This window comes from Niveispirillum irakense DSM 11586, assembly GCF_000429645.1.
GTDB classification, from domain to species: Bacteria; Pseudomonadota; Alphaproteobacteria; order Azospirillales; family Azospirillaceae; genus Niveispirillum; species Niveispirillum irakense.
Window position 1 is genome coordinate 114,127 of the sequence record NZ_KE386934.1, and the last position, 115,343, is coordinate 229,469.

The following is a 115,343-nucleotide window of genomic DNA, read 5'->3' on the forward strand; positions in this document are numbered from 1 at the left end:
ACAATACCGGCAAAGCGGTTATGGCCGGGGCGATGGTCCCACAGCATGTTGAGCAGATATTTCCGCCCATCCTCATCATGGAACAGGGAGGGGTCGAACCCGCTGCTGTTGAGGAAGACCGGATCGGACCATTCGCCGTCGATCCGGTCACAGGTCACCAGATAATTATGGAAGTCGCGCAGCGAGGCGCCCGACGCGCCGCCGACACTGGTGCGGCCATAGCGTTTCACATCGGTATAGATCAGATGGAACAGCCCGTCGGCATGGGTCAAGCACGGCGCCCAGACGCCGCAGGAATCGGGCGCCCCCAGCATGTTCAACTGGCTTTCCCGTCTCAGCGGCCGCGTCAGCAGTCGCCAATGCACCAGATCGCGCGAATGGTGGATCTGGACGCCGGGAAACCATTCAAAGGTGGAGGTGGCGATATAATAATCTGCCCCCACGCGCACGATGGACGGGTCCGGGTTGAAACCGGGCAGGATGGGATTGCGGATCATGGCGTCTGCACCGTGACAGCGGGATGATGGGCGGGAGCGGTGGGGCCGGACGGTTCACGCACCAGGGTCCAGAGCAGGGCGGCGCCCACAAGATCCAGCACCCCCAGCGCCAGAAAGAAAGGATCATAGCCCACGCTGGCCACCAGCCCACCAATCAGCAGCGAGAAGATCAGCACGCCCAGATTGCCCATGGTGCCAGCCATGCCGGCAACGGTCGCCACCTCATTCCGTTTAAACAGGTCGGACGCCATGGTGATGACGGTAACCGACAGGGTCTGGTGGGCGAAGCCGCCCAGGCACAGCAGCGCGATGGCCAGATAGGGGCTATCCACCCGGCCAACAAAGGCCATGCCCACCATCATCAGCGCCCCCACCGTAAAGGCACCGCGCCTTGCATTCAGCAGGCTGAAGCCGCGCCGGTGCAGGAAGGAGGCGACCGTGGGGCCGAACATGCAGCCCAGATCAGCCGCCACGAAGGGTAACCAGGCGAACATGGCAATGGCCGTCAGGTCAAAGCCGCGCACATTCATCAGATAGAGCGGCACCCAGAAGGCCAGGGTGCCCCAGGTGGGATCGGCCAGGAAACGCGGCAGGGCGATCCCCCAGAAATTGCGCTGCTTCACAAGATCACGGATCGCGGGCTTGGCCCCGTCGCCTGCCAGATGCGCCTCCTGCCCGGCGGCGATATAAGCCCCCTCCTCCGCCGACAAGGATGGGTGTTTGGCCGGTGGATGATAGAATTTCAACCAAGCTGCCACCCAGACCAGACCCAGGGCGCCCGTCAGCACAAAGGCCATCTGCCAGTTCCAGAACAGGATCGCCCAGGCCACCAATGGTGGCGCCAGCATGGAACCGACAGAAGCACCGATATTGTAGACGCCACCGGCATGGCCCCGTTCCTTGGCGGGGAACCATTCCGACACCGCCTTCATGCCGGCCGGGTTGGCCGATCCTTCCGCCAGCCCCAACAGGCCGCGCAGGCCCATCAGCATCGGCCAGTTGGTCGCCAGACCATGTGCCATGGTCAGCAGCGACCAGGCCGTGGCGAAAATGGCGAAGCCGACCTTCAGCCCGATGACATCCAGCAGATAGCCGGCAAGCGGCTGCATCATCACGCCCAACTGAAAGGCGCCGGTGATCCAGCCATATTCCTGTTCCGTGATACCCAGATCGACCAGCACAGTGGGGGCCGCCACCCCCAGGGTGGCACGCGTCAGGTAATTGATGATCGCGCCCAGCATGATCAGCCCGATCATCCACCAGCGCAGCGCCTTGATTGTGCGCGAACCCATTCGGGTGTCTCCTTACGGGCTCGGTCAATGCTGACTGATGGTCAGCCGTTCCAGCACCGCATTATCATCCAGGCGCCAGACCTTCACGACATGCCGGCCAGCCTTCATGTCCGGGAAGCGGGCTTCTACAGTGTGGGAATTGTTCTTCACCGCCTCCATCCAGGCTGCCTGTTGCGGCTTCGTCACCCCTCCCGGTGTCGGGATCAGGTCCGAGGTGACGATCTGGACAGGCCCATCATCAATGGAAACCCCGATGCGGATGCCATCCCCTCCCGTCGTGTCCAGCGTCGGGGAAAGCCGCAGCGTGACATGGACCGGTGCTGTCGCTGCCAGCGTCACATCATATTCCAGCCGCACGCCATCCTCGGGCGTTGTTGCCGGACGGCCCTGTGGCAGTGCCACCACGGCATTCCCCTGCCCCAGATGGGGCAATATCTGCCAGGACAGGCCCTTGCCGGCACGGGCCCGGGCAAAAGCAGACGCCGGCAATTCCACCAGCTTGGGATCAACCTGCCGGGTCTGGGTGAATTTGATCTGCGCCGCCAGCCGATCCGGCGGTGTGTCGGCGGAAACGCGGCTGACACTGGGCATGGATTGGCGGGTCGGCGTCTGCCAGATCACATAGCTCATATGGATCTGGTTCATCATCCCATCCCACTTGCCGCCCTTCAGGGCGTGATACTGGGCGGTCAGGTCGGCATCACGCTGGAAGGTTTGCTCCACCTTGACGGCAAAATAATCGGCGCGTGGATCGTTGCGCATCATCAGCCGGCGGTTCCAGGCCGCCGCGTAATACATTTCATACAGGTTGGACAGGGCCAGAACCGGATGTTCGACGAGCTGGAAATAGGCATCCAGTTGGTCCGGCCGCAGCCGCGCCTTGACGCTTTCCACCTTGGTGACCAGCACGCGCCAATCATCCACCATCTGGCCGAACGGGCCGCCATCCAGGACCGGCCCCATCCCCTCCCCTATGGGGAAACTATCCTGGTCGATCAGTTCCGGCTTGCGGCGCGCGGCATAGGTGCCGTAGGTGGCAATGATTTCCGCAATCTCCGGCCCCAACGCGGCACCGAATGTCCGGCTGGCCCATTCACGCGGATATGCGGCAAGGGATGCCGGCGACATCGCCTCCGGGTTCCAGGCCATATCCAGGAAGAAATCCAGCGGATACTCAATGGGTTTGATATCGCCGATATTGACGATCCACAGGTTGCGGGCCCCGCTTTCATAAGCGAGGTTCATCTGCTGCCAGACCTTGGAAATCTGGACCGTATTGAGCCATTTATAATTCCGCGGCGCGCCCACATAGTCGAAATGATAATAGACGCCATAGCCGCCGGGACGGTCCAGCGGGTCGCGCCCGGCCACAGGCAAGCGGCGGATCTGGCCCCAATTATCATCGGCGAACAGCAACGTCACATCCGCCGGCACGCGCATGCCGTGATCGTAATAATCCTGCACTTCCTTATAGAGCGCCCAGAGCTGCGGGGTCTGGTCCGCCGGCTTGCCGGTCACATCGGCGATGATCTGGCGCTGGTCGGCGACGATCTTTTCCAGAAGCTGGGTTGCCGTGCCTTCGGCCATCGGCTCGTCGCCATCGCCGCGCATACCGAGCGTCAGCAGGCTTTCATAGCCTTTGCCATCGCCCTTGGACATCATGCGTTCAATGCCGCCCCGCCAGAAGGCGCGCAGATTTTCCGCATTGGCCGTGTAATCCCAGCGGCCACCGGTAATGCCCTGATCCTTGTTGCGATGCCATTCATGCTGCGCGCGGGTCAGCGGCTCATGGTGCGACGTCCCCATGACGACGCCCATCTCATCAGCCAGCACCATGTTGCGCGGATCATCATCATTGAATGCCTTGGGCGCCCACATGGCCGGCCACAGATAGTTACCCTTCAGCCGCAGCAGCAATTCAAACACGTGACCATAAAGATCGGCATTGATGCCGCCAAACTTGGCCTTGGCCCATCCGCTGAAAGCGGGGTCCTCGTCATTGATGAAAAAGCCGCGATATTTGACGCGGGGGCGGTCAGCCCTGGTCCCGGCAACAATATGCAGATCGCGCTTTTGCACCACCGGCACATCGGCCCACCAGACCCAGGGGGAAACGCCGATCCGTTCCGACAAATCATAGGTGCCATAGACCGCGCCCCGCCGGTCGGCCCCGATAATCACCAGTGCGCGCGGAATATTCGGCGCTGGCTGTTCCACCACCACCTGGCGGAAACCTTCCCACTCCCCCGCCAGATCGGGCAGGGAGAGCTTACCCGCCGCTACCAGCGCATCAATCGTGGGGCTGGCGCCCAGCACGCCAATGATCACCACCGGCCCCTGCGCATCGGAAAGTGCCGAAAGGCCGGCCGCGTCCTGGCCGCTGACCCGACCCAGATCGGCCCGCAGGCTGGCGGCGGCATGCTTCACCGCCGGATCAACAGCCCCATCCACAAAAACCGGCAGCGGCCGCCCGGCCGCAATCAGCGACAGGCTGCCCGGCACCGCCGTCTCACAAACGCTGACCGGCGTGGTACAGGCACGCGCAGCGGGAACCCCGACCAGCAAGGCCATCAGCGCGGCAGCCATGGCTTTGCTGCCCCAGACGGGACGCGGACGGGCCGGCACGGCACGGCTGTCGGTGGTGAAGACGTGAACGTCGCTTCTATCCTGGATCAAGGCTGTTTCCTCATCTTTCAACGCCGATGTTCATCACCGGTCGCACACTGCCAAGGCCCGTCACGCAAAATTTGGTAGCGTTATCATTTATCGGGGCAAAACGGGCTCACGACTGGTATGGTAGTATACATGATGCGTGGATAGCAATGCGCAAAGCCTGTCCCATCCTGCTTTTCCATCGGCACGGCAGACAAGGGACAGCATGGATAAAGGGAGGAAACATGAAACCGGCATGGTGGACATTATCTGCTTCATTGGCCCTGGCCTTGCTGGCCAGCGCCCCAGCCAGCACCCAAACCCGCGTCAGCGAAGCGCGCTTTGCCTGGGTGGAATATCAGGGGGCCGACCCATCGGATGCGGTGGCGACACCCGGTCCGGGTGATTACCGCAACCCGATCCTGGCGGGTTATTATCCCGACCCCTCGGTCACACGGGTGGGGGAGGATTATTACCTCGTCACCTCCACCTTCACCTGGTTTCCCGGCCTGCCGGTTTTCCACAGCCGCGATCTGGTGAACTGGACACAGATCGGTAATGCCATCGATCGGCCCGGCATGCTGGATTTCAAGGATCTTGGGCTGTCGCGCGGCGTTTTCGCCCCGGCCATCGAATATCATGATGGCCTGTTTTACATCATCAATACCTGTGTCGATTGCGGCGGCAATTTCATCATCACCGCCAAGGACCCCGCCGGCCCGTGGAGCGATCCGGTCTGGCTGCCCGATCTGGAAGGCGGCATTGACCCCTCATTGTTCTTCGACGCCGATGGCCGCGCCTATATCATCAATAATGGCCCACCAGAGGGGGAACCGCTCTATAGCGGGCATCGCGCGCTGTGGATTCAGGAATTCGATGTCAAGAACATCAAGACATTCGGCCCCCGGAAACTACTGGTCAATGGCGGTGTCGATATCACGCAGAAGCCGGTCTGGATTGAAGGCCCGCATATATTCCGCAAAGACGGCTATTATTACCTGACAGCGGCGGAAGGTGGCACGGCGATCAACCATTCCCAGGTCGCCTTCCGTGCCACATCCCCTATGGGGCCCTACAGCCCCGGCCCCAACAACCCGTTCCTGACCCAGCGCGACCTGCCAGCCGATCGGGCGCACCCCATCACCTCTGCCGGCCATGCCGATCTGGTACAGACGCAGGATGGCGACTGGTGGGCCACTTTCCTGGCCGTGCGGCCCTATCGCGATGATTTTTATAATACCGGGCGGGATACGTTCCTCCTGCCGGTCCGCTGGGTGGACGGCTGGCCGCGCATGACGGAACCGGGGGAGGCGATTGCCCTGGTGCATCCGCGCCCTTCCCTGCCAACACAGCCCGCACCCGCCATCCCAACCAGCGGTCCCTTCACCATTCGGGATGATTTCGATCAGCCGCAGATGCCGCTTTACTGGATGACCCCGCGCAATCCCAAAGGCGATTGGTACGACCTGACCAGCCATAAAGGGATGCTGACCCTTAGGCCAACGCCGGTCGGCCTGTCCGACCCGGCCAATCCCGCCTTCTGGGCACGGCGACAGCAGCATATGAATGCCAGCATCACCACGGAACTGGACTTTACCCCGCAACTGGCCGGTGAGCGGGCCGGTCTGGCCGCCGTGCAGAGCAATGATTACTGGTATCGCCTCACCGTGGAAAAAGGCGATAGCGGTCGCGTTGTCCGCCTTGCGGTCCGGAGCGGCAAGCAGGAGCCGACAGACGGTCGCCTGATTGCCATGCTGCCAGTGACAGCAGACGGGCCGTTGCGGCTGCGCATCACGGCAAAGGGGGAGTTATATGATTTCCATGTCGCAGAGGCGGATGGCGTGTGGCGCCCGGTGCTGACGAATGTCGACGGCACCATCCTTTCCACCAAACGCGCCGGCGGCTTTATCGGCGCGATGATCGGCCCCTTTGCCGAACGGCGGTAAAAAGACGAATAAGTAAGCTAGGCAGGTGGATGGGACGGTCCTTATGGCCGTCCCATCACAGAACCGCACCTTTAAGAGAAGAAGGTGCCGCCATTAATGTCGATACAAGCACCGGTGACAAAGCCCGCCTCTGCCGAGACCAGCCAGGCGACCAGATCCGCTACCTCCGTCGCTTCCCCCTCGCGGCGGAGCGGGGTGGAGCCGGCAACATTCTTGCGCACCTCCGCCTTGGTGAAAAGGTCGTGGAAGCTGGTGCTGATCATGCCGGGGCAGACAGCATTGACGCGGATGCCTGACGGCCCCAACTCCTTTGCCATGGCGCGGGTGAAGGTCATCACCGCCCCCTTGGCCGTGGCATAGGCGGACGCGCCGAACCCCCCACCATCACGACCGGCCTGGGAGGAGAAATTGACGATAGCGCCGCCCTGCTGCATCAGCGGCACCACGGCCTTTGTCGCCAGGAAAGCCGATTTGACGTTCAAGTCCATGACATGGCTGAAAAAATCGGCATCCATGTCAGCCAGCAGCTTGCGGGCGACAAGGCCCCCTGTGACATTGACCAGCAGGTCCACCCTGTCACCAAAGGCGGCTTTGGTTGCCGCCACCAGCCCGTCGACCTCCTCCGGCCTGGTCATGTCGGCACGATGCGCGATGGCCCGGCCACCGGCGGCCTGGATGGCGCTGACGGTCTCCGCCGCGCTGTCAGCGTCATTGTAATAATTGACCATAATGGCGGCCCCTTCGGCGGCCAGCCGCTGCGATACGGCGCGGCCGATATCACGGCCGCCACCGGTGACGATGGCAACCTTGTCCTTGAGCTTCATGCTCCTGCTCCTTGATATTTACGTCGATGGGGGGGACCCGTCCGGACGTACGGGCGTCAGACGCCCGCCCAGCAGCCAGACGGAAAGAACGGAAATTGGCACCAGCGACGCGCCCAGCGCGAAGATCGGCGCATAGGATTGGGCGGTCATTGCCGGCACCAGCCAAGTGGTGATCAGCACCCCGGCCACCGCCGCCGTGCCGGAAATGCCGGCCAGCGTGCCGACCGACCGGCCTGAGAACAGGTCACTGGGCAGGGTCTGGATATTGCCGATAGCGGTCTGGAACCCGAACAGAATCACCGCGATCAGCAGAACCGCCGCCAGGGGCGTAGCCGCACTGGCCGTCAGCAACAAAGACGGCAGCATGATCACCCCACCCAGGGTGATAACCGTGCGGCGCACCTTTCCAACCTGCCAGCCCCGGTGCAGAAGGCGTCCGGCCAGCCAGCCGCCGAACAGGCTGCCCAACATAGCGCCGACATAGGGAACCCAGGCGAACAGGCCGATCTGCTTGATATCGAAACCAAAGGTTTCTGCCAGATAGATCGGCAGCCAGGAAACGAACAACCACCAGACCGGATCGATGAAGAAACGGCAGAGGATGACTGCCCAGCTTTCCCGGTGACGCAGGATCTGCCCCCAGGTCGGGGCATAGTCGCTGTCAGCCGCTGCCCCCGCCGATTGCCGGCCGGACAGGATATGTGCCCGCTCCGCTTCGGTAATCCAGGGATGCCCTTCCGGCCCGGCGCGATAGACCAGCAACCAAGGGACCAGCCAGGCAAATCCCAAGAGGCCGACCAGCAGGAAGGTCGCCTTCCAGCCGATTGCCAGATAAAGGATGGCAATCAGCGGTGCCGAAATGATGGAACCCAGCGACGCGCCGGCATTGAACAGGCCCTGTGCGAAGGCCCGTTCCTTAACGGGAAACCATTCGGCATTCGCCTTCGCTGCACCGGGCCAGGCCCCGGCCTCCGACACGCCCAGCAGCGCGCGGACCAGACTGAACGCCATGATCGAACTGGCTAGCGCATGCAGCGCAATTGCCACCGACCACACGGCAATGGAGAGTGCAAAGCCGATCCGTGTGCCGATCCGGTCGAACAGCCGCCCGAACAGCGACTGGCCCAGCGCGTAGAACAGCATGAAAATGGTGACCAGCAGGGCGTAATCTTCCTTAGTCGCCCCGATCTGCGGTGCGATTTCCGGCCACATCACGGCCAGCGCATTACGGTCGATATAATTGACGACCGTCGCCACGCCGATCAGCGCGATGATCAGCCATCTGAGATTGGGCAGCTTCACGGCCTTATCCTCCCCGGTTTCTGGTTCCCGCTCATGGCTTCACATCGAACCGGGCAAAGGGGCCTTGCCAGCGGACGGGCGTGCCTTCCACAGTCACCGCGTGCCGGGCATCGGCGGCTGGATTGTCAGACACGGCCAGACGCAGGCGGGCACCGGTATGAAGCGTGAGGGTGATGACGTCACCCGTCGGCCCCGCCACATGCGACAGGCCGGCAACGCGGCTGCGCCCGCGCAGCGTATATTCGGCCGCGCCATTATATTCGCCATGCGGTTCCAGCACGCCGACGAAGCTGGCTTGGCGGGCGCCATCCAGCCGCTGGATCAGCATTGGTTCCCGGCGCAGGTTGAACTGGGGATCGTTGGCCCCGCTTTCCGCCAGGATCGCGGTGGCGCCCGCCTGCGGCAGGAAGCGGTAGGTATAGAACCGGTTGCCCAACAGCCAGGTCAGTGTGGCATTGCCGGCATCCGGCGTGCCCGTCGCATCCACCCAGATATGCTGGTAGCCCGACGCCTTGCCCAATACCGGCCGGACCTCATTATTGGAGGCAAGCGGGAAGCCGACATCCATGATATGGCCCTGGTAATGCAGGGGCAGGTCCAGCCGGGCGGGCTTATCCGACCGTACCTTCATCAGGTCGATGACGACAGGCTGATCCAGATCCGCATGGCCCAGCAGGGCCAGGGTGCGGGTGAAGCCCACCCCGTCATAAGCCCCCTCCATCCGGGCCGAGACGATGCGCATCTGATCATCGGCATGGAAGAACAGGGGCGTGGGCGCCACCGGCTGGGCACGCCGCAAATCCGCGTTAAAGTGGCTGGTTTCGTTCACCACCAAGGTATTGTGGGCCACCGTCTGTTTGGCCCAGCTTTTATTCTCCGGCAGATAGATGCCGCCGGCCTTGGTTTCGATATTCAGGAAACGGGCAGCGCCATAGTCGGACACCACCTCGCCGCCATTATCGTAGAAAATCCAGGACAGCTTGTCGAAATGGCCATGGCCCATACCCTGCGCCGTGTTCTTGGCCACCAGCACCTGCTGTTTCGGCCCGGTGCCGGCACGCAGGATGGCCAAGCTGCCATGGGTGCCATCCGGCCCATCGCCCAAATTCTGCGAAGTGAAATTGAATGGCGTGGCCTTGCCCGCCGCCACCGCCGCCGACAGGGCGGCCCCGTCAGGCGTCAACACGGCCTTGCCTTGCATCTGCGCCACGGACAGGAAACCTGTATCGCCGCTCCGGGCATAAGCGATGGCGACGGCCTGATACAGTTCCTCTGTCGCCAGCCCCTTATCCTTCATCGCGTCATTCAGCGGAAAGAACAGGCCGCCATATGTCAGGTTCACGCTAGTGCGTACCGCTTTCAGCAGCACGCCATCGCGGCGGGCAAAGATGCCACGCTGCGGTTCATTCTGTTCAATGGCGCGGGCAAAGCCGATAAAGGGCAGCAGCGCGTAACGCTGATAATAGGGCCCTTCCTCATAATAGCCATCGGGGGAAAAAAGCTGGTCCACCTGTTTCAGGAAACCAGCCGAACCCGACTTGTCCAGGCCCAGCAGCGCCTTTTCCACAAGGTCAGTATCGCGCAGCACATAGCCCGTCATGCCCACGGCTGCGACGGCCCAGGTGGCGTGATTATGGATCAGGTTAAAGTTCCGCGGCGACCCTTCGGACAGGAACCGGGCCATGGGCCGGAACACCTTATCCTCAATAGTCTTACGGTCTTTTTCGGCCATGGCCTGACGTACCGCGTCATAGCCCTGGACGGCGTAGAACAGCCAGTTGCTGTCATTCAGGGTCTGCCAGAACAGCCGGCCAGGGATTTCCCCCCGCCCCGCCGGATGCGACCCCAGGCCAGGATAAATTTCGGCATAGGCCAGCAGCATATCGCGGCTGAAATCCACATAGGCTTTATCGCCCGTAATGGCATAGAGCGCGCCTGCCTCGTACAGCGCGCGGAAGTTCCGTTTATGCTGTTCATGGGTGTAGCCGCCGCCGGGGTCCTTGGGCACCGGCACCTGGATGCCGGCTTGGCGTACTGCCTCCACAGTGGCCATGGCGCGCGCCAGCTCGGCGGCGAATAGGGGGTTCTGCCTGGCATCGCGCATGGCCTGTCGCCCGGCCTCGTCCACCAGCACGGGGGCGAGATCGGCGGGGGCTGCCTGCGTTGCCGGTGCCACGGCCAGCACCGCAAACGCGGCCATGGCGAACGAATGGCGGTGATACATGTTGCTCCTCCCTGGAACTGTCCGGGCTTATGGTTTGGGTGTGCCCGTGAATTCGTTGTCTTGGATGGTAATGACCGGCTCCCCCACCGTGCGGACGACGCTGACCATGCCGCTATCGGTGAAACGGTTGCCGGTGATGCGGATAGCCTGGACACCATGAAGGCGTAAGGAGGGGGCCTGTTGGCCCGTGCCCGCCCTGGTCACGCGGTTGCCCGTGAAATCCAGCCGGGGGCCGAACGTGCTTTCATCCTTGCCACCGCGATAGAGCGACAGGACACCGCCAGTCACATCGGAAAAAGAGGATCGGGTGATTTCGACGCTTTCGGCGTTATACAGCCCCAGATCATCGGTTTCGGCATCCAGCTTCAGCACAGTCCCGGTGATGTTGGTGAAGGTTGATCCATCCACCTGGATGAAGCCAGCCAGCGTGCCCTTGCCCGCCGCCAGCACGTGGAACGCCTTATTGACATCCAGGCCGGTGAACACACTGTTCTCCAGCCGCACTTCATAATTTCGCCCCATACCGTCGGCGGTGCGGATCACGGCATTACCAGTCGCATCCGGCGCATCGGCCCCATTGATGGTGACGCCGGTCAGGCGCAGGCTCCCCCCCTCCTCCACCCGGAACAGGCTGGGACGGGTGAAGCGGATTTCACCGTCCCCCCGTAGCCAGAGCGGCTTTGAGACGGCCAGCACCTCATCCACCCGGTACAGCCCCTGGCGCAGCAACAGCACATCACCGGCATCGGCCTTCGCGATGGCAGCGGACAGGGTGCCGTCACCGGGCGGAACTTCCAGCGTGCGGCCACTGCCGAAGCCGATTGGCGCCGCATCCTTGGCATACCAGGAGACACCGACATCTTCCTTCGCCACCGGCTGCAAATCCCGCCGCACACCGATGCCGGACAAAGCCGGGTCAACCGGATAGAGCAGCCCATTGGGCGCGCGGGCCAATTCCACAGGATGGCGGGTAATGCCGGGAACCGCCAAGGCGGGCTTTTGCACCGGCGTCTGAACATTGCCCTCGAAGGCGATGCCGGCCACATCATCCAGGACACGGAAAATCTCAGCCCCTTCCGCGCCCACGATCAGGTTCTGTGTGAAGCGGCTATTGGTCGGCGGGGCGGAACGTTCCTGATCGGCCCCCGCCGCCAGTTCGATGGAAGCGGCGTTGACAATACTGTTACGGGTGATGCTGGCATTCACCACCGGATCATACCGGTTGATGGGCCCGCCGGGCACGCCGTTCAAGACCGCGATGGCGCTGGCAAAACTTCTCCCCGCCAAGCCTTCCATATAATTATTGCGGATGGTCTGGTCGCGATTAATGACACGGATGCCGCCGGTATGGGGCTTGCCATTTCCCAGGAAGACATTGTCTTCAACGAGATTGCCGTTGCCGTGACGCAGGGTCAGGGCGCCAGCAGATTCCACAAAGACATTACCGCGATAGATATTGCCGCCGGATTTGTTGGAGATGATCTCCACTTCCCCGTCGCAGCGCTCGAAATAATTATACTCAACGACCGTACCGCTATTGCTGCGTGACTGGTGGCTAGTGCCCACACGGATGGTTTCACCGCCATTTGACCCCAGGCTGGGACGGGTGCCGAAATAATTGTGATCAATGCGGTGCCGGTTATCCAGGCCGTAGCGTGGTTCCCGCACCACCACCAGTGTCGCCCCCTGATTGGTCTTGCCGACAAGATGGTTATGGTCAAAACGGTTGTCGCTGCCATAGAGCGCCACCCAATGGTCGCTCTCCTGCCGGGACGGGCGGTTATAGCCATCAATCACCGTCTCTGTGACACGGGACTGGGTGGCCACGGCCCCCTTCTCCCCTCGGAACGCGATCACCTCCCCGGTGGGCGTATAGCCGTCACGGAAAACCAGCCCCGTCACCACCAGATGCGAACCCGCCAGCCGCAAGCTGGACCGGCCCGACAGGATCACCTTGCCCGGTGTCTGCGCCGCCAGGGTGATGGGTGCGCCCTCCTGCCCCTCAGCGAAGAAATCGACGCGGAAATCCCGCCATACTCCGTCCGCCAATACCAGCCGGTCACCCGGCCTGACGCTGGTCATCAGCGCTTGGAACTGCGCCTGGTCATGAACCAGCAGGACCCGGCCATGCTTCATGGCCGATAGCGCCATCGGGTCCGCCATCTGCGACGTACAGGCGGGCAGCACCGCCAGCAACGGCAAGGCAATAGACAGGCGGCAAAGGGACAAGAGGGCGCTGGACATCATCACCTCGCAGCGGATCGACGCGCATTCAGACCAATTTAGAAAAATATGTCAACCTGTTTTATATACCAAATTACCAACCCAATGATCTAGGAGCACTTGGCCCTATCGAGCGGATCAGCTCCAAACGGCGTTCTCCCGACCCCCACCCTGCTCTGCATACCGCTTTACCGAGGCGAGACCATTGGATTGAATAATTGGTTCATATTTTGCCAGACCAATTGGCATGGAAATCTGGTTGACATGGTGGTCAGGCGGATTTAGGGATTTGCTTAACAAGAACCTGTGACCAAGACAGAGAAGCAAGGGAGGAACGCGTGGGGAAGCGAATGATGAATCGCGCCGGCATGGTGCGCCTGGGTCTATTCTGTGGCGTAGCGCTCGCAGCCATGACCGCCACCGCCTATGGACAGGCACAACCTGCGCCGGCGGCCGAGGATGACACGCTGGAAGAGATTGTGGTGACCGGTGTCCGCGCGGCGATCCAGAGTTCCATCGAACAGAAGCGCGCAGCTTCTGTCGTGTCCGACGTGCTGTCGTCGGACGATATTGGCGATATCCCGGCCCTGTCGGTGGGCGAAGCCATTGAGAATATCACCGGCGCCGCCACCCACCGGGAAAAAGGCGGGGCGTCAGAAATCGCCGTGCGCGGGCTTGGACCCTTTCTGGGCGCCACCACCTTCAATGGGCGCGAAGCCAGCAATGGCTCCGGCGACCGGTCGGTGAATTTCTCCATGTTCCCCTCGGAACTGATCAACGGCATTGCCATCTACAAATCGCAGCAGGCCAATTTCGTGGAAGGTGGCGTGTCGGGCATTATCGACATGCAGACCATGAAGCCGCTGGATTTCGGCAAGCAGCGCATCCAGGTGGAAGGGCGCGGCATCTACCAATCCTATGACAAGCGGCTGAACGACAAGAATGGCCTGGGCTGGCGCGGTACAGGCACCTATGTCGACCAGTATGATTTCGGCAATGCTGGCGAGTTGGGCATCGCATTCGGTGTGCAGAAAGGAAAAAGCAACAATCCGGAGGAACTTTATACGTCCAGTTCCACCTGGGTTGCCTGCAACGCCAATGTGACCAGTGCTGCCACCGCCAATTGCCCGGAAGTAACACCCGCCAGCTACGCCTCTGGTGCGACGCCGGCGGGAACACCTTTCTATCTGGCGCCCGGCAGCCGCACCTTCTCCCAGATCACAGAGAATGATGATCGTGAAGCCTATATGGGCTCCATCCAATGGCGCCCGCGCGACTGGCTGGATATCAATCTCGACTATCAGAACTCAGTCTACAAGTTCTGGGAAAATCGCCAGCAACTGAATTTCTCAGAAGCATTGCGGGGTATGACCAACCGCATTGTCGATGAGAATGGCGCCCTTCTCGCCTATTCCGGCAACAGCACGCTGGAATCTACGCCGATGGAGCGTTCCCAGATCGAGAAATATGAGGGGGGAGGTATCAATGTCGCGGTCAACCTGTCCGACGCCCTGACCGTTTCGGCCGATTATGGCTGGTCCGACACCTACCGTTCCCGCGTGGACCGGGAAGTACGTATGCGCTCCAGCGCTACCGACATCAATGGCGCCCCTATTGCCGGCGTTATCGGCGGCCAGCGCGTGCCTTATACCTATGATGCCTCTTCTGGCTGGCTCCCCACCATCGGCGTCGGCGGTGGGTATGACGTGAACCGGCACGCCAATTTCAGCGCCGCCGCCCGCGTGCGCCGCACCGAACAGATCCGCTGGGACCAGATCGATGCCGGCAAGCTGGACGCGGTTTATACGCTGGAAGACGGGCCGATCACGGCCGTAAAGGTTGGCGGCCGTTACAGCGAACATCTGTTCCGCGACATTCCCCAGGATCGCCGGGAATATAATATCACCAGCACAGCCGCGAACGCCGCCGCCAACCGGGCCTGCCAGATCGCCTTCCCGCAGAAGGATTTCATGAAGGATGCCAAGGGCACGCCCATTTCATCCTGGGCGGCGTTCGATGCCAGTTGCCTGATGAACTCCCTGATCGGCACCGCCGATCCCGGTCGCAACGACGACATGCGCGCCATCGGCAACCGCGACATGGTGGAAAAGGCCACAGCCGGCTATGGCATGGCGGAATATGCGCTGGATCTGGGGGATGTGCCGGTCAGCGGCAATTTTGGCCTGCGCTATGTCCACACGGCGGTAACATCCATTGGTCTGCGCGGTGGGTTCGATGTGGTCACCAATCCGGATAACACCATCCGGCTGGTATCCAATGGAGAGTTTGAACGCCTGACCTATAAAGGCAAGAATGACGCCTGGTTGCCCAGCTTCAACGCTGCCTTTGATATGGCGGATGATTTCCGCATCCGCCTCGGCCTGTTCCGGGCGATGTCGCGCCCCGATCCGGAAGATCTGGGGGCCGGACGCACCATCAACCTGGAAAGCGGCACCAGCTTCACTACTGTGGAACAGGCGATCCGCTCCATCACGGCGGCAGGCAATCCGGAGATCAGGCCGCTGCTCTCCTGGAACGCCGATCTCTCCTTCGAATATTATCTGAACCGCGACAGCCTGTTCAGCGCCGCGATCTACTATAAGAAGTTCCAGGGCGGTTTCACCAACCGCGTTGTGAATGAACAGTTCAATGTCGGTGGGCGTGATATCACAGTGCCCGTCATCTTGACCGAGACCAGCGACAGCAAGAGCCGCATCTATGGTCTGGAACTCTCCGGGAGCTATCGCTTCTCCGACCTGCCCCATCCGTTCGACGGACTGGGCGTGAAGGCTAGTTACAACTATGCTGACAGCAATTACGAGAATGAAGACCTGCGCCTAGGCGATCAATATGATCCTGTCACCGGCCAGACCATTCCTGGCATCATTGATCCGGTCAACATCTTCGGCCTGTCCAAACATGTGCTTTCCGGCTCGGTCTATTATGAAATAGGACCGGTGGAATTGCAGGGTATCTATAAATACCGTTCACCCTATTTCCAGCAATTTGTCGGGTCGGCGGCCCAGAACCGGGTAGTCCGCTCGGCCGGTGTCATCGACTTCCGCGCCACATGGCGGGTCGATGAAAATCTGAGCCTGTCCTTTGAAGGGTCCAACATCAACAATGCCGAACGGGTGGAGGACATGCCCATCCGCGGCAGCGTGCGCGAGGTGCATCTTTATGGCCCGCGTTACTATCTGGGCGCGCGTTACCGTTTCTAAAGCATGACTAAAACGATGGGGGCGAACCAGGAGTAGCTTTGCCCCCATCCCGTACCTATGGTAATGACATTCCAGACCAATGGCAGGGATCAGGACCAAACCAAAGTGAAGCAGCGTCTATACCAGACCGTCACCAAGGCCATCATGGACCTGATTGAAAGCGGGGAATTTCCCGTGGGCAGTCGCCTGCCCGGTGAGCGGGAATTGAGCGAGCGGTTCAATGTCAGCCGCGTCACCATCCGGGAGGCGGAAATCGCCCTGGAAGCGCTGGGCTATATCACGGTCAAGATCGGTTCAGGCGCCTATGTGCAAAAGCCGAAAGGCGAAGCGGGCACGCAGTTACCCGACGTCTCTGCCTTTGAACTGACCGCTGCCCGCGCGGTGCTGGAGGCGGAAGCCGCAGCCTTGGCCGCTGCCAATATGACGGAAGAAGGTCTGGCCAAGCTGGAGCAGATCGTCCGCAAGATGGGTACCGTGAAGCATGGCGATATTGAGACCGGCGACGCACTGGACCGCCAGTTTCACCTGACCATCGCGCAACTGGGTGGCAACCCGGTGGTGGAACATACGGTCCAGAATCTCTGGCGCATGCGGACGGAATTACCCCGCGTGCGGGATGTTTATGAGAGTGTGTGCGTCTCCGACGCCCAGGCCCGGACCGACGAGCATGCGACCATCCTGGAAGCCTTGCGGCGTCGCGACCCTGCGGCATCGCGCGCAGCCATGCGCGAACATTTCCACCGCCTGTTTGAAGCGATGCTAACCGCCAGCGAGAAACGGGAACTGGAAGAGATCCGGCGGCGCACCAGTCAGGACCGCCAGCGCTTCCTTCTCACCACGCAAATATAACGTGCACTGTGAGCGCCGGGCAGACGGAAAAGTTGCTTTTAGAGGCTCTCAAAAGCGCTAAAGACGCACGAACCATCATGGCCGGCAAACGCGCATTTCTCACGCTGTTTCCATTCAACTGGGAAAGCCATCCGGCACCAATCTCTGGCTTAAATCCGGATGGCATCGCCCAGACACTGTAGAACGGTGCCGGCTCAGAACGGGATTTCGTCATCCAGGTCAGCGGCCGGGCTGGGCCGGCTGCTGCCACCCCCACCACCACTCCGCGGGGCGGAGGAGGAACCACCACGGCTGCTGCCGCCATAGCCCCCGCCGCCGCCACCGCGGTCCTCGTAACCGCCGCCATAGCCACCGCCAGCGCTGCTACCACCGCCACCAAAATCACCGCCGCGATCTTCATAACCGCCGCCGCCATAGCCACCGCCGGCCCCGCCGCCGCCTTCACGTCCATCCAGCAGGGTCAACTCACCCCGGAACTGGCGCAGCACCACTTCCGTCGTGTAACGCTCCTGCCCCTGCTGGTCCTGCCATTTGCGGGTTTCCAACTGGCCTTCGACATAAACCTTGCTGCCCTTGCGCAGATAGCGCTCCGCAATGCCGGACAGGTTCTCATTGAAGATCACGACGCTGTGCCACTGGGTACGCTCCTGGCGTTCGCCGGTGGCCCGGTCTTTCCAGGTCTCCGACGTGGCGATGCGCAGGGTGCAAACCTTGCCGCCATTCTGCAGGGAACGGACCTCCGGGTCCTTACCCAGGTTGCCGATCAGGATGACCTTGTTGACGCTGCCCGCCATGTGTCGCTCTTTCGCAAAATAGGATCAGGCCCCCATAAGGTGGGCCGTTCGTGCCGCACACTATAAGACCAGCCCCGGTCATTGCCACTGGATTAATTAAATCTCGGTTTTGCGAACAATACAAGAACATTGCAATCTGGCCCGGAACGGGTCATGGTGCAGCCCATTCTATACCAACCGCCGTTGCGGAGGTTTTAGCCATGACCGGCGCCGCCCCTTGTCCCGCTTTCCCCGAGGCGGAAAAAGCCTTGCTTGACAACGCCTTGTCCCTGCCGGAAGCGGTGGAAGATTTCCCCTGGGGCGACCGGGTGCTCAAGGTCCGGGGCAAGATATTCCTCTTTCTGGCGCAACAGAAAGGGGGCTTACGGCTCTCGATGAAGCTGCCCTTCTCCCGTGATTTCGCCCTGGATCTGCCAGAAGCCACACCCACAGGCTATGGGCTGGGTAAATCCGGCTGGGTTACCTTTATCTATCAGGAAGGGTCTGAACCGGATGTACCCCGTCTGATCCATTGGATGGGGGAGAGTTATCGCGCCGTGGCGCCCAAGAAGCTGGTGGCCCGGATGGAAGGCGCCATGAACGCCTAGCAGCCCCGCAACGGCCTGCCTTGGCAAGGCTTGCATCATCCTTATCTTCTCTCGCCTGTCCGCATTGATCCCCGATACCGGGCCTGGAGCCAGACCGACCGCCATGAACAAATATATCTCCGTCCGTGGTGCCCGTGAGCATAACCTGAAGAATGTCGATGTGGATCTGCCGCGCGACAGCCTTGTTGTGATCACCGGCTTGTCCGGGTCCGGCAAATCATCCCTGGCGTTCGATACGATCTATGCCGAGGGCCAACGGCGCTATGTAGAAAGCCTGTCCGCCTATGCGCGCCAGTTCCTGGAACTGATGCAGAAGCCGGATGTGGACAGTATCGAGGGATTGTCGCCGGCAATCTCCATTGAACAGAAGACCACCAGCCGCAATCCCCGCTCCACCGTCGGCACGGTGACGGAGATTTACGACTATATGCGCCTGCTCTATGCACGCATCGGCATCCCCTATTCTCCCGTCACCGGTCTGCCGATTGAGAGCCAGACGGTCAGCCAGATGGTGGACCGTATCCTGACCATGCCGGAAGGCACGCGCCTTTATCTGCTGGCCCCGATTGCGCGCGGCAAGAAAGGCGAGTTCAAGAAAGAACTGGCGGAGCTGCGCAAGCGCGGCTTCCAGCGCGTGAAGATCGACGGCGAGTTGATGGAGATCGAAGATGCGCCGGCGCTGGATAAAAAGCTGAAGCATGATATCGAAGTGGTGGTTGATCGGTTGAAGGTGCAGGCCGACCTGGGCAACCGGCTGGCCGATTCTATTGAGACCGGGCTGGAACTGTCCGACGGGCTGATCTTCGCCGAGGATGCCGACAGCGGTGAACGCACGGTGTTTTCAGCCAAATTCGCCTGTCCGGTCAGCGGCTTCACCATTGAGGAGGTGGAACCGCGCCTGTTCAGCTTCAACAACCCGTTCGGGGCCTGCCCCGCCTGCGATGGCCTGGGGTCGAAGCATTATTTCGATCCCATGCTGGTGGTGCCGGATGAACGGTTGAGCCTGCGTCAGGGCGCCATCGCGCCCTGGGCCAATTCCACCTCGCAATATTACCTGCAGACCCTGGAAAGCATCTGCCGCCATTTCAACAGCAATGTGGACCTGCCCTGGGAGAAACTGCCCAAGGAGGTACGGGATACTGTGCTGTTCGGGTCCGGCAAAAACCCCATCACCATGCGCTATGATGATGGCATGCGCGCTTACGAGACCAAGAAGTCCTTCGAAGGCGTGGTCAATAATCTGGAACGCCGCTGGAAAGAGACGGAAAGCGCCTTCGTGCGGGAAGAACTGGGTAAGTACCAGTCTTCCCAACCCTGTGAAGCCTGCGGTGGGGCGCGGCTGAAGCCGGAAGCCCTGGCCGTGAAGGTGCGCGGCCTGAACATTGCGGAAATCAGCCGCATGTCGATCCGCAAGGCCGGCGAATGGTTTGGCGAACTGGACGCGCATCTGACGCAGAAGGAACGCGATATTGCCACCCGCATCCTGAAGGAAATCAACGAGCGGCTTGGTTTCCTCAACAATGTGGGGCTGGAATATCTGGCGCTTGACCGCGCCTCCGGCACCCTCTCAGGCGGCGAGAGCCAGCGTATCCGGCTGGCGTCGCAGATCGGGTCCGGCCTGACCGGCGTGCTTTATGTGCTGGACGAACCCTCCATCGGCCTGCACCAGCGCGATAATGACCGGTTGCTGACCACGCTGAAGCGCCTGCGTGACATCGGCAATACGGTCGTGGTCGTGGAACATGACGAGGATGCCATCCGGGAGGCCGATTATCTGGTGGATATGGGGCCGGGTGCCGGCGTCCATGGCGGCACGGTCATCGCCCAGGGCACCCCGGCGGAGGTGATGGCGCATCCGACCAGCCTGACTGCCCAATATCTGTCCGGCCGTCGCCGGATCGAAGTGCCGGTTGTGCGCCGGCCCGGCCATCCCGGCCAGTTCCTGGAAGTGGTGGGCTGCCGCACCAACAATCTGCGCGATGTGACCGCCAAGGTGCCGCTGGGTACCTTTACCTGCGTCACCGGCGTGTCGGGTGGCGGCAAATCCACCCTGATCATCGAAACGCTTTACAAGGCGCTGGCCAAGAAGCTGATGGGCGCCAGGGAGCATCCGGGGGAGCATGACGCCATCCATGGGCTGGAGAATATCGACAAGGTGATCGATATCGACCAGTCACCCATCGGGCGCACGCCGCGTTCCAACCCTGCAACCTATACCGGCTGCTTCACCCCCATCCGCGACTGGTTCGCCGGTCTGCCGGAAGCAAAGGCGCGCGGCTATGGGCCAGGGCGCTTCAGCTTCAACGTCAAGGGCGGGCGGTGCGAAGCGTGCCAGGGCGATGGTGTCATCAAGATTGAGATGCACTTCCTGCCCGACGTCTATGTCACCTGCGATGTTTGCCACGGCAAGCGCTATAACCGCGAAACGCTGGAAGTTTTCTATAAAGGCAAGAGCATAGCCGATGTTCTTGATATGACGGTGGAGGAAGGGGCGGAATTTTTCCGCGCGGTGCCATCCATCCGCGACAAGCTGGAAACGCTGGACCGGGTGGGGCTTGGTTATGTGAAGATCGGTCAGCCCGCCACCACCCTGTCAGGCGGGGAGGCACAGCGCGTGAAGCTGGCCAAGGAGCTGGCGCGTCGTTCCACCGGCCGCACCATCTATATCCTGGATGAACCCACCACCGGCCTGCATTTCGAGGATGTGCGCAAGCTGCTGGAAGTGCTGCACACGCTGGTGGACCAGGGCAATACGGTGCTGGTGATCGAACATAATCTGGAGGTTATCAAGACCGCCGACTGGGTGATCGATATGGGACCGGAAGGCGGATCCGGCGGCGGCCAGATCGTGGCCGCTGGTACGCCAGAAGATGTGGCGGCCAGCAGTGCCAGCCATACCGGCCATTATCTGGCACCCTATCTGTCAGCGAAGCCTTCAGCCGCTGCCGTGACGGCGAAAGAAGCCGCCCCGAAGCGGAAGAAGAAGGCAAGCGCCTGAGCGTCAAACCAAGCGAGGGTCAAGAAAGGGGCGGCCTGCGGGACCACCCCTTTTCATCACCGCTCCATCAGGCGCGGCATCAGTTCCACAAGGTTGCAGGGGCGGTGCCGGTTATCCAACTGCCATTTCAGGATCAGATCCCAGCCATCACGGCAGGCGCTGGGGCTGCCCGGCAGGGCGAAAAGATAGGTGCCGCCCGCCACCCCGCCCGTGGCGCGGGACTGCAAGGCCGAGGTGCCGATCTTCTCGTAAGAGAGCATGCGGAACATCTCGCCAAAACCGGCAATCGTCTTCTCAAACAGGCTTTCAAACGCTTCCGGCGTCACATCCCGACCGGTCAGGCCCGTACCGCCGGTAGAGATGACGACATCCACTTCCGGGTCGGCAATCCAGCCGCGCACACGCGCGATGATGGCATGCACATTGTCGGGCACGATGGCCCGGTCAACCAGACGATGGCCATCCCCGGTCAACCGTTCAACCAGCGTATCGCCGGACTTGTCGGTGCTGGGGTCGCGGGTGTCGGAGACGGTCAGCACCGCGATATTCACCGGCAGGAAAGGGCGGGTCTCATCAATACGGGCCATGGTGAAATTCCTGCTTATCTGAGCTTTGAAGAATAAGAGTGGCGATGAAGCGGACTGGACGCTGCGGCGGCGCTCACACCGCTATTGCGTCCCCTTCCCCCACTGTTTCCACGGCAGCAACATCATTGACCAGGGCGGCGGGCTGCACCCACCAGCCGGGCCGGACGCGAGAGATCATCGTGCCCGCCGCCACGGCGCCATCCGCATCAGCGTAAAGCCCGAAGCAGGTAGCCCCACTGCCGGACATGCGCGCCAACAGACAGCCGGGTGTCATCTCCAGGGCGGCCAGTGCCTCTGTTACCGGTTTGGCGAGGCTCTGCGCCGCCATGGAAAGATCGTTGCGCCGATCCCGCAGGGCATCGGCCAGATCCGCCACTGTCGCCGGCATATTGTCCAGACGCCCAGGGTCGGAATAGGCCCCGGTACGGGCGGCGAAGACCTGGGGGGTGGACAAGGCGACGCCTGGATTAACCAGAAGAACCCAGCTTTCCGGCAGGTCCGGCGCCGGGGTCAATTCCGTACCCGTGCCAGCAAAATAAGCGGTGCGGCCCGCCAGACAGACCGGGACATCGGCACCCAGGGTGGGCGCGATGCGGGCAAGCACCGGGTCATCCGGTTCCAAACCCCACAAGGTCGCCACCGCGCGCAGGGCGGCAGCGGCATCAGCCGATCCGCCGCCGATACCCGATGCGACAGGCAGGTTCTTAAATAGCGTGATCGAAAGATCGGCCGGGCGGTCCAGGGCCGCCGCCAAGGCCTTCACGGCCTTTGCCACCAGATTACTGTCCGTATCCTCCATCAACAGCGACAGGGCGAACGGTCCCTGGATGGAAAGGCTGAAGCCGTTGCCGGGCGCAACCTCGATCAGATCATGGGCGCTGGCGAAGGCCACCAGACTGTCAAGCTGGTGATAGCCATTGGCGGCCCGGCCCAGCACATGCAGATAGAGGTTCAGCTTGGCGGCTGCGGCGGCGCGGATCGCGATCATGACAGTGCGATATCCCTGTTGCGGAATGGCTTATGGCAGCGACCATAGCCGGTGGCGGCGTTTGAAACCACTCCGTTACAAATTCGATGAAACGGTGAAGGGCTGCTCGTTTATAAACAAGGGAAAATCCGGGCAACGGATAAAGCCCGGCCTTCCACCTGAACGGGGACAGCATGACCACACATATTGCCAAACAGCTTCTCGCCGCCACTGCCATCGCCCTGGTTGGCGCCCTCAGCCCCCTGACAGCCGCGCAGGCGCAGGCACCGCAGGCTGCCGCCGCCAAAGTGGATGACAAGCTGGTGTGGGATCTGGCCCCCATCTTTAAAAGCCCGGCTGACTGGGACAATGCCCGCAAGAAACTGCTGACCGATCTTGACGAGGCGAAGAAATGGCAAGGCACCCTGGGCAAGGATGCCGCCACCCTGCGGACCGTCATGGACCGGATGTCGGCGCTGAACCATCAGGCGGAAAAGCTGCAGGTCTATGCCTATCTGCAATATTCCACCGACACACGCGACAACGCCTATCAGGAACGCCTGAACCTGTCGCAATCCATGGCCGCCCAGGCATCCGCCGCCATCGCCTGGTTCGCACCAGAAGTTCAGTCGCTGGGCGAGGACAAGATCAATGCCTTCATCAAGGCTGATAAGGGGCTGGAAAAGCATGCTGTCCGCCTGCATGACATTCTGCGGCTGAAGGCACATACATTGACCCCGGAAACCGAAGCCGCCATCGCTGCCTTCGGCCCCATCTTCGGGTCTGCCAGCAATACTTATTCCGTGCTGGCCAATGCCGATATCGACTGGCCGGAAATCACCCTCCCCGACGGCACCAAGAAGAAGCTGAACCAGTCCGGCTATGGCCAGTTGCGGCAGGATCCTGACCGGGCCGTGCGCAAGCAGGTGTTTGACCTGTTCTGGACCAAGTTCGGCCAGTATGAAAATACAATGGGCAATACGCTGGCTGCCGCTGTACAGGCCGGCACCATTGATGCCAAGCTGCGCCATTACCCCACGGCCGTGGCCGCCTCACTTGCCGCCAATGACATCCCGGAAGCGGTCTATCGTACCCTGGTAGCGGAAGCGAATAAGGGGCTGCCGACCCTGCACCGCTATTTCAAGCTGCGGCAGAAGATGCTGGGCCTGCCGGACCTGCATTACTACGATATCTATCCGTCGCTGGTGCAGCTTGACCGCAAGTTCACCTTTGATGAATCGCGGACCCTGACCCTGGCGGCCACCAAGCCGCTGGGCAAGGATTATACCGCCACCCTGGACCGGATCACCGCCAAGCGGACCATGCATGTGATGCCGGCAGAGGGGAAGGAAAGCGGCGCCTATCAATGGGGCACCTATGGCATTGATCCTTATGTCTTCCTGAACCATCAGGATGATTTTAACAGCATGACCACCTATGCCCATGAATGGGGCCATGGCATGCACACGGCCCTTGCCAACGCGGCACAGCCTTATGAAACGGCAGGCTATCCGCTGTTCGTGGCGGAGATCGCCTCCATCACCAACGAGATGCTGCTGTCCGATTACATGTTGAGCCGGGCAGAGACGCGGGAAGAAAAGCTGTTCTATCTGGGCCAAGCCCTGGAAGGCATGCGCGCCACCTTCTTCCGCCAGACCATGTTCGCAGAATTTGAACTGGCCACACATGACGCGGTGGAACGGGGAGAGGCGATCAGCGGCTCCCGCATGAAGGAAATCTATTGCGACCTGCTGAAGCGCTATCATGGCGACAAAGAAGGCGTCATGAAGATTGACGAGAAATATTGCGCGGAATGGAGCTTCATTCCGCATTTCTACCGCGCCTTCTATGTCTACCAATATGCCACCTCCATTGCGGCGGCGGCCTATTTCGCCGATGAAGTGCAGAAGGGGGGCGACAAGCAGCGTGACCTGTTCCTGTCCGTGCTGAAGGCTGGCGGGTCGGAATATCCATATCCGCTGCTGAAGAAGGCGGGCCTGGATATGGCCACCCCTGCCCCCTATCAGGCCCTGATCCGCCGCATGAACACCATCATGGACGAGATGGAAAAGCTGCTGGCGGAGAAGAAGTAACCGTCTGACCCTACATGGCGCGGATAAATATCCGCGCCATTTTTTAATGAAAAATCAATAGAGCGATCCCATGCACATGAAGAACCGTTTGCGCAACCGGCTGGCCGGTGCCGCCGCCATTGCCCTGTTTGCGGCACTGTCTCCCCTTTCCATGGCGCAGGCCCAGCAGGCCCCCGCCGCTGCCGCCAAGGTGGATGAGCGCTATGTCTGGGACCTGAGCGTCCTTTACAAGGATCGCGCCGCCTGGGATGCGGAGCGCAAGGCCATTGCCGCGGAACTGCCCGCGCTCACCGCGATGAAAGGCACATTGGGCAAGGATGCCGCGACCCTGCGCACCGCACTGGACAAGGTATCGTCGATCTATCTGCGGATGAACCGGCTGTCAGTCTATATGTCCACCCAGTTCTCCACCAACGCCCGTGACAATGCGGCCCAGGAAGGCAGCAATCTTGTCCGGCAGCTTGGTGCCGATATCGGCAGTGCCACAGCCTGGATGGAGCCGGAAATCCAGGAGCTGGGGGCGGACAAGATCAGCGCCCTCATCAAGGCCGACAAGGGGCTGGAAAAACACGCCTTCGGCCTGCATGACACGCTGCGCAAGAAAGCCCATACGCTGGGCCATGAGGCCGAGGCCGCTTTGGCTGCCGTTGGTCCCGCCATGTATAATGCCGGCTCCACCTACCAGCTTCTGACCAGTTCCGACATTGACTGGCCGACCGTGACCCTGCCCGATGGCAGCACGGCCAAGATCAACCAGGTGGGCTATTCAAAGCTGCGGGAAAGACCGGACCGGGCGGTGCGCAAGCTGGCCTTCGATACGTTCTGGACCAAGTTTGGCCAGTACACCAACACCGATGGCAGCCTGCTGGCCAACCGCATCCAGGCCGGCGTGGCCATGGCCAAGCTGCGCAATTATCCGAGCGCCGTGGCCGCCTCCCTGGCACAGAACGACATTCCGGAAAGCGTCTATCGCACGCTGGTGGCGGAAACCAACAAGGCCCTGCCGACACTGCACCGCTACCTGAAAATCCGTCAGCGGATGCTGAACCTGCCGGATCTGCATTATTACGATATCTATCCGCCCATCGTGGAACTGGACCGCAAGTTCCCGATCGACGAGGCCAAGACCCTGACCCTGGCTGCCGTGAAGCCACTGGGCAAGGATTACAGCCGCGGCCTGGAAGAAGCGCTGAAGGGCCGCTGGATGCATGTTTACCCGGCGGAAGGCAAACGCCCCGGCGCCTATCAGACCGGTGTGTTCGGCGTGCATCCGTTTGTGTTCCTGAACCATCAGGACACGTTCGACAGCGTGTCGACCTTTGCCCATGAATGGGGCCATGGCATGCATACCAAGCTGGCCGACGCGACCCAGCCTTACGAGACCTCCGATTACTCCCTGTTCGTGGCGGAAGTTGCGTCCATCACGAACGAGGTGCTGCTGTCCGACTATATGTTGAGCCGGTCGGAAACCAGGGAAGAGAAGCTGTTCTATCTGGGCCATGCCCTGGACAGCATGCGCGGCACCTTCTTCCGCCAGACCATGTTCGCAGAGTTCGAACTGGCCACCCATGACGCCATGGAACGCGGCGAGGCCCTGTCAGGCCGCAAGATGAACGATATCTATTGCGACCTGCTGAAGCGCTATCATGGCGACAAGGAAGGCGTCATGAAGATCGACGATGCCTATTGCGCCGAATGGCAGATGGTCAACCATTTCTACCGTCCCTTCTACGTCTATCAGTACGCCACCTCCATGGCAGCGGCGGCCTATTTCGGGGAGCAGATCGAAAAGGGCGGTGCGAAGGAGCGTGACGCCTATCTGGCCGTGCTGAAGGCCGGTGGCTCGCAATATCCCTACCAGCTTCTGAAGCAGGCCGGCGTGGACCTGGCCACACCCGCCCCCTATCAGGCCCTGATCCGTCGCATGAACGCCACCATGGACGAGATCGAGAAACTGTTGAACGAGAAGAAGTAAGCACCTGTCCCCCCGCCGGCCTTTGGCTGGCGGGGGATACAAGGCATCATTGATCATGCCCGCGTTCATGATGCTTGGCCCGGACATGATGGCGCGTCTATCATCGCGCCATCATGAGCGATTTTTTCTCCGATCCCGCCCCCACCCGTCCCGGCAATAATCTGCCGGAACTATCCGTCACGGACCTGTCCCGCGCGCTGAAGCGCACGGTGGAGGATGCGTTCGGCTATGTCCGGGTGCGGGGGGAAATCAGCCAGCCCAAGCGCCATTCCTCCGGCCATCTTTATCTGCGGCTGAAGGACGATGCTGCCGTGATCGAGGCGGTATGCTGGAAAGGCGTGGTTGCCCGCCTCGCCATCCGGCCCGAAGAGGGGATGGAAGTTGTCTGCACCGGCAAGCTGACGACATATCCCGGCCGCAGCCAGTACCAGCTTGTCATTGAAAGCATGGAACTGGCCGGCGAAGGCGCCCTGCTGAAGATGCTGGAGGAGCGCAAGCGCCGGCTGGCCGCCGAAGGCCTGTTTGCGCCGGAGCGTAAAAAACCCCTTCCCTTCCTGCCGAAGACTATCGGCGTGATCACCAGCCCGACCGGGGCTGTGATTCGTGACATCCTGCACCGGCTGGCTGACCGTTTCCCCCGCCATGTCCTGCTCTGGCCTGTGGCGGTTCAGGGGGATGGCGCTGCCCAGCAGGTGGCCCGCGCCATCCAGGGCTTCAACAGTCTGGAAGCCGGCGGCAAGGTTCCCCGGCCCGATCTGCTGATTGTGGCCCGTGGCGGCGGCAGTCTGGAAGACCTGATGGCCTTCAACGAGGAAATCGTGGTGCGGGCGGCGGCGGCCAGCCATATCCCATTGATCTCCGCCGTGGGGCATGAAACCGATACAACGCTGATTGACTTTGCCAGCGACCGCCGCGCGCCCACCCCTACGGCAGCCGCCGAAATGGCCGTCCCGGTACGCGGTGAATTGCTGGCGCAGGTGCTGGATGATGGCCGCCGGCTTCATGGCTACATCGCGCGGGGGCTGGAATTGCGGCGCCAGCATGTAGCGGGTCTGGCGCGCGGGCTGGGTGATCCACGCTCCCTGCTGGAGGGGTTGGTACAGCGGCTGGACGACCGGGGCGAAAGGCTGGACATGGCCATGCGGACCGGGTTGGAACGCCGGGCCACCGTCACCCGGCAACTGGCGCTGAAGCTGCGCCACCCGCAAGACGTGATCCGCCTTGCCACCCTGCGGCTGGATGGCGCTGCCCGCGCCTTGTCCACCGGGCTTGCCGGCACGGTGCGTTTAGCGGATGGGCGGTTCCACCGCACCGCCGACCGGCTGACCCTGCGCCCCCTGACCCGATCCCTGGAAGAAGCACACCGTCAAATGGTGGAACTGCCGGCCCGGTTGGACCGGGCCCATCTGGCAAGGCTGGATAAGGCGGGGCAGAAACTGGCCACGCTGGGACAGTTGCTGGAAAGCTATTCCTATCGCGGTGTGCTGGCGCGGGGATTCGCGCTGGTCACCGATGAGCAGGGGGCACCTGTAACCAGCGCGGTGGACACAAAACCCGATATGCCGGTCACCGTTGCCTTTCAGGATGGCGCGGTGGCAGGCCGCCTGCGGCCGGATGAAACGGCGGCACCCCCTAAGGCCGGACAAATGCAAAAACGCCGCAATGAAAATAGCAGGCCGGCACAACCGACCTTATTCTAAACTGTTTCTGCCCAACACTCTTGCTTCGACCAAAGTATAGGTCTGGCAGCCTGTTTTCATTGGAAAATCCCCTTCGCCTATACGAAGGGACGTATCGTGCTGCCTTACCGGCAGTTGATCCGTGTTTATACTGCCGGCATGCGGATACACACGTTCAGATATGGCCGAACAGCCGGTTGGTTTGCGGGGCCCGTGCTTGAGACACTTTTTGTGGGATTAAGCGCGATTCTTGCTATCGGCATGCTGGCAATCATCATGTTGCAGTTGCTGAATGATCGTGAAGATGTCGGCAATGAGGCCGTAAAGATCGAGGATAATATCAGCCTCATTCTCTCCGCCTATGTTGAACAAAGACTGGGGCTTCTAGAAACACTGCTCAAAGGGGTGCGGGAATCCCTGCCTGTGGAAGGGCCGACGCAGCCAACACCCATCACTGAAGACCGGATCAGCCAGCTTCAGAGTGCGATGGAAGATACATTATCGGCTGTGGTGATTCTTGACCATCAAGGCATCATCCGCGCCAGTTCCCACAAGAACCGACTTGTCGGGACCGATCTTTCATCGCGTGAATATTTCAAATATCATCAGAATAATAGTGGGATGGGGCTTTTTCTCAGTGGTCCGATCAATACGGTTAAGACGAAGGAGCCAGCCCTGATTTTCAGCCTGAGGGTTGAGGACGCACGGGGTGAATTCGTGGGGGTTATCTCAGCCGCCCTTCGTCTTTCCTATTTCGATACTTTGTTTTCACGCCTCAATCTTCCCAAACATAGCTCCATCACCCTGCTGCTGAATAAAGGGATTGCGCTGGCCCGCCGGCCTACCGTGCCGAATTTGGCGGGAACGGACCTGTCAAATTCACCTGCACTGATCAAATCAGAACAGCAAGGAGAGCAGGTATTCGAAGCCGTGGCGCAATTAGATCAAATCAACAAGCTCTACGTCTCCAGAAAGATCAGCCACTATCCTTTGCGGATCAATGTCGCCTGGTCAGTGGAAGAGGTGTACCGGGAATGGACAGTCAAGGCCATCATCATTGGTATTGTCACAACCCTCTTCTCAGCGGGGATCATTACCCTGCTGATCGTCCAATACCGGATGAACGGATGGCTGCGGGGGACGCATGAAGCCCTTAATCAAGCCAATCGAGAGTTGCAGTTACAGGCCGGGACGGACGGGCTGACCGGTATCGCCAACCGGCGGCGGCTGGATGAATATTTGAACTCAATTCCCCCCGGCCGCAAAACTGCACTGCTTCTGCTGGATGTCGACCATTTCAAATATTTCAATGACCGGTATGGCCACCTTGCCGGTGACACCGCTTTACGCGAGGTCGCCCATTGCATCGCCGGGGCCGTGCGCGGCGCCCAGGATATTGTTGCGCGATATGGCGGCGAGGAATTCGCCGTTGTTCTGGCACAGTTGAGCCCTGAAGCCGCTCTTCAGGTCGCCCAGCGCATCAGGGACGACGTGCAGGCCCTGGCCATCCCGCACCAGGACAGCCCCCATGAGGTTGTCACCATCAGTATCGGTCTTGCATGGATGGATGAAAACCACATGGCCAGCACGGGTGGCCTGATCGCCACCGCCGATGAAGCGCTCTATCTGGCCAAAACACAGGGACGCAACCGGGTTGTCCTGGCTGACAAACCGTGTCTGGACGCGCAGAAAATCACACCCCCGTTTCAGCAGGCCGCTTCGTAACGAAGGAACAGGATGCGGGCCTGGCTATAATCCCGCTCATCCAACAGATTGAAGCCAGGGGGCGGCGTGAATGGGTCTTTCGCCCCAACCTCCACGCAGATCAACGCCCCAGCGGCCAGCCAACCGGCACCGGCCAGACCGGTCAGTGCAGGGGCTGCCAAATCCTGCCCATAGGGCGGATCCAAAAAGACCAGCGTTGCCGCATCCGGCGCCAAGGGTGGCAGGGCGGCATCCCCAAGGACGAAACGGCACCTGCCCGTCTCGCCCAAACTCTGTGCGTTACGGCGGGCAATCTCCAGGGAAGAACGGGCCTTGTCCAGAAACAGGGCCTGTACGGCCCCCCGGGACAGGGCTTCCAGCGCCAACGCCCCCGTGCCGCAAAAGGCATCCAGGACAATAGCCCCCTCGAAAACCCCCTCCTCCCCCCCCCAGTCGCCATGGCTGAGGATATTGAAAAGGGACTGCCGGGTCCGGTCACTGGTAGGGCGCACATCGCGCCCGGTGGGCGCCTCCAGCGACCGTCCGCGATGCTTACCGCCGACGATCCGCACCCTTGCCCCCAGCAGGATTACGCGATGACTGCTTATTGCCTGCCGGTGCCGCCGATCCAGGTGCCGGCGCCGATGCGGCAGACCGGCGGGACGGCTTGGCCGATCCCGTTTTCTCCGGCGGCGGGATATCTCCCTTGGACAAGGCGCGATCCATGGCCGCAACCGCCTTGCGGGCAGCATCGGACAGGGCCATACCGCCCTTCTTCCCAACCGGCTTCGCCGGCTGTGCCGCAGCCGGCCCTGCCTTGGCAGCGGCGCGGGCCTCCTGCTTCTCCGGGTTGAAGGTTGTGGCGGCGGGCTTGCGCTTGCCGCCCATCATCCGTTCCACGCTGGCGCGGGCCTTATCGGCGGAGGGGCGCGACGTGCCGGGCTTGGCAGCGGGCTTTGCCGGGGCCGGCTTGGTCCCTTTGGTGGCCGCAGCCGGGGCCACAGCGGCAGCGGCTTTGGTCAACCGGTCATAACGCATGCGCGGCGCCCGGACATCCTCCGTCGGCTCTTCCGGTGCGTCGTCGGGGAAGAAGGCGGGGATCTGGTCACGCAAGACACGGCGCGGCACCTCTTCCACCGCGCCCCGCTCAAGCTTGCCCAACTGGAAAGGACCATAGGCAGTGCGGATCAGGCGGCTGACGGGCAGGCCCAGATAATCGAAGACGCGCCGAACCTCGCGGTTTTTGCCTTCGCGCAGGCCCACCGTCAGCCAGGAATTATAACCGACGGTCCGGTCGATTACCGTTTCAATGGGACCATAAGCGATCCCATCAACAACCACCCCTTCTTCCAGGCGGCGCATGGTTTCTGCCGTCGGCACCCCATGGACGCGGATGCGATAGCGGCGCAACCAACCGGTGCTGGGCAATTCCAGGAAACGGGCCAGCCCGCCATCATTGGTGAGCAGCAGCAACCCTTCAGAGGAAAGGTCCAGGCGACCGACAGAGATCACACGCGGCAGGCTTGACGGCAGATTGTCAAAGACGGTGGCGCGTCCCTGCTCATCCCGGGCGGTGGTCACCAACCCGTCCGGCTTGTGATAACGCCACAGGCGCGTCGGTTCCGGCATCGCCACAAGGCGGCCATCCACCTGCACCCGGTCCTGGTCCGTGACCAGGAAGGCCGCCGTATCCAGCACGCGGCCATTCACGCTGACCCGTCGATCGGCGATCATCTTCTCCGCATCACGGCGGGAGCAGATGCCGGCACGGGCCAGGCGCTTGGCAATACGTTCACCACCCACAACATGCGTGGGGGCATCAAGGGCATCATCAGCGGCGTCATCAACGGCCACCTGATGCAGGGGATCATAGCTGTTCTGGGACATAGGCGCGGACTTTACGCGCGACCGGGCCGCAGGTAAAGCACGGGCCCCTATCCGCAATCACAGATCAGGCGTTCCAGCCGCGCCGGTCAGGCGTGCCGGGCACCTCTTCCGCGATATTCCCCAGCTTTTCATGGTCACCAGGATTGGGCGGCTCACCCGTCAGGCGGGCTTTGACATAGCCATAGAGGAAAACCATGGTGGCAGACGGCGAATCCCAATATTCCGCCGCCTCCACGGTCACGGCCAGCAGCACCATGTCGGCATCGTCAATGCCCTTGGGGAACCAGGTCCGCATCGGCTCCCGCCATAGCTGCTTCATCAGGCCCCGGTCCGTCACCACCCGCCCCCGTCCGGACACGGAAACATAATCCTGTTTGCCAGGATGGGCGAAGGACAGACCGACATGCTCATCCTGCATGATCTCCGCCACCTTGGGCGAGGAACGGCGGGTGAAAAAATAGAGGCTGCCGTCGAAACGGTCATTGCTGCACCACATGGGGCGGGAGCGGAACTTGTCGCCATCGAACGTGGTCATCATCGCCACATCGATATGCTTGATCATTTCCCACAGCTTGTCGGCCTTCTCATCCGCGCCGGGTGAGATGCCCCTGGTGGAGTCCACAGAGGGGTTCTGGTGGAAGGTCACGTCGCTTCTCCCTTGGATTGCTTTCGTTCCCAAAGGCAACGGCGCGCAAGCGCCGACGGTTCCCCCTCTTGACGGCGGATAGCCGCCAAGCGCAGCCTGTGCCGCATCATGTCCCAAAGCCGTCACAGCCCATCCCCGATGGATCTGGCCTTTGCCGAAGCCGATGCCGCCGCCACCCGTGGGGAGGTGCCGGTTGGCGCCGTAATCGTCGATCCTGTCAGTGGCGAGATCATGGCCCGTGCCGGCAACCGCACAGAGGAACTCTGCGATCCGACGGCACATGCGGAGATTCTGGCCATCCGTGCAGCGGCACAGGCCTTACGCAGCCCCCGCCTGCCGGGGCTTGATCTTTATGTGACGCTGGAGCCTTGCGCCCTGTGCGCCGCCGCAATCAGCTTCGCCCGTCTGCGGCGGGTCTATTTTGGTGCCTACGATCCCAAGGGCGGCGGTGTTGAGCATGGGGCCCGCTTTTTCCAGCAACCCACCTGCCATCATGCACCGGATATCTATGGCGGGTTTGACGAAACCCGCGCGGCCATACAGCTACGGACTTTTTTTCGCCAGCGACGGGACGGGTTTTAACGCACGTGCAAAAGAAAAGGCCCCGTCGCCGGGGCCTTCATCATGAAACTGGACCAACAAGGGTCAGCGACGACCATTCCAGAATTCCAGCGGCGCGGAAACGGAAGGGACACCCGCGATATTGCCGTCATACATATGGCGCAGGAACGACTGGTTATAGCTCAACCGCGGCGTTGCGGACTGGTAGCTATTGGTCGACGGGTTGTAATAATAGCCGCGATTGTTGGAATAGAACGGCTCCGCATCATAGGCGGCAACGCCGTCGCCCAAAAGGGAATTGGACCGGCGGGAGCCAAAGCTGTTGCCGTTGCCAGCCCAGTTACCGCTCATGGAGAACTGCACGCCAGAGCGGGAGGAGCCATCACTGTCGCCCGTAATGCCCAGCATCTGACCCCCGACATCATTGCCGGGACGGGCATAAGAATGGCCGGCAACGCGCTCCCCAGGCGTCAGCGGGCGTTCAATCGGCTTGAAACCATTGACCTTGCCTTCCGGAGCGCTGGCCATCGCCGGGGCGGCCATCACCAGCGGCACCGTGGCCAGCACGGCAAAACCGGCGGCGCGGGCTGCACGGGACAGAACGATGTTCATCGCGACACTCCATCAATCCGCTAGGCGCAGGCACGAAGGCCCGCCAACATTCCCTTAAAGTCGTGCGGGCGGGCCTCCACGTCAAGCCTTTCTGCGCATTTCCTTAGCGCCTGCCATCAATCTGCACATTCAGCATGAAGGAATTGGACGGCACATAGCTGCGATAAGGGTCGTGATAGATGATGGTCGCGGGCGGCCGGGGCGCCGGGCGAGAGCCGTAATAATGGTAATGCACCGGCGGCGGCGGGGGCGGCTTATAGTGATGGTGGTGATGGTGCCGGTCACGGCCCCGATCATGGTGATGGTGGTGATGGTGATGATGGTGGTGATGCCGGTCGCGGTCGCGCCCATGGGCCATCGCGTCCGCGAACGGCACCATGGCAAGCAGGGCGGCGACAAGACCGGCGGGGAGAGCTTTTTTCAGCGTCACGTTCATTTTTCTGCTCCTGATCCAACTGCGGGCTATTTGCCAGGGACGCTTTAATTTTTGGTCATCCATCAAGGCCGCATTACGGCGAACAAGCGGCATGAACGGGCCAAAACCCTTGGAAATCCGTGACAAATTTCGGCTCTCGACCTGCACCACAGGGATGGGGCCGGCCATGGCGGGCAGGGGTCCGACCGTGCTAGGGTCCGGCTACTGGATTTGTCCGCCGCCTTCCCTGTCTGGACCTTGATGCTGGAATTTCTTTATCGCAGCCTGACCTTGCTGGCTGGCCCTGCCGTGCGGCACCTGCTGGATCAGCGCGCCACCCGCGGCAAGGAAGACCCGGCCCGGCGCCATGAGAGACTGGGTCGCCCTACGCTGGCCCGCCCGGCTGGCCGGCTGGTCTGGTTGCATGGCGCCAGCGTGGGGGAATCGCTGGCAATATTGCCACTTGTGGATCGATTGCTGGCGCTTGATCCGACTGTGCGGGTCATGGTGACAACCGGTACCGTCACGTCCGCCGCCCTGATGGACCGCAGGCTGCCGGGCCCGCGCGCTTTCCATCAATATGTGCCGGTCGATCTGCCAGGGGCGGTGAACGGGTTTCTGGACCATTGGCGCCCCGATCTGGTGATCTGGATCGAAAGCGAATTCTGGCCCAATATCCTGTCCGCAATCCGACGCCGCCATATTCCCTGCGCCCTGGTCAATGCGCGCATCAGCAGCCGCAGCTTCCAGAACTGGCACCGGTTCCCCAAGACTGCCGGGCGCCTTCTCTCCGTCTTTCAGCTTGCCCTGGCACAGACATCGGTGGAAGCGGGGCGCCTGACAGACCTGGGCATCCGGGACAGCCGCGCCATTGGCAACCTGAAATATTCCGCAGCCCCCCTTCCCGCCGATGAAGATGAATTGGCGGCGTTGCGTTCCCGGGTCGCCGGTCGGCCGATCTGGTGTTTCGCCAGCTCCCACCCCGGAGAAGAGGCAATTGCGCTGGCGGCTCACCGGCAGGTGATGGCCATGCTGCCGGATGCACTGCTGATCCTGGTTCCCCGGCATCCCGATCGAGGCGGGGTGATTGCCGATGAGATCGTGACCACCGGCCTATCCGTTGCCCGTCGCAGCACAAGCAGGTACCCGGAGAAGGAGAGCGCCGTCTTCCTGGTGGATACGCTGGGGGAACTGGGGCTGATGTTCCGGCTGGCCCCGGTCACGGCCATGGGTGGGTCTTTCATGCCAGTCGGCGGCCATAATCCGATTGAGCCGGCCCTGCTGGACAGCGCCTTGATCCAGGGGCCGCACATGTTCAATTTCGCCGAGGTGGATGCGGAGATGCGGGCGGCGGATGCCGTGCTTTCCGTGGCTGGCGGGGAGGATCTGGCCCCAGCCGTGCTGCGCCTGCTGCGGGACCCGGCAGCACGGGATCGCCAGGCAGCGGCAGCCAAGGCTGTAGCGGAAGGCAATGCCGGCGCCATCGACAGGGTGATGGCGGCATTGGCGCCGCTGCTGGCACAAGCGGGAATCGGCACATGAAAGCGCCCCGCTTCTGGTATCGCCCGCCGGGGGTGGCTTCCGCCCTTCTCTCCCCCGCAGCCGCTTTGTGGACCGCCATTGCTACACGGCGGCAGGTGCGGGCGACCCCCTATCGGTGCGGCGTGCCCGTGATCTGCGTTGGCAATCTGGTAGCCGGGGGGGCCGGCAAAACACCCGTCGTGCGTGAACTGGTCCGCCGCATGGCGGCTCGCGGGCCTGCCGCCGCTTCCCTGTCACGCGGGCATGGGGGCCGGCTGCCTGGGCCCTTGCCGGTTGATCCGCAGCACCATATTGCCGCCGATGTCGGGGATGAGCCTTTGCTGCTTTCCCGCCATGGCCCCGCCTGGATCGGCAGGGACCGGGCAGACGCCGCCAGGGCTATGACCCTGGCGGGAATCGGCGCCATCATCCTGGATGATGGTTTCCAGAATCCAGGTTTGCACAAAGACCTGTCGCTGGTGGTTGTCGATGGCGGCAGCGGCTTCGGCAATGGCCGCGTCATCCCCGCTGGCCCGCTGCGGGAACCGGTGGCCGCCGGACTGGCACGGGCGCAGGCACTGGTCCTGATGGGCGATGGTGCAGGTGCCGCCGATGCCCATGCCGCCGCCCATGGCGCCGGCATCCCGGTCCTGACAGCCAGTCTGCGGCCCGATCCGGTCGCCGCACGAACCCTGCAGGGCAAGCGGCTACTCGCCTTTGCCGGCATCGGACGGCCCGCAAAATTTTTCGACACGCTCCGGCAGATCGGTGCTGAACCGGTGGAAACCCTTTCCTTTGCCGATCATCACCCCTACAGCAGGGGCGAGATCACGGAACTGCTGGCCCGTGCCACGGCGCGGGGCCTGCTGCCCGTGACAACGGAAAAGGACGCCATGCGGCTGCCGGTCGATCTCCGCGAGGCGATCACCATATTGCCGGTGACGGTGGCATTTGACGAACCGGCAGCCCTGGATCGGCTGTTGGATGGTTTGGGTGGAGTGCGGATGAATGGCCAATCATAGCCAGACAAGACGGAAGCTGAAACGGCTGGTCCTGTATCGTCTGGAAGCAGCGGCAACATGGTTGTTCATCAAGGCAATGCGCCTGTTATCGCCGGAACGGGCATCCGATGCCGGCGGCTGGCTGATGCGGGTGCTGGGCCCTCGCCTGCCCCTTTCCCGCCAGATGCGCCGGAACATTGCCCGTTCCCTGCCGGAATTGCCCGCGACGGAACAGGAAAAGGTGCTGGTGGAAGCCTGGGATAATCTGGGCCGCAACTTCGCGGAATATATCCACCTGGACCGGATCGCCGCCAATTACGAAACCTATGTGGACCTGATCGGTGGGGAACACCTGCGTGCCCTTGCGGAAGATGGGCGCCCTGGCATCGTCTTCACTGGTCATTTCGCCAATTGGGAATTATGCGGCATCACGGCGTCGCGCTTTGGTCTGGAACTGACCTATGTTTTTCGTCGGCCGAACAATCCCTGGGTCGCCGAGATGCTGGCCCGTGCGCGGGCGTCGCTGGGCGGCAAGATGGTGCCCAAGGGCAAGGAAGCAGCCCGCGGACTGGCAACCACCATCCGCAGTGGCGGCCATGTCGGCCTGCTGATTGATCAGAAACTGAACGAGGGCATTCCTGTGCCCTTCCTGGGTCGCGATGCCATGACCGGCACCCTGCTGGCCGACCTGGCGGTGCGCTACAAAGCCCCAGCCGTGCCGTTGCGGGTGATCCGGCTGGGGGCCGCCCGTTTCCGGGTGGAAGCACTGCCGCCAATCGAGTTCACCGGTGGCGACACCCCAAAGCCGGACGGCACCGCGATCATGACCCGGCTGAACGAGATGCTGGGCGAATGGGTGCGGGAGAGGCCCGGTCAATGGATGTGGCAACACCGCCGCTGGCCGGACTGACCGGCCCCGGCCTCATTCATAGACGGCGTAATATTTGCGCGCCGGCTCCACTACCTCCCAGGTGCCGGTGAAGCCGGCCGGCATGACGAAGGCGTCGCCCGCCACAAAACGATGGTGCGACCCATCATCCCCTTCCACCAGCACGATCCCGGCAAGCAACTGGCAGAATTCATTTTCCGAGAAGCTGACCCGCCATTTGCCGGGCTGGCAATCCCAGATGCCGCAATTAAAACGGCCGTCGGTGCTGCTGAACCGGTTGGAGACGGATTGCACCGGGTCACCGGCCAGGATGCGCGCTGCATCGGGTCGATAACTCTCACCGGGCGGGCCATCCTGCCCCAGATCAACCACGGAGGGGAAGGCGGGCGATATATTCATTCCGTCGGCTCCAGATGCTGGGGCAAAAGTCCGGTGATGGGATTCACCTGATCGCAGGGCTATGCTAGAATCCCGTTATCAAGTCGCCAATATATTTGAGTCGCTGGCCTTTGTGCCCAGGGAGTTGCCGTCATGGCCATGCGCGTTCGTGAAGATTATCGCGGTCTGACCGGTCCGGAAAAGGCCGCCATCCTCATGCTGGCCTTGGGCGAGGAGATCGCGTCCAAGCTGTTCGCCCTGATGGGCGATGATGAGATCAAGGAATTGTCGCAGACCATGGCCAATCTCGGCTCGGTCAGCTCCAACCTTGTCGAGCGCCTGTTTGTCGAATTCGCGGAGCAGATCAGTTCCACCGGATCGCTGGTCGGTACCTTCGATTCGACCGAACGGCTGCTGACCAAGGTGCTGCCCAAGGACAAGGTCGACCAGATCATGGAGGAAATCCGTGGTCCTGCCGGTCGCACCATGTGGGACAAGCTGACCAACGTGAACGAGCAGGTGCTGGCCAATTACCTGAAGAATGAATATCCGCAGACCGTTGCCGTGATCATGTCCAAGATCAAGGGCGACCATGCCGGGCGGGTGCTCCAGCTTCTGCCGGAAAGCTTTGCCATGGAAGTGATCATGCGCATGCTGCGCATGGAGGCGGTGCAGAAGGAGGTGATCGACGATATCGAGCGCACGCTGCGCACCGAATTCATGTCGAACCTGGCCCGCACCAACCGCCGCGACGCGCATGAGATGATGGCGGAAATCTTCAACAGCTTCGACCGTAATACCGAAAGCCGCTTCCTGGCGGCGTTGGAAGAACGCAACCGCGACAGTGCCGAACGTATCCGCGCTTTGATGTTCACCTTCGAGGATCTGTCCAAGCTGGACCCCAGCGGCATCCAGACCCTGCTGCGCAGTGTGGACAAGCAGAAGCTGGCCACAGCGTTGAAGGGCGCGTCGGACACGCTGAAAGACCTGTTCTTCACCAACATGTCCGAACGCGCGGCCAAGATCATGCGCGAGGATATGGGGTCCATGGGGCCGGTGCGCCTGCGCGACGTGGACGAGGCGCAGATGTATATGGTCCAGCTTACCAAGGACATGGCGGCGCGTGGCGAAATCGTCATTGCCAGCGGCAAGGGCGAGGACGAACTGGTCTACTGACCCAGCACCATCGCGGGGAGGCTCCCCTCCCCGCGCCTCCCCACGGTCAGGCGTCGCGGCGGCCGCCGATCAGGAATTCCTTATTGCCCTCCGGCCCGGTGATGGGGCTTTCGGCAATGCCCAGCACAGTCCAGCCCGGCTGGGCCGCCAGCCAGCCCTGGATACGGTCACAGACCTCCTGGTGCAGTTCCGGCTCCCGCACCACGCCGCCCTTGCCGACACGGCCCTTGCCCACCTCGAACTGGGGCTTGATCAGCGCCACCAGATAGGCGCCGGGCCGGGTCAGGGCCATGGGGGCTGGCAACACCGTTTCCAGCCCGATGAAGCTGGCATCGCAGACCACAATATCCAGCGGATCGGACACCTGCTCCGCCGTCAGATGCCGGGCATTGGTCTTTTCCATCACCGTCACGCGCGGATCTTCCCGCAGCTTCCAGGCCAACTGCCCATGGCCGACATCCACGGCATAGACCCTGGCCGCCCCGCGGGTCAGCAGCACATCGGTGAAGCCGCCGGTGGAGGCGCCGACATCCATCGCCACCATCCCCGTCGGGTCGATCCCGAACGTATCCAGCCCCTTGACCAGTTTCAGCCCGCCACGGCTGACCCAGGGATGGTCCTGGCCCTTGACGGTCAGGGCCTGATGCTCCGGCACCTGGTCCCCGGCCTTGTCGATCCGCTTGGTATCGGCATAGACCAGGCCTGCCAGGATCAATGCCTGAGCCTTTGACTTCGTCTCTGCCAAACCCCGGTCAACCAGGGCCTGATCGACCCGCACTTTCGCCACTTTGGACATGGATTACAGCTTCATGATAATCGATCCGTCAGGAATAGACTGGTCCAACCGGGTAAGCCAAATGAAACACGCCACTTTGATCATTTCTCTTATCCTCTGCCTGTTCACCCTTTCGGCCTGCAACACGATCCAGGGCATGGGCCGGGATATCGAAAAGGCCGGTGAAGCCATCCAGGGCAGCGCCCAGAAGGCGAAATCCTAAATATCCAGTCCGGCAGTAAGGGGAATATCCATGGAGATGCGGTCCAAGGTGCTGATCGTCGATGATGACGAGGACATCCTGGTCGCTGCGCGGCTGATGCTGAAACGGGAAGGCATTCTCTGCCATACCGAATCCCGGCCCGACCGCATTCCCCAGCTTCTCCAGGAAGGCCAGTTTGATGCCGTCCTGCTGGACATGAATTTCGCCCTGGGTGCCAATACCGGTCGCGAAGGCTTCCAATGGCTGAAGCGGGTGCTGGAGATCGACCCCAGCCTGTCCGTGGTGCTGATCACGGCCTATGGCGATGTCGGTACGGCAGTAGAGGCCATGAAGCAGGGGGCAACGGATTTCGTCCTGAAGCCCTGGCAGAATGAACGGCTGATCGCTACGCTTTCGTCTGCTATCCGCCTGACCGGATCGCGGCGGGAGGCACAGGCAGCTTCCGCCACCAGTCGGGAACTGGCCTTGCCCGCCACAGGTGACGCCGGTCCTGTGATCGGCACCTCGCCTTCCATGGCCCGCATTTTCACCCTGATCGACCGCGCTGCGCCCACGGAAGCCAATGTCCTGATCCTGGGGGAGAATGGCACCGGCAAAGAGGTAATCGCGCGGGAAATCCATCGCCGGTCCCGGCGCCATGACAAGGTGTTCGTCTCCGTCGACCTGGGCTCCGTCTCCGAAAGCCTTTTCGAGAGTGAGCTGTTCGGCCACAAGAAGGGCACCTTCACCGACGCCAAGGAAGATCGGGTCGGCCGGCTTGTCGCCGCCAATGGCGGCACCCTGTTCCTGGATGAAATCGGCAACCTGCCGCTGCATCTGCAATCCAAGCTTCTGTCCGTGCTGGAACAGCGGGTGGTGGTGCCGGTGGGGGGCACCAAGCCGGTGCCCATCGATGTCCGGCTGATCAGCGCCACCAACATGCCGCTGGAGCAGTTGGGGCGGGAAAACCAGTTCAGGCAGGATCTGCTTTACCGTATCAATACGGTGGAACTGCACCTGCCGCCCTTGCGCGACCGGGCGGAGGATATCCCCGCCCTGATTGCCCATTTTGTCGCTATCTACGCCCGCAAATATAATATGCCCCCCAAACCGGTAGCGCCCGAGGCCCTGCCCCGCCTGCTTTCCTACCGCTGGCCCGGCAATGTCCGGGCGCTGCGCCATGCGGTGGAACGGGCGATGATCCTGTCCGGCGGGGACCAGCTGGACGCAGAGGATTTCTCCCTGCCTTCCACGGCTGGCCAGGGCCGCACGGTCCCGGAAGCACCAGCGGCAGCCAATGGTGCCCTGGTGCTGGATACGCTGGACCTGGAAGCGGTGGAGCGGGAGGCTATCCGCCGTGCCCTGACCAAGCACCAGGGCAATATCAGCCACGCGGCAACCGACCTTGGCATCACGCGCGCCTCCCTCTACCGGCGGATGGAAAAGCATGGGCTCTAAGCGGTTCGAGCTGAATGTCACGATCCGCGTCACCCTGCTGGCCATCAGCGCGATGCTGCTGGGCATCATGCTGGTGGAGACAACGTGGCGGGCCACCGCCCTGCTGCTGGCCATCGCCATCCTGTTTCAGGTTGGTGGCCTGTTACGCACCGTAACCCGAACCAACCGGGAATTGGCCCGCTTCCTCTCCGCTGCCGCCCATGGCGATTTCAGCCAGAATTTCCGGGTTCAAACCCATGGCGCCGGTTTTGAGGAACTGGGCACCGCTTTAAACATGGTGATGGACCGGTTCAGGGCCAGCCGTGCCGATGGACAAAAGCAAGTCGATTATCTGATGGCCATGCTGAACCATGTGCCTGTCGGGCTTGCGGCGCTGTTCACGGATGGTCGGGTCCAGCTTCTCAATAACTTCGCCCACCGCCTGCTGGGCCCGGAGGAATTGAACCGCCGGACCCATGACGGGCAAACCATCGCTGAAGCCTTACGCGCCCTGCAGCCGGGCAGCCGGATATTGCTGCGGGTGGCGGCAGGGGCTGCCGTAGGGCCCCAGCAACTGACCGTTACCGCCACGCAACTGATCCAGGGCGGTGAAAGCCGGCTGTTGATAAGCCTGCAGAACATTGCCGGCGACCTGGAAGCAACAGAGGTGCGGGCCTGGCAGGATCTGGTTCGCGTGCTGACGCACGAGATGATGAACTCCCTGACCCCCATCGCCTCCCTCAGCCGTACGGCCCAGGCAGTCCTGTCCGACCTGCGCCAGCAGACGGCTGACCAGCCGGCCTTTACCGAAGCGGTTGCCGATGCCGAAATGGCGGTTGAAACGGTGACGCGGCGCAGCAACGGACTGCTGCGTTTTGTGGAACGGTACCGGCAATTCACCGCCGTACCCACGCCGCAACTTTCCCGCCTCAAGGCGAAGGATATCGCCCAGCGGCTGGAAAGGCTGATGTTCCCCGCCATGACAGATCACGGCATCCGGCTGGAAATCCAGATCCACCCGCCGCAACTCGAATGGGTGTGTGACGGCGACATGCTGGAACAGGTCCTGATCAACCTGTTGAAAAACGCGGTAGAAGCCTTACGCGACACCCCTGTCCCCCCAGCCGGCGACCGGCGGATCACTCTGACCCTTCATCTCGATGAAGGGGGGCATGTGGTGATCATGGTGGCCGATAATGGGCCCGGCATCCCGCCGGAGATCGCGGAGAAGATTTTCATCCCCTTCTATACCACCAAGCGGGATGGATCGGGCGTGGGGCTGGCGCTGGCACGGCAGACGATGCTGGCCCATGGCGGCAGCATCACCGCTGACAGCCGGGTGGGCGAAGGCACGATTTTCACCCTGCGATTCTGACGCTGCGGTCGGGTTAACGGCGATACGCCTCACCCCGCCCCCATGACTTCCTTCACCTTGGTTGCCAACTGCTTCAAACTGAAGGGCTTGGGCAGGAAGTCAGCCATCCCGTCGCCGCCGACCGTTCCGCGGAACCGTTCCTCCGCATAGCCGGAAATGAAGATCACCTTCACATCCGGCATGAAATCCCGCACTTCCCGGATCAGGGTCGGCCCATCCATCTGCGGCATCACCACATCGGTGATGATCAGGTCCACCACCGGCCGGTCATCCCGCCGCAGCAGTTCCAGCGCCTCTTCCCCACACCGGGCCTCGACCACATTATAGCCTTTGTTGCGCAAAGCCCTGGCGGAGAAGGTGCGCACCGCATCCTCATCCTCTACCAGCAGAACGGTGCCAAACCCGGTCAGGTCGGGGCCACTGCGCTCCCCCTTATCCGCACCACCGGTGGGAAGGGGATGAGCAGCGTCGTTGAAGCGCGGCAGGTAGATCGAGAATTTGGCCCCGTCGCCGGGCGCACTGTCCACGAAGATGAAGCCGCCCGTCTGACGCACGATGCCATAGACGGTGGATAGCCCCAGCCCCGTGCCGGAGCCCAATTCCTTGGTCGAGAAAAAGGGTTCAAAGATGCGCTGCAAATTCTCTTTCGGAATGCCCACACCGGTATCAATCACTTCCACCAGCACATAATCGCCGGCGGGCATCGTTTCCGTCTCCCGGATGACGGGGGCGGCGGTGGTGAAATTGGAGGTGACGACGGTCAGCTTGCCGCCACTGCCCGCCATCGCATCGCGGGCATTGACGCAAAGATTGATGATCACCTGCTCCAACTGCCCCTGATCGACCTTGACCAGGCCCAGATCTCGACCATGCAGCATGCGCAGTTCAATATTCTCACCGATCAGCCGCCGCAGCAGGTTTGACAGTTCCGCCAGCACATCGGTAACGGACAGGATGCGCGGCTGCAGCGTTTGCTGCCGGGAAAAAGCCAGCAACTGCCGCACCAGATTGGCGGCGCGGTTGGCATTCTGCTTGATCTGCATAATGTCGGTGAAGGAAGCATCACCCGGTTTATGGCGCAACAGCAGCAGGTCGCAGAACCCGATCATCGCCGTCAGCAGATTGTTGAAATCATGCGCCACACCGCCGGCAAGCTGGCCGATGGCCTGCATCTTCTGCGACTGGACGAACTGGGCCTCCAAATTCTTCTGGGTGGTCATGTCCACCAGATGCAGGATCAGGCCGCCGCCCTCATCCCCGGCACCATCCAGGCGGCGGGCGAAAATCTGCACCACAGGCCCGGCACCGCCGCGCAACGGTGCTTCGAACGGGCCGCCCGGATCGGCCCCATCGCGAACCGCCATAAGCCGGTTCAGCACCGCCACCCGCTGGTCACGCTGGAACAACTGGCCGACCGGGCGGTCCAACGCCTCGGCCAGCGGCATGCTGGCAAGGGTCAGTACCGTGTCATTGCATTCCACCAGCCGCAGGTCGCCATCCACCTGGGCCACACCGATCGGCGCATGGTCGAAAAAGCGCTGGAAGCGACGCTCCATCGCCCCCAGCGCGGTGCGCAGCGATGCCAGTTCGTCTGCTTCCAGGACGGGCGCCGGATCGGGTATCTCAGGGATTGACGGCACCAACGGGGCTTCCACCGCCCGCTTCAACTGCCACAGCACATGGCCCGGCATGGTTTCCAGCGGATAGGCATGGATCTGCCAGTTCTCACCCGTGCGCAGGCGGAGAAGCGCGTCGCCCGCCCTGCCCCGTTCGGCCAAACCAGACAGGCGTGAAATCTCCGCTCCCGCGATGGAGGAAGCACAAGCCTCCGCCAGCGCCGTCAGGGGAAGCCGGGTGCCGGGCCGGGCAATATCCCGAAACGCCGGATTATAAATCAGCGCCTCACCGGCCGGCCCCGTAACGCATTGCGGCAGCCCTGCCGCCTCGATGGCCCGCGACAGCATCCGCCGGCGCTCATCCCCCTGGCGCAAGCTGTCGCGGATGCGGGCGAACAGGAACAGACCACCAAAGGCCAGAAAGGCGGAAACCACCCAGATCAGCAGCCCCCCACGCAGACCACCCGGCCATTCCGCCGGGGGCGGGCCTTCCACCTTGCCCATGGCGACCAGCCCGGCAATGGCCACAAGGACCAGAAGCGTCAGGCCGATAGCCACCAGCCGGACCGGGTTGGCGGACGAAACGGAAAAGAATCGCTGCGGCGGCTTGGGCAAGGCTGGCGTCCGGCTCTGTCAGGGAAAGGTCAGGAACCCGGCAGGGGTTTACGCTTCATCTTGAACACATAGGAGATGATCTGCGCCACCGCCTTGTAATGGTCAGCGGGGATTTCCTGGTTCACCTCCGCCGTCGCGTAAAGGGCACGGGCCAATGCCGGGTTGGCAATCAGCGGCACACCGTTGGCCTCCGCCAGTTCGCGGATGCGCATGGCGAGATGGTCAACACCCATGGCGACAACCGTCGGTGCGCCCATGGTTTCCGGGTCATATTTCAGCGCGACGGCATAATGGGTGGGGTTGGTGACGACCACATCCGCCGTGGGCACATTGCCCATCATGCGGTTGCGGGCCCGTTCCATCCGAAGCTGGCGGATCTTGCCCTTGATCAAGGGGTCGCCTTCCGCCTGCTTGAACTCTTCCTTCACCTCCTGCTTGGTCATGCGCATCTGCTGCATGAAAGTGTAACGTTGGAAGAGATAGTCGGCCCCACCCAGCACCAGCAGCACCAGCAACACGGCAAAGATGATCTTCGCCGCCAGAACCTGGGTTTCCCGGACGATATCAATCATCGCCATGGCAATGAAGTGATCGACGGAGTTCCAGAGCGGGCGCAGCATGACAAAGAGAACGATCGCCACGATCACCAGCTTCGCCAACGCCTTCAGGAATTCCACCAGATTCTTCATCGAGAATTTCTGGCCGAGCGCCGCAATCGGATTCAGGCGGTTGAGATCGAACTTGAACAGATTTTCTGTCGTCACCAGCCAGCCGACCTGAACCACGGACGCCAGGATGCCCGCGATCAGCAGCGCCACCAGCGGCACCACCATGGCCATGCCCACGCTCATCATAAGGTCCAGCAGGACCAAACCCAGCGAGCCCTCATCCATGTCAATGGCGTGCGGCTGCTCAATGAAAGGGCGGATTGAGACATTGATCTTCGAAAAGGACCAGGGAAGAATCAACAAGATCAGCACCAGACTGGCGCCGAGCACAAAGATATGGTTGAACTCCTGTGATTTCGGCACCTGGCCTTTTTCGCGCGCGTCGGCCAGGCGCTTACTGGAAGCGTCTTCTGTTTTACTGTCCTGATCCTGATCTTCAGCCATCGCCTGCTCCGATCAGGGTTCAAGCAGGGTCATGAGCTGACCCTCGAACCGGGTGAGCCAGAAGGTCATCAGCGATGTCAGGCTCAGACCCAGCAGAAACAGACCCATGACAATCTGGATCGGCACGCCGACGAAAAAGACCTGAATCTGTGGTACCAGCCGCGCCACCAGACCCAGTCCCAGATAAAATAGCAAGCCGATCACGATAAAAGGCGCGGCCAACTGCATCCCGATCATGAAACTGTCCGCCAGTACCCGGGTCAGGTGCTGGGCCGCATCATCGATCGGCAGCCAGGTGCCGGGCACAAACAGGCTGTAACTATCCACCACGGCCAGCAACAGCATATGGTGCAGCTCGGTTGAGAAGATCAGCACCATGGCCAGCATGGAGAGGATGGAGGAGAGTGCGTTGCCCGACTGGCCCATGGCCGGGTTGAACGCCTGGGCCGCCGACAGGCCCACCTGATTGGCAATCAGCATGCCCGCCGTCTCCAGCGACGACATCAGCATGCGTGCAATGGTGCCCAGAAAAATGCCGATCATTGCTTCCGCCAGGATCAGGGTCAAAAGCGCACCCGGCGTGGTCGGCCGTTGCGGCAGCATCGGCGTCAATACCGGCATCAGCAGGAAGGAAATCGCCAGGGCCAGCAGCAACCGGATACGGGGCGATACGAACTGTTCGCCATAGCCCGGCATGATCAGGAAAGCCGATCCCAGCCGGACGAACACCATCAACATCACGAAGACGGAGCCGCCGACCAGGGATTCCAACTGATCCATCAGCCGCCATCCCCATCCGGCCCGGTGCCGATGGCGATGATTTTATCCATGATGCCTTCAGTGAAAGTCTTCAGATGTGAATTCATGAAGGGCAGCAGGAAGACCATGGCCGTGAACATGATCAGGATCTTCGGCACAAAGGTCAGGGTCTGTTCCTGAAGCTGGGTCAGCGCCTGGAACAGGGAAATGGCGAGCCCCACCACCAGCGCAATCAACAACAGCGGCAGGCTGATGATGATGGTGGTGAAAAGAGCATCGCGAACAATGTCGATCGCTTCCGATTCAGTCATGTCAGATACGCCACGGTCACCGGGCCGACATCACATCGGCATGCGCAGGATTTCCTGATAGGCGGAGATCACCTTGTCACGGACATTGACCACGGCCTGCAGCGTCACTTCCGCATTGGTGACAGCACTGACCACGTCAGCCAGATCAGCCTTGCCGACAATGCCCTTGGCGCTCATCTCCTCGCCCTTGTGCATCGTGTCGATGGAAGTTTCCACCGCGTCCCGCAGCATGTCACCGAAAGACGCGCCATCCGCCGCGGGGGCACTCTTTGTGCTGGGCGCGGAAAGCCCGCGCTGGGCAGCATTGGCATAGGCCGAAGCAGCGTTGGAAAAGGGAATAGCCATGGCAGCCTCTCAAAAACTGTGGATTGCGGCGCCGATGGCGTCAGTTGCTGCGGAGCAGATCGACGGTCCGCATGATCATCTGGCGGGTGGCGTCGATCGTGTTCAGATTGGCTTCGTATGAACGCTGCGCTTCGCGCATGTCCATGCTTTCATTCAAGGTGCTGACATTTGGCATCAACACATAGCCATCCGCATCAGCACTGGGATGGCCGGGATCATACCGGCGGGGGAAATCCGACCGGTCGACATCAACCTTTTTCACCCGCACCTTTTCGGTGCCCATCTCCTGGTCCAGCACATTCTCGAACAGGATCACCTTGCGGCGATAGGGCAGATCGCCCGGGGATGCGGCGGTGGAATTGGCATTGGCCAGGTTTTCGGAGATGACGCGCAGGCGTGTACCCTGCACCTTCATGCCCGAGGCCGAAATGGCCATGGAATTCATCAGGTCCATTGCATCATTCCCCTGTCACCATTCCCGCCATAGGTCGATCAGCGCGGCGCCGTCATGGCGGTGCGCAGCATACCGACCTGCTTGCGGTACAGGTTGGTCACCGTCTGATAGTCAATCGCGTTCTGGCCGACCTTCAGCATCTGCTCTTCCAGCACCACGGCATTGCCATCGGGCGAGGTTTCATAGGGGCTGCGTTCGGCATCAGACTTGAAGCCGCCCTTATCGGGCAGGGTGCCGTTCAGATGGCCGCCCTGCGACCCCGCCAGTTGCATCTGCGTGCTGGCGCGAAGCTGCTTCTTGAAGTCGAATGCCGCCAGATCATGGGGACGGAAGCCCGGCGTGTCGGCATTGGCAATATTCTGCGACAGCACTTCCTGACGCTGATTATGCCACGCCATCTTGTCCGACATCAGCCGGAACAGACCGGTATCCTTGAGATCCATGACAGTCCCTTCCACCAGCAACCCATCAGCCAAGACCGATGGTGACATCAATACCTACACGCCCGTCAGCATTGCGTGCCTTGAGAGCATACAAGCAATTTACGGGCCAAAGCAGGATCATCACGCCATTCTGGCCGGGACCATCGCCTTGATGCGACGGCAGCCAGACCGGCAAACCGGTATGGCCTATCCTTACCTGAACATACTCCAACCAAGCGGTTAATAAAGGCCAAATCCGATCAGCATTCTAGGATGTCATCGTGCATTTCTGCTATGGTCGGGCACAGCGCATCCTGTAAACGCCTCACTCCGCATCTGTTTTGCTGCGCCGGACCGGCCTGTCCATATAAGGATCAACCCCGCGTGACCGACCCGTCCACGCCCCAGCCAGCCCCCCAGCGCCGTCAGGTTGCTGTCGCCCTGCGCCATGATCGCGGCGATGCGAAGCTCCCGCGTGTCGTCGCCACGGGGCATGGGGCAGTGGCGGAACAGATACTGGAACTGGCCTTTGCCACCGGGGTGAAGGTGCGCACCGATGCCGATCTGGCGGAAATTCTTGCCGCCGTCGATGTGGAAAGCGAGATCCCGATAGAGGCGATTGCCGCCGTGGCGGAAATCCTTGCCTATGTCTATCGTGCCAATGGCACCATTGGCGATGCCGGTGAAACGACAAGACCCTTGCCATGACCATTCCCCTTCCCCCACCGACCGCCGCCGATGTCAGTGACGCGCTGGATGGCCTGCTGGCCCTGCTGGATGCCAGCGCCGACAATGTGCGCAACGGCAATATGGTTGAACTTGCCGGCCTGGAACGGGAAGTGAAGCCGATCCTGGATGCCGCCCTGTCCCTGCCTCCGCCGGACGCGCGCTCCCTGCTGGATAAGCTGGAAGCGGTGATGAACGGGCTGGAGGCATTGTCCACGACGCTGCGCGAAAAATATGGTGACACGCTGGGCGGCACCGACGCCCACGCCACCCGCATCCGCGCCGTTGCCGCCTATCGCCGCGGCGAGGGAAGCTGACATGGGGGCTGAGAATTATATCCGCTTCGTCGCGGCGCTGGGCCTTGTTCTGGCCCTGATCGCGGTCTTTGCCCTGTTGCTGCGCCGCTATGGCCCCAATGCCGGCCTGCCGGTGCGCCGTCGCGGCAATACACGCCGCCTGAGCGTGGTGGAGGTGCTGACGCTGGATGCCCGCCGCCGTCTGGTTCTGGTGAAACGCGACGGGGTGGAACATCTGCTGCTGCTGGGCATGGGCGATGACCGCGTGGTTGAAACCGGAATCGCCCCGCCACCCGACACAGATACGGATAGCGGCACACCGGCGTCACCCGCCCTGGGGTTCAAGGCCCTTCTGGCACGCCAGACGGCAACGGACCGGCCGGCATCATGATGCGATTTCGTCTTCCCACGCCCTTTTTGCGCCTGATCCGGATCATCGCGGCATCACTGCCGCTGCTGCTCCTGTCGGCCACACCGGCCATGGCGCAGAGCTTTTCCCTGGATATGGGGGACGGCCCCAGCAGTACCGGTCGCATCATACAATTCGTGGCGCTGCTGAGCGTTCTGTCACTCGCGCCCAGCATCCTGATCATGATGACCTGCTTCGTGCGCATCATCATCGTGTTGAGTTTCCTGCGGTCGGCCATGGGCACGATGCAGGTGCCGCCCAATCAGGTGCTGGTCAGCCTCGCCATGTTCCTCACCTTCTTCATCATGGCGCCGACCTTACAGACGGCCTACCAGAACGGCATCGTGCCGCTGATGAACGAAGATATTGACGAGATGACGGCCTTCAACCGGTCCGTTGAACCGTTCCACGATTTCATGATGCGGCAGGTGCGTGAACGCGACCTTCAGCTTTTCATGGATATTTCCCGCACGCCGGCGGTATCGCAGCCCCGTGACATCCCCATCCATGTGCTGATCCCGTCCTTCATGCTGTCAGAGCTGAAGCGGTCTTTCGAGATCGGGTTCCTGGTCTTCATCCCCTTCCTGATCATCGACATGGTGGTGTCCAGCGTGCTGATGTCGATGGGCATGATGATGCTGCCACCGGCCATGGTGGCATTGCCTTTCAAGCTGATCTTCTTCGTACTGATTGATGGCTGGTATCTGATCGTCGGCAGTCTGGTACAGAGCTTCGGATAGACCGGTGGCGTAAAGCGGCGGGCTATTGCCCCCGCCTTGCCATGAAGGCCAGCCGCTCGAACAGGTGGACATCCTGTTCGTTCTTCAGCAAGGCCCCGTGCAGCGGCGGGATCATCTTCTTCGGGTCGCGCTGGCGCAGCACCTCGGGCGACACATCCTCCACCAGCAGCAGGCGGATCCAGTCCAGCAGTTCCGATGTGCTGGGCTTCTTCTTCAGGCCCGGCACCTCGCGCACCTCATAGAACAGGGTCAGCGCGTCGCGCAGCAGGTCCGCCTTCAGATTAGGGTAATGCACCTCCACGATGCGGGCCATGGTGTCGGCATCGGGGAAGCGGATGTAATGGAAGAAACAGCGGCGCAGGAAGGCGTCCGGCAGTTCCTTTTCATTGTTGGACGTGATGATGACGACGGGGCGCTGGATGGCCTTGATGGTCTGCCCCGTCTCGTAAACGAAGAACTCCATCCGGTCGAGTTCCTGCAACAGATCGTTGGGGAACTCGATATCCGCCTTGTCGATCTCATCAATCAGCAGCACGGGCGGGTTTTCCGCCTCAAACGCGGTCCAGAGCGGGCCTTTGCGGATATAATTGGCAATGTCATGCACGCGCGGATCGCCCAACTGGCTGTCGCGCAGGCGGCTGACGGCATCATATTCATAAAGCCCCTGCTGGGCCTTGGTGGTGGATTTGACGTGCCAGGATTGCAAGGGCAGCCCCAACGCCTTCGCCACTTCCTGCGCCAGCACCGTCTTGCCCGTCCCCGGCTCCCCCTTCACCAACAGGGGCCGTTGCAGGGTGATGGCGGCATTGACCGCCACCCGCAGATCATCGGTGGCGACGTAATCCTGGGTGCCTTGGAAACGGGTCATGCGGGCGGCGTCCTGTCCGGGCTCAATATGGAATGCATTATTGCCGCAAGCGCCCGGAATGACTACGTTGAAGATGGTCACGGGTTTGGCGGCAGGAGCCTAGCAATGCGACAGGTTCTGAAGGATATCGAAGCGGAAGAGCTTCCCGACGCCTTGCGCCGGCTTGGAATCCAGCCAAAGCAGCGGTTACAGGTGATCGTTGACACAGATCAGGACGAAGAACCCGACATCACTGCGATGAACGCGGCGGGGGGTGCTTTCACTTGGCTGGATGAAGAGCCAGAACTCTACAGCGACGATGACCTGATAGAGCGTTTCAAGCCGTGATCGATATCCCCTTCGGATCGATCATTCTGACGGCTTTCCCTTTCACTGATCTCAGCAGCACAAAGCGCCGTCCTGCCCTGGCGCTTTCGCGGGATCAAGCAGGCGTGCCAGATATCATCGTGGCCTATATCACCTCTGTGCCACGGATAGACCCTTTTGCCGTTCCCTTATTTCCTGACCGGGAAAACGGATTAAAAGTCCCATCAATGGTTCGATTCGACAAGCTGGCCACCATCGACAAATCGATCATCAGCGGGCGATTGGGCAGCGTCAATCAAACCTGGCTGCAAAACCAGCGGGCACTTTTTTACAGCGTCTTTGGCTTTGAAATTTGATCAACCAGGGTGGCACCGTCGAAGGCGATGGCAAGCATCACCGGTCTCGCTGATCGTCAAGAAAATCGAAAAGGCGGCGGTGGCACGCTACCAGGTTCCACCGCCGCCATAAGGGATCACCCCGCCAGCGCTGCTTCCACCGCCGCGATTGCCTCCGCTGCCTTGTCGCCCTCCGGGCCGCCGGCCTGGGCCATGTCGGGGCGGCCACCGCCGCCCTTGCCGCCCATCGCCCCGGCCGCAACGCGAACCAGATCAACGGCGCTGGCTTTGGACAGGGCGTCCTCGGTCACGCCCACCACGACCGATGCCTTGCCATCGGCAACGGCGATGGCGACGACAACGCCGGTGCCGACCTGCTTCTTCAGTTCATCGGCAAACGGCTTCAGATCCTTGGCCGGCAGATCGGCGACCACGCGGCCAATGAAGCCCAGACCGTTGATCTGCTTCACTTCCGACGCGGCACCGCCGCCGCCACCGCCCAGCGCCACCTGACGACGCAGCTCGGCCAGTTCCTTTTCCAGCTTGCGGCGTTCATCCACCAGAGCCGTCACCTTGGCCACCACGTCCGCCGCCGGCACCTTCAACGCCTGGGCCGTTTCCAGCAGGCGGCCTTCCTGCTGTTCCAGATAGGCCAGCGCGCCGGCACCGGTCAGCGCCTCCACCCGGCGGATACCGGCGGCAACCGCACTTTCAGAGACGATCTTGAACAGGCCGATATCGCCGGTGCGGCGGACATGGGTGCCGCCACACAGTTCAACGGAGAATTCCTTATTCCCGTTGGCATCCATGCCGCCCATGGAGACGACGCGGACTTCATCCCCGTACTTCTCCCCGAACAGGGCCATGGCACCGATTTCGATGGCCGCATCCGGGGTCATCAAGCGGGTGGTAACGTCACTGTTGCCGCGGATACGGTCATTCACCTGGGCTTCCACCTCGGCAATGTCGGCAGCGGTCAAGGGGGTCGGCTGGGAAATGTCGAAGCGCAGCCGGTCGGCAGAGACCAGCGAGCCCTTCTGCGTCACATGCTCACCCACGCGGCGGCGCAGCGCCTCATGCAGCAGATGGGTGGCGGAATGGTTGGCGCGGATGGCACCCCGGCGACCGCCATCCACCTTCAATTCCACCGCATCGCCCACAGACAGCGTGCCCTTTGTCACCGTGGCGATATGGGCGAAGACGGCACCCAGCTTCTTCTGCACGTCACGAACGGTAACCTCTGCCCCCTTGGCAGAGATCATCACGCCAGCGTCACCAACCTGACCGCCAGATTCGCCATAGAACGGGGTCTGATTGACAACGACCAGCACCTCCTGCCCGGCTTCGGCCTTGTCCAGCCGCTTGCCTTCCTTATCCAGGATGGCGGTGACTGTGCCCTCGGCGGTTTCGGTGTCGTAGCCCAGGAACTCGGTCGCGCCCAGTTCATCCTTCACTTCAAACCAGACGCGGTCGGTCGCAGCCTCGCCGGAGCCAGCCCAGGAGGCGCGGGCTTTCTTGCGCTGTTCATCCATGGCGGCGTTGAAGCCATCCACATCCACACCGCGCTTGCGACCGCGCAGCACGTCCTGGGTCAAATCCAGCGGGAAGCCATAGGTATCGTACAGCGTGAAGGCCACCTGCCCCGGCAGGGCCTGACCGTCGGCCAGATTGCCCTCTGCCTCATCCAGCAGCTTCAGGCCGCGATCCAGCGTCTGCTTGAAGCGGGTTTCTTCCAGCCGCAGCGTTTCGGTGATCAGGGCCTGGGCGCGCACCAGCTCGCTGTAATGGCCACCCATCTCCCGCACCAGCGCCGGGACCAGACGGTGCATCACCGGTTCCTTGGCGCCCAGCATATGGATGTGGCGCATGGCGCGGCGCATGATGCGGCGCAGCACATAGCCACGGCCTTCATTGAAGGGCACGACACCGTCGGCAATCAGGAAGGCGCTGGAGCGCAGATGGTCGGCAATCACGCGGTGCGAAGTGGCGTGCGGCCCCTTCACGCTGGTGCCCGTCGCCTCCGCTGAGGCTTCCAGCAGCGCCTTGAACAGGTCGATATCGTAATTGTCATGCACGCCCTGCAGCACGGCGGCCAGACGCTCCATGCCCATGCCAGTATCGATGCTGGGCTTCGGCAGGGCGACACGTTCGCCCCCTGGAAGCTGCTCGTACTGCATGAAGACGAGGTTCCAGATTTCGATGAACCGGTCACCATCTTCATCCGGGGAACCCGGCGGGCCACCGGGGATATGGGCGCCGTGATCGTAGAAAATCTCCGAGCACGGGCCGCAGGGGCCGGTATCGCCCATCATCCAGAAATTGTCGGAGGTGGGGATGCGGATAATCTTCTCGTCCGAGAAGCCAGCAATCTTCTTCCACAGGCCGAACGCCTCATCATCGGTGTGATAGACGGTGACGGTCAGCTTTTCCTTCGGGATGCCGAATTCCTTGGTGATCAGATTCCAGGCCAGCTCAATCGCGTCGGCCTTGAAATAATCACCGAAGGAGAAATTCCCCAGCATTTCAAAGAAGGTATGGTGGCGGGCGGTATAGCCCACATTTTCCAGATCATTATGCTTGCCACCGGCGCGCACGCATTTCTGCGAGGTGGTGGCGCGGCTATAGGGGCGTGCTTCCTGACCGGTGAAGACGTTCTTGAACTGCACCATGCCGGCATTGGTGAACATCAACGTCGGGTCGTTACGGGGCACAAGCGGGGAGCTATCGACCACGGCATGGCCATTCTTCCCGAAATAATCGAGGAAGGTGGAGCGGATTTCGTTGACGGTCTTCTTGGACATGGAAACGGCCTGGCTCAAGCATGGTCGCGACAATGCGGGGCTTGGGTTTTACCGTGCCATGCCGGGCCTGTCCATGCCCGGCATTGGGGGATGGCATCCTGATCCCAGGCATATCACTTGTCCCTCATCGCATAGTACGGGCCGGTTCATGCCGTTAGGCGATGACTTTATAATAAGGCATCGGATATTGGAGCGACCACTAATGACAAATACCAGTCCCCAGACCATCGACCGGTTGCGCGCCCTGATTCTGGCCGATCAGGATTTCACCACCCGGCTGGCCGGGCTTGAAAGCCAGGATGCCATGATCGCCGCTATCAGCGATTATGCCGCGACCCATGACATGGCCGTCGATACGAAAACAATCGCCGCGGCACCGGAACTGGTCGCACAAGGCGATGAATTGAGCGACGAGATGCTGGAGAACGTAGCCGCCGGTTCCGTGTCCAACGCTAAAGGCCCAGCAGATACGCCGAACCGCTTCGGTATGGGGGTAAGCGGGCGTGTGCGGGGCCCGTAAGGCAAAAGGCGGGGAGTTCAACGATGCCTCCCCGCCACACTTTCCCTCTTAATCAAGCGACGCGAACGGGTCTTCCTTCAGGTTCGCGCTGAAGCCGAAATAGTCCCAGGCCGGGCGCATATGGTCCGGCAGGGGGGCGGTTGCGTCGATCATGCCGCCGCGCGGATGCGGGATGATGATACGGCGCGCATGAAGGTGAAGCTGGCGCTTTGCATTGGCATCGCCTTCCAGAAAAGCCGCCTGACCGGCATATTTGCCATCGCCCAGCAAGGGCGTGCCGATGGCGTTCATATGCACGCGAAGCTGATGGGTGCGGCCGGTGCGCGGCCACAGGGCAACAAACGCCGCCTTGCGGTGGGCATGTTCCAGCACCGTGTAATAGGTCTGCGCCCGCTGGCCATTCTTGGGATCAACCATCATGCGCTCGCCACCCGCCCCCGGTTCCTTGGACAAGGACAGGTCGATACGGCCCTGATGCGGGTCCGGCACGCCGACAGTGATGGCCCAATAGATCTTGCGCGCGTCCCGGCTGCGGAAGCTCTCCGTCAGGCGGCTGGCAGCAAAGGTATTGCGGGCCAGCAACAGGCAGCCGCTGGTATCCTTGTCCAGCCGGTGGACCAGCTTGGGCCGCTCCTTAGCGTCGAATTTCAACAGGTCCAGCATGGCGTCCAGATGTTTGGTCTGGCCCGTACCGCCCTGCACAGCCAGCCCGGCCGGCTTGTCCAGCACAATGACATCGTCGTCGCGATACAGAACCCGACCGCGCAGCGCGGCGATTTCCTTATCGCTGAAGCTGGGCTTACGGGCGGCGGCGGCGCCCGCTTCCTCCATCTCTACCGGTGCATCGGGCAGCGGCGGGATACGCACCGACTGGCCCGGTGCCAGCCGTGTATTGGCATCGGCCCGCTTGCCATCCACACGCACCTGTCCCGTGCGCAACAGCTTTTGCAGCGCGCCATGGCCGATCTGGGGGTAATGCCGCTTGAACCAGCGGTCGAGGCGCACATCCGCCTCGTCCTCCGTCACCAGCCTCGTTTCGACCACTTTGGCGGGGCCGCGCGCTTCATCGGCATCGCTCATGCCGTCACCATCCGTACCAGATAAAGACCGGCGAACAGGCCGCCGATCGACACAATCAAAGAGGCCAGCAGATAGAAGGCCGCCCCCGCCATATCCCCCCGCTCCATCAATGTCACCACATCAAGGGAGAAGGTGGAAAAGGTGGTGAAGCCGCCCAGGATGCCAACCGTCAGGAAGGCCCGCATCTCTGCCGAAGGCGACCAGAGATGCGCCATCAACCCGACCAGCAGCCCCATGATGGCGGAACCGACGATATTGACCGTCAGCGTCGCCCAGGGAAATCCCGTCCCCAGCCACCGCCCCATACCCTGCGCGGTGAGATACCGCGCCACGGAGCCGAGCGCACCACCGAATGCGACATAGAGGACCATCTTCATGCGCCGACCCCGAATATCCAGCCTTCACGCCGGGCGGTATCGCCATCCATTCCCGCCGGCGCCCAGGCGGACGCAAGGCGGGACAGATGGCGCAACCCGGCGGCGCTGATCATGGCATCCCCGATGTGATCATCAAACCGGTCCGGCAGCGACGCATCGGCATGGCAGCCATAAAAGGCCAATCCCGGTTCCAGAATGGCACGCTCCACCACCTTGCGATTACTGCCCAGCGCCTGTTTGCGGAACAGGGTGGGGTAGATCTCCATCACCACGCTTTGCGCAGGGCCCGGCATCGCATAGGGCCAGACGGCCAGATGATCCCCCATCCGGTGGCGCAGATGGCGCAGCGTGCGCATCCCCGCCAGCGATGCCTTGCCCACCTGCTTGGCGGCGGCCGCCAGCTTGAAGACAGAAACCGGCGTACCCGCCCCCGTTTCCGCGGCCACGCTTTCCACCCGGCGGCGCTTGGTGCTGCCATCTCCCCAATGGGCCGGTGTCGGCCCGTTGATCCAGAAACTGGGGAACAGACGCGAGTCCAGCACAGCCGCCCCGGCAAAAGCATCCGCACCGTCGGCAGCGGCCTGATCCACCAGATCCCAAAGCGCCATCATATCGGCCACGCCAGGTACCCGGCCATCCAGATAGCCGGCGGGCGCGACCCAGGGCATGGCGAAGGCGAAATCGAATCCGGCCAGGATACGGCACCCCTTGGCGGCCTGCGCTGCGATCCAGTCCGCCACGTCCAGCCGGGACCAGTAACGGCCCGCCGGCAGAAGGGGACACACGAGTCCCGCCCGGTCACAGGTGGCAACCGCAACGGAACGGGCGGGCTGTGCGCCTGTCCAGTCGATGCCAAGATAAAGATCGAATTCCATGACGGGGAATGTAGCGCGGAATCCGCTTTAAGACAGTGATACCGTTGCCCTTCGTCCCAAGGCACCGCATCATCCGCCACACAACCCTGGGGGAACGCCATCATGACCATCATCTATGATTTCACCGCCAAGACACTGGACGGCAAGGATGTGTCGCTGAACGAGTGGCGCGGCAAGGTGCTGCTGATCGTCAATACCGCCAGCAAATGCGGCTTTACCCCGCAATATCAGGGGCTGGAGGCGCTGCACCGCGACTATGCGGCCCGCGGTCTGGCGGTATTGGGCTTCCCCTGCAACCAGTTCGGCCATCAGGAGCCGGGCGATGCGGCAGAAATCGCCAATTTCTGCTCTCTGACCTATGATGTCTCCTTCCCCATGTTCGCGAAGATCGACGTGAATGGCGACAATGCCCACCCGCTCTATAAATGGCTGAAGGCGCAGAAGCCGGGCCTGCTGGGAACAGAAGCCATCAAATGGAATTTCACCAAGTTCCTGATCGACCGCACTGGCACAGTGGTGGACCGTGCTGCGCCGACGACGAAGCCGGAAGATATGCGCCAAAAGATCGAATCCCTGCTCTGATCCACACCCTTTTAGTCCTGAAGACAGGCCCATCATGACCCAGCCCGGCAATTCCCCCGCCAGCCGCGACATCGCCTATCACCTGCACCCCTACACCAACCTGAAGACGCATGAGACGGCGGGCCCGCTGATCATCGCGTCGGGCAAGGGCGTGACGGTGACCGACGAGTCGGGCAAGGAGTATATTGAGGGGGTGGCCGGGCTGTGGTGTACGTCGCTGGGCTTTGATGAGCCGCGGCTGGTGGAGGCCGCCATCCGGCAGATGCGGACCCTGCCCTTCTACCATGCCTTTGCCCATAAATCGCACGAGCCGGCGATTGATCTGGCGGAGCAGTTGATCGCCCTTGCGCCTGTGCCGATGAGCAAGGTTTTCTTCGCCTGCTCCGGGTCAGAGGCCAACGACACCGCCGTCAAGCTGGTCTGGTACTATAATAACGCCCTGGGCCGGCCGCAGAAGAAGAAGATCATCGCCCGGCAGAAGGCTTATCATGGGGTTACGGTCGCCGCCGCCAGCCTGACCGGCCTGCCTAATTGCCACCGGGATTTCGACCTGCCGATCAGCGGCATCCTCCATACCGACTGCCCGCATTATTACCGCTATGGGGAGCCGGGGGAGAGCGAGGAGGCTTTCGCCACCCGCCTGGCCGATAATCTGGAAGCGCTGATCCTGCGGGAAGGGCCGGAAACCGTAGCCGCCTTCATCGCCGAACCGGTAATGGGGGCCGGCGGCGTGATCCTGCCCCCGGAAACCTATTTCGCGAAGGTCCAGGCGGTGCTGGCAAAATATGATGTGCTGCTGATCGCTGATGAGGTGATCTGCGGCTATGGCCGCACTGGTAATATGTGGGGCAGCCAGACCTATGGGCTGAAGCCGGATATCCTCACCTCTGCCAAGGCGCTGACATCCGCCTATCTGCCTTTGTCTGCCGTGCTGGTTTCAGACCCGATCTACCGCGCCTGCGTGGATGAAAGCGCCAAGATCGGCACATTCGGCCATGGCTACACCTATTCCGGCCATCCGGTGAGCTGTGCCGTGGCGCTGGAAACGCTGAACATCTATGAGGAGCGGGACATTGTCGGCCATGTCCGCGCCCTGGCGCCCACCCTGCAACGGGGCCTGCGCAGCTTCCGCGACCATCCGCTGGTCGGGGAAGTGCGGGGCATCGGCCTGATTGGCGGCATTGAACTGGTCGCTGACAAGGCGACCAAACAGGCATTCGATCCCAGCCTGGCGGTCGGGGCGAAACTGGTTGGCTTCAGCCACCAGCATGGCGCCATCCTGCGCCCCATCGGCGATACAATCGGCTTCTCCCCGCCCCTGATCATCCAGTCAGAGGAGGTCGAGGCCTTGCTGTTCCGGTTCGAGAAGGCCTTGGCCGATACGGCAGACTGGTTGGTGCGGGAAGGCGTTAAGATCGGCTGACCGCCCTGCGGCCAGATCTTCATGACAGAAATGCGCCAACGCCTCTTGGACAGAATGATGAATTGACCGAAATCAAAGCGCGACGGGATTTCTTCCGCCAGGATTGAAAAGTGCCAGGGGATAAGGAACCATTTCCCCCTGTCTGACTTGTCTGGTAACGGCGCGACATGCCGTCGCTAGGGGTTTCGGCCCCTCTCCCTTTGCAGTAGTAAGTGGGAGTAGACATTTGGGACGGCCGGCATAGAGTATCTGGATCGGCCAAGACGGGACTAGACGGCCCATGGATTACGAGAGCTTCTTCAAGAGCCAGATTGCCGGCCTCAAGCGCGAAGGGCGTTACCGCGTCTTCGCTGATCTTGAACGCCGCGTCGGTGAGTTTCCCGTCGCCTCCTTCCATCCGGAAGAGGGGCCGCCCAAGGATGTGACCGTCTGGTGCTCCAACGATTATTTGGGCATGGGTCAGCACCCGGTGGTGATCGGGTCCATGGTGGACAGCCTGCACAAGTGCGGCGCGGGTGCCGGTGGCACGCGCAACATCTCCGGCACCAACCATTATCATGTGCTCCTGGAGAAGGAACTGGCCGACCTGCATGGCCAGGAAGCAGCCCTGCTGTTCACCTCCGGCTATATCAGCAACGAGGCAACGCTCTCCACCCTGCCGCGCCTGCTGCCCAATTGTGTCGTCTTCTCCGACGCGCTGAACCATAATTCGATGATCGAGGGCATCCGTCATTCCGGCGCGGAGAAACATATCTTCCGCCATAATGATGTTGAGCATCTGGACGCCTTGCTGTCGCGCTACCCGAAGAACCAGCCCAAGCTGGTGGCGTTCGAGAGCGTCTATTCCATGGATGGCGATATCGCCCCGATCAAGGAACTGTGCGACGTTGCTGACAAGCACGGCGCTATGACCTATCTGGATGAAGTGCATGCTGTCGGCATGTATGGCCAGCGCGGCGCCGGTGTGGCCGAACGCGAAGGCGTGATGGACCGGCTGACTGTGATTGAAGGGACGCTGGGCAAGGCGTTCGGCGTCATGGGCGGCTATATCACCGGTTCTACCGCCCTGGTGGATTGCGTACGCAGCTTTGCCCCGTCCTTTATCTTCACCACCTCTCTGGCCCCCGTCCTGGCTGCGGGTGCCCTTGCGTCGGTCATGTTCCTGAAGGAGCATAACGAGATCCGCATCCGCCATCAGGAACGCGCCGCCACGCTGAAGCGCCGGCTGATCCAGGCAGGCCTGCCGGTGATGCAATCGGCCAGCCATATCGTGCCGCTGCTGGTGGGCGACCCGGTGATGTGCAAGCAGGCCAGCGACGACCTGCTGAACATCCACAACATCTATGTCCAACCGATCAATTACCCCACTGTCCCGCGCGGGACGGAGCGGCTGCGCCTGACGCCCACCCCCTACCATGACGACCGCAAGATGGACGCGCTGGTGGAAGCCCTGCTGAGCGTCTGGAAGAATCTGGAACTGAAGCGGGCTGCCTAAATCCAGCCCTTTACCAGATTGTTAAAGCACTAAAAGCCGGTGGATGCCCCTTAGCATCCACTGGCTTTTTCATATCGGTTAAAGGCATGACCTTCCGGCCATACCAGAAAGCTTGAAGCCTCCCGGTGCCCGGTTTAGACCGTAGGGATTATCCTTTGGGAGAGTGACGATGGGCGGCATGGATATCGATGATCTGGTGGAACAACTCCAGTCGGAATTCCAAGATTATATCCATGACCGGTTGGAGGCGATCTATACCAGCCTGGAAACGGTTAAGAAGGACGACAAGGCATCCACCGAGGTGCTGCGCATCTGCCGGCGGGAAGTTCATTCCCTGAAAGGCGCCGGCAGCACCTTCGGTTATCCGATCGTGACCCTGATCGCCCAGCGCATGGAAACCTATCTGGGTGACCTGAAGGATCTGGATCGCAAGCTGATCGCCGATATCCAGACCTTCGCCGACCGCATCGCGGAAATGGCGGAACTGACAGAACAGCCTGATCTTGTCGCCACCAACCAGATCATCCGCCGCCTGCCCACCCGATTCGAGTTCGATATCACGGATGTCGATGTCCGGGACGTGGAAGTGATGCTGGTGACCCCAAACAAGCTGGTAGCCCGTCGCGCCGCCCGCGAACTGGCCGCCTGCGGCTTCCGGGTCAATATCGTTTCCGATCCGATCGAGGCTGTCTCCATCGCCGTGCGTATGCCGCCGGACATGGTGATCGCATCCGCCGTCATGGATGGGCTGGGCGGTATCGACCTGATCCGGGGCCTGCGCGCCATGTCGGTCACCGAAAATGTAAAGATGGCGCTGATGACCAGCATGGATGCCGCCCAGTTGCGCGGCGTACCTGACGACGCGGCCATCGTCCATCTGGGCCCCACTTTCCAGGATGATATTGCCGCTGCGATCACCCGCTTCAATTTGGGATGATCCTCACCATATAGGGCGTTATTCCAATGTCCCCTCCCCATGATGGGCTGATTGGGCATTGCAAATAACAAAGTCGTCACCCTTCCCGGCTATCATTCGCCGGGATGCCGGATATGGCTTGCCCTTCGGGCCCCTTACAAAAGGATCCTTCTTCCCCGTGGACACACAGCTTCCCCCAGACCGTTCCGGCTTGCCGGTTACCCTGCCTGTGCAGGGGCGCCGCGATCATCCGAAACGGACGACGGATGCCTTGTTTGAGGCGGTGCAAAGCGGCAGCAGCGACCGGATCAGCATTGGGGAATTGCTGGATGGGTTGGGCGACCGGGCCTTCGGCATCTTGCTGCTATTGTTTGCCCTGCCCACCATCCTGCCAGCGCCACCAGGCCTGTCAGCCATTACTGGCCTACCCATCATCCTGTTTTCCGTTCAGATGATGCTGGGCAGTCCCCATCCCTGGCTGCCCCGTTTCCTGCGCAACCGCAGCTTTCTGCGCAGCGATTTGATGAATATTCTCTCCAAGGCGGAACCCTGGCTGCGGCGGGTAGAGCGTATCTCCCGACCCCGGCTGACCGGCATGGTGGATGGCGCCCAGGAAAGGGTGACCGGCTTCGTGATCTTCATCCTGTCGGTCATCCTGGTCCTGCCGATCCCGTTGGGGAATATCTTCCCTTCCATCGCCATCGGGATCATGGCGCTGGCACAGATGGAGCGCGATGGCGCGACCATGATCGCCGGATATCTGACCGGTGTGGCATCAGCCATCATCGCCCTGGGGTCCGTTGCCCTTATGACCAAGATGGTCGTGTTCGCCATCAACTGGCTATTCGGATAGGATTGGAACGCCGCCTTGTGGTTCGTGTTACCCTGACCGGATCAGCAACCACCATAGGTCGGGGCGTATGCGGCTCGCCATCGTTCTCAACAGCAGTGCCGGCACCCTGCTGAATCTGGACCCGCAACAGGTCATGGCGGACATTCGCGCCGCCTTCACCCAGGCCGGGCATGTGGTGGAATGTGTCTGCGTCCCCGGTAAGGATGTGGAAAAGACCATCGACAAAGCCGCCCGCTCCGATGCCGACGTGCTGGTGGTTGGCGGTGGTGATGGCACCATCAAGACTGGTGCCAAGGCCGCTTTGGCCCATGGCAAAGCGTTCGGCGTGCTGCCACTGGGCACCATGAACCTGCTGGCCCGTGACCTGGGCCTGCCACTGGAACTGGCACCCGCCATCGAGGCCCTGGCCGATGCCGAACTGGCCCCCATGGATGTCGCCTATGTCAATGGCGAGCCGTTCCTCAATAATGCCGTGATCGGGCTTTACGCCCGCATGGTGCATGAGCGGGAAAATATGCGTCGGCGCCGTGGCTGGCGTAAATGGCCGGCCATGGCCTGGGCGCTGGTAAAGACCATCGCCGATAACCGTCGGCTGACCGTGACCCTGTCGCTGGATGATGGGCGGGTGGAACGGTTCGACACCCCCATGCTGGCCGTGGCAAACAACGCTTATGTGGAAGGCTACGGCCCGGTTCCGCACCGGGAGCGGCTGGATGCCGGGCACCTTTCCCTGTATGTCGGCCGGCATCAGACGCGCTGGCAATTGGTGCTTTTGTTCCTGCGCGCCTTGCGGTCGCGCTGGCGCAACGACCCCGACCTGATCGTTCACCACGTCCATTCCGCCACCGTCCATGCCAGCGGTCGGCATCTGCGGGTGGCGGTTGATGGGGAGTTGGAGCAACGGACGACACCCTTGCGCTTCACCATTGAACCCAAGCGCCTGCAGATCTGGCGGCCCCGACCTGACAGCGGCAGTGAAGGTGCGTCACGTCAGCGCGCGGGTTGATGCAGGCCACCTCCTAGGCGTAGCATCCGCCATCCTTTGATGAGCGGTGACCGCTATGAGCCTGTCTCCCCAGTCCGCCTTTCCCCGCGCCCGTCTGCGCCGTAACCGTGCCGATGGCTGGACCCGCCGTCTGGTGGCAGAAAACCGACTGTCTGCTGATGACCTGATCTGGCCGGTCTTTATCGTGGAGGGCGAGAATCAGCGCCAGCCCATCGCTTCCATGCCCGGCGTGGAGCGTTTGTCGCTTGATCTGCTTCTGCCGGCCGCTGCGGAGGCGCGCGATCTGGGCATTCCCTGCATCGCCCTGTTCCCGGTCGTGCCGATGGAGCGCAAGGACCCGACCGGGGCTGAAGCCACCAATCCCGATAATCTGATGTGCCGCGCCATGCGGGCGATTAAGGAACAGGTGCCCGGCATCGGCATCCTGGGCGATGTCGCACTGGACCCCTACACCACCCATGGCCATGACGGCATCGTGCGCGATGGCTATGTGCTGAATGACGAAACCGTTGAAGTCCTGACCCGGCAGGCGCTGGTCCAGGCCGATGCGGGCTGCGATATCATCGCCCCGTCGGATATGATGGATGGCCGCATCGGCACCATCCGCGATGCGCTGGAAGCGCGCGGCCATGGCCTGACCCGTATTTGCGCCTATGCCGCCAAATATGCCTCCGCCTTTTACGGCCCGTTCCGGGAGGCCGTGCAATCCGGCGGCCTGCTGAAGGGCGACAAGAAAACCTATCAGATGGACCCGGCGAACAGCGCAGAGTCGCTGCGCGAAGTGGCGATGGACATCGCCGAGGGTGCGGACATGGTGATGGTCAAACCCGGCCTGCCCTACCTGGATATTGTCCGCCGGGTGAAGGAGGAATTCGCCGTTCCCACCTTCGCCTATCATGTCAGCGGGGAATACGCGATGCTGCGCGCCGCCAGCGCCAATGGCTGGCTGAATTATGACGCCGCCCTGCTGGAAACCCTGCTGGGCTTCAAGCGGGCCGGGGCAGATGCCGTGCTGACCTATGGCGCGGTGGACGCCGCCCGCCTGCTGCGGCAGGGATAAGTACGATCGGATCAGGCAGGCGGCTTCCAGGGCGGAACGATCGCCGCCTGTTCCTGATCCAGCCGACCGGCACAGACAATGTTGGCCGCTCCGGCCGTGAAGGCTTCCGCCTCTGGCCGGCGCAGCGTCACTTCCAGCAGCACCATATCGACCAGCATCTCACCAAACGGCTCCGGCCGGCCGCTGCTGCCCCGCGTATCAGCCCCGAACAGGCGTTGCAGATACCAGGGTGGCCCGGACAGGCCGGAAGGGGCGCCGGCCAGCAAATGCTCGCGCACCAGCGTATAAATTTCCTGGCACTGGTCCAGCGACCGCGCCTTGCCCGATACTGGCAGGGATATATAGGCCAACACCCGCCGGTCGAACGGCCGGAACAGGGTGCCCGCTTTCACCGCCCCACCCCGCCCACCTTCCAGGGATAGGGCCGTGACGGATGCCTGGACATCACGACCCAGGCGCAGCATGCCCCATTCCAGCAATGTGACCGGTGTTTGCGACAGATAGGCGTAAAGACCGGGATCAACTGGCGACACCGGGGTGGTGGGCCCGGGCTGCTGTGCCGTGGCCGGCATGGTGGGCAATCCCGCAACGGCGAGCAGCGCGGTGATCAACAAAGCCCGAACCAGTACCGCCATCTTTCACCCCACCGATTAAGTACAGCAAGGCTACAGGGGAAAGATGACAGTTCAGCGATGGCTCACCCGAACAGGTCGCGCAGAAACAGGGCCAGACATTGGTCGAACCACACGCCCCCCTTGCCATGGAAGCCGACATGCCCACCATGGCGGGAAAGCAGCGGGGTCAGAGATGGATTGGCGGCCCAATCAAAATCCCGGTACGCCGCAGCCGGGATCCAGGGATCATCCATGGCATGGATGACCAGGGCCGGCACTGTGATCCGGGGCAGGAAGCCCAGGGCAGAATTGACGGCATAATATTCCGCTGCCCCCGACCAGCCATTCCACGGACCAACCAGCCGATCATCAAATTCCCACAGGCTGCCGGCACCGGCTGCCGCCGCCAGCCACTGCGGGTCCACCTTGCCGGCGGATGCGGCCATCTCCGCCTTCATCTTGCCCAGCAGCCAGTGATGATAAAAGCCATTAGCCCTTCGCATCATGAACGCGCAGGACGCCGCCAGATCAATCGGCGCCGAAACAGCCGCACCCGCGCGGACGGGAACGGGGAAATCCCCTTCCCCCAGCAGCTTCAACACCGCGTTCCCCCCCAGCGACCAGCCCAGCGCCACCACGCCATGGCGGGTCAGGTCCGGGGGAAGACCCGCCAGCACGGCACGCAGATCACCCGTCCGCCCGGCATGATAGCGAAAGCGGCAGCAGCCGGCGGAAGCACCGGCCCCGCGCAGGTTGAGCCGTACGGTGGCGTATCCTTCCGCCAGCAGCATCGCAGCGGTGGCTACGACATAATAGCTGTCGGCACTGCCGGTCAGCCCATGCACCAGAAGCGCCAGCGGCTTTCCGCGTGCAGTCGACGCGCTTGGCAGGTTCAGGTGCCCTGACAGCACATCCCCACTGCCGTCGGGCATGGGGAATGACAGCTCCCGGCCCGGCGGCAGTGGATTGGCCGGGTTGACCAGCGTGTTGCGGATGGTCTGCAAATGCGCGCCCCACCAGGGGGCGCGCTGCTGAAACGGCGGGTACAAGATCAGGAACAGCCTGTCATTTATCCGAGAGGAATTCGCGGATCACGGCGATCTGGTCCGGCGCCATCAGGGCCGGGGCGTGGCCGGCATCCGGCACTTCGAACAACTGGGCGCGCGGACCTTCTTCCACCATCCGCTGCGCCGTCTCGGGCAACAGCAGGGTGGAGAGCAGGCCCCGGATCAACAGAACCGGCTGACGGATCAGCCCCCAGAGCGGCCAGAGATCGACATCCTGGATCGGGCTGGCGGTAAAGGCCCGCGCGATACCGGGGTCGAACGACAGGCGATAAGAACCGTCCGGCTGTTGCACAGCACTGTGCTGGGCCATATGCCGCCATTGTTCCGGCGTCAGGCGACCGAAGCCGGCATGGCGCTGGCGTAGCAGCGCTTCCACCGCCGCCAGATCGGGAACGGAGGGATCCAGCCCGACATAATCGGCGATATGCTGCAAAGCGGCCTTGGGCACGAACGGGCCGACATCATTGATGACCAGCCGGCGGATAGGGCTGCTTGGCTGGGCCGCCAGCATCATGCCGATCAGGCCGCCCATGGAGGTGCCGACCCAGTCCACGCTCTCCGTATCCAGCCGGGCGATCAACGCCGTCATATCGGCCAGATATTGCGGATAGGTGTAAAGCGACGGATTGGCCAGCCGGCCACTGTCACCCCGGCCGACAATATCGGGACAGATCACGCGGGCACGCAGCGTCTCTGCCAGATCGGCGGCCAGCCGGTCGAAATCCCGGCCATTGCGGGTCAATCCATGCACACAGACGATGGTGCGCGACCCCTGACCCCATTCCCGGTACGCGACCTTGTGAAAGCCGGTCGCCGACAGGCCGAGATAGGATTTATCGATAAAAGCGCTCATCGGGCCTCTCTATCATTCACGGCGTCCCCACCCTGATAATCATGGGCACAAGGATGGGCGGCGCCCATCGGCCAGATGGCAGGGTCTGGTCAGACCAGGGTCGTATAAGCACCGCGATAATAAAGCAGCGGAGACCCTGCGCGGCTTTCCAGCCGCAGCACCCGGCCAACAATGATCAGATGATCCCCCCCATCATGCACGGCATGAAGGGCGCAATCGAGCGTTGCCAGCCCCCCGGTGAGGACCGGTGCGCCGCTTTCCCAGATCGCCATCGGCATGCCGTCCCACCGGGTCGCCATCGGGGCGACAGCGAAATTGGCCGAAATCTCTTTTTGATCTTCCGCCAGGATCGACAGGGCAAAGCCTGCTGCCTGCTGGAAAGCAGGCGCGCTTTCAGCCTTCCGATCAATGCAGAACAGCACCAGCGGCGGATCGAGTGAGACGGAGGAGAAGGAATTAACCGTCACCCCGACCGGCTTGCCATCGGCCGCGGAAGCGGAAGCAACACAGATGCCGGTGGCAAAGCAGCCCATGGCATCACGGAACGCACGTTTTTCGATGCTCATGGACGGCAGAACCCCTATGCGACGCAACATCACTGACCGTGGTTAACCGAGCCAGGAAGTCCGCGCAAGATTACAGAACAATATCACCAGAAAGCGGATATATGTTCATTTGCCGGAAAGGAAGCGCTTGCTACACTCCGCCGCGACAGCACCCGATCACAATGGACCAGACCCGTGGCCGGCAGCGGCGAAGAAAAAGCCCCCATCATCATCAAGAAGGTCAATAAGGGCGGGGACGGCCACCATGGTGGCGCCTGGAAGGTGGCCTATGCCGACTTCGTGACCGCGATGATGGCCTTCTTCCTGTTGCTGTGGCTGCTGAACGTCACGACCGCAGAGCAGAAGCGCGGGATTGCTGATTATTTCAGCCCGGCCAGCGCCTCCAAACAAAATAGCGGCGCCGGCGGCATGCTGGGCGGGCAGACAATCACGGTCAGCGGCGCCATGGCCAATAACAGCAGCCCCATGGGGGTGACGGTACCCGTTCCTGCCATGCAGGGGGCCGCCAATTCGGAAGAGCAGTCCGAGGACGCCGAAGAAAGCGCCGCCGGCAAGCCAACGGAACAGGAAGCCGGAAAAGGCTCCGGTCCCGAAGATAGCGGCTGGCGGGCCATCGACACGGTGAATGGCCTGGCCGCGGAGGAGAAGGCCAGCGCCGACAAGAATCGCGATGGCAAGGTGGATGAGCAGGAATTGCGCGATGCGCTGGCCAAGCATGAACAGGCCCAGTTCGCCAAGGCGGAAGCCGAGCTGCGACAGGCCATCCAGCAGATCCCTGAACTGCGCGATCTGGCGCAGAACCTGATCATCGACCATACGCCGGAAGGTTTACGTATCCAGCTTGTCGATCAGGAAGGCTATTCCATGTTCCCGTCAGGCAGCTCCAAAATGCTGCCCCAGACGGCCCAGTTGATGGCGCAGGTAGCCCAGGCGGTCGCCAAGCTGCCCAACAAGCTATCCGTCAGCGGCCATACGGACAGCACCCCTTTCAGCGGTGGTGGGAACTACAGTAATTGGGAACTCTCGACAGACCGGGCCAATGCCAGCCGCCGCGCCCTGGAAGCCGCCGGCGTGGCCAGCAACCGGTTTGAAACGGTGGTAGGCCGCGCTGATCGTGACCATCTGTTCAACGATCAGCCAAATTCTCCCCGTAACCGCCGCATCTCCATCGTGCTGTTGCGGGAAAATCCGGTGCTGGGCGCAGGGGCAGGCACCCAGCCGGGAGCCACCACACCTGCGGCCACGCCCGCACCCACGAACAACGCCCCTGCTCCCGCGCCCGCACGGCCCACCGTAACCCCGGCCCCCGCCGCAGGCATCCGCTAAAACCTGTTCTTTTCCGCCCCCCAGATCAAGATTTGTGTCCAGCGCATATCAGCCCCCTGTTCAAACCTATCCGATCTGCTAGTGTTGATTGTGCGAATGCGAAACGAACACGCTTCCGGCATCGCCCTCGGAAGCGGGCGCAATGACACGAAGGGCGCAGGGGGCTCTGTTGAGCGGGACTGGAAACGGTGTCGAACACCTTCTGTCGGCCTATGATGCCAACGGCTATTATGATGAGCTGTTTGGCATCAAGGCAAAGCCGGCCGCCCACACCCAGGGGGTGCGCGACAGGCTCCGACAACTTGATTTCGACGATTTGCGCCGCCGCGCCGCCGATGCGGAGCGGGAGCTTTATAATCTGGGCATCACCTTCCTGGTCTATAGCGATGCCAAGGCCGTGGACCGTATCCTGCCGTTCGATGTCATCCCGCGCATTATTTCCGCCAAGGAATGGGCGCATGTGGATGCGGGCGTGCAGCAGCGCATCGCGGCGCTGAACCTGTTCCTGCACGATGTCTATCACGACCAGAAAATCCTGAAGGACGGGATCATCCCGGCCGAGCTGGTCCTGGGCAATGCCAATTACCGCGAACAGATGCGCGGCATCGACCTGCCCTTCAATACCTATATCCAGATCATGGGCGTGGATCTGGTGCGCGACCATGACGGCACCTTCCGCGTGCTGGAAGACAATGCCCGCGTGCCGTCCGGCGTGTCCTATGTGGTGGAAAACCGCCATATGATGCAGCGCGCCTTTCCCGATCTGATGGGGGATATCGGGATCCGCAGCGTCGATAATTACGGCATGAAACTGCTGGAGGCGATGTGCGAGATCGCCCCGCCCCAGCCTGATGGCGGCGACGGCGACCCTCAGGTGGTCCTGCTGTCTCCCGGCTCCTATAATTCCGCCTATTTCGAGCATATTTTCCTGGCACGCGAGATGGGCGTGCCGCTGGTGGAAGGGCGCGACCTGGTTGTTGAAAATGACAAGGTCTATATGAAGACAACCGGCGGCCTGCGCCGGGTGGATTCGATCTATCGCCGCATCGGCGATGATTTCCTGGACCCGCTGGCCTTCAACCCGGACAGCATGCTGGGTGTACCCGGCATCTTTGAAGCCTATCGCAAGGGCAATGTCGCCCTGGCCAACGCCATCGGCACCGGCGTGGCGGACGATAAGGCCGTCTATGCCTATGTGCCGCGCATGATCAAATATTACCTTGGCGAGGAAGCGATCATCCCCAATGTGGAGACGCATATCTGCCGGGAACCCGAGGCGCTGAAATATACGCTGGATAACCTGGACAAGCTGGTGGTCAAACCGGTGGGCGAGGCTGGGGGCTATGGCATCACCATCGGTCCGCGCGCCAGCAAGGCGGAACTGGATGATTGCCGGGCCAAGCTGCTGGCCGATCCCGCCAATTACATCAGCCAGCCGACCATCCCCCTGTCCGTCTGCCCGACATTGACGGAAGACGGGATCGAGCCGCGCCATGTGGACTTGCGCCCCTTTGCCATCACCGCCCGCAACACCTGGGTGCTGCCGGGCGGATTGACCCGCGTGGCCCTGAAAAAAGGAACGCTGATCGTGAATTCAAGCCAGGGCGGCGGCTCCAAGGATACATGGGTGCTGACCGGCGGCCCGGCGGACGAGGAGGAGACGCCATCGCTGGTGGCCGATCCGTTCCAGTCCCAGAGCCAGCAGTAAGGGAGGAAGGAGATTATGGCTGCCCTTCTCGCCCGTTACGCCGAATGTATCTTCTGGCTCGCCCGCTATATGGAGCGAGCGGAGAATCTCGCCCGCATCCTGGATGTGAATGAAACCTTCGCCCGTGACAGCTATGGCGCCACCAACTGGGTGACGATCCTGCGGCTGAATGCTGACGAACAGCGCTTTTTTGAGCTGTACCCCACGGCCAGCGCCAAGAATGTGCTGAATTTCTACATCCTGGATCAGCAGAACCCCACCTCCATCGCCGCTGCCATCGCGTCGGCGCGGGAAAATGCGCGTCAGTTGCGCCCGCTGATCAGCACGGAGATGTGGACCCAGATCAACATGTTCCACAACCGCCTGCAGGGGTTAGGGCCGAATGACATCGCGCCTCAAAACCTGCAGCGCATCTGCGCCATGATCAAGGAATCCTGCCAGACCCATACTGGTATCACGGAAGGTACCTTCTTCCGTGACCAGGGCTGGTACTTCTACGGCCTGGGCCGCAACCTGGAACGGGCAGACCAGACAACGCGCCTGCTGGATATCAAGTATCACACGCTGCTGCCCAGCCCGCGCGATATAGGGACGCCCGTGGATATCAGCCAGTGGCACAGCCTGCTGCGCTCGGCTGCCGGTTATCACGCTTTCCGCCGGGTTTATCCGCGCGGACTGACGCCGGCCGGGGTCGCAGGCTTCCTGCTGTTCAACGATAATTTCCCCCGCTCCGTGCTGGTCTGCACGCGGGAGGTGGATAATCTGCTGAACCGGCTGAATTCCAAATACCGGCTGCGCCGGGGTACTGTACCAATGGAAAGGTCAGATGAGTTGCTGGGCAATCTGGCCAGCAATACGATTGAAGCCGTGATCTCCGGCGGCCTGCATGAATATCTGGATGCGCTTCAGATCAGCTTCTCCAAGCTGACCAACGATATCGCACAGGTCTTCTTCCTGGCCGATCAGCCGGTCCCGCAGCCCACTTAGCCGACCCCGGAATACCGGTCCCATGAGCGTCATCCCGCCCCTGCACCGCCCTTTGCAGCAATTCTTCCGGTCGGGACCGTTGCCCTGCCCCTATCTGCCCGGCCGGGTGGAGCGCAAGCTCTTCACCCGGCTGGTTGGGGGCCATGCGACGGAGGTGAATGCCGAACTGTCACGGGCAGGTTTCCGCCGCAGCCATGACATCGTCTATCGTCCTGTTTGTACGGGCTGCAATGCCTGCGTGCCCGTCCGGATTCCGACTGACCGGTTTCAGCCAAACCGGTCGATGCGACGTATTGAGCGGGCCAACACCGATCTGACCTTCGCGCTGGCGCCGCCGGTGGCGACGATGGAGCAATTCCAGCTTTTCGCCGCCTATCAGGACAGCCGGCACAATGACAGCGATATGAACCGGATGACACCCGGCGACTTCGCCGCCATGGTGGAAGAAGGACAGGCGGGCACCCTGGTGCTGGAAGCCCGCGACAGCCATGGCCGCCTGTGCGGTGCCATGCTGGTGGACCGGTTGGATGACGGCTATTCCGCCGTCTATTCCTTCTATGACACGGTGGAGCCACGCCGATCGCTGGGCACCCAGTTGATCCTGGCACTGATCAGCCTCTGCCAGCAGCAGGGCTTGCCCTACCTTTATCTGGGCTACTGGATCGAAGGCAGCCGCAAGATGGAATACAAGGCCCGTTTCCAGCCGCTGGAAGCGCTGGGAAGCGATGGCTGGATGCCGCTTATCCTGTCCGAAGAGATGATGCGCAAAGCCGGGGACTAAACTCAGCCCTCAGGCGAACATATCCAGCAGACGCTTGAAATTCTGCTGGTCAGCTTTCATCACCGCAGCGCTGACGCTGGCCGTCACTTCCGCCTGGCGCACATCCAGAATAACGGCAGGGTCGCCGCCAGAGGTGGCCACCGCTTCCGCCGCGCCCTGAAGCACGGCCTGCGCTTCCGCAAAGCCGGCCATGGCGGCGCGGGTCGGGTCGGTCGGCGGGGTGCTGCTGGCGACGGGGCTGATCATGATGCCTAATCATAGCATGGCTTCCATCCGGGCGGCAGGGATGAATTGCAGCCCGCAACGCGCTACGGTTGCCCCAACCACGTTTTAAAGAACAGGTAGCAGGGATATGGACAGCCTCCACAGCCAGGATATCGCGCAGGTCATGGATGATCTGGGCCGCCGCGCACGCGCCGCCGCCGCCCAGGTCGCCACCGCGCCATCGGCTGTCCGCGACCAGGCCCTGCGCATCGCCGCCAAGGCCATCCGTGACAATCAGGCTGCCATCCTGGCGGCCAATGGTCAGGATATGCAGGCGGCGGAAGCCAAGGGCCTGTCCGGCGCCCTGCTGGATCGGTTGTTGCTGAACCCGTCGCGCGTAGAAGGCATGGCCAAGGGGCTGGAGGATATTGCCGACCGGCCCGATCCGATCGGCACCGTGCTGGAGGAATGGACCCGGCCCAACGGGCTGCGTTTTGCCAAGGTGCGCGTGCCGCTGGGCGTTATCGCCATCATCTTTGAAAGCCGGCCCAATGTGACCGCCGATGCCGGCGCCTTGTGCCTGAAATCCGGCAATGCCGCCATCCTGCGCGGCGGGTCGGAGAGCATTCATTCCGCCAGGGCCATCCTGGCCTGTCTGCAACAGGGGTTGGAAGCGGCTGGCCTGCCGGCCGATGCCATCCAGATGCCCCCCACCACCGACCGCGCCGCCGTGGGGGAGTTGCTGACCATGACACGGTGGATCGACGTGGTGATCCCGCGTGGCGGCAAGTCCCTGACCGGGCGTGTGGCAGCGGAAAGCCGGGTGCCGGTGATCTATCACCTGGATGGGCTGTGCCATGTCTATCTGGATCAGGCCGCCGATCCGGAAAAAGCACGCCGCGTCGTGCTGAATGCAAAAATGCGCCGCACAGGCGTCTGCGGCGCCACGGAAACGCTGCTGGTGCATCGCGATGTCGCTGCCCACCTGCTGCCCCCGATTCTGGACGATCTGATTGCCGCCGGTTGCGAGGTACGGGGCGATGAAGGGGTGCAGGCCCTGAACCCGGCCGTGAAGCCGGCAACGGCAGCGGACTGGGATACCGAATATCTGGATGCCATCCTGTCGGTGAAGCTGGTGGATGGGGTGGATGCCGCCATCGACCATATCAACCACCATGGCAGCCACCATACGGACAGCATCATCAGCGAAGATGCGACGGCGGTGGAACGGTTCCTGAACCGGGTGGATAGCGGCATCGTGCTGCACAATGCCTCCACCCAGTTCGCCGATGGCGGGGAATTCGGCTTCGGCGCGGAGATTGGCATCTCCACCGGGCGGCTGCATGCGCGGGGACCGGTAGGGGCGGAGCAACTGACCAGCTATAAGTATGTTGTGCGTGGCGATGGGCATACGCGGCCCTGACCCATCTGCCCCGATCATGACGCATGGCATGGTGCCCCGGACGGGCCCGAAACCCCTGGCTGGCACCCTGTGGCGGGGCCTGCGCATCGGCCTTCTGGGCGGGTCGTTCAACCCCGCCCATGAGGGCCACCGGCATATGTCGCTGATGGCGCTGAAGCGGCTGGGGCTGGATCAGGTCTGGTGGCTGGTCAGCCCGCAAAATCCGCTCAAGCCCTTGAAAGGTATGGCAAGCCTGGAAGACAGGCTGGCCATTGCCCACAAGGTGGCAGCCCATCCGCGCATCCTGCCCACGGATATCGAAACCCGCATGGGCACCCGCTATACGGTGGATACGCTGGCAGGGCTGAAACGGCATTTTCCCGGCACCCATTTCGTCTGGCTGATGGGGGCGGACAATCTGGGTCAGATCCCCCGCTGGCGGGGGTGGACGCGGATATTCAGTATGGTGCCGGTTGCGATATTTCCCCGTCAGCCTTATTCTACTGGCGCGTTGGGCGGAAAGGCTGCCCGGCGTTTCGCCAAAGCGCGATTGGACATGACGGTGGCATCTGGGCTGGCAACAGCCAAGCCGCCGGCCTGGGTATTTCTCGATGCCCCGCTCCATCCCGCTTCGGCCACGGCAATCCGGCGCCAGGGTGGTGACGGTGCCGTGGATTCTCAAGGACGGATTATTCGGTGAGCACGACTCTGAGCGCAGATACCTCCCCCACCTCCAACGCTGCCGCCCTGGCCGCGGCCGACATGCCGGAACGCACCCGCGATCTGGTTCTGGCCTCGCTGGAAGAAAACCAGGCGGAAGACGTCATCACCATTGATCTGCGCGGCAAGACCACGATGGCCGATTATCTGGTGGTGGCCACGGGCAATTCTGCCCGTCAGGTCGGCGCCATGGCCGAACAGATGATCTCCAAGCTGCGGGATCTGGGCATCCATGCCGGCAATGCGGAAGGCTATCCGCAGTGCGACTGGGTGCTGGTGGATGCCGGTGACGTGATCGTCCACCTGTTCCGCCCGGAAGTGCGCGCCTTCTACAGCATCGAAAAGATGTGGGGGGTGGAGCCGCCAGCCTCCCTGACCAGCCTGACCGCCAATTACGACATGCTGTCACCGCAATAAGCGGTTCCAGCCAGGGCGATGGTGCCAGGGGGCGCCGGGCGAAAGCCTGGGCGCCCCCGGTCATTTCTGGCCCCTCGCCTTCTTTCCAGCCTTTTCCCAAGGACTACTCCCATGCGCCTGTGGCTTGCCGCCGTCGGGCGGGCAAAGCCCGGCCCGGCCCGTGACCTGTTTGAGGAATATAAGGCCCGCATAACCTCGCCCTTCACCCTGCGGGAGGTGGAGACCAAGAAGCGGCTGGAAGGCGACGAGTTGAAACGGGCGGAGGCAGAACTGCTGCTGGCCGCCCTGCCCGCCGGCGCCACGCTGGTGGCCCTGGATGAACGCGGTCGCATGATGGGGTCGGAGGATTTCGCCGCCCGCGTCGGCCAATGGCGCGACAATGCGGTGGGCGATCTGGCCTTTGTCATTGGCGGGGCAGACGGGCTGGATGCCAGCATCCGCCAGCGCGCCGCCTTGGTCCTGGCCTTCAGCCCGATGACCTGGCCGCACATGATGGTGCGCGGCATGCTGGCCGAACAGCTTTACCGCGCCCAGCAGATCATCGCGGGGCACCCGTACCACCGGGTTTGAGGCCCCATCCCCTTCACAAACACCACGCCCTGATACACGTCGCCATTGCCGCGATTGTCGTTCCGTGCCTACACTCAAACAAGCGTTTGAGAAAATCGGTCGTCCAAGACCGGGCTATGGGAGGAAACAATGGCGGGTCGTGTCCAGGACAAGATCATGCTTATCACCGGCGGCGCGTCCGGCATCGGGCTGGCGACCGCACGCACCCTGATGCGTGAGGGGGCGCATGTCATCATCACTGACCGCAATGTGGCCGGTGGGGAGGCAGCGGCGGCAGAACTGGGCGGTAGCACCTTGTTCTTAGGCCAGGACGTGACCAGCGAAGACCGATGGGTGGAGGTGATCGCCCAGATCACCGACCGGTTCGGTCGGCTGGATGGGCTGGTGAATAATGCCGGCTGCGGGTCGCTGCGCAATATCGAGGAAGAGACGCTGGAAGGCTGGCGTCTGGTCCATGCCGTCAACACCGAATCGGTGTTTCTGGGCTGCAAGCATGCTGTCCGGTCGATGAAGAAGACCGGCGGCGGCTCCATCGTCAATGTCTCCTCCGTTGCCGGCCTGCGCGGCGCGCCCGACCTTCCGGCCTATTGCTCCTCAAAGGGGGCGGTGCGGATGCTGACCAAGTCGGTGGCGCTCTGGTGTGCGCAGAACCGCTATAATATCCGCTGCAATTCTATCCATCCCAGCTTCCTGGCCACGCCCATGGTGCAGGCGATGATCGACCTGTCGCCGGATGGGGAGAAGATGCGCCGCCGGCTGGAGCGGACGGCGGCGCTGGAACGGATCGGCACGCCGGAAGATGCGGCCAACATGATCCTGTTCCTGCTGTCGGACGAAAGCGGCTTCGTCACGGGCAGCGAATTTACCGTCGATGGCGGCACAACGGCCCGCTGATCCTGCGACCAGAATTGAAGGAAGCCATTATGCAGGCCATGCATCCGCTGTTCGACCTGACGGGTAAGGTCGCCATCATCACCGGTTCGTCGCGCGGGATCGGGCGCTCCATTGCTGAGGAATTTGCCCGCGCCGGGGCCAAGGTTGTTATTTCCTCCCGCAAGCTGGATGCCTGCCTCGCCGTGCGCGATGCCATCGTCGCCGCAGGGGGAGAGGCCATCGCCGTGCCTTGCAATATCGGCCGGAAGGAAGAGCTTCAGTCCCTGGTGGATACCACGCTGGGCCAATGGGGCCGGGTGGATATCCTGGTGGCCAATGCCGCCATCAACCCGGTCTATGGTCCGCTGGCCAGCGTCAGCGACGATGCCTGGGACAAGATCATGGGGTCCAACCTGCGCAGCACCTGGTGGCTGTGCAACATGGTGATGCCCGGCATGGCGGAACGCAAACAGGGCAGCGTGATCGTGCTGTCTTCCATCGCCGGGCTGCGTGGCAACCCCGTCATCGGTGCCTATGGCGTCTCCAAGGCGGCTGAAACCGCCCTGGTGCGCAATCTGGCCGTGGAATATGGCCGGGCCAATGTGCGGGTGAACGCGATTGCCCCCGGTATCGTGGAAACCGATTTTGCCAAGGCCCTGACCGACAATCCCGATATCGCCAAGGCGGTGATGCGCCGCGCGCCCTTGGGCCGCTTCGGTCAACCGGCGGAGATTGCAGGCGTGGCCCTGATGCTGGCCGCACCCGCCGGCGCCTTCGTCACCGGCCAGTTGATCGTGGCCGATGGCGGCGCCACCATCGCTGACCCAACCGTGCTGTGACGGGGGAGAGGATGAGCGAAGAGAAGCGTGGCGGCACACCCCTGGTCGCGGTTCTACCGCAGCATCGTTTCGATGAGGCGGGCCTGGGCGCCTATCTGGCCCAGCATCTGGACGATATCAGCCTGCCCCTGACGGTTCAGCAATTCCAGGGCGGGCAATCCAACCCCACCTTCCTGCTGACCGATGCGGCAGGACGCGCGCTGGTCTTGCGCAAGAAGCCGCCCGGCAAACTGTTGCCCAGCGCCCATATGATTGAGCGGGAATTCCGCATCATGCGGGCGCTGACCGGCAGCGGTGTGCCCGTCCCCCATGCACGGTTGCTGTGTGAGGATGCCACCATCATCGGCACGCCGTTCTATGTCATGGATTACATTGCGGGCCGGGTGGTCAGCGATGTGACCCTGGCCGATCAGACCCCTGAAGACCGGCACGCCACCTATGACGCCATGAACGCCACGCTTGCCACGCTGCATGGGGTGGATTGGCAGGCGGCGGGTCTTGGCGATTTCGGCAAGCCGGAGAACTATATCGCCCGTCAGGTGGACCGCTGGAGTAAGCAGTTCCAGGCCGCGCGCGGTGAGAGCGACATCCCCGCCATGGACAGGCTGATGGCATGGTTGCCCACCCATGTGCCGGCAGGGGATGAAACCACCATCGCCCATGGTGATTACCGGCTGGGCAACCTGATGCTGCACCCGACCGCACCGCGCGTGGTGGCCGTGCTGGATTGGGAACTGGCCACGCTGGGCCATCCGCTTTCCGATCTTGCCTATAATTGCATGGCCTATCATCTGCCCGCCGGCATCCGGCAGTTTCCCGGCTTGAACGGTCTGGATCTGGCAGCCCTGGGCATCCCGACCGAGGCGGAATATCTGGCCGCTTACTGCCGGCGCACCGGACGGGCGGGCATTCCCGACTGGCCCTTTTTCATGGCCTTTGCCTTTTTCCGTGTCGCCAGCATCTGCCAGGGCGTCTATGCCCGCGCACTGGCTGGCAATGCCGCGGATGCCAAGGCGCGGGCTTATGGCGAGGTGGCCCGCGTGGCGGCGGAAACAGGGTGGGGCTTTGTATCAGACAAGGTGTGAGCGTGGTTGGGGCGGCGGATCGGGGCTTCCCCCTTATTCCGCCGCGACAACGTCGACAATCTCATCCCGTCGATACCAAAGGGCCACCGTGCCGTCGCGTCCCCGCAGGGACATGGCCTCCACACAGGTAAAGCCGGTCAAGGCACTCTCCCCATCCGTCGACAAGGCGGCCCCCGCCACCTCGTCACTGATGACGATCCCGGCGCTCAATTCACGGGTCAGGTGCATCAGGCGGCTGGCGACATTGACCGTATCGCCAATGACGGTGAATTCCAGCCGACCACCGCCACCAATATCCCCGGCCACCACCGCCCCATAATGCACACCGATGCCCAGTCCTACCGGGGCCAGCCCCTGGTTGGCACGATCATCATTCCAATCCCGGATCGCCTGCTGCATGTCGCAGGCACAGGCAAGCGCGGCGGCGGGATCACGGCCGCTGGGGGCCAGCAGGCCAAATGTCGCCATCACGCAATCACCGATATATTTGTCGACGATGCCGCCATGGTCGAACACCGCCTTTTCCATACGGATACGGAAATCACGCAGAAGCTCGATAATCTGTTCCGGCGGGGCATTCTCACACAGCCGGGTGAAGCCGGTCAGGTCGGCGAACAGCACCGACACGACCCTGGTATTGGGCCGGGACAGGGGATTGTCCTTCGATGCCAGCCTTTCCACCATCGCTGGGGAGAAGTAACGCGCCAGATTGGCCCGTTCTGCCTCTGTCGCCGCTTGTGAAGCTACCACCCCCTGCCAGCGCTTCACGGCAGCCGCCAGGGTCAGCGCCACCAACAGCAGCAGCAGAACCTGGGTCAACCAAGCCGTAATATCGACATAGCGCGGATGCAAAGCCACGCGCAGCCATTCTTCCGGTGCCATGGGATGCCACAACCAGGACAAAGGCATCGTGAAAGTCTCGGGCTGCTGCAGGATGATGAGAATAACACCTGACCAGCTCAAGGCCGCCGCCACACCGCTCCAGACCACCAGAACGGGACGCTGGGTAAGAACGGAACCGGCAATGAACAGGAAATAAGCAGCAAACCAGATGCTGCGCGCATTCACCGCCAGGGGCAGTGTTTCGCCGCCAATGGTGATCGGCTCAATACTGGCGACGCCGATGATGACATGGTCCAGCGCAACAAAAACGGCCAGCATCCAGGGATGAAACCATGATTGCCGGCTGACCGCCCAACAGGCAAGCCCGGCAAAGCCCGAGGCCGCTATGACGGCATAGCCTGTCGGGTTCTCCCCGCTGCGGTCAAGAAGGACAAGCCATGCCAGCAATGACGTCAGCGCGACCAACCGCGCCCAGGTGGCAATCTCAATTCCGCGGCGCTGCTCCCGCAGGAAAATACCGGCCAATCGCTGCGACCAGTCCTTTTCCGCTTGATCCAGAACCTGCATGATCGCCGCCTCCCCGCAACGTTTCGGGGAAGTCTATACGGGAAAGCGGCAGAACCATGGTGGCGATGAATTCATAGCCCCTGCGACGAGAACGCAACCCGAACAAACATGGGCAGAAACTATGCTGATCAGGCTTCAAGCCAATGCAGGCTGAAAAGCCCGTCCGGGTCGGTCCAGACGGCAGCGGGCGTATAACCGGCCCGCCGCGCCATGGCCTGGAACCCCTCAATCGTATATTTGAACGAATCCTCGGTATGGATCGCCTCCCCTTCCAGAAAGGCGAAACGTTGGTCCGCGACGCGGACGATCTGATTGAGGCGGGATACCAGATACATGGACATGCACCCCCGATCCGCGTCCCATAGCGCCAGATGACGGAAAGCGGCGAGATTGAAATTGCCGTCCAGTTCCCGGTTGATACGCGCCAACAGGTTCAGATTAAACGTAGCGGTAATGCCCGCCGCATCATCATAGGCGGCTTCCAGGATGGCCGGGTCCTTCCGCAGATCAATCCCGATCAGCATGCCGCCCCCTTCCGTGCCGCCAAACCGCAATACATGGCGCCAGCGGGCCAGGAAAGCTTCCGCATGCGGTGGTGTCAGGTTTCCCAGGGTGGAACCGGGAAAGAAGCCGACACGGCGCCGGGGCATCCCATCACGCGGCGGCGGGATGGGCACCTCATCATGATAATCAGCGCAGATGGCCGTGACTTCCAGGGTGGGGTAATCGGCGGCCAGACGTTCGCATGCCATCCGCAGATGGTCGCGCGAAATATCCAGGCCGACATAGCCCATTGGCGCTTCCAACTGGTTCAGCAGCAGCCGCACCTTCAGGGAAGAGCCGCTGCCCAGTTCCACCAGTTGCACCGCGCGCCCCAGCCGCTGGGCAATCGCTTCACCGTCATCCCTCAGGATCGAGATTTCGGTGCGGGTCGGATAATATTCCGGCGTGTCGCATATCTTGTCGAACAGGGCAGAGCCGATGCTGTCATAGAAGAAAGCACACGGAAGCTGCTTTTCCGGTCGGGACAGGCCATCAATAACAGCACGGGCAAAATCGGCTTGGGCCGGCGCCATATCCAGGAACCGAGGGGCCGCGCGGCCGAAACGGGTCAGGTCGAGAAGGGCCATGGGGCGTCTCCGGTTGGGGTTACGCATCACGTGCGACACGCAGGCCACTGAATTGCCAGCGGGCATGCGGGGGGAAGAAATTGCGATAGCTGGGACGGGAATGGCCCGGTGGCGTGGCAATGGATGCCCCCCGCAACACCATCTGCCCGCTCATGAATTTGCCGTTATATTCCCCAATCGCGCCTTCAGCCGGGCGATAGGCGGGATAGGGCAGATAGGCGCTGGCCGTCCATTCCCACACCTGCCCGCCAGCATCCGCTCCATTCATGGAGAAAGGGTGACGGCGGATCGCGCTGCCAAAGGCAGGGCCGGGATTGAAGCGATGCTGCATCGCCGTTTCCCATTCCGCCTCCGTCGGCAAACGCGTGCCGGCCCAGCGGGCAAAGGCATCGGCCTCAAACTGGCTGACATGGCAAACCGGCTCTGCCGGATCGACGGGCCGGCATCCTTCCAGGGTAAAGGTCCACCAGCGGTCATCTTCCCCCTGATACCAATAGAGGGGCGCTTCCCATCCTTCCGCCTGGGCGCGCGCCCAACCATCGGAAAGCCAGAGCGACGGCGTGCTGTAGCCGCCATCAGCCATGAAGCGCAGCCATTCGCCGTTGCAGACCGGGCGATCGGCAATCTGGAACGGGGCAAGCCAGACATGGTGGCGCGGCCCCTCATTATCAAAGGCAAAGCCACCGCTACGGCAGCCAACCTCCATCAACCCACCCGGATGGTCGATCCAGCCCAGGGAAGGAATGGTGCCGCGCGGCGCTGTTGCGGCCAGTGGACGCAACGGGTTTTGCGCCAGCAGATGCTTGATATCGGTCAGCAACAGTTCCTGATGCTGTTGCTCATGTGACAGACCCAGCAGCGTCAACGCCGTCAGTTCAGGCGAGTTGTCGCGGGTCAGCAGATCTTCCATTGCGGAATCGATATGGGCACGCCACGCCAGCACCTCCGCCAGGGGTGGCCGGGTCAACAGGCCCCGCGCCGGTCGCGGATGACGGGGGCCCAAAGCCTCGTAGTAGGAATTGAAAAGATAATCCCAGCCGGGTCGCCACATCTTCCCGCCCCCCAGGGGGATCAGGATGAAATGTTCGAAGAACCAGCTCGTATGCGCCAGATGCCACTTGGTAGGACTGGTATCCGGCATGGATTGGACAACCATATCCTCCGGCCCCAATCCCGCCGTCAGGGCCAGGGTGCGGTCCCGCACCGCCCGGAATGCGGCGCCAAGGCCAGAGGCACTTTCCTCTTCACTGATCATGGCATAGGCATCCGGCATTGAGGGCATCCCCGTCTTCGAACGGACGCAGAGGCCGCCCATTCTGGTTCACCAACAAAACGCCGGGCCCGTGCCGAAAGTTTCCCTGCGGAACAGAGAAATCCGGCACAAAAATGTGAAATCCCCTAAATGCTTGTCATCACAAGACGGATACGTGACTTTCCAGACAGTGACGCACTGGAAATGCTTCGTCTTTTCTCCGCCTGTCGATCAAATCAACAGGCTCTGTCCTATATCCAAGGTGTCAAACTGGCTCACTGTCAGGCCATGGCGATCCCGCGCTGTTGCCAGATCGGCGATGGGATCACCAATCGCCTCATCCGTCAGATCGGCGAAGGTGCCGAAATGCATGCCGATGCTGCGGGCCGTTCCGAGATCCAGGTGAGCCTTCACGGCATCATCCGGATTCATGTGCATTAGCTGCATGAACCAGCGCGGTTCATAAGCCCCGATGGGCAGCAGCGACAGGTCAATGCCGGGAAACCGCGCGCCGATCTCCTTGAAATGGGGGCAATAGCCGGTATCGGCGGCAAAATAGACCGTGCGCCCCTGTGCCTGAAGCACGAAGCCGCCCCAAAGGGTCTGGTTACGATCAAACGGGGTGCGGGCGGCGAAATGCTGGGCCGGCACATAGGTGATTTCCACCCCGGCCACGACATGGCTCTGCCACCAATCCAGTTCCGTCACAGACTGCGGGCCGACGCCGCGGATCAGGGATCGGTTGCCCAGGCTGGTGACGACCGGTGCCTGAAAGCGCCGGTCCAGTTCCCGCAGGCTGGCCTTATCCAGGTGATCATAATGATTATGGCTGACCAGGATGCCATCCAGGCGCGGCAGATCATCAAAGGCAAGCCCAGGCGCCCGAACCCGTTTCGGACCGGCGAAGGAAAACGGACTGGCCCGGTCGGAAAAGACAGGATCGGTGATGAAGCATCGCCCGCCGATCTGGACCAGGAAACAGGCATGGCCGATAAAGGTGACCGCGATCTGATCGGCGGTTGCCTCGGGCGGTTTGGGCCAGGGCTTATTCTCCACCTGTTTCGGCCAGGGTTTGCGATCACGGTTGAGCATCCAGCGCACAACCTCACCAAACCCTTTCTCCTGCCCGACGATATGCGGGTTGAAGAAGCGGCTGCCATCATAATGATCTGAAAGAGGAAAGGCTGTTGCAGCCTCTGCGCGCTTCAAAGCCAAAGGCGCCAACAGGGCAGCACCGATACCGCCCAGGGCGGAACGACGATTGATCAAGGTCATGGAGCGCTTTTGCCGATTGATGGAAAGGATAAACATTATCTAGACGGTCGAAGCACACCGATAAGTGCCAAAGCGCACAGATGGCAGAGAAAGCCAGTCAACCTGCTATCGGTTTCGCAGACAGAAGAGAGGTGGCCTCTTTGACCATCCCTGCCCCGCGATTACACTGCCCCTCCCATTACCTCGGATATCCGCCATGTTTGCCAGCCAGAACCAGATCCAGAAAATACAGGCGCTGCTGCAAACCGGTTTGGCCGCGCAGCAGGCTGGGCGGGCAGCGGAAGCGGAAAAGGCGTATCGACAGGTGCTGGCCCTGAACCCGCGCCAGCCGGACGCGCTCCAACTCTGGGGGCTTCTGGCCAAATCCCTGGGCCAGAATGATCAGGCGCGCGAACTGATGCAGCGCTCTCTCGCCATCCAGCCACGACAGCCAAATGTCTGGAGCAATCTCGGCAATCTGGTTCTCGGCATAGGCGACGCGGTTCAAGCTCTGGACTGTTACGACAAAGCACTGGTCCTTTCACCCCGCGACCCGCAACTTCATTTCAACCGTGCCAAAGCACTGGATGCGTTGGCGGAAACGGGCAAAGCCCTGGATAGCCTGGACAAGGCCCTCCATCACAAGCCGGATTATGCGCCAGCCATATCATTGCGGGCCAGCCTGCTGCTCCAGCAAGGTGCCTTGCAGGACGCTGAACTGGCGGCGCGTAAAGCCATCGCGTTGCGACCGGATGATGCCCGATCCTGGAACAATCTCGGCTTGGCCCTCCGTCGGCAGGACCGTTATGGGGAAGCGGAACCTGCCTACCGGCAAGCACTTGCCATCAATAACAGCTTCAAAGAGGTGTGGCTCAATCTTGGCAATGTGCTGATTGACCTCGACCAGCAGGAAGAGGCGCTGGCAGCCTACAGGCATGCCCTTGCTCTTGACCCATTTTATGGGGAAGCCCATGAAAATCTGGCCCGCCAGCTTTGGCGGATGGGCCGGACAGTCGAGGCAGGGGCCTCCTATGAAACGGTGGCGCAAGCGTATCCGGACGATCCCAGGGCCTTGAGCTTGCTGGCCAATGGCAAGCTGTTGTTCGGGCTGGCAGAAGATGCGCTTAAGGACCTTGAGCACGCGATGGCACTGGGCGCTGTTTCTGCCCAGCACACGCACCTGAAAGCGCGTCTGCTGCTTCGTCTCAACCGCCCGGCGGAAGCCTTGACTGTACTGGAACGACTTGTTGCGGCCAGCCCGGACACCATCCCTTACCTTCAAGATCTTGCGACGGCGCAGTTCAGAAATAACGACCCCGCCGGCGCCGCAAGAACGGCCGCCGCCATCTTGGAACGGGATGCCCAGGCACAGTTCGGTTTGGCCTATCTGGGAACAGCCCAACGTATGCTTGGCGACCCTGCGGCTGACTGGCTTTACGATTACGATAACAGCATCGCCATCATCGACCTTCCGGCACCCCCGTCCTGGGAAAATGTCGATGCTTTTCTGGATGCGTTACGCGCCATCGTCAAACCACTGCACAATACAGAGAGGGCACCGCTTCATCTCACCTTGAAGCATGGGTCCCAAACCACAGGAAACCTGCTTGAAGTCCATCGCGATGGTCCTATCGGGGCTTTGCGCGAAACGATTCTGGCCGCCATCTCCAGATTTATCAATACGTTACCGGCGCATCCTGAGCATCCCTTCCACGGACGGGCCCTTACTTGCAAAAATTTACGGATTGCCGGGTCATGGTCGTCACGTTTGGCTGATGGCGGATATCATACCCACCATATCCATACCGACGGCTGGATCAGTGGCGTCTATTACATCGACGTTCCGCCTGTCGTCGCCGACGATGAAAGCAAGGAAGGGTGGCTGACTTTTGGCAAAGCCAATATCGGCCCTGAAATTGACCTGCCTTTTGTCAAAGCGGTTCAACCTAAACCCGGACGGATGGTGCTCTTCCCTTCCTTCGTCTGGCACGGGACTGTGCCGTTCCATGACAAGGAAAACCGCACCACAATCGCCTTCGATATCGCGCCGATCAGCTAACCAGCGGCCAAAGTTCTGACTTTGATAGAATATTTTGAATAAAAAACGGCCTCCCTGAAAAGGGAGGCCGTTCTCATTTATAGTTTTGCATGGAGACGATCTCTTGTCTTGTTAACAACAAGAGATCGCTCCCAGTACGCCGGGATTAGAACCGGACGTTCACGCCCATGAAGAAGCGGCGACCGATAACGTCATAGACCGACGGATCGGTACCGGCCTGCACGTTGCTCGGATACAGACGGGGCATCTGATCCAGGAGGTTGTTGACGCCGCCACGGATAGCAAGGCTATCCGTAACCTGCCAGCGACCACTCAGATCGAAGTACCAGGTGGACTTCACGCCCGGCTCGGCGGCATCAGTGCCATTGCGAGTGTTCTTGTGGACCATCTTATCGATGTACCGGGTGCGCAGCGAGATCGAGCTGCCTTCATAGCTATAGGTGGTGGTCAGCGTGCCCTTCCATTCCGGCCGGGCGTCGCCGATTTCATCACCGATGCTGCCAGCGTAGTGTTCGATAGCATCGCCAGCAGCGATCTGTTCGTCAAACTTATCCAGCCAGGAAACCACCAGATTGAAGCTCAGATCACCGAAATCGTTCGGCAGATCAAAGCCGTAATCAACCTGGGTATCAATACCCGACACCTTGTAGGTCGACAGGTTGCGCAGAACCTGCTGGATATTGTCTGGGCTGCCGGTCAAATCGCGGTTAAAGACCGAGCAATATTCATTGGCGGCCGAGAAGGTCGGGTTGAACGCTGCATCATAGCAACGGCTGACCGTGGTCGGCGCATCAATCTGGCCGATCGCATCCTTGATCTTGATGTTATAATAATCGACCGACAGACGCAAACGATCCAGTTCCTCGATATCGAACGGCGATGTGATAACCGCACCGACGGTGAAAGTATCAGCCGTTTCTTCCGACAGGTTCGGGTTACCGCCGGTCAGGGCCGAGAACTGATCATTGGTCTGGGTAAACGTATCGATAACCCCTGGGGCAATGCCGGTATCGAGGCAAAGCTGACGCACCTGTGCCGCATTGGCACCGGTACGAGCCGCGCTGGTGACATCACAGGGATCATTACCCGGCGGGTTGTCCTCATTCTGCGGCGAGAACAATTCGTTGATGTTCGGGGCGCGAACAGCGCGCTGATAACCACCGCGCATCCGCAGGGCGTCAACGATCGACCATTCACCTTCCACCTTGTAGCTGCTGAACGTGTCAGCGGCCGAGTGGTCGGAGTAACGGTAACCACCGGTGATGTTGAAGGCCTGGATGCCCGGCAGATCCTTCAGGATCGGGATCAGGATTTCGCCGTAGATGTCCTTGTTATCGACGCTACCGGCCAAGTTTTCCTGGGCATTGAAACCAGCGACATCACCCGTGGCCAGAACCTGATCAGCGATGAATTCGTACTTCTGCTTCCAGTACAAGGCACCGACAGCGAAGCCGACGGAACCAGCGGGCAGCGTGAAGAAATCATCGAAATCACCCGACAGGGTGGCTTCGGCGACATCATGCTCGATGGTGGTGGTGTTCTTCGCCGTAACGGCGATGTAGTTCGCGCAGTCCTGGGAGAAGCTGTTGCCACCAAACAGGTTCAGACCGCCATCGCACAGGGAAGCGCCGCCATCGGGAGCATCCAGCAGACGCTCAACAGCCGACACGGAGACGTTGCCGTCCTGACGGTCCGTAATGTCCACGCGGCCATGCGAGCCGTAGATGTCCCAATTCCAGCCATTGCTGAACTGGCCACGGAAACCACCGGTGATCTGATAGACATTCGTCTCATAAGTCTCGACGCGGGGGCCGAGACCTGTGAAGCGAGTCCGCATCAGGAAATCTTCGTTAGCACCAGACCCAGGCAATCCGGGATTATCATCGACACGAGAGGCCAAAAGCGTCCGTAGGTCCGTCGGAATAAACGGATTGCTCACCGGAACGGTGAAATAGGCACCAGCAGCCGGATTGGTGATGTTGTTACCCGTCGGCGCGGGGCTAGAAGCCAGAGCCGACTGGGCATTGTAGTTGGTATAGGTTGCCTGAGCGTATACCTCGATATCTTCAGTCAACTTATAATGACCCATGGAGGTCATGTTGACACGCTCAAGCGGGAGGATCAGGTTGTTCTGCGGCTCAAAATTGAAGCTATAGAAGTCAGGATAGAATGCAGATGCGACAGTACTGTCGATAGGACCACGATAGTTTTGAACATCATACCGAGAACCGGATTGCCCAACAGCAAACAAAGTCCCATCTTGGTTAAACCCGAACGTTCCCGCAGTGTTAACGGCGCCAGGAGCGATTCCGTATCGTGCAAATAGCGCATTAACCGCAGCCTCAGAAGGCAGATTACGCGCGTTAACAGCCATGGTCCCCATCGGGAAATAGGACGTCGTGCTGGTCGCCTGACCGGAGAAGGTACGCTTGCCCTTACCAACCTGATCACGGTTGGTGTAGCCGATGGACATCACGACGTTACCACGGTCGTCAGCAAAGTTGCCGCCAACGGTGAAGTTGCCGCTATATTCCTGTGCATCACCACGAGAGGAGACGCCGTACTGGCCATCGAACTCGGCGCCTTCAAAGTCCTTCTTCAGGATGAAGTTGACAACACCGGCCACGGCGTCAGCGCCATACACGGCGGACGCACCGCCGGAGACGACTTCGACGCGCTCAATCAGGGCGCTGGGAATGGTGTTGACGTCAACCACACCGTCAGAGCCCGACGGGGTCGGCCGGCGACCGTCAACCAGAACGAGGTTACGGTTGGTGCCCAGACCGCGCAGGTTGATGGCAGCCTGACCGGCGCCCGGCGGATTGTTGGAGGTGGAGGTGATGTCCGCAACCACCTGCGGCAGCTGGTTCAGAAGCGCCTCGGGGGTGACAGCGCCGATGGCCTGGAAGGCTTCAGCGTTGACGGTGGTGATGGGGCTGGTCGCCGTGAAGTCCTGACGGGCGATACGCGAGCCGGTCACCACGATTTCTTCGATCTGAAGTTCCTGCGCCATCGCCGGGACGGCAGCGGAAACCACAGCGCTGACGGCAACACCGGCCAGCAGGAAGCCCCGGACCGAACGGGACTTATATACGGACTGCTTCATCTATCTCTTTCCCTTCTAAAGACACCCTGTTCGAGCGCCTATGGGGTTACCCCTGATCCTCGATACCGCAGTACCCGGGTAAACCGGCTTCCGCGGCGCGGGACACCTGCCCCTTTTCTTAAGGTCGCAGGTCGCATAGCTGCTGCCCGGAAATAACGGCCTAAAATCTCGCGGTTGCAATAGGCGTTTCGCATCTGTGACGCAACATTGCTCAGGTTGTTGCATCTTTGCACTGGTCTAACCCGGTTGGGCCCGAAATTGTCCGTTTTTTGCGCAGCAAGGGTAAAAAATGTGCGCAGGTCTGTTAATGTCCCGTAACAGGCTGGTTACATTGGCTTTCCTGTCGCATATCTTTCTCTTGCGCTGCAAAAATCGTTGCCAGCGGCACCGCCAGGGTCCGCCGGTCGTTTCCGTCAATCTGGTCAAACAGTTTTGCGACAAGGGGTTGCCATGGCCGGGGCAGCCTGTTGCCCAGCGACAGGTCCCCTCGAATCGCGAGCCCCAGGTCGCGACGCAAATCATCAAGAGTGGCACAGTGCAGATCCCGGCTGGCGATCCATGCCCCGCGCTGGCTACGCTCCACCCATCGAGCGTTTCGCAGCGCTTCCAGAAGATCATCAATAATGATGCTTCCCACCGGAATGCGTGCTGCAAGGCTTTCCTTGCGCATGCCTTTTCCGTAGCGCGCAGCACTATGAAGTTCGGACAGGATGATCAGCGCGATCATGATCCGATGACCGGACGCCAGCCCCTCGGCGCCGCCTTCGGTTAATTGACCAGCCCGCCATTCCGGCAGGGTTGCCGTCAATTCCGCCCCGAACAGGACCACTGACCAAACCGTGTACAGCCAGAGAAGGAAAATCGGCCCCACGGACAGGGCGCCATAAATGGACTCATAGGTTGGGAAAAGGGTGACGTAGTAAACGAACCCCGCTTTTGACAATTCCGTCAGCAGAGCCGCCGCAGCACCGCCGGCCACAGCATCACGCAACCGCACATCCCGATTGGGAATTGCCAGATACATCAACGCATAAGCGATGATCTCGATCAGCAATGTCACCAATGTCAGCAACGCTGCCAACCCCGGCGCACCCGTCTGGCGCACCTGTGCGATGATGTTGGCGCCAACCGACAGGCTGGCCCCCATCAAAAGAGGGGTGAGCGTCAGTACTGCCCAAAAAGAGAGCAGGCGCGTCACCAAAGGGCGTGGCTGGGTAGAGCGCCAGATTTTGTTGAAAGCGCCTTCGATGGAGAAGAAAAGCAGAATCGATGTTGCCATCAAACCGATTGCGCCAAATCCCGTTAGCGCGCCGGCATTGGCAACGAAACCAGCCGCATAGGACTGAACCTGATCACCGACCTGGGGTACTAGTGTCTGGAAAAGCAGGGTTTCCGCCTGTTGCCGCATGCGGCCATAGGCAGGAAAGGCCGTGAAAATGGCAAACGTCACCGTCAGAAGCGGAATCAGGGCCAGAAGCGTTGTATAGGTCAACGATCCCGACAGGATGAAACCGCCATCAAGACTGAAACGCCGGATGGCATGGGAGATGATTGCCAGCAGATCGAGCAGAGGACGGGGCAGTAATTGAATAAGACGGTGCAAGGGACGATCCTCGCGTCCCTTTTCCGGCGAGGCCGGCATTATGCGCATGCGTTTGACCCTCCTGCGTGTTCGTGTAGGATGCGCGCCGATTTCGTGGCTGTCGCCCATCATTCATAAGATGGCGCGAAACGGCCATGCTGGAGAGACAGAGAATGACGAATACCGCCACCATCCCCAACGCCACCGGTAATGGCCTGATGGCCGGCAAGCGCGGCCTGATCATGGGCGTCGCCAATGACCGTTCCATCGCCTGGGGCATCGCGCAACAGGTCGCGGCACAGGGCGCGCAACTGGCTTTCACCTATCAGGGCGATGCGCTGCTGAAGCGGGTGAAGCCCCTGGCCGATCAGGTCGGGTCCGACATCCTGCTGCCCTGCGATGTGACAGACGATGCCAGCATCGATGCCACGTTCGAGGAAATCTCCAAGCGTTGGGGCGGGCTGGATTTTCTGGTTCACGCCATCGCCTTTTCCGACAAGAACGAACTGGACGGGATGTATCTGAACACCAGCCGGGGCAACTTCAGCCGCTCGCTGGATATTTCCTGCTACTCCTTCACCGCCGTCGCCCAGCGCGCCGTGCCGCTGATGAAGGAAGGTGGCAGCCTGCTGACCCTGTCTTATTACGGCGCCGAAAAGGTGATGCCGCATTATAATGTGATGGGCGTTGCCAAGGCGGCCCTGGAAGCCAGTGTCAAATATCTGGCGAACGATCTGGGCCCCCAGGGCATCCGCGTCAATGCCATCTCCGCCGGCCCGATCAAGACCCTCGCCGCCAGCGGCATTGGTGATTTCCGCTATATCCTGAAATGGAACGAGCTGAACGCCCCCTTGCGCCGCAATGTGACCATCAATGAGGTCGGCAACGCCGCCATGTTCCTGCTGTCCGATCTGGGCAGCGGCGTAACCGGCGAAAATCTGCATGTCGATAGCGGCTACCATACGGTCGGCATGGTCCAGGTGGATGCGGCCGTGGAAACCGGCAAGCTGCTGTCCGGCATGGGCGAGGGCTGATCCAATATGGCGGGCAACAGCTTCGGCACCCTGTTCCGGTTCACCACCTTCGGCGAAAGCCATGGCCCGGCCATTGGCTGTATCGTGGACGGGGTGCCGTCGCGCCTGCCATTGGACGAGGCGTATATCCAGACCTTTCTGGATAAGCGCAAGCCGGGCCAGAACAAATATGTCACCCAGCGGCGGGAGCCGGACCGGGTACAGATCAAGTCCGGCATCTTCGAGGGTGTGACGACCGGCACGCCCCTGATGTTGTTCATTGAGAATGAGGACCAGCGGTCTAAGGATTACGGGGACATCAAGGACAAGTTCCGCCCCGGCCATGCCGACTTCACCTATATGGCCAAATATGGCATCCGCGACTATCGCGGCGGTGGCCGTTCATCGGCCCGTGAAACGGCAAGCCGCGTGGCCGCTGGCGCTGTCGCACGCCGGGTGCTGGAAACCGCCCCCGGCGATGGCATCAATATCCGCGCCGCCATGGTGCAGATGGGGCCGCACAAGGTGGACCGGTCCCGCTGGGATTGGGCGCAGGTGGATGAAAACCCGTTCTTCTGTCCTGACCCCGTGATGGCCGGTCTTTGGACCGATTATCTGGACGGCATCCGCAAGGATGGCTCCTCCGTTGGCGCTGTAATCGAAGTGGTGGCCTCCGGCGTTCCCGCCGGCTGGGGCGAGCCGATTTATGACAAGCTGGATAGCGACCTCGCCCAGGCGATGATGACCATCAACGCTGTGAAGGGTGTGGAAATTGGCGCCGGTTTTGATGCGGCTTGCCTGACCGGCGAGGAGAACGCCGATCAGATGCGTATCGGCCCCGATGGCAAGCCCCGGTTCCTGTCCAACCATGCAGGTGGCATTCTGGGTGGCATCTCCACCGGTCAGGATATTGTGGTTCGTTTCGCTGTCAAACCGACCAGCTCAATCCTTACCCCCCGGCAGAGCGTGGATATTTTCGGTAACGAAACGGATATCCTCACCAAGGGCCGGCATGATCCCTGCGTGGGGATTCGCGCTGTACCGGTGGGCGAGGCGATGATGGCCATCGTGCTGGCGGACCATTTCCTGCGTGCCCGCGCCTTGGGGCAGATGTAAAATCAATATCTCTTCCCTCCTTTCTCATTTCTTCTCTGGTTCTGCCCATGCCTGGATATCTCAGCCCTGAACAGAAAGCCGCCTATCATCGTGACGGCTTTCTGCTGCTGGAAAATTTTGCCAGCGCCCCTGATTGCGAAGGGTTGATGGAACAGGCGGGGCGGCTGGTGGAGGGGTTTGATGCGGACGCCCATGCCTCCGTCTTCTCCACCACCAACCAACAGAAGACCAGCGACGATTATTTCCTGTCGTCCGGCGATCATATCCGCTTCTTCTTTGAAGAAGAGGCGTTTGATGAAACCGGCAGGCTGCACCAGGAAAAGGCCTTGTCGATCAATAAGATCGGCCACGCCATGCATGACCGCGACCCGGTCTTCAGCCAATTTTCCCGCGATCCGCGGCTGGCATCGATCACCGCGGATATCGGCATGGCCCAGCCGCTGCTGATGCAGTCTATGTATATCTTCAAACAGCCCCATATCGGCGGAGAGGTTGTGTGCCATCAGGACAGCACCTTCCTCTATACTGACCCGATGAGTGTGGTGGGCCTGTGGTTCGCGGTGCAGGACGCCACGCTGGATAATGGTTGTATGTGGGCACTGCCCGGCGGACACCGGGACGGGCTGAAGAAACGCTTCTCCCGCGATGGGCAAGGCGGGGTGCGGATGGATGTGCTCGATGCCAGCCCCTGGCCTGATTGCACGCCGGAGAATGGTTATGTGCCGCTTGAAGCCAAACAGGGCACGCTGATCCTGCTGCACGGGCTCTTGCCCCATCTGTCCGGCCCCAACCGCTCTCCCCGGTCACGTCATGCCTATACGATCCATGTCGTAGATGGGGCATGCGACTATCCGGCCAGCAATTGGCTGCAACGACCGGCAGGGGATCCGGCGCGGGGTTTTGGCATCTGATTTCTCGGTTGAGAAACCCTTTCTGGACAAGGATCAACCGGCTTGCTGAGTGAGTAGGTACTGTGTCAGATTGGCGTGCATTCTTCCCGGATAAATTCCTATGCCTCTGATATTCCTGCTCTCTATCGCTATTGCCATTTTCTTCGCCGTGCATGTGATACGCACGGGGCAGGAAGTGTATTGGCTGTTCATTCTGCTGGTGTTTCCCTTTCTGGGCAGCGTGGTCTATGCCCTGGCCATTTATCTGCCCTCCCTGCGCAACAGTTCCCGCGCCCGCAAGGTGACGAAAAACTTGATCCGCACTGTGGATCCAGGTCGGGATGTACGGGAAGCGCGCGAACGGTTGATAGATGTACCCAGCGTACAAAACCGCCTGAAACTGGCACAAACCCTGCTGGCAGCGAACGAATTTGCGGAAGCCGAGAAACATTTCTCCGGAATGTTAAGCGGGCTGCATGCTGATGATCCGGATATTCTACTGGGTCTGGCCGAAGCACAATTAGGCAGCGGAAAGCCCGCTGCGGCGTTAGAGAGCCTGACGCATCTGCGAAATGCTCATCCTGATTACCAATCCGCCGAGGGGCACCTGACCTATGCCCGAGCCCTGGACGAGTTAGATCGTCGGGAAGAAGCAGCAACCGAATATCGTGCGCTGGCAGAGTATTATCCGGGAGTGGAGCCATTGTGTCGGCTGGCCCTGTTGCTGGAGCGCATGGGCCGCCATACAGAGGCACAAATTCTTTTTAAGGACGTACAACACCGCCTGTCCCGTGCCCCAGGCCATGTTCGCTCCCGGCAGAAGGAATGGCTGGATCTGGCAAAGAAGAATGTTGCGCGCGGTGAAGTTACTTAATCCTTTGCAAGCGGCTGGAACATCACCAGCGCATCGACATAACCCAGGCGGGGATGCTGGAAGGCCAGTGGCAAGCGTCCGATAATGCTGAAACCCAACGCCTGCCAAAGGGTCACCGCACGCACATTGCTGCTGACCACGAAATTGAACTGCATGCCGCGATAGCCGCGCGTCTTCGCGTGGTCCAGCGAGTGCAGACACATCGCCCTAGCTATCCCACGCCCAGTGGCGGCGGCATCCGTCATGTAGCCGCAATTACAGATATGTCGCCCGCCCCCCGCCTGATTGGGGCGGATATAATAAGTGCCCAGCACCTGCCCATCTTCTGCAACGGCGACAAAGGTTTCCTTATCTGGCCCAAGCCAATAGGCCACAGCCTCCCCCTCCCCCATATCCGGGGCCAGCGCATAGGTTTCCCCCGCCCGGATGGTGGGCCCGATAATGCGCCAGATGGCAGGAGCATCGGCGGTGGTAGCGCGGCGGATGATAAAACCGGTCATCACATCCATTCACTCGTCAGACAAAATAAAGGCCCGCCGGATCAACCGGCGGGCCTGTCTTCATCAGGAAGAAAGCGGGCAGATCATCAATCCACCAACTCTTCCACCTTGTTTTCCCGCTTGCCGCCTTTTGGCTCCGCATAATCGAAGCTGAGGCCATCGCCGTCCTTGTTCAGGACCACGCGGACAGCACCGCCCTTTGACAGACGACCGAACAGCAACTCCTCTGCCAACGGCTTTTTCACATGTTCCTGGATGGTGCGGGACAGCGGACGCGCGCCCATGACAGGATCGTAACCCTTCTTGGCCAGCCATTCGCGGGCATCGTCGGAAAGGTCGATGGTGACGCCCCGGTCGGTAAGCTGGGCTTCCAACTCCATCACAAACTTGTCCACCACCCGGGTCACCGTCTCTGCACCCAGATTGGCGAAGGGGATGATCGCATCCAGACGGTTGCGGAATTCCGGCGAAAACGCCTTGGTAATCGCTTCCTTATCCTCACCCACCCGCGCTTCGCGACCGAAACCGATAGCGGGCTTGGCCATGTCCGCAGCGCCGGCATTGGTGGTCATGATCAGGATGACGTTGCGGAAATCGACGATCTTGCCGTTATGGTCCGTCAGCTTGCCATGATCCATGACCTGCAGAAGGATATTGTACAGGTCAGGATGGGCCTTCTCGATCTCGTCCAGCAACAGCACGCAATGCGGATGCTGGTCGATAGCGTCCGTCAGCAAACCACCCTGGTCGAAGCCGACATAGCCCGGCGGCGCGCCGATCAGGCGGCTGATCGTGTGGCGCTCCATATATTCCGACATGTCGAAGCGAACCAGCTCAATCCCCAGCGTACGGGAAAGCTGCTTGGCCACTTCCGTCTTGCCGACGCCGGTGGGGCCGGAGAACAGGTAGTTGCCAATAGGCTTTTCCGGCTCGCGCAGGCCGGCGCGGGCCAGCTTGATGGCAGAAACCAGCGCCTCGATGGCCTGGTTCTGGCCGAAGACCATGGTCTTCAGGTCCCGTTCCAGGTTCAGCAAAGTTTCCTTGTCATCACGGCTGACGGATTTCGGCGGGATGCGGGCGATCTTGGCCACTACCGCTTCCACATCCTTCTGGGTGATGGTCTTCTTGCGCCGGCTTTCCGGGATCAGCGCCTGGGCCGCCCCCACCTCGTCGATCACATCGATGGCTTTATCGGGCAGCTTGCGGTCACCGATATATTTTGCCGACAGTTCCACCGCAGAGCGGATGGCGTCCTTGGTGTAGCGGATCTTGTGATAGCTCTCATAGTAGGTCTTGATCCCTTCCAGGATCTTGATCGCGTCCTCGATCGACGGCTCATTCACGTCGATCTTCTGGAAGCGCCGCACCAGGGCGCGGTCCTTCTCAAAGTAAGAGCGATATTCCTTATAGGTGGTACTGCCGATGCAGCGCAGCGCACCGGAAGCCAAAGCCGGCTTCAGCAGGTTGCTGGCATCCATGGCGCCGCCGCTGGTGGCGCCGGCACCGATGACGGTGTGGATTTCGTCGATGAACAGGATGGAGCCTTCCAGCGCCTCCAGTTCAGTGACAACGGCCTTCAACCGCTCTTCGAAATCGCCGCGGTAGCGGGTACCAGCCAGCAGAGAGCCCATGTCCAGCCCGAAGATGACGGCATTTTTCAGCACGTCCGGCACTTCGCCATGGACAATGCGACGCGCCAGCCCTTCGGCGATGGCGGTCTTGCCCACGCCGGGATCCCCGACATAAAGCGGGTTGTTTTTGGAGCGGCGGCAGAGGATCTGGATCGTCCGCTCCACCTCCTGCTCCCGGCCGATCAGCGGGTCGATCTTGCCGCTGGCTGCCTTCTTGTTCAGGTTGACGCAATAGGCTTCAAGCGCTTCGGTGCCTTTCTTCACGACCTTCTCCGCCTGGGCGTCATCGTCGGCGCCGGATACACGCTTGGTTTCAGCGCGACCGGGGGCCTTGGCGATGCCGTGAGAGATATAATTGACCGCATCGAAGCGCGTCATTTCCTGCTCCTGCAGGAAATAGACGGCGTGGCTCTCCCGTTCGGAGAAGAGGGCGACCAGCACATTGGCGCCCGTCACTTCCTCCCGACCGGAGCTTTGCACATGAATGGCGGCGCGTTGCAAAACGCGCTGGAAGCCGGCTGTCGGCTTGGCATCATCGGTGCGGCTGGTCACCAGATTGGCCAACTCGCTATCCAGATATTCGATCAGCTCCGCGCGGAGCTTGGCGACATCGACGCCGCAGGCCCGCAACACCGCCAGCGAGTCCTGATCTTCGGTCAATGCCAGCAGGAGATGTTCCAGGGTTGCGTACTCGTGACGCCGCTGGTTGGCGTTGGCGAGGGCCCGGTGCAGCGTCTGTTCGAGATTACGCGACAGCATGAGGCGCTAATCCTTCTCCAGTGTACATTGCAGAGGATGCTGGTGCTGGCGGGCGAAATCCATGACCTGGGTTACCTTGGTTTCCGCCACTTCATATGTGAACACGCCGCAAACGCCGACACCGCGCCGGTGGACATGGAGCATGATCCGTGTCGCCTCGTCCCGGTTCTTGTGGAAGAACCGTTCCAGAACATCGACGACGAACTCCATCGGCGTGTAGTCGTCATTCAGCATCAACACCTTGTACATCGAGGGCTTTTTCGTCTTGGGCTTGGCCTTTACGACCACGCCCGTCACGGTCCCCTCATTCCCGTGCTTGTCATGATCAGCCATGGCTCTCAACAATCACTTAAAATCCCCCGATGTCCTGACACAATCATATGAAATGATCCGGGCCCGTTGGAAGGGCGGAAATGCGCCCCGGACCTGCTTTCCCGAAATCTTTTTACCCCTTGAAATCCAACTGGTACGCACAGATTGCCATGGCATGCCGTAATAACGCAGCGAACCAGGCGTAAGGTCCCGTACCGGCAATGAAAAAGGCCCGGCGACATCTGCCGCCGGGCCCTGGCCCATGCCGTCACCAACCATCAGGCTGGGGGAAGTTCATGGCACCTTCAAGGCATCACGTCAGGCAGCGGCCTTCACCTTGGACAGCTTCTCCACCGTCGCATTGACGCGGGCGGTCAGCGGTTCGGACGCTTCGTTGACGATCTTCATGCCGGACTCGGACACCTTGGTGGCTTCGGCCAGGAAGGCATCGAAGCTGGCCTTGGCGAAAGCGGCCTGCAGATCGACCAGTTCCTTCAGCGACTTCACACCACCCAGCGCCTTGGCAACGCTGACGCCATTTTCATACTGGCTCTGATGGAAGGACAGCAATTCCTTGGAGACCGATTCCAGGCCCTTGGCCAGGATGGTCGAGGAGGTCACGAAGGCCTCCACATTATCCTTATGGAAGGTCGCGACATCGTCGAACGCCGTGAAAACCTGCTTATTCATTTTCTCCACCTTTTCCTTCGTGTAGGCGACAGCCTGTTCAAGATTCCGGTTCATCGGATCGGTTGCCGCCTTCGACACGCTGGCGGCGGCATCAACAGTCTCCGCCGTAGCGGCGGCGACCTTGGCCGTGGATTTGGACGCGGATTGCTTCACCTGCTCCACCTTCTCCACAACCATCTCGGTTGCAGCTTCCACGGCGGGCGGAACGGGGTCGGCAGGTGTCGGCACAGCGGCTTTCGCCACCTCCTCCACCGCCGGAACGGCTGCTGCCTTGGTGGCAGCGCTCTTGGGCGTGCGGGTAACCATATGTTTCTCCTCTGCGCTCAATAGGCACTGGTCCGCATAAATGCAGCCCCATTGCCCGGTTGCCGCTTCCAACCCCGTCCGGACAGGGATGGGCCTGCTGCACCGCAGCATTGACATCTTATATCGAAACGATGGGAATGCCGTCAAGCCCTTTTTGTGCAGCGCAACAATAGTCAGGATTGTGCATTGGCTACCCAAACACACGTAAATGACCAAACCATTCAGCAACAAGGTTCTTTGCCACACTGCCCGGACCATGACAGGATGCACTGCCACCAAAGGCAGCAGACCAACAGCGACGGCGCACCATGACCTATTGTCTCGGGATCAAGATCAAGGAAGGGCTGATTGCCCTGTCCGACGGCCGCATCACGGCCGGCACCCAGGTAACAGCCGCCCGCAAGGTCACCCTTCTTGCCAATGGCAGGGAGAATTTCTTCGTCATGACCTCCGGCCTGCGGAGTGTACGCGACAAGACGCTGGCCTATCTGCGCCGTGACATGGCCAACGCACAGGGGAAGCCCTTTTCCAGCATGATGGAGGTGGCGAACGCCTTCGCCCGCTGCCTGCGTATCGTGGCCAAGGAAGATAAGGAGGCGCTGGAGGCGTCCAAGCTGACTTTCAACCTGCATGCCATCATTGGCGGGCAATTATCCGATGACGCGGAACCGACCATGTTCCTCGTCTATCCGGAAGGCAACTGGATCGAAGTGGATGAGCGCACGCCCTACCTTTCCATCGGCGCAACCGCTTACGGCAAGCCGATCCTGGACCGTGCGCTGAAGCCGGATACCAGCATGAAGGCGGCGTTGAAGCTGGCCTATCTGTCCTTTGACAGCAGCCGCTACAGCTCCGCCGATGTGGGATATCCGATTGATCTGGTGACCTATCACCCGGTTGACCGGAAATGGCGGGAAGACCAGTTCGATTATGATGATCTGGTCGAGCAGCGCCATTGGTGGAACCGCCATATCACCGAACTGGCCGACAAGCTGCCCGACGGCCCCTGGCTGGAAACGCTCTTGCCACGATAAGGCCGCGCCCGGCAGGGGAAGGTTCCCCGGCCGGGCGCCCTCACCTGTCATTCCGCATCCGGCTGGCTGGCCGGGGCCGCCGCCTGGAAAGCGGGCAAAGCCTGGCAGGTCTCGTCAATTGCCACCAGCCGGGGGAATGGCGCCAAATCCAGGCCAAACCGGCGGGCATTGAACATCTGCGGCACCAGACAGATATCGGCCAGGGTGGGATGGCTGCCGACACAGTAATCGCTCTGCGAATCGACCAGCTTCTCCATGGCGGTAAAGCCGCGCGCCATCCAATGGCGCATCCAGGCGCCCACCGCCGCTTCATCCGCCCCAAGCTCGCCGCGCAAATACTTGCCCACCGACTGGTTATTGATGGGGTGAATGTCACAGGCGACAATCTGTGCCAACGCCCGCACCCGCGCCCGCGACAGCGGATCAGCCGGCAGCAGCGCCGCTGCCGGCGGCGGGCATATCTCTTCCAGATATTCCAGAATCGCCAGCGATTGGGTGAGAACAGCCCCCTCGTCCGTTAGAAGCGCCGGCAACAGGCCTTGCGGATTGACCGCGAGAAAATCCGGTTTGAACTGCCCACCGCCATCACGGACCAGATGCACGGGCACCGATTCATAGTCCAGTCCCTTCAGGGCCAAGCCGATACGGACCCGATAAGCAGCGGACGAACGGAAATAGGTATAGAGGCGCATGGCTATGCTATGACCCGGCAGTGGCATGAAGGATGGAGAAGGTAAGGTGAGGGATCGGCCGCTTCACGGCAAGCTCGCCCTGGTGACGGGGGCATCGCGCGGGATCGGTGCCGCCATTGCGGAACGGCTGGCGCAGGATGGCGCCGATATCGCGCTCCATTACGGTCAGCACGCGGCAGAGGCCACGGAAATCGCGGCGCTTTGCACCCGCCACGGCGTCCAGGCGCTCACCTTCCAGGCCGATCTGGCCGTGATTGCCGAGGCGGAAGGCGCGGTGGCGCTTTTCAGCCAGGTACGTGAGAAAATAGGGGTGCCCGCGATCCTGGTGAACAATGCTGGCACGGGGCGTTTCACCCCCATTGCCGATATTACGCCTGCGGAACTGCTGGAGGTTCTGGCCGTCAACACGGCGTCCCCCCTGCTGCTGGCGCGGGAAGCGGCGCGGCACATGCTGCCAGGTGGACGCATCGTCAATATTGGCAGCGTCATCACCTCCATGCCTGTCCCCTTGCGGGCTGTCTATGCCGCCTCCAAGGGTGCTGTCGATGCCATGACCGCCGTTCTGGCACAGGAACTGGGGCCAAAAGGCATCACTATCAATACGGTCGCCCCCGGCGTGACCGCGACCGACCGTTTCAAGACCGGCGATGCCGGGCGCGCGGCGGAGATAACCACCCGCACCGCCCTCGGCCGGATTGGCGAGCCGGCAGATATCGCTGCCATTGTCGCCTGGCTATGCGGCCCGAACGCAGCCTGGGTGACCGGAGAAGTGATCCGCGCCAGTGGCGGCCTGCGCGGGCTTTGAGTCCACCCCATCCGTCATGTCATATATAATGAGAGAATCCAGCGTTGGACGCCGGCCAACGGAACCGTTACAGAACCCCAGTTATATGGGTGCCAGCCAGTCGCGCCGACGCGCCAGGGTGACAAGATGATAGACCTTGACGATTTCCTGCCCTACCGCCTCAACGTGCTGGCCCGCCGGGTCAGCCGTGAACTGGAAAAACGGTATCAGGCCCAATTCGGCATCGCCATTCCGGAATGGCGGGTCATGGCGACATTGGGTCGCGAACAGCCGCTTTCCTCCAACGATATCGTTGAGCGCTCGCATATGGACAAGGCCAAGGTCAGCCGGGCGGTGACCGCCCTGGTCGGCATGGGCTATGTGGCGCGCGAGGTGCATCCGGGCGACCAGCGTCTGTTGCGCCTCTCCTTCACGCCGGCCGGCCGCACGCTCTATGACAAGATCACGGTGGTGGCGCAGGAATGGCAGCGCCAATGGCTGGAAGGGCTGGCGCCGGAGGAATTATCCACCTTCAAAGCCCTGGCCGACCGGCTGGAATCGCAATTGGACACGATGGACGGCAATTCCGTTCGATAAAGGAAAGTTTTGTCGCGATTGTCACCCAGACAGGGGTTGTGCGAACCCGGCATTGAATATTAACTGTTTGACAGCAAAAGGGCGGCGGCAACGGGGACCGCCCTGCAAACAGGGGATCAGCAATGCAACTTCGCCTTTGGGGCGCGGCACTGGCCGTGACTTGCCTGACCGCCATCACCGGGACCGCCCAGGCTGGTCCGACGCTGGACGCCATCAAGGGGCGTGGTCAGCTTTTCTGCGGCGTGAATGCCGGATTGCCGGGTTTCAGCAACCCCGACAGCCAGGGCAAATGGACGGGGCTTGACGCCGACACCTGCCGCGCCGTGGCCGCGGCTGTGCTGGGCGATGCCAACAAAATCCGCTTCACCCCGCTATCGGCGCAACAGCGCCTGACCGCCGTGCAGACAGGCGAGATCGACCTGCTGGCCCGCAACACCACCTGGACATTGACCCGCGATGCCCAGGGGCTGAATTTCGCGCCCACCACCTATTTTGATGGCCAGGGGCTGATGGTGCCGAAGTCGCTGGGCGTGACCAGCGCCAAGCAACTGGACGGCGCGACTGTCTGCGTACAGATGGGTACCACCACGGAACTGAACCTGTCTGACTGGTTCCGCACCCATAATCTCAGCTTCAAGCCCGTCGTGATTGAAGCGCTGGACGAGGTGAATGCCGCCTATTTTGCCGGTCGCTGCGATGTGATGACGGCCGATATCTCTGCTTTGGCCGGCACCCGCGCCACCGTGGCGCCCAAGCCCGATGATCACCTGATCCTGCCGGAAGTCCTGTCCAAGGAACCGCTGGGCCCTGTGGTGCGCCATGGCGATGACCAGTGGCGCGATATTGTCACCTGGACCATCTATGCCCTGATCGAGGCGGAGGAAAAGGGCATCACCGCCGCCAATGTCGATGAAAAGCTGAAAGACGCCGACCCGGTGGTCCAGCGCCTTCTGGGCGTGCAAGGCGATATGGGGCCCTTACTGGGCCTGGATAAGCAATGGGCCTACCGCGCCATTAAGGCTGTCGGCAATTATGGTGAAATCTTCAATCGGAATGTCGGCAAGGGCTCGCCCCTGAAGCTGGACCGGGGCCTGAATGCGCTCTGGACCAATGGCGGCCTGATGTACGCTCCCCCGATCCGCTGAGCGGCCATCCCCTCCAGCACCGGGGTGCCCGATGACGGATGATCCGCGTATGCAATTGTCTGACAAGACCGTGAACAAGCCGGGCGCGCCACGCGCCCGGCACCTGACACTCTCCCTCAATAATCCGACAATCCGCGCCATCTTGTGGCAGATCGGGCTTGGGCTGGTGGTGATATTGGCCGGCTGGTATCTGGCCGGCAATACCATGGCCAATCTGGCCCGCCTGTCGATCGCCTCGGGCTTCGGCTTCCTGGATCGGGAATCAGGTGTCCAGATCGGGGAATCGCTGATCGCCACCGGCCCCCGTGACAGCTACGGCGACATCTTCATCGTCGGGCTGCTGAACACGCTGAAAGTATCCGGTGTTGGCATCGTGCTGGCTACGATACTGGGCGTGCTGCTGGGTATGGCACGGCTTTCAAGCAATTGGCTGGTGGCGCGCTTTGCCGCCACCTATGTGGAAGCTGTGCGGAACGTCCCGCTGCTTTTGCAGCTTTTCATCTGGTATGCCCTGCTGACTGAGGGGCTGCCCGGTCCACGCCAGGCCGAACCACTGATCCCCGGTGTCGATATTTTCCTGTCCAATCGGGGGCTGAAATTCCCCGCACCGGCGGATGATCCCGTCTGGGCCTGGGTCGCCGTTCTGTTCGCCGTTGGTGTACTGGCCACATTGGCCATCTCGGCCTGGAACCGGAAGCGCCAGTTGTCCACCGGCCAAAGGCTGCCGATGACGCCCATCGGGCTGGGCCTGATCCTGGGACTGCCGCTGGCATTCCTGGCACTGTCCGGTGGTGGGGCCATGGATGTGCCGGTGCTGCAAGGCTTCAATTTCAGGGGCGGCATGACGCTGAGCCCCGAATTCGCCGCCTTGCTGTTTGGCCTGACGCTCTATACCGCCGCTTTCATCGGGGAGATCGTGCGGTCAGGCATCCTGGCCGTGCCCAAGGGGCAGACGGAGGCGGCGACGGCCCTGGGCCTGTCACGCAGCACCGCCATGCGGCTGGTGATCCTGCCCCAGGCTTTGCGCGTGATCATTCCACCCACGACCAGCCAGTTCCTGAACCTCACGAAGAACAGCAGTCTGGCCGTGGCCATCGGCTATCCGGATTTCGTGGCGGTGGCCAATACGGCCATCAACCAGACCGGTCAGGCCGTGGAAGGCGTGCTGTCGATCATGATTGTCTATCTGGTCATCTCCCTGGCCCTGTCCGCTTTCATGAACTGGTATAATCGCCGTGTGGCGCTGGTGGAGCGGTAAGCCATGACAGAAATCGTCAACCACCCCGCCTCCCCGCCCCCCATCCGCCCAAGGATGGGCCTGTGGGCCTGGGCCAGGGCCAATCTGTTTTCCACCTGGTACAACACAGCCCTGACGCTGCTTTTCGCCTATATCGGCTGGCTGGTGATCCCCGGTCTGGTGCAATGGGCACTGATGGATGCCAGCCTGGGCGGGGATGCTGCGGCGTGCCGGGCCGCTGGCGGGGCCTGCTGGTCTTTCATTGCGGAGAAATGGCGCTTCATCCTGTTCGGCACTTTCCCGGAGGATCAGCAATGGCGGCCGACGCTGGCCATGCTGGCCACCATCGCCACCCTGGTGATCAGCGCCGACCGGCGCACCTGGGGCCGGCCCTTGCTGTTCATCTGGGGTGGCGGTCTGGGTTTCGCCGCATGCATGATGTTCGGCGGCGTCCTGGGCATGGACTATGTGCCCACCTCCCTGTGGGGCGGGCTGCCGCTGACGCTGGCACTCTCCGTGGTGGGGCTTTCCGCTTCCTTCCCGCTGGGCGTCCTGCTGGCCCTGGGCCGCACGTCGGACCTGCCGGTGATGCGGGGCCTGTCGGTGGTCTATATCGAGCTGGTGCGCGGCGTGCCGCTGATCTCCATCCTGTTCATGGCGTCGGTGATGCTGCCGCTGTTCCTGCCGCAGGATGTGCCGATCGACAAGCTGCTGCGCGCCCTGATCGGCATCACCCTGTTTTCCGCCGCCTATGTGGCAGAGGTGGTGCGCGGCGGCCTGCAGGCCATCCCGCGCGGTCAGGTGGAAGCCTCCAAGGCTTTGGGCCTGGGCTATTGGCAGCGCCAGCGGCTGATCATCCTGCCCCAGGCGCTGGCCCTGGTGATCCCGCCGCTGGTGAATAGCTTCATCGCCATCTTCAAGGATACCAGTCTGGTCATCATCATCGGCCTGCTGGACCTGCTCTCCACCGCCAAATCAGCCCTGACCGACCCGGCCTGGCGCGGTTTCTACAAGGAAGCCTACCTGTTCGTGGGCGTGATCTATTTCCTGTTCTGCTACGCACTCTCCCGCTACAGCCGGCATCTGGAAACGGTGCTGGGTCAGGGACGGAAGCGGTGATGTCAAACTTTGGCAAAACTTGACATCACTCTTGGCGATGCCAAGCTGTCTACTGCGCCCAGCCCGATCCCAGGAACCATTGCCATGAACGTATCCCTGACCCCGCAGTTGGAAGCCTATGTCCGCGCCAAGGTGGAGACCGGACTTTATACCTCCTCATCGGAAGTGGTACGCGAAGCCCTTCGGATGATGGAACAGCGCGAACGCCAGCAGCAGGAAAAGCTGGAAGCGCTGCGCCGTGACATTCAGGAAGGGCTGGACAGCGGCAGCGCCGGGCCGATCGCCTTGGAGGACATGCTGACCGGGTTCAGGAGGCGCATGAATGGGGAAGTTTGAGTTCTCAGCGCTGGCTCGGGAAGATATCTGGAGCCTCTGGTCTTATATCGCTCAAGACGATCCAGCCGCCGCTGATGGACAGGTCGCTAAAATCTACGCCGTCGCAGAATCCTGCGCCCGGTATCCAGCCATGGGGCGTTTGCGTACCAAACTGGGGGCACAGGTAAGATCATTCCCCCTTGGCCGTTATCTGATTTTCTACCGCCCGCAAGCGGACGGCATACTGGTCATTCGCATCCTGCACGCAGCCCAAGATATAGACGCGGAGTTCCCCCATGACTGATGCCCCCGTCATTGAATTGAACGCCGTGAATAAATGGTACGGCGAGTTCCATGTATTGCGTGATGTCAATCTGGATGTCGCCAAGGGGGAAAGGATCGTCATTTGCGGTCCTTCCGGCTCCGGCAAATCCACCCTGATCCGCTGCATCAACCGGCTGGAGGAACATCAGGCCGGTGAGATCAAGGTGAAGGGCGTGCCGCTGGATGATGATGTCCGACATGTGGAAGCCATCCGCCGCGATGTCGGCATGGTGTTCCAGCAGTTCAACCTGTTCCCGCACCTGACCGTGCTGGAAAATTGCGTGCTGGCCCCCATCTGGGTGAAAAAGCAGCCCCGCGCGGAAGCCGAGGCCAAGGCCCGGCAATATCTTGCCCGTGTCCGCATCCCGGAACAGGCGGATAAATTCCCCGGCCAGCTTTCAGGCGGGCAGCAGCAGCGCGTCGCCATCGCGCGGGCGCTGTGCATGGACCCGTCCATCATGCTGTTCGACGAGCCGACCAGCGCGCTGGACCCGGAAATGGTCAAGGAAGTGCTGGACGTGATGACCGACCTGGCCGAAGCCGGCATGACGATGCTGGTCGTTACCCATGAAATGGGCTTTGCCCGCCGCATGGCATCGCGCGTCGTTTTCATGGATCGGGGAGAGATTGTGGAACAAGGGGCGCCCGCCGAGTTCTTCGACAACCCACAGAATGAGCGGACCCGCGCCTTCCTGGGGCAAGTGCTGGCGCACTGATCCCCTCCCCCTATTCCCATACCGGTCGGTGGATGTTCCACCAACCGCGGCCCAACTTTAGGCCAGGCGACCGCCCCCATTCGGAGGGCTTGGCCGCCTGCGTTCCCTTTTGCCATCATGGCAAGATCCCGCGTTACTGCCAGGACCAGAACAGGATGTCGCTCACCCGCCGCCGCGCCGCCCGCTTCGCCGCCCTTCCGCTGATTGCCCTGCTGGCGTCGGCCTGCAGCACCAACCCCGTCACCGGGGACCGGCAGTTCACGGCCCTGATGCCGCCGGAGCAGGAAGCCGCCATCGGCGCCCAGCAGCATCCGGAAATGCTGAAGGAATTTGGCGGTCGGTACGAAGATGCAAAGCTTCAGGCCTATGTGGATGATCTGGGCCAGCGTCTGGCCGCGAAGACGGAGATCCCCGGCACCCGCTATACCTTTACCGTTCTGGACAGCCCCATCATCAACGCCTTCGCCCTGCCCGGCGGCTATGTTTATGTCAGCCGGGGCTTGATGGCCCTTGCCAATAGCGAGGCGGAGTTGGCAGGCGTGGTCGGACACGAAATCGGCCATGTCACGGCCCGCCATTCCGCCGACCGTTATGGCCGGGGCGTTCTGGCCCAGGGTGGCAGCCTGTTGGCCGGCCTGCTGCTGGGACAGCAGGCGGCGCAGCTTGCCCAATCCGGGTCGCAACTGGCCCTGGCCGGCTTCGGGCGCGGGCAGGAGCTTCAGGCCGACGGACTGGGCATCCGTTACATGACGGCCGCCGGCTATGACCCGCAGGAAATGTCCGGTTTCCTCTCCTCCATGGGCCGCCATTCCCAGTTGGAAGCATTGCTGGCCGGCAAGCCCGGTCAGGCCGACCAGTTCAGCTATCTTCAAACCCACCCACCCACGGGTGAACGGGCCCAGCAGGCTTCCAGCGCAGCCGCACAAGCTGGCGGCATCGGCCTGAAAGTCGGGCGGAATGAATATCTGCGTGCGATCGACGGCATGATCTATGGCGACAGCCCGGCACATGGCTATGTGCGCGGCCGCGTCTTCGCCCATCCCGGCCTGAATATCCGCTTTGAAGTGCCGGAAGGGTTCCGGTTGCTGAATGGCGATACGGCTGTGGTTGGCGTGGGCCCGCAGGGGGCGCAGATCATTTTTGACCAGCAGCCGGGTCAGGGCGCCCCGACGCCGCAGGATTATATTGCCCGTGTCTGGGCGGCGAATACGTCCCTGGGCGCGATACAATCCCTGACCATTGATGGTCAGCCGGCTGCCACCGTTGCAACCCGTCTCAATACCAATGCTGGCGCCATGGATGCGCGGCTGGTCGCCATCCGCGCCGGAGCCAACAGCTTCAACCGCTTCCTCTTCGTCAGCCCGCCCGCCCTGTCTGGCAGCCTTTCCGCCGGTTTCCAGACCACCGCCACCAGCTTCCGCAAGCTGACAGCAGCGGAGCAATCCGCCCTCAAGCCCTATCGCCTGCGGGTCGTGCAGGTGAAGGCCGGCGAGAAGGTGGCCGATTTCGTGAAACGCATGCCCTATGCTGATTATCCTGAAGAACGGTTCCGCGTTCTGAACAATATCCCGCCGGGCGCGGAGGTTCAGGCAGGCCAGTTGATCAAGATCGTCACAGAAGGGTGAGCGGGCAGCAGTTGCCGATAGCAGGGCACCTCCTGTACCGTCGCGCCTACGATGACCGAGATCACGCCCTTGCCTGCCTCCTCCCCGGACCCGTGTGGACCTATCCTGTCCAGACGGATGCGCCTGCCCATCACCTGGGTGCTGATGCTGGGCTTCGGCGGCCTGATGCTGGCCGCCGTCGCCAGTGTTTTCTGGCTGGGCGTGCTGACCTCCGGCCGCAACACCTATTCCCTGCTGCTGGACAAGGCGGAACTCGCCATGGCCGTGGCGGAATCCCGGGTCCGCGCCCAGCTTGATCCGGCTGCCCTTCAGGTGAACAAGCTGACCGACCTGCTGGCGCGGGGGGTGGTTGACTGGGAGGATGATCCCCGGCTTGAGGATCTGATGCAGGGTGCCATTTCCACCACGCCGCAGATTGGCGGGATGGCGTTCCTGCGGCCGGACCATTATCCCCTCGCCGTTGCCCAGGATGGTCCCGCCAGCGTCGCGCAAAGCATGCGCGACATGACCGAGGCACCACAAATCATCATGGAGACCATGGGCACCAAAGACGCCCACTGGATTGATCCGGTCTGGGCGGACGGGCTTGGCGCGACTGTAATGGTGGTAAAGGCGCCCGTCCGCAAGGAAGGCCAGTTCCTCGGCGTCATGATCTCCGCCGTCAGCTTTACCGGCCTGTCACGGTTTCTGGGCGATATGGCGCGTGACAGCGACCTGAATGCCTTCATCCTGTTCGATGATCAGTATGTGCTGGCCCACCCGGCCATGGCCGGGCGTAAATTCGACTTTTCCGACACCAAAAAGGATCGCCCGCCCCTGCCCACGATGACGGAATTGGGCGATCAGATTGCAGCCGGCATCTGGCAGCGGGTGGGCCCTGATGGCCTTGGCACCGGCAAGGGCGATACGACCGCCGGAAAGAAGACCGATACCACGCTGGTCTGGTCTGGCCGCCGCACTGACATTGATTTCCGCGAGGCAGTGGTCAATGGCCAGGAATATTATTATCTGCTGAAAAGCATTCCTGATTATGGCGAGCATCCTTTCACCCTGGTCGTTGCCATGCGGGGGGAGGATGTCGATCAGGAAATCAGCCGGTTCATGCATCTGCTGATCGTGGGCTTTGGCATCCTGGTCGTGTCGGTCCTGCTGGCCCTGGCCCTGGGCAAGATGATGAGCCGGCGCATCCGCCGTCTGGCCAAAACAGCCGTTGCCCTGCGCGATCTGGATTTCCACAATGTCCCGCGCCTGCCCGACAGCCGCTTCCGGGAACTTGCCGACGCAGCGGCGGCATTCAACACCATGATCAGCGGCCTGCGCTGGTTTGAGAATTACGTGCCGAAATCCCTGGTCCTGCGCCTGATCCAGCGTGATGGGGAACAAGGTGGCGTCATCTCCGAAGAGCGGGAAGTGACCGTGATGTTCACTGACATCAAGGGTTTTTCCGCGCTGGCGGAGACCATGCCACCGCAAGAGATCGCGGACTGGCTGAACCGCCATTTCACGCGCATTGCCGCCTGTATTGAGGCCGAAGGCGGCACGGTGGATAAATTCATCGGGGATGCGGTCATGGCCTTCTGGGGCGCGCCCGAGGACCAGCCCGACCATGCTGCCCGCGCCCTGCGCGCCGCCCATGCCATCGCCCGCGTTGTGGCGGAAGAAGGGGACGAGGCCCGCGCCCTGGGACGGCTGCCGGTCTGCCTGCGGGTGGGCGTTCATACCGGGCCGGTCATTGTCGGCAATATCGGTGCAGTCAGCCGTATCAATTACACCATCGTCGGCGATACGGTGAATACGGCCGCACGGCTGGAAGCCCTCGGCAGCGACATGATGGGTGATGAATGCTATGTCGTGCTGGCCAGCGGGGAGACGGTCGCCGCCGCCGGCGGCTGCACTGTCGATATGCCGCTGACCGCCATCGGCACCTATTCCCTGCGCGGTCGCACAGGTCTGGTGGATGTCTGGCGGCTGGTGGTGGATATCGATTGAGAAAGGGCCAGCCCGATGCGCCGCATCCCCGTCCGGTTCCGTCCCTTACCCTTTCTCTGCCTGTTGCCCCTGCTGGTTTTCCTCACCCTGATGGCTGCCTTGCCGGCAGGTGCCGCCGAGCCGGTTTTACGCCTGGGAAACGGCCCTGATAGCGAGAGCCTGGACCCGCATCGCGCCGTGGGCACAGGCGACAGCCGCATCTTGACCGCCCTGTTCGAAGGGTTGCTGACGCCGGATGCGGAGGGACATATGATGCCGGGCGTGGCTGAACGGTGGGAAATTTCCCCCGACGGCCTGACCTATCGCTTTTTCCTGCGCGCCGATGCCCGCTGGTCCGATGGCAGCCCGTTGACCGCGGCGGATTTCGTCTATTCCTGGCGCCGGGCGGTGGACCCGGCAACGCGGCCCCTGTTTGCGGATATCCTGTATCCGGTACAGAATGCGGAAGCCATTGCCGCTGGCCGAATGCCGCCGGATGCGTTGGGCGTCCTGGCCGAAGGCGACCACATCTTCCAGGTGACCCTGGCGGCGCCCAAGCCCAATTTCACCGATTATCTCTACCACCGCGCGACATATCCGGTTCACCGCCCCTCGGTGGACCGCCATGGCGAAGCGTTTGCCCGACCGGGAAATCTCGTTTCCAACGGGCCTTACCGGCTGGTAGAGGCTGTGCCGCAGAGCCATGTGCTGGTGGAACGCAACCCCCATTTCCATGATGTGGCCGGCGTCGCCATTGGCCGGGTGAGTTTCATGGTCAGCGAGGATAGCCAGGCGGAAATGCGCCGGTTCCGCGCTGGTGAGTTGGACGCCACCGATACGGTACCACCCAGCCAGTTGGATTGGGCGGGGGCCAATCTGGCCGGTGCCCTGCGGCGGTCACCGCGTGCCGGCATCAATTTCATTGCCCCGAACATGCGTAACGAGCCCTGGAAATCCAACCGCGCCCTGCGGCTGGCTTTGTCCCTGGCGATTGATCGCGACACCATTGCCAACCGGGTCCTGCGCGACGGGCAGGCGGCTTACAGCTTCGTGCCCCCTGGCCTGCCCGACTACACCCCCGCCCCCCTTGCCCAGACCGGCTGGACACAGCCGGCACGCGAGGCGCTGGCCCGGCAGTTGCTGACGGAGGCCGGATATGGCAAAGGCAAGGCGCTGAAGGTGCATCTGCTCTACCCGACGGGGGAGATGTACAAGCAGATGGCCATCGCCATCGCCGCGCAATGGCAGGCGGTGCTGGGCGTGCAGACCGTGCTGGAGAACCAGGAATTCAAGGTGATGATGGGCCGTGTGCGCGACGGCTCCTACCCCGATCTGGTGCTGCGGCAATGGTTCTGGCTGTTCCCGGAAAAATATCTGGAAATCCTGCGCAGTCGGGAACAGCGGAACGGCAATGGCTATGCCAGCCCCAGCTTTGATGCCGCCATGGCCGGCGCAGACCAGGCCGTGACGCGTGCTGAGTTTGCCGCCGCCCTACGGACGGCGGAAAGCATTGCGCTGGCCGATGGGGCCGTGATGCCGGTGCTGTTCGGCAGCAGCCGGCATCTGGTGTCCCCCCGGCTGAAGGGCTGGCAGGATAATCTGCGCGACAACCATCCAGCCCGGTACCTGAGCCTTCAGCCCTGATACAGCAGAAGCCGAGACGGGCCAGATTTCCCGCAGCATCCATATTTTACTAAAATTTCTTCACCAGAAGGTTGAGCTTCTGGGGGATTTCAGCCAGCCTTCCCATCGGGCCGCGCGGGATCGGGGGGAGCGATGGCAAATCAGGGCTGGTGGCAAGGGTTGGCAGGGGCGGTCCATGCCGTGGCCGACCTTTTCCTGCCGCCCGCCATGCACCAGCCTGGATTTGAGGAGAATCAGCTTCTCCGGGCCCGCGCCTTCATCCGCGTTACCCTGCTGATCCTGGGCGGGTTGATCGTCCTTTATATCCGATGGGCGCTGACAGACGGGCCGATGGACCCCGTCAGCCTGACCTGGGCTGCCTATGCGCTGCTGCTGCTGGGCAACCTGATCCTGGTGCGCCTGACCGGACGTTTCCATGAGGTGACGGTGGCTAACAACCTGCTGGGCCTGACCATGATCACGGCCCTGCTGGTCCAGACCGGTGGCATGCACTCCGCCCTGATGCCCCTGTTCCTGGTGGGCGTGGCGACCACGGGTAATTTCGGCGGCATGCGGTCGATCCTGATCTTTCTGGGCGGCTTTGCCGGCGTGCTGACCGGCGTCTATCTCTGGCAGCTTCAGCAGCCGGACGTGCCGGCAGATATCCATGCCCGATTCGGCTTTCTTGCCACCGCCGTGCTGCTGGCGGTGCTGGCCAACCTGTCAGCGCAGTCAGCCCGGACCAAGACGCGGCACATGCTGCGCGGTGCCCGCGATGCCGCCATCAGAGGCCGCCGCAACGCGGAAGAAGCCCGTCAGGCGAGCGAGCGCACCCTGGCAGCCCTGCGTGCCGCCCAGGCCCAGATGCTGTTGCAGGAGAAGATGGCCAGCCTGGGCGGCATGGTGGCCGGCGTGGCGCATGAGGTGAACACGCCTGTGGGGCTGGCCGTCACGGGCGCCTCGCAATTGCGGGTAGAGACGCAGCGCACCGCCGCCTTGGTCGCCGATGGCAAGCTGCGCCGTGCCGAGTTTGACGATTACCTGTCCACGGTGGAGGAACTGGCTGCCCTGATTGAGCGCAATGCCCAGCGTGCGGCTGAACTGATCCAATCCTTCAAGGACGTGGCCGTGGACCAGTCCAGCGATGCCCGCCGTCCTTTCGACCTGAAACCCTATGTCCAGGAGGTGCTGGCCAGCCTGTCGCTGCATACCCGCGCCGCCCGGCACAAGGTGATGCTGGATATCGAAGAGGATATCACCCTGGATGGCTATCCCGGCGCCATCGCGCAGATATTGACCAATCTGGTGATCAACAGCGTCATGCACGGCTACCCGGATGACCGGCCGGGCACAATCAGCCTTCAGGCATCGGCCCTGCCGGATGACAAGGTGCGCATCACCTATCGCGATGATGGCGACGGCATCCCGCCCAACCTGTGGTCCCGTATTTTTGAGCCGTTTTTCACCACCCGGCGCGGCAGCGGTGGGTCGGGCCTGGGGCTGCATCTGCTGTACAGTATTGTCACCGTGCGGCTGGGCGGCACGGTGACGGTGGGGGCCGCCCCCGGCGGTGGGGCGGAATTTGTGCTGACCCTGCCACGCCGGGCGCCGGAAAGCGACATTGATGTATCGCAATAATAGGGATACCCCCCTTCCCCGCCCGACACATCCTTGCGCCGCCGGCCCGCTTCCGCCTAATCTCAGACGCGAGGAGAGGCCCGGCGGCCACAACCGGGCCAACACGCTTGAGGAGACGAAATATGGTCGAGGTCGTAATTGCCGGTGCAGCGCGGACGGCGATCGGCGCCTTCAACGGCGCCTTTGCCACCGTGCCGGCCGCGAAGCTGGGCGAAGTGGCCATCCGTGAGGCGCTGGCCCGGGCCAAGACCGACGGCGCGGAAGTGAATGAGGTGGTGCTGGGCCATGTGCTGGCCGCAGCGCAAGGCCAGGGCCCCGTGCGTCAGGCCGCCATCCATGCCGGCATCCCGTCGGGCCGCACTGCCTATGCCATCAACCAGATCTGCGGTTCGGGCCTGCGCTCCGTGGCGCTGGGCTATCAGTCGATCAAGCTGGGCGATGCCGATATCATCGTTGCCGGCGGGATGGAGAGCATGAGCCTGGCGCCGCACGCCATGAACCTGCGTGCCGGCACCAAGATGGGCGATGCCTCCATGGTCGACACCATGATCAAGGATGGCCTGTGGGATGCGTTCCACGGCTATCACATGGGCCAGACGGCGGAGAACGTGGCCGAGAAGTGGCAGATCAGCCGCGAGGAGCAGGACGCCTTCGCCGCCCTGTCGCAGCAGAAGGCCGAAGCCGCCCAGAAGGAAGGCCGTTTCAAGGATGAGATCGCCGCCGTCACCATCAGCGGTCGCAAGGGCGACGTGATCGTCGATACCGACGAATATCCCAAGCATGGCACCACCGCCGAAGGGCTGGCCAAGCTGCGCCCCGCCTTCAAGAAGGATGGCACCGTCACCGCCGGCAATGCCTCTGGCCTTAATGATGGTGCGGCCGCCCTGGTGCTGATGGGCGCTGATAATGCCGCCAAGCGCGGCGTCACCCCGCTGGCCCGCATTGCAAGCTGGGCCACGGCTGGCGTTGATCCGTCCATCATGGGGTCGGGCCCCATCCCCGCCACGCGGGAGGCGCTGCGCAAGGCTGGCTGGTCCAT

106 protein-coding genes (2 of these 106 only partly in view) are annotated in these 115,343 nt (G+C 61.7%); 61 read left to right on the forward strand and 45 right to left on the reverse strand.

Annotated features, from left to right (window positions below; genetic code table 11):
• The 3 genes in view from G473_RS0119465 to G473_RS27940 are tightly spaced (at most 24 nt apart) and all read right to left on the reverse strand, a layout consistent with a single transcriptional unit that may run on beyond the window.
• Positions 1–497, reverse strand: partial view of a glycoside hydrolase family 43 protein gene (locus tag G473_RS0119465; RefSeq protein ID WP_029014475.1) — the beginning only. It extends 1,135 nt beyond the left edge of the window; only the first 497 of its 1,632 coding nucleotides appear in the window; the start codon lies at positions 495–497; the stop codon falls past the left edge of the window.
• Entirely contained in the window at positions 494–1,789 is a 1,296-nt protein-coding gene (locus G473_RS0119470) for an MFS transporter (RefSeq protein WP_029014476.1), read from the reverse strand. The genes G473_RS0119465 and G473_RS0119470 overlap by 4 nt, the downstream gene beginning before the upstream one ends.
• 24 nt (positions 1,790–1,813) lie before the next feature.
• Positions 1,814–4,465, reverse strand: a complete 2,652-nt coding sequence (locus tag G473_RS27940; protein WP_210163370.1) for a glycosyl hydrolase 115 family protein — start codon at positions 4,463–4,465, stop codon at positions 1,814–1,816.
• 221 nt (positions 4,466–4,686) lie between these two features.
• On the opposite strand from G473_RS27940, the gene G473_RS0119480 reads away from it, so the two are divergent.
• Positions 4,687–6,387 carry a glycoside hydrolase family 43 protein gene (locus G473_RS0119480; protein ID WP_035708385.1) on the forward strand — a complete coding sequence of 567 codons (1,701 nt, stop codon included), beginning with the start codon at positions 4,687–4,689 and terminating at the stop codon, positions 6,385–6,387.
• A gap of 71 nt (positions 6,388–6,458) precedes the next feature.
• Here G473_RS0119480 and G473_RS0119485 read toward each other — a convergent pair whose 3' ends face one another.
• From G473_RS0119485 to G473_RS27945, 4 genes are read right to left on the reverse strand one after another with little or no spacing between them, the layout of a single operon-like run.
• Entirely contained in the window at positions 6,459–7,211 is a 753-nt protein-coding gene (locus G473_RS0119485) for an SDR family NAD(P)-dependent oxidoreductase (protein WP_029014478.1), read from the reverse strand.
• Positions 7,212–7,229: 18 nt separating this feature from the next.
• Complete coding sequence (locus tag G473_RS0119490) at positions 7,230–8,513, reverse strand: MFS transporter (RefSeq protein ID WP_035708389.1); 1,284 nt, start codon at positions 8,511–8,513, stop codon at positions 7,230–7,232.
• A gap of 31 nt (positions 8,514–8,544) precedes the next feature.
• A complete protein-coding gene (locus G473_RS0119495) occupies positions 8,545–10,737 on the reverse strand; it encodes a heparinase II/III domain-containing protein (protein ID WP_029014480.1) in 2,193 nt (730 codons plus the stop codon).
• A 27-nt stretch (positions 10,738–10,764) separates the two neighbouring features.
• Complete coding sequence (locus tag G473_RS27945; protein WP_051330494.1) at positions 10,765–12,984, reverse strand: polysaccharide lyase 6 family protein; 2,220 nt, start codon at positions 12,982–12,984, stop codon at positions 10,765–10,767.
• Between the two features lie 326 nt (positions 12,985–13,310).
• Between G473_RS27945 and G473_RS0119505 the strand changes: the two genes are divergently transcribed.
• Entirely contained in the window at positions 13,311–16,181 is a 2,871-nt protein-coding gene (locus tag G473_RS0119505; RefSeq protein WP_029014481.1) for a TonB-dependent receptor, read from the forward strand.
• A gap of 105 nt (positions 16,182–16,286) precedes the next feature.
• Positions 16,287–17,030, forward strand: coding sequence for a FadR/GntR family transcriptional regulator (locus G473_RS0119510; protein WP_029014482.1), 744 nt, complete (start codon positions 16,287–16,289; stop codon positions 17,028–17,030).
• A 194-nt stretch (positions 17,031–17,224) separates the two neighbouring features.
• Here the strand turns inward: G473_RS0119510 and ssb are convergent, their stop codons facing one another.
• The gene (ssb, locus tag G473_RS0119515) at positions 17,225–17,824 is read right to left on the reverse strand and encodes a single-stranded DNA-binding protein (protein WP_029014483.1); all 600 of its coding nucleotides are present in this window, start codon (positions 17,822–17,824) and stop codon (positions 17,225–17,227) included.
• 200 nt (positions 17,825–18,024) lie between these two features.
• On the opposite strand from ssb, the gene G473_RS27950 reads away from it, so the two are divergent.
• Both G473_RS27950 and uvrA read left to right on the forward strand, forming a co-directional pair.
• A complete protein-coding gene (locus tag G473_RS27950; RefSeq protein ID WP_051330496.1) occupies positions 18,025–18,411 on the forward strand; it encodes an MmcQ/YjbR family DNA-binding protein in 387 nt (128 codons plus the stop codon).
• A 103-nt stretch (positions 18,412–18,514) separates the two neighbouring features.
• Complete coding sequence (uvrA, locus tag G473_RS0119525; protein WP_029014484.1) at positions 18,515–21,409, forward strand: excinuclease ABC subunit UvrA; 2,895 nt, start codon at positions 18,515–18,517, stop codon at positions 21,407–21,409.
• A 56-nt stretch (positions 21,410–21,465) separates the two neighbouring features.
• On the opposite strand, the gene moaB is transcribed toward uvrA, so the two are convergent.
• Positions 21,466–21,996, reverse strand: a complete 531-nt coding sequence (moaB, locus tag G473_RS0119530) for a molybdenum cofactor biosynthesis protein B (protein ID WP_029014485.1) — start codon at positions 21,994–21,996, stop codon at positions 21,466–21,468.
• 73 nt (positions 21,997–22,069) lie between these two features.
• Positions 22,070–22,984: a 4-(cytidine 5'-diphospho)-2-C-methyl-D-erythritol kinase gene (locus G473_RS0119535; protein WP_029014486.1), complete on the reverse strand. Its 915-nt coding sequence runs from the start codon at positions 22,982–22,984 to the stop codon at positions 22,070–22,072.
• Positions 22,985–23,157: 173 nt separating this feature from the next.
• Here G473_RS0119535 and pepF (G473_RS0119540) point away from each other — a divergent pair, with 173 nt between their 5' ends.
• The 4 genes from pepF (G473_RS0119540) to G473_RS0119555 all read left to right on the forward strand — a co-directional run bounded on the left by pepF (G473_RS0119540) (position 23,158) and on the right by G473_RS0119555 (position 30,435).
• A complete protein-coding gene (gene pepF, locus G473_RS0119540; RefSeq protein WP_029014487.1) occupies positions 23,158–25,056 on the forward strand; it encodes an oligoendopeptidase F in 1,899 nt (632 codons plus the stop codon).
• A gap of 70 nt (positions 25,057–25,126) precedes the next feature.
• On the forward strand, positions 25,127–27,031 hold the full coding sequence (pepF, locus tag G473_RS0119545) for an oligoendopeptidase F (RefSeq protein ID WP_029014488.1): 1,905 nt from the start codon (positions 25,127–25,129) through the stop codon (positions 27,029–27,031).
• Positions 27,032–27,144: 113 nt separating this feature from the next.
• Entirely contained in the window at positions 27,145–28,731 is a 1,587-nt protein-coding gene (gene xseA, locus G473_RS27955; protein WP_084438377.1) for an exodeoxyribonuclease VII large subunit, read from the forward strand.
• Between the two features lie 192 nt (positions 28,732–28,923).
• Positions 28,924–30,435 carry a sensor domain-containing diguanylate cyclase gene (locus tag G473_RS0119555; protein WP_161631016.1) on the forward strand — a complete coding sequence of 504 codons (1,512 nt, stop codon included), beginning with the start codon at positions 28,924–28,926 and terminating at the stop codon, positions 30,433–30,435.
• Here the strand turns inward: G473_RS0119555 and G473_RS0119560 are convergent.
• From G473_RS0119560 to G473_RS27965, 3 genes are all read right to left on the reverse strand, one after another.
• On the reverse strand, positions 30,417–30,986 hold the full coding sequence (locus G473_RS0119560) for an RsmD family RNA methyltransferase (protein ID WP_029014490.1): 570 nt from the start codon (positions 30,984–30,986) through the stop codon (positions 30,417–30,419). The genes G473_RS0119555 and G473_RS0119560 overlap by 19 nt on opposite strands.
• On the reverse strand, positions 30,967–32,301 hold the full coding sequence (locus G473_RS31235) for a pseudouridine synthase (protein ID WP_084438381.1): 1,335 nt from the start codon (positions 32,299–32,301) through the stop codon (positions 30,967–30,969). Before G473_RS31235 ends, G473_RS0119560 begins: the two co-directional genes overlap by 20 nt.
• 64 nt (positions 32,302–32,365) lie before the next feature.
• Entirely contained in the window at positions 32,366–32,947 is a 582-nt protein-coding gene (locus tag G473_RS27965; protein ID WP_245580185.1) for a pyridoxamine 5'-phosphate oxidase family protein, read from the reverse strand.
• Between the two features lie 138 nt (positions 32,948–33,085).
• On the opposite strand from G473_RS27965, the gene G473_RS0119575 reads away from it, so the two are divergent.
• Positions 33,086–33,529, forward strand: a complete 444-nt coding sequence (locus G473_RS0119575) for a nucleoside deaminase (protein ID WP_029014491.1) — start codon at positions 33,086–33,088, stop codon at positions 33,527–33,529.
• A 63-nt stretch (positions 33,530–33,592) separates the two neighbouring features.
• Here the strand turns inward: G473_RS0119575 and G473_RS0119580 are convergent, their stop codons facing one another.
• Both G473_RS0119580 and G473_RS30900 read right to left on the reverse strand, forming a co-directional pair.
• Entirely contained in the window at positions 33,593–34,120 is a 528-nt protein-coding gene (locus tag G473_RS0119580; RefSeq protein WP_029014492.1) for a hypothetical protein, read from the reverse strand.
• A 103-nt stretch (positions 34,121–34,223) separates the two neighbouring features.
• Positions 34,224–34,556: a hypothetical protein gene (locus G473_RS30900; RefSeq protein ID WP_051330497.1), complete on the reverse strand. Its 333-nt coding sequence runs from the start codon at positions 34,554–34,556 to the stop codon at positions 34,224–34,226.
• 210 nt (positions 34,557–34,766) lie between these two features.
• Between G473_RS30900 and G473_RS0119590 the strand changes: the two genes are divergently transcribed.
• Genes G473_RS0119590 through G473_RS0119600 form a run of 3 tightly spaced genes read left to right on the forward strand, consistent with a single transcriptional unit; the run spans position 34,767 to position 37,967 of the window.
• A complete protein-coding gene (locus tag G473_RS0119590; RefSeq protein ID WP_029014493.1) occupies positions 34,767–36,077 on the forward strand; it encodes a glycosyltransferase N-terminal domain-containing protein in 1,311 nt (436 codons plus the stop codon).
• Positions 36,074–37,078 carry a tetraacyldisaccharide 4'-kinase gene (gene lpxK / locus G473_RS0119595; RefSeq protein WP_029014494.1) on the forward strand — a complete coding sequence of 335 codons (1,005 nt, stop codon included), beginning with the start codon at positions 36,074–36,076 and terminating at the stop codon, positions 37,076–37,078. The genes G473_RS0119590 and lpxK overlap by 4 nt, the downstream gene beginning before the upstream one ends.
• Entirely contained in the window at positions 37,065–37,967 is a 903-nt protein-coding gene (locus G473_RS0119600) for a lipid A biosynthesis lauroyl acyltransferase (protein ID WP_035708413.1), read from the forward strand. The genes lpxK and G473_RS0119600 overlap by 14 nt, the downstream gene beginning before the upstream one ends.
• Before the next feature lie 12 nt (positions 37,968–37,979).
• Here G473_RS0119600 and G473_RS0119605 read toward each other — a convergent pair whose 3' ends face one another.
• The gene (locus G473_RS0119605; protein ID WP_084438383.1) at positions 37,980–38,345 is read right to left on the reverse strand and encodes a cupin domain-containing protein; all 366 of its coding nucleotides are present in this window, start codon (positions 38,343–38,345) and stop codon (positions 37,980–37,982) included.
• Between the two features lie 132 nt (positions 38,346–38,477).
• On the opposite strand from G473_RS0119605, the gene fliG reads away from it, so the two are divergent.
• A complete protein-coding gene (gene fliG, locus G473_RS0119610; RefSeq protein ID WP_029014497.1) occupies positions 38,478–39,500 on the forward strand; it encodes a flagellar motor switch protein FliG in 1,023 nt (340 codons plus the stop codon).
• Between the two features lie 46 nt (positions 39,501–39,546).
• On the opposite strand, the gene G473_RS0119615 is transcribed toward fliG, so the two are convergent.
• A complete protein-coding gene (locus G473_RS0119615; RefSeq protein WP_029014498.1) occupies positions 39,547–40,287 on the reverse strand; it encodes a TlyA family RNA methyltransferase in 741 nt (246 codons plus the stop codon).
• A gap of 70 nt (positions 40,288–40,357) precedes the next feature.
• On the opposite strand from G473_RS0119615, the gene G473_RS30020 reads away from it, so the two are divergent.
• The 3 genes from G473_RS30020 to G473_RS0119630 are packed head-to-tail and all read left to right on the forward strand — an operon-like array spanning position 40,358 to position 43,289.
• Positions 40,358–40,498, forward strand: a complete 141-nt coding sequence (locus tag G473_RS30020) for an entericidin A/B family lipoprotein (protein WP_084438385.1) — start codon at positions 40,358–40,360, stop codon at positions 40,496–40,498.
• Between the two features lie 30 nt (positions 40,499–40,528).
• Positions 40,529–41,935 (forward strand): sigma-54-dependent transcriptional regulator, encoded by a 1,407-nt coding sequence (locus G473_RS0119625; protein ID WP_029014499.1) that lies wholly within the window; start codon positions 40,529–40,531, stop codon positions 41,933–41,935.
• Positions 41,925–43,289, forward strand: a complete 1,365-nt coding sequence (locus tag G473_RS0119630) for a sensor histidine kinase (protein WP_029014500.1) — start codon at positions 41,925–41,927, stop codon at positions 43,287–43,289. Before G473_RS0119625 ends, G473_RS0119630 begins: the two co-directional genes overlap by 11 nt.
• A gap of 29 nt (positions 43,290–43,318) precedes the next feature.
• Here the strand turns inward: G473_RS0119630 and G473_RS27975 are convergent, their stop codons facing one another.
• Genes G473_RS27975 through flgB form a run of 7 tightly spaced genes read right to left on the reverse strand, consistent with a single transcriptional unit; the run spans position 43,319 to position 48,992 of the window.
• On the reverse strand, positions 43,319–45,520 hold the full coding sequence (locus tag G473_RS27975) for a response regulator (RefSeq protein ID WP_051330498.1): 2,202 nt from the start codon (positions 45,518–45,520) through the stop codon (positions 43,319–43,321).
• A 29-nt stretch (positions 45,521–45,549) separates the two neighbouring features.
• Positions 45,550–46,632 carry a flagellar biosynthesis protein FlhB gene (gene flhB, locus G473_RS0119640; protein WP_029014501.1) on the reverse strand — a complete coding sequence of 361 codons (1,083 nt, stop codon included), beginning with the start codon at positions 46,630–46,632 and terminating at the stop codon, positions 45,550–45,552.
• A 12-nt stretch (positions 46,633–46,644) separates the two neighbouring features.
• Positions 46,645–47,412 (reverse strand): flagellar biosynthetic protein FliR, encoded by a 768-nt coding sequence (gene fliR / locus G473_RS0119645; RefSeq protein ID WP_029014502.1) that lies wholly within the window; start codon positions 47,410–47,412, stop codon positions 46,645–46,647.
• On the reverse strand, positions 47,412–47,702 hold the full coding sequence (gene fliQ / locus G473_RS0119650) for a flagellar biosynthesis protein FliQ (RefSeq protein ID WP_029014503.1): 291 nt from the start codon (positions 47,700–47,702) through the stop codon (positions 47,412–47,414). The genes fliR and fliQ overlap by 1 nt, the downstream gene beginning before the upstream one ends.
• Before the next feature lie 30 nt (positions 47,703–47,732).
• Positions 47,733–48,047 (reverse strand): flagellar hook-basal body complex protein FliE, encoded by a 315-nt coding sequence (fliE, locus tag G473_RS0119655; protein ID WP_029014504.1) that lies wholly within the window; start codon positions 48,045–48,047, stop codon positions 47,733–47,735.
• A 40-nt stretch (positions 48,048–48,087) separates the two neighbouring features.
• The gene (flgC, locus tag G473_RS0119660; RefSeq protein ID WP_029014505.1) at positions 48,088–48,501 is read right to left on the reverse strand and encodes a flagellar basal body rod protein FlgC; all 414 of its coding nucleotides are present in this window, start codon (positions 48,499–48,501) and stop codon (positions 48,088–48,090) included.
• A 38-nt stretch (positions 48,502–48,539) separates the two neighbouring features.
• On the reverse strand, positions 48,540–48,992 hold the full coding sequence (gene flgB / locus G473_RS0119665) for a flagellar basal body rod protein FlgB (protein WP_245580186.1): 453 nt from the start codon (positions 48,990–48,992) through the stop codon (positions 48,540–48,542).
• 315 nt (positions 48,993–49,307) lie between these two features.
• On the opposite strand from flgB, the gene G473_RS0119675 reads away from it, so the two are divergent.
• Genes G473_RS0119675 through fliP form a run of 4 tightly spaced genes read left to right on the forward strand, consistent with a single transcriptional unit; the run spans position 49,308 to position 51,094 of the window.
• The gene (locus tag G473_RS0119675) at positions 49,308–49,631 is read left to right on the forward strand and encodes an EscU/YscU/HrcU family type III secretion system export apparatus switch protein (protein ID WP_035708417.1); all 324 of its coding nucleotides are present in this window, start codon (positions 49,308–49,310) and stop codon (positions 49,629–49,631) included.
• Positions 49,628–49,966: a hypothetical protein gene (locus tag G473_RS0119680; RefSeq protein WP_029014509.1), complete on the forward strand. Its 339-nt coding sequence runs from the start codon at positions 49,628–49,630 to the stop codon at positions 49,964–49,966. The genes G473_RS0119675 and G473_RS0119680 overlap by 4 nt, the downstream gene beginning before the upstream one ends.
• Before the next feature lies 1 nt (position 49,967).
• Positions 49,968–50,336, forward strand: coding sequence for a FliO/MopB family protein (locus G473_RS27980; protein WP_051330499.1), 369 nt, complete (start codon positions 49,968–49,970; stop codon positions 50,334–50,336).
• A complete protein-coding gene (fliP, locus tag G473_RS0119690) occupies positions 50,333–51,094 on the forward strand; it encodes a flagellar type III secretion system pore protein FliP (protein WP_425411585.1) in 762 nt (253 codons plus the stop codon). Before G473_RS27980 ends, fliP begins: the two co-directional genes overlap by 4 nt.
• A 22-nt stretch (positions 51,095–51,116) precedes the next feature.
• Here fliP and G473_RS0119695 read toward each other — a convergent pair whose 3' ends face one another.
• Positions 51,117–51,962 (reverse strand): AAA family ATPase, encoded by an 846-nt coding sequence (locus tag G473_RS0119695; protein WP_029014511.1) that lies wholly within the window; start codon positions 51,960–51,962, stop codon positions 51,117–51,119.
• A gap of 105 nt (positions 51,963–52,067) precedes the next feature.
• Between G473_RS0119695 and G473_RS0119700 the strand changes: the two genes are divergently transcribed.
• Positions 52,068–52,289 (forward strand): cupredoxin domain-containing protein, encoded by a 222-nt coding sequence (locus G473_RS0119700; protein ID WP_029014512.1) that lies wholly within the window; start codon positions 52,068–52,070, stop codon positions 52,287–52,289.
• Complete coding sequence (locus G473_RS27985; protein ID WP_051330500.1) at positions 52,286–52,624, forward strand: type II toxin-antitoxin system PemK/MazF family toxin; 339 nt, start codon at positions 52,286–52,288, stop codon at positions 52,622–52,624. Before G473_RS0119700 ends, G473_RS27985 begins: the two co-directional genes overlap by 4 nt.
• A 116-nt stretch (positions 52,625–52,740) precedes the next feature.
• Here G473_RS27985 and alaS read toward each other — a convergent pair whose 3' ends face one another.
• Positions 52,741–55,404: an alanine--tRNA ligase gene (gene alaS / locus G473_RS0119710; protein WP_029014513.1), complete on the reverse strand. Its 2,664-nt coding sequence runs from the start codon at positions 55,402–55,404 to the stop codon at positions 52,741–52,743.
• A 202-nt stretch (positions 55,405–55,606) separates the two neighbouring features.
• Between alaS and G473_RS0119715 the strand changes: the two genes are divergently transcribed.
• Positions 55,607–55,924 carry a hypothetical protein gene (locus tag G473_RS0119715; RefSeq protein ID WP_029014514.1) on the forward strand — a complete coding sequence of 106 codons (318 nt, stop codon included), beginning with the start codon at positions 55,607–55,609 and terminating at the stop codon, positions 55,922–55,924.
• A 48-nt stretch (positions 55,925–55,972) separates the two neighbouring features.
• Here the strand turns inward: G473_RS0119715 and G473_RS0119720 are convergent, their stop codons facing one another.
• Genes G473_RS0119720 through G473_RS0119730 form a run of 3 tightly spaced genes read right to left on the reverse strand, consistent with a single transcriptional unit; the run spans position 55,973 to position 58,256 of the window.
• Positions 55,973–57,004: an RluA family pseudouridine synthase gene (locus G473_RS0119720; RefSeq protein WP_029014515.1), complete on the reverse strand. Its 1,032-nt coding sequence runs from the start codon at positions 57,002–57,004 to the stop codon at positions 55,973–55,975.
• Positions 57,001–57,381, reverse strand: a complete 381-nt coding sequence (crcB, locus tag G473_RS0119725; protein WP_029014516.1) for a fluoride efflux transporter CrcB — start codon at positions 57,379–57,381, stop codon at positions 57,001–57,003. The genes G473_RS0119720 and crcB overlap by 4 nt, the downstream gene beginning before the upstream one ends.
• The gene (locus G473_RS0119730; protein ID WP_029014517.1) at positions 57,378–58,256 is read right to left on the reverse strand and encodes a hypothetical protein; all 879 of its coding nucleotides are present in this window, start codon (positions 58,254–58,256) and stop codon (positions 57,378–57,380) included. The genes crcB and G473_RS0119730 overlap by 4 nt, the downstream gene beginning before the upstream one ends.
• Positions 58,257–58,358: 102 nt before the next feature.
• Here G473_RS0119730 and G473_RS0119735 point away from each other — a divergent pair, with 102 nt between their 5' ends.
• The 7 genes from G473_RS0119735 to hemB all read left to right on the forward strand — a co-directional run bounded on the left by G473_RS0119735 (position 58,359) and on the right by hemB (position 65,591).
• Positions 58,359–58,838, forward strand: coding sequence for a glutathione peroxidase (locus tag G473_RS0119735; protein ID WP_029014518.1), 480 nt, complete (start codon positions 58,359–58,361; stop codon positions 58,836–58,838).
• Between the two features lie 34 nt (positions 58,839–58,872).
• Positions 58,873–60,261, forward strand: a complete 1,389-nt coding sequence (locus G473_RS0119740) for an aspartate aminotransferase family protein (RefSeq protein WP_029014519.1) — start codon at positions 58,873–58,875, stop codon at positions 60,259–60,261.
• A 280-nt stretch (positions 60,262–60,541) separates the two neighbouring features.
• Complete coding sequence (gene hemA, locus G473_RS0119745; RefSeq protein WP_029014520.1) at positions 60,542–61,756, forward strand: 5-aminolevulinate synthase; 1,215 nt, start codon at positions 60,542–60,544, stop codon at positions 61,754–61,756.
• A 169-nt stretch (positions 61,757–61,925) separates the two neighbouring features.
• On the forward strand, positions 61,926–62,693 hold the full coding sequence (locus G473_RS0119750) for an Hpt domain-containing protein (protein WP_035708421.1): 768 nt from the start codon (positions 61,926–61,928) through the stop codon (positions 62,691–62,693).
• A 157-nt stretch (positions 62,694–62,850) separates the two neighbouring features.
• Entirely contained in the window at positions 62,851–63,525 is a 675-nt protein-coding gene (locus tag G473_RS27990) for an exopolysaccharide biosynthesis protein (RefSeq protein WP_051330501.1), read from the forward strand.
• Positions 63,526–63,592: 67 nt separating this feature from the next.
• Positions 63,593–64,531, forward strand: a complete 939-nt coding sequence (locus G473_RS0119760; RefSeq protein ID WP_051330502.1) for a diacylglycerol kinase family protein — start codon at positions 63,593–63,595, stop codon at positions 64,529–64,531.
• Between the two features lie 55 nt (positions 64,532–64,586).
• The gene (hemB, locus tag G473_RS0119765) at positions 64,587–65,591 is read left to right on the forward strand and encodes a porphobilinogen synthase (protein WP_029014523.1); all 1,005 of its coding nucleotides are present in this window, start codon (positions 64,587–64,589) and stop codon (positions 65,589–65,591) included.
• An 11-nt stretch (positions 65,592–65,602) separates the two neighbouring features.
• Here the strand turns inward: hemB and G473_RS0119770 are convergent, their stop codons facing one another.
• The 4 genes from G473_RS0119770 to G473_RS0119785 all read right to left on the reverse strand — a co-directional run bounded on the left by G473_RS0119770 (position 65,603) and on the right by G473_RS0119785 (position 68,691).
• Positions 65,603–66,226, reverse strand: a complete 624-nt coding sequence (locus G473_RS0119770; protein ID WP_029014524.1) for a hypothetical protein — start codon at positions 66,224–66,226, stop codon at positions 65,603–65,605.
• A 62-nt stretch (positions 66,227–66,288) separates the two neighbouring features.
• Positions 66,289–67,254, reverse strand: a complete 966-nt coding sequence (locus tag G473_RS0119775) for a YheT family hydrolase (RefSeq protein ID WP_245580187.1) — start codon at positions 67,252–67,254, stop codon at positions 66,289–66,291.
• Between the two features lie 16 nt (positions 67,255–67,270).
• Complete coding sequence (locus G473_RS0119780) at positions 67,271–68,125, reverse strand: alpha/beta fold hydrolase (RefSeq protein ID WP_035708424.1); 855 nt, start codon at positions 68,123–68,125, stop codon at positions 67,271–67,273.
• 89 nt (positions 68,126–68,214) lie between these two features.
• On the reverse strand, positions 68,215–68,691 hold the full coding sequence (locus G473_RS0119785) for a flavin reductase family protein (RefSeq protein ID WP_029014527.1): 477 nt from the start codon (positions 68,689–68,691) through the stop codon (positions 68,215–68,217).
• Between the two features lie 174 nt (positions 68,692–68,865).
• On the opposite strand from G473_RS0119785, the gene G473_RS27995 reads away from it, so the two are divergent.
• The 4 genes from G473_RS27995 (at position 68,866) to G473_RS0119805 (ending at position 73,493) form a co-directional block, all read left to right on the forward strand.
• On the forward strand, positions 68,866–70,017 hold the full coding sequence (locus tag G473_RS27995; protein WP_084438391.1) for a flagellar motor protein MotB: 1,152 nt from the start codon (positions 68,866–68,868) through the stop codon (positions 70,015–70,017).
• Positions 70,018–70,186: 169 nt separating this feature from the next.
• Positions 70,187–71,725: a circularly permuted type 2 ATP-grasp protein gene (locus tag G473_RS28000; protein ID WP_425411586.1), complete on the forward strand. Its 1,539-nt coding sequence runs from the start codon at positions 70,187–70,189 to the stop codon at positions 71,723–71,725.
• 15 nt (positions 71,726–71,740) lie between these two features.
• On the forward strand, positions 71,741–72,712 hold the full coding sequence (locus G473_RS0119800) for an alpha-E domain-containing protein (RefSeq protein WP_029014528.1): 972 nt from the start codon (positions 71,741–71,743) through the stop codon (positions 72,710–72,712).
• A gap of 22 nt (positions 72,713–72,734) precedes the next feature.
• Positions 72,735–73,493 (forward strand): arginyltransferase, encoded by a 759-nt coding sequence (locus G473_RS0119805; RefSeq protein ID WP_029014529.1) that lies wholly within the window; start codon positions 72,735–72,737, stop codon positions 73,491–73,493.
• A gap of 9 nt (positions 73,494–73,502) precedes the next feature.
• Here the strand turns inward: G473_RS0119805 and G473_RS0119810 are convergent, their stop codons facing one another.
• Entirely contained in the window at positions 73,503–73,739 is a 237-nt protein-coding gene (locus G473_RS0119810; protein ID WP_029014530.1) for a hypothetical protein, read from the reverse strand.
• Between the two features lie 106 nt (positions 73,740–73,845).
• Here G473_RS0119810 and G473_RS0119815 point away from each other — a divergent pair, with 106 nt between their 5' ends.
• The 7 genes from G473_RS0119815 to G473_RS0119845 all read left to right on the forward strand — a co-directional run bounded on the left by G473_RS0119815 (position 73,846) and on the right by G473_RS0119845 (position 79,603).
• Positions 73,846–75,120 (forward strand): glutamate-5-semialdehyde dehydrogenase, encoded by a 1,275-nt coding sequence (locus tag G473_RS0119815; RefSeq protein WP_029014531.1) that lies wholly within the window; start codon positions 73,846–73,848, stop codon positions 75,118–75,120.
• Between the two features lie 28 nt (positions 75,121–75,148).
• Entirely contained in the window at positions 75,149–75,799 is a 651-nt protein-coding gene (locus G473_RS28005) for a nicotinate-nucleotide adenylyltransferase (RefSeq protein ID WP_051330584.1), read from the forward strand.
• Positions 75,796–76,236: a ribosome silencing factor gene (rsfS, locus tag G473_RS0119825; protein WP_029014532.1), complete on the forward strand. Its 441-nt coding sequence runs from the start codon at positions 75,796–75,798 to the stop codon at positions 76,234–76,236. Before G473_RS28005 ends, rsfS begins: the two co-directional genes overlap by 4 nt.
• A 111-nt stretch (positions 76,237–76,347) precedes the next feature.
• A complete protein-coding gene (gene rlmH, locus G473_RS0119830; protein ID WP_029014533.1) occupies positions 76,348–76,806 on the forward strand; it encodes a 23S rRNA (pseudouridine(1915)-N(3))-methyltransferase RlmH in 459 nt (152 codons plus the stop codon).
• A 129-nt stretch (positions 76,807–76,935) separates the two neighbouring features.
• Positions 76,936–77,700: a glucose 1-dehydrogenase gene (locus G473_RS0119835; RefSeq protein ID WP_029014534.1), complete on the forward strand. Its 765-nt coding sequence runs from the start codon at positions 76,936–76,938 to the stop codon at positions 77,698–77,700.
• 29 nt (positions 77,701–77,729) lie between these two features.
• Complete coding sequence (locus tag G473_RS0119840; protein ID WP_245580192.1) at positions 77,730–78,518, forward strand: SDR family NAD(P)-dependent oxidoreductase; 789 nt, start codon at positions 77,730–77,732, stop codon at positions 78,516–78,518.
• Between the two features lie 11 nt (positions 78,519–78,529).
• Complete coding sequence (locus G473_RS0119845; RefSeq protein WP_029014536.1) at positions 78,530–79,603, forward strand: phosphotransferase; 1,074 nt, start codon at positions 78,530–78,532, stop codon at positions 79,601–79,603.
• Between the two features lie 33 nt (positions 79,604–79,636).
• Here G473_RS0119845 and G473_RS29585 read toward each other — a convergent pair whose 3' ends face one another.
• The 4 genes from G473_RS29585 to G473_RS0119865 all read right to left on the reverse strand — a co-directional run bounded on the left by G473_RS29585 (position 79,637) and on the right by G473_RS0119865 (position 84,670).
• Positions 79,637–81,013: an adenylate/guanylate cyclase domain-containing protein gene (locus G473_RS29585; RefSeq protein ID WP_051330504.1), complete on the reverse strand. Its 1,377-nt coding sequence runs from the start codon at positions 81,011–81,013 to the stop codon at positions 79,637–79,639.
• A gap of 128 nt (positions 81,014–81,141) precedes the next feature.
• Positions 81,142–82,143, reverse strand: coding sequence for an L-histidine N(alpha)-methyltransferase (gene egtD, locus G473_RS0119855; protein WP_051330505.1), 1,002 nt, complete (start codon positions 82,141–82,143; stop codon positions 81,142–81,144).
• A gap of 19 nt (positions 82,144–82,162) precedes the next feature.
• On the reverse strand, positions 82,163–83,416 hold the full coding sequence (gene egtB / locus G473_RS28015) for an ergothioneine biosynthesis protein EgtB (protein ID WP_084438394.1): 1,254 nt from the start codon (positions 83,414–83,416) through the stop codon (positions 82,163–82,165).
• Positions 83,417–83,626: 210 nt separating this feature from the next.
• Entirely contained in the window at positions 83,627–84,670 is a 1,044-nt protein-coding gene (locus tag G473_RS0119865; RefSeq protein ID WP_084438507.1) for an MBL fold metallo-hydrolase, read from the reverse strand.
• 196 nt (positions 84,671–84,866) lie between these two features.
• Here G473_RS0119865 and G473_RS0119870 point away from each other — a divergent pair, with 196 nt between their 5' ends.
• Entirely contained in the window at positions 84,867–86,708 is a 1,842-nt protein-coding gene (locus G473_RS0119870) for a tetratricopeptide repeat protein (RefSeq protein WP_029014539.1), read from the forward strand.
• Positions 86,709–86,853: 145 nt separating this feature from the next.
• Here the strand turns inward: G473_RS0119870 and G473_RS0119875 are convergent, their stop codons facing one another.
• Positions 86,854–89,814: a TonB-dependent receptor plug domain-containing protein gene (locus G473_RS0119875; RefSeq protein WP_029014540.1), complete on the reverse strand. Its 2,961-nt coding sequence runs from the start codon at positions 89,812–89,814 to the stop codon at positions 86,854–86,856.
• Between the two features lie 304 nt (positions 89,815–90,118).
• Positions 90,119–91,465, reverse strand: a complete 1,347-nt coding sequence (locus G473_RS28020) for a YihY family inner membrane protein (RefSeq protein ID WP_161631017.1) — start codon at positions 91,463–91,465, stop codon at positions 90,119–90,121.
• 104 nt (positions 91,466–91,569) lie between these two features.
• On the opposite strand from G473_RS28020, the gene fabI reads away from it, so the two are divergent.
• The 4 genes from fabI to G473_RS0119900 all read left to right on the forward strand — a co-directional run bounded on the left by fabI (position 91,570) and on the right by G473_RS0119900 (position 95,289).
• Positions 91,570–92,430 (forward strand): enoyl-ACP reductase FabI, encoded by an 861-nt coding sequence (gene fabI, locus G473_RS0119885; RefSeq protein ID WP_051330507.1) that lies wholly within the window; start codon positions 91,570–91,572, stop codon positions 92,428–92,430.
• A gap of 6 nt (positions 92,431–92,436) precedes the next feature.
• A complete protein-coding gene (gene aroC / locus G473_RS0119890) occupies positions 92,437–93,525 on the forward strand; it encodes a chorismate synthase (protein ID WP_029014542.1) in 1,089 nt (362 codons plus the stop codon).
• Between the two features lie 47 nt (positions 93,526–93,572).
• Positions 93,573–94,436, forward strand: coding sequence for a phytanoyl-CoA dioxygenase family protein (locus G473_RS0119895; RefSeq protein WP_035708429.1), 864 nt, complete (start codon positions 93,573–93,575; stop codon positions 94,434–94,436).
• 100 nt (positions 94,437–94,536) lie between these two features.
• Entirely contained in the window at positions 94,537–95,289 is a 753-nt protein-coding gene (locus G473_RS0119900) for a tetratricopeptide repeat protein (RefSeq protein WP_029014544.1), read from the forward strand.
• Here the strand turns inward: G473_RS0119900 and G473_RS0119905 are convergent.
• The 4 genes from G473_RS0119905 to G473_RS0119920 form a co-directional block, all read right to left on the reverse strand.
• A complete protein-coding gene (locus tag G473_RS0119905; protein WP_029014545.1) occupies positions 95,286–95,789 on the reverse strand; it encodes a GNAT family N-acetyltransferase in 504 nt (167 codons plus the stop codon). The genes G473_RS0119900 and G473_RS0119905 overlap by 4 nt on opposite strands.
• A gap of 86 nt (positions 95,790–95,875) precedes the next feature.
• Positions 95,876–98,179, reverse strand: coding sequence for an ATP-dependent Clp protease ATP-binding subunit ClpA (clpA, locus tag G473_RS0119910; protein WP_029014546.1), 2,304 nt, complete (start codon positions 98,177–98,179; stop codon positions 95,876–95,878).
• A gap of 6 nt (positions 98,180–98,185) precedes the next feature.
• Complete coding sequence (clpS, locus tag G473_RS0119915) at positions 98,186–98,512, reverse strand: ATP-dependent Clp protease adapter ClpS (RefSeq protein ID WP_029014547.1); 327 nt, start codon at positions 98,510–98,512, stop codon at positions 98,186–98,188.
• A 297-nt stretch (positions 98,513–98,809) separates the two neighbouring features.
• Positions 98,810–99,487 carry a phasin family protein gene (locus tag G473_RS0119920; RefSeq protein WP_051330508.1) on the reverse strand — a complete coding sequence of 226 codons (678 nt, stop codon included), beginning with the start codon at positions 99,485–99,487 and terminating at the stop codon, positions 98,810–98,812.
• Positions 99,488–99,795: 308 nt separating this feature from the next.
• On the opposite strand from G473_RS0119920, the gene G473_RS28025 reads away from it, so the two are divergent.
• The gene (locus G473_RS28025; protein WP_035708432.1) at positions 99,796–100,521 is read left to right on the forward strand and encodes a proteasome-type protease; all 726 of its coding nucleotides are present in this window, start codon (positions 99,796–99,798) and stop codon (positions 100,519–100,521) included.
• Positions 100,522–100,568: 47 nt separating this feature from the next.
• Here the strand turns inward: G473_RS28025 and maiA are convergent, their stop codons facing one another.
• Positions 100,569–101,213 (reverse strand): maleylacetoacetate isomerase, encoded by a 645-nt coding sequence (maiA, locus tag G473_RS0119930; RefSeq protein ID WP_029014549.1) that lies wholly within the window; start codon positions 101,211–101,213, stop codon positions 100,569–100,571.
• A gap of 46 nt (positions 101,214–101,259) precedes the next feature.
• Here maiA and G473_RS0119935 point away from each other — a divergent pair, with 46 nt between their 5' ends.
• The 13 genes from G473_RS0119935 to G473_RS0119995 form a co-directional block, all read left to right on the forward strand.
• Entirely contained in the window at positions 101,260–102,018 is a 759-nt protein-coding gene (locus G473_RS0119935) for an SDR family oxidoreductase (RefSeq protein ID WP_029014550.1), read from the forward strand.
• 126 nt (positions 102,019–102,144) lie between these two features.
• Positions 102,145–102,594 carry a MarR family winged helix-turn-helix transcriptional regulator gene (locus G473_RS28030; protein ID WP_035708434.1) on the forward strand — a complete coding sequence of 150 codons (450 nt, stop codon included), beginning with the start codon at positions 102,145–102,147 and terminating at the stop codon, positions 102,592–102,594.
• 122 nt (positions 102,595–102,716) lie between these two features.
• On the forward strand, positions 102,717–103,739 hold the full coding sequence (locus G473_RS0119945; RefSeq protein WP_029014551.1) for an amino acid ABC transporter substrate-binding protein: 1,023 nt from the start codon (positions 102,717–102,719) through the stop codon (positions 103,737–103,739).
• A 31-nt stretch (positions 103,740–103,770) separates the two neighbouring features.
• Positions 103,771–104,997: an amino acid ABC transporter permease gene (locus G473_RS0119950; RefSeq protein WP_245580196.1), complete on the forward strand. Its 1,227-nt coding sequence runs from the start codon at positions 103,771–103,773 to the stop codon at positions 104,995–104,997.
• 3 nt (positions 104,998–105,000) lie between these two features.
• On the forward strand, positions 105,001–106,095 hold the full coding sequence (locus tag G473_RS0119955) for an amino acid ABC transporter permease (protein WP_029014553.1): 1,095 nt from the start codon (positions 105,001–105,003) through the stop codon (positions 106,093–106,095).
• Positions 106,096–106,179: 84 nt separating this feature from the next.
• Positions 106,180–106,431 carry a type II toxin-antitoxin system ParD family antitoxin gene (locus G473_RS28035; RefSeq protein WP_035708437.1) on the forward strand — a complete coding sequence of 84 codons (252 nt, stop codon included), beginning with the start codon at positions 106,180–106,182 and terminating at the stop codon, positions 106,429–106,431.
• Positions 106,418–106,714, forward strand: coding sequence for a type II toxin-antitoxin system RelE/ParE family toxin (locus G473_RS0119965; RefSeq protein ID WP_029014554.1), 297 nt, complete (start codon positions 106,418–106,420; stop codon positions 106,712–106,714). The genes G473_RS28035 and G473_RS0119965 overlap by 14 nt, the downstream gene beginning before the upstream one ends.
• The gene (locus tag G473_RS0119970) at positions 106,707–107,450 is read left to right on the forward strand and encodes an amino acid ABC transporter ATP-binding protein (protein ID WP_029014555.1); all 744 of its coding nucleotides are present in this window, start codon (positions 106,707–106,709) and stop codon (positions 107,448–107,450) included. The genes G473_RS0119965 and G473_RS0119970 overlap by 8 nt, the downstream gene beginning before the upstream one ends.
• Before the next feature lie 155 nt (positions 107,451–107,605).
• Entirely contained in the window at positions 107,606–109,075 is a 1,470-nt protein-coding gene (locus G473_RS28040) for a M48 family metalloprotease (protein ID WP_035708440.1), read from the forward strand.
• Between the two features lie 51 nt (positions 109,076–109,126).
• Complete coding sequence (locus tag G473_RS0119980) at positions 109,127–111,064, forward strand: adenylate/guanylate cyclase domain-containing protein (RefSeq protein ID WP_084438400.1); 1,938 nt, start codon at positions 109,127–109,129, stop codon at positions 111,062–111,064.
• 15 nt (positions 111,065–111,079) lie between these two features.
• Positions 111,080–112,687, forward strand: a complete 1,608-nt coding sequence (locus tag G473_RS0119985; protein ID WP_051330510.1) for a peptide ABC transporter substrate-binding protein — start codon at positions 111,080–111,082, stop codon at positions 112,685–112,687.
• A 132-nt stretch (positions 112,688–112,819) separates the two neighbouring features.
• Complete coding sequence (locus G473_RS29590; RefSeq protein ID WP_051330511.1) at positions 112,820–114,304, forward strand: sensor histidine kinase; 1,485 nt, start codon at positions 112,820–112,822, stop codon at positions 114,302–114,304.
• A gap of 122 nt (positions 114,305–114,426) precedes the next feature.
• Positions 114,427–115,343, forward strand: the 5' portion of a protein-coding gene (locus G473_RS0119995; protein ID WP_029014558.1) for an acetyl-CoA C-acetyltransferase. The gene runs 259 nt beyond the window's last position; the window shows 917 of its 1,176 coding nt (coding positions 1–917); the start codon lies at positions 114,427–114,429; the stop codon falls past the right edge of the window.

What these genes read in the sequence shown, in the direction of transcription:
- G473_RS0119470 (WP_029014476.1), bottom strand. Translation starts at nt 1,789, where the DNA reads ATGGGTTCGCGCACAATCAAGGCGCTGCGCTGGTGGATGATCGGGCTG.
- G473_RS0119480 (WP_035708385.1), top strand. Translation starts at nt 4,687, where the DNA reads ATGAAACCGGCATGGTGGACATTATCTGCTTCATTGGCCCTGGCCTTG.
- G473_RS0119485 (WP_029014478.1), bottom strand. Translation starts at nt 7,211, where the DNA reads ATGAAGCTCAAGGACAAGGTTGCCATCGTCACCGGTGGCGGCCGTGAT.
- G473_RS0119495 (WP_029014480.1), bottom strand. Translation starts at nt 10,737, where the DNA reads ATGTATCACCGCCATTCGTTCGCCATGGCCGCGTTTGCGGTGCTGGCC.
- G473_RS27945 (WP_051330494.1), bottom strand. Translation starts at nt 12,984, where the DNA reads ATGATGTCCAGCGCCCTCTTGTCCCTTTGCCGCCTGTCTATTGCCTTG.
- G473_RS0119505 (WP_029014481.1), top strand. Translation starts at nt 13,311, where the DNA reads ATGATGAATCGCGCCGGCATGGTGCGCCTGGGTCTATTCTGTGGCGTA.
- ssb (WP_029014483.1), bottom strand. Translation starts at nt 17,824, where the DNA reads ATGGCGGGCAGCGTCAACAAGGTCATCCTGATCGGCAACCTGGGTAAG.
- G473_RS27950 (WP_051330496.1), top strand. Translation starts at nt 18,025, where the DNA reads ATGACCGGCGCCGCCCCTTGTCCCGCTTTCCCCGAGGCGGAAAAAGCC.
- uvrA (WP_029014484.1), top strand. Translation starts at nt 18,515, where the DNA reads ATGAACAAATATATCTCCGTCCGTGGTGCCCGTGAGCATAACCTGAAG.
- moaB (WP_029014485.1), bottom strand. Translation starts at nt 21,996, where the DNA reads ATGGCCCGTATTGATGAGACCCGCCCTTTCCTGCCGGTGAATATCGCG.
- G473_RS0119535 (WP_029014486.1), bottom strand. Translation starts at nt 22,984, where the DNA reads ATGATCGCGATCCGCGCCGCCGCAGCCGCCAAGCTGAACCTCTATCTG.
- pepF (WP_029014487.1), top strand. Translation starts at nt 23,158, where the DNA reads ATGACCACACATATTGCCAAACAGCTTCTCGCCGCCACTGCCATCGCC.
- pepF (WP_029014488.1), top strand. Translation starts at nt 25,127, where the DNA reads ATGCACATGAAGAACCGTTTGCGCAACCGGCTGGCCGGTGCCGCCGCC.
- xseA (WP_084438377.1), top strand. Translation starts at nt 27,145, where the DNA reads ATGAGCGATTTTTTCTCCGATCCCGCCCCCACCCGTCCCGGCAATAAT.
- G473_RS31235 (WP_084438381.1), bottom strand. Translation starts at nt 32,301, where the DNA reads ATGTCCCAGAACAGCTATGATCCCCTGCATCAGGTGGCCGTTGATGAC.
- G473_RS0119575 (WP_029014491.1), top strand. Translation starts at nt 33,086, where the DNA reads ATGGATCTGGCCTTTGCCGAAGCCGATGCCGCCGCCACCCGTGGGGAG.
- G473_RS0119580 (WP_029014492.1), bottom strand. Translation starts at nt 34,120, where the DNA reads ATGAACATCGTTCTGTCCCGTGCAGCCCGCGCCGCCGGTTTTGCCGTG.
- G473_RS30900 (WP_051330497.1), bottom strand. Translation starts at nt 34,556, where the DNA reads ATGAACGTGACGCTGAAAAAAGCTCTCCCCGCCGGTCTTGTCGCCGCC.
- lpxK (WP_029014494.1), top strand. Translation starts at nt 36,074, where the DNA reads ATGAAAGCGCCCCGCTTCTGGTATCGCCCGCCGGGGGTGGCTTCCGCC.
- G473_RS0119600 (WP_035708413.1), top strand. Translation starts at nt 37,065, where the DNA reads ATGGCCAATCATAGCCAGACAAGACGGAAGCTGAAACGGCTGGTCCTG.
- G473_RS0119605 (WP_084438383.1), bottom strand. Translation starts at nt 38,345, where the DNA reads ATGAATATATCGCCCGCCTTCCCCTCCGTGGTTGATCTGGGGCAGGAT.
- fliG (WP_029014497.1), top strand. Translation starts at nt 38,478, where the DNA reads ATGGCCATGCGCGTTCGTGAAGATTATCGCGGTCTGACCGGTCCGGAA.
- G473_RS30020 (WP_084438385.1), top strand. Translation starts at nt 40,358, where the DNA reads ATGAAACACGCCACTTTGATCATTTCTCTTATCCTCTGCCTGTTCACC.
- G473_RS0119625 (WP_029014499.1), top strand. Translation starts at nt 40,529, where the DNA reads ATGGAGATGCGGTCCAAGGTGCTGATCGTCGATGATGACGAGGACATC.
- G473_RS0119630 (WP_029014500.1), top strand. Translation starts at nt 41,925, where the DNA reads ATGGGCTCTAAGCGGTTCGAGCTGAATGTCACGATCCGCGTCACCCTG.
- flhB (WP_029014501.1), bottom strand. Translation starts at nt 46,632, where the DNA reads ATGGCTGAAGATCAGGATCAGGACAGTAAAACAGAAGACGCTTCCAGT.
- fliR (WP_029014502.1), bottom strand. Translation starts at nt 47,412, where the DNA reads ATGGATCAGTTGGAATCCCTGGTCGGCGGCTCCGTCTTCGTGATGTTG.
- fliQ (WP_029014503.1), bottom strand. Translation starts at nt 47,702, where the DNA reads ATGACTGAATCGGAAGCGATCGACATTGTTCGCGATGCTCTTTTCACC.
- fliE (WP_029014504.1), bottom strand. Translation starts at nt 48,047, where the DNA reads ATGGCTATTCCCTTTTCCAACGCTGCTTCGGCCTATGCCAATGCTGCC.
- flgC (WP_029014505.1), bottom strand. Translation starts at nt 48,501, where the DNA reads ATGGACCTGATGAATTCCATGGCCATTTCGGCCTCGGGCATGAAGGTG.
- flgB (WP_245580186.1), bottom strand. Translation starts at nt 48,992, where the DNA reads ATGTCACCATCGGTCTTGGCTGATGGGTTGCTGGTGGAAGGGACTGTC.
- G473_RS0119680 (WP_029014509.1), top strand. Translation starts at nt 49,628, where the DNA reads ATGACCATTCCCCTTCCCCCACCGACCGCCGCCGATGTCAGTGACGCG.
- G473_RS27980 (WP_051330499.1), top strand. Translation starts at nt 49,968, where the DNA reads ATGGGGGCTGAGAATTATATCCGCTTCGTCGCGGCGCTGGGCCTTGTT.
- fliP (WP_425411585.1), top strand. Translation starts at nt 50,333, where the DNA reads ATGATGCGATTTCGTCTTCCCACGCCCTTTTTGCGCCTGATCCGGATC.
- G473_RS0119695 (WP_029014511.1), bottom strand. Translation starts at nt 51,962, where the DNA reads ATGACCCGTTTCCAAGGCACCCAGGATTACGTCGCCACCGATGATCTG.
- G473_RS0119700 (WP_029014512.1), top strand. Translation starts at nt 52,068, where the DNA reads ATGCGACAGGTTCTGAAGGATATCGAAGCGGAAGAGCTTCCCGACGCC.
- alaS (WP_029014513.1), bottom strand. Translation starts at nt 55,404, where the DNA reads ATGTCCAAGAAGACCGTCAACGAAATCCGCTCCACCTTCCTCGATTAT.
- G473_RS0119715 (WP_029014514.1), top strand. Translation starts at nt 55,607, where the DNA reads ATGACAAATACCAGTCCCCAGACCATCGACCGGTTGCGCGCCCTGATT.
- G473_RS0119720 (WP_029014515.1), bottom strand. Translation starts at nt 57,004, where the DNA reads ATGAGCGATGCCGATGAAGCGCGCGGCCCCGCCAAAGTGGTCGAAACG.
- crcB (WP_029014516.1), bottom strand. Translation starts at nt 57,381, where the DNA reads ATGAAGATGGTCCTCTATGTCGCATTCGGTGGTGCGCTCGGCTCCGTG.
- G473_RS0119730 (WP_029014517.1), bottom strand. Translation starts at nt 58,256, where the DNA reads ATGGAATTCGATCTTTATCTTGGCATCGACTGGACAGGCGCACAGCCC.
- G473_RS0119735 (WP_029014518.1), top strand. Translation starts at nt 58,359, where the DNA reads ATGACCATCATCTATGATTTCACCGCCAAGACACTGGACGGCAAGGAT.
- G473_RS0119740 (WP_029014519.1), top strand. Translation starts at nt 58,873, where the DNA reads ATGACCCAGCCCGGCAATTCCCCCGCCAGCCGCGACATCGCCTATCAC.
- hemA (WP_029014520.1), top strand. Translation starts at nt 60,542, where the DNA reads ATGGATTACGAGAGCTTCTTCAAGAGCCAGATTGCCGGCCTCAAGCGC.
- G473_RS0119750 (WP_035708421.1), top strand. Translation starts at nt 61,926, where the DNA reads ATGGGCGGCATGGATATCGATGATCTGGTGGAACAACTCCAGTCGGAA.
- G473_RS0119760 (WP_051330502.1), top strand. Translation starts at nt 63,593, where the DNA reads ATGCGGCTCGCCATCGTTCTCAACAGCAGTGCCGGCACCCTGCTGAAT.
- hemB (WP_029014523.1), top strand. Translation starts at nt 64,587, where the DNA reads ATGAGCCTGTCTCCCCAGTCCGCCTTTCCCCGCGCCCGTCTGCGCCGT.
- G473_RS0119770 (WP_029014524.1), bottom strand. Translation starts at nt 66,226, where the DNA reads ATGGCGGTACTGGTTCGGGCTTTGTTGATCACCGCGCTGCTCGCCGTT.
- G473_RS0119780 (WP_035708424.1), bottom strand. Translation starts at nt 68,125, where the DNA reads ATGAGCGCTTTTATCGATAAATCCTATCTCGGCCTGTCGGCGACCGGC.
- G473_RS0119785 (WP_029014527.1), bottom strand. Translation starts at nt 68,691, where the DNA reads ATGAGCATCGAAAAACGTGCGTTCCGTGATGCCATGGGCTGCTTTGCC.
- G473_RS0119800 (WP_029014528.1), top strand. Translation starts at nt 71,741, where the DNA reads ATGGCTGCCCTTCTCGCCCGTTACGCCGAATGTATCTTCTGGCTCGCC.
- G473_RS0119805 (WP_029014529.1), top strand. Translation starts at nt 72,735, where the DNA reads ATGAGCGTCATCCCGCCCCTGCACCGCCCTTTGCAGCAATTCTTCCGG.
- G473_RS0119810 (WP_029014530.1), bottom strand. Translation starts at nt 73,739, where the DNA reads ATGATCAGCCCCGTCGCCAGCAGCACCCCGCCGACCGACCCGACCCGC.
- G473_RS0119815 (WP_029014531.1), top strand. Translation starts at nt 73,846, where the DNA reads ATGGACAGCCTCCACAGCCAGGATATCGCGCAGGTCATGGATGATCTG.
- G473_RS28005 (WP_051330584.1), top strand. Translation starts at nt 75,149, where the DNA reads ATGGTGCCCCGGACGGGCCCGAAACCCCTGGCTGGCACCCTGTGGCGG.
- rlmH (WP_029014533.1), top strand. Translation starts at nt 76,348, where the DNA reads ATGCGCCTGTGGCTTGCCGCCGTCGGGCGGGCAAAGCCCGGCCCGGCC.
- G473_RS0119835 (WP_029014534.1), top strand. Translation starts at nt 76,936, where the DNA reads ATGGCGGGTCGTGTCCAGGACAAGATCATGCTTATCACCGGCGGCGCG.
- G473_RS0119840 (WP_245580192.1), top strand. Translation starts at nt 77,730, where the DNA reads ATGCAGGCCATGCATCCGCTGTTCGACCTGACGGGTAAGGTCGCCATC.
- G473_RS0119845 (WP_029014536.1), top strand. Translation starts at nt 78,530, where the DNA reads ATGAGCGAAGAGAAGCGTGGCGGCACACCCCTGGTCGCGGTTCTACCG.
- G473_RS29585 (WP_051330504.1), bottom strand. Translation starts at nt 81,013, where the DNA reads ATGCAGGTTCTGGATCAAGCGGAAAAGGACTGGTCGCAGCGATTGGCC.
- egtD (WP_051330505.1), bottom strand. Translation starts at nt 82,143, where the DNA reads ATGGCCCTTCTCGACCTGACCCGTTTCGGCCGCGCGGCCCCTCGGTTC.
- egtB (WP_084438394.1), bottom strand. Translation starts at nt 83,416, where the DNA reads ATGCCGGATGCCTATGCCATGATCAGTGAAGAGGAAAGTGCCTCTGGC.
- G473_RS0119865 (WP_084438507.1), bottom strand. Translation starts at nt 84,670, where the DNA reads ATGACCTTGATCAATCGTCGTTCCGCCCTGGGCGGTATCGGTGCTGCC.
- G473_RS0119870 (WP_029014539.1), top strand. Translation starts at nt 84,867, where the DNA reads ATGTTTGCCAGCCAGAACCAGATCCAGAAAATACAGGCGCTGCTGCAA.
- G473_RS0119875 (WP_029014540.1), bottom strand. Translation starts at nt 89,814, where the DNA reads ATGAAGCAGTCCGTATATAAGTCCCGTTCGGTCCGGGGCTTCCTGCTG.
- G473_RS28020 (WP_161631017.1), bottom strand. Translation starts at nt 91,465, where the DNA reads ATGCGCATAATGCCGGCCTCGCCGGAAAAGGGACGCGAGGATCGTCCC.
- fabI (WP_051330507.1), top strand. Translation starts at nt 91,570, where the DNA reads ATGACGAATACCGCCACCATCCCCAACGCCACCGGTAATGGCCTGATG.
- aroC (WP_029014542.1), top strand. Translation starts at nt 92,437, where the DNA reads ATGGCGGGCAACAGCTTCGGCACCCTGTTCCGGTTCACCACCTTCGGC.
- G473_RS0119895 (WP_035708429.1), top strand. Translation starts at nt 93,573, where the DNA reads ATGCCTGGATATCTCAGCCCTGAACAGAAAGCCGCCTATCATCGTGAC.
- G473_RS0119900 (WP_029014544.1), top strand. Translation starts at nt 94,537, where the DNA reads ATGCCTCTGATATTCCTGCTCTCTATCGCTATTGCCATTTTCTTCGCC.
- G473_RS0119905 (WP_029014545.1), bottom strand. Translation starts at nt 95,789, where the DNA reads ATGACCGGTTTTATCATCCGCCGCGCTACCACCGCCGATGCTCCTGCC.
- clpA (WP_029014546.1), bottom strand. Translation starts at nt 98,179, where the DNA reads ATGCTGTCGCGTAATCTCGAACAGACGCTGCACCGGGCCCTCGCCAAC.
- clpS (WP_029014547.1), bottom strand. Translation starts at nt 98,512, where the DNA reads ATGGCTGATCATGACAAGCACGGGAATGAGGGGACCGTGACGGGCGTG.
- G473_RS0119920 (WP_051330508.1), bottom strand. Translation starts at nt 99,487, where the DNA reads ATGGTTACCCGCACGCCCAAGAGCGCTGCCACCAAGGCAGCAGCCGTT.
- G473_RS28025 (WP_035708432.1), top strand. Translation starts at nt 99,796, where the DNA reads ATGACCTATTGTCTCGGGATCAAGATCAAGGAAGGGCTGATTGCCCTG.
- maiA (WP_029014549.1), bottom strand. Translation starts at nt 101,213, where the DNA reads ATGCGCCTCTATACCTATTTCCGTTCGTCCGCTGCTTATCGGGTCCGT.
- G473_RS28030 (WP_035708434.1), top strand. Translation starts at nt 102,145, where the DNA reads ATGATAGACCTTGACGATTTCCTGCCCTACCGCCTCAACGTGCTGGCC.
- G473_RS0119945 (WP_029014551.1), top strand. Translation starts at nt 102,717, where the DNA reads ATGCAACTTCGCCTTTGGGGCGCGGCACTGGCCGTGACTTGCCTGACC.
- G473_RS0119950 (WP_245580196.1), top strand. Translation starts at nt 103,771, where the DNA reads ATGACGGATGATCCGCGTATGCAATTGTCTGACAAGACCGTGAACAAG.
- G473_RS0119955 (WP_029014553.1), top strand. Translation starts at nt 105,001, where the DNA reads ATGACAGAAATCGTCAACCACCCCGCCTCCCCGCCCCCCATCCGCCCA.
- G473_RS28035 (WP_035708437.1), top strand. Translation starts at nt 106,180, where the DNA reads ATGAACGTATCCCTGACCCCGCAGTTGGAAGCCTATGTCCGCGCCAAG.
- G473_RS0119965 (WP_029014554.1), top strand. Translation starts at nt 106,418, where the DNA reads ATGGGGAAGTTTGAGTTCTCAGCGCTGGCTCGGGAAGATATCTGGAGC.
- G473_RS0119970 (WP_029014555.1), top strand. Translation starts at nt 106,707, where the DNA reads ATGACTGATGCCCCCGTCATTGAATTGAACGCCGTGAATAAATGGTAC.
- G473_RS28040 (WP_035708440.1), top strand. Translation starts at nt 107,606, where the DNA reads ATGTCGCTCACCCGCCGCCGCGCCGCCCGCTTCGCCGCCCTTCCGCTG.
- G473_RS0119980 (WP_084438400.1), top strand. Translation starts at nt 109,127, where the DNA reads ATGACCGAGATCACGCCCTTGCCTGCCTCCTCCCCGGACCCGTGTGGA.
- G473_RS0119985 (WP_051330510.1), top strand. Translation starts at nt 111,080, where the DNA reads ATGCGCCGCATCCCCGTCCGGTTCCGTCCCTTACCCTTTCTCTGCCTG.
- G473_RS29590 (WP_051330511.1), top strand. Translation starts at nt 112,820, where the DNA reads ATGGCAAATCAGGGCTGGTGGCAAGGGTTGGCAGGGGCGGTCCATGCC.